Source organism: Microcoleus sp. N9_B4 (genome assembly GCF_036701635.1).
Lineage (GTDB): Bacteria > Cyanobacteriota > Cyanobacteriia > Cyanobacteriales > Microcoleaceae > Microcoleus.
The window spans coordinates 1-115343 of record NZ_JAUBRC010000016.1 but is presented as its reverse complement, the minus strand read 5'-3'; the positions used below and the strand labels follow the sequence as shown (position 1 = coordinate 115343).

General features: G+C 44.0%; 104 protein-coding genes and 1 pseudogene (1 of these 105 running past the window's edge). 28 read left to right on the top strand and 77 right to left on the bottom strand.

Going from position 1 to position 115343, the window contains the following annotated elements:
• Both QUA43_RS13235 and QUA43_RS13230 read right to left on the bottom strand, forming a co-directional pair.
• Positions 1-928, bottom strand: the 5' portion of a protein-coding gene (locus tag QUA43_RS13235) for an AAA family ATPase (protein WP_333374446.1). The gene continues 470 nt to the left of window position 1, outside the view; 928 of the gene's 1398 nt are visible here — the first part of the coding sequence; the start codon lies at positions 926-928; its stop codon lies off the left edge, out of view.
• Between the two features lie 213 nt (positions 929-1141).
• Positions 1142-2170, bottom strand: coding sequence for a transposase (locus tag QUA43_RS13230; RefSeq protein ID WP_333374478.1), 1029 nt, complete (start codon positions 2168-2170; stop codon positions 1142-1144).
• 126 nt (positions 2171-2296) lie between these two features.
• Between QUA43_RS13230 and QUA43_RS13225 the strand changes: the two genes are divergently transcribed.
• Complete coding sequence (locus QUA43_RS13225) at positions 2297-2488, top strand: hypothetical protein (protein WP_333374445.1); 192 nt, start codon at positions 2297-2299, stop codon at positions 2486-2488.
• A 22-nt stretch (positions 2489-2510) separates the two neighbouring features.
• Here QUA43_RS13225 and ltrA (QUA43_RS13220) read toward each other — a convergent pair whose 3' ends face one another.
• From ltrA (QUA43_RS13220) to QUA43_RS13160, 14 genes are all read right to left on the bottom strand, one after another.
• The gene (ltrA, locus tag QUA43_RS13220; RefSeq protein ID WP_445301966.1) at positions 2511-3899 is read right to left on the bottom strand and encodes a group II intron reverse transcriptase/maturase; all 1389 of its coding nucleotides are present in this window, start codon (positions 3897-3899) and stop codon (positions 2511-2513) included.
• Positions 3814-4173, bottom strand: a complete 360-nt coding sequence (locus QUA43_RS30845) for a reverse transcriptase N-terminal domain-containing protein (protein ID WP_333381222.1) — start codon at positions 4171-4173, stop codon at positions 3814-3816. Before QUA43_RS30845 ends, ltrA (QUA43_RS13220) begins: the two co-directional genes overlap by 86 nt.
• A gap of 592 nt (positions 4174-4765) precedes the next feature.
• A complete protein-coding gene (gene ltrA, locus QUA43_RS13210; RefSeq protein WP_333374444.1) occupies positions 4766-6400 on the bottom strand; it encodes a group II intron reverse transcriptase/maturase in 1635 nt (544 codons plus the stop codon).
• Positions 6401-7022: 622 nt separating this feature from the next.
• Entirely contained in the window at positions 7023-7142 is a 120-nt protein-coding gene (locus QUA43_RS30840) for a helix-turn-helix domain-containing protein (protein ID WP_445301965.1), read from the bottom strand.
• 450 nt (positions 7143-7592) lie between these two features.
• Positions 7593-7787 carry a hypothetical protein gene (locus tag QUA43_RS13205; protein ID WP_015211718.1) on the bottom strand — a complete coding sequence of 65 codons (195 nt, stop codon included), beginning with the start codon at positions 7785-7787 and terminating at the stop codon, positions 7593-7595.
• A 393-nt stretch (positions 7788-8180) separates the two neighbouring features.
• Positions 8181-8495 (bottom strand): helix-turn-helix domain-containing protein, encoded by a 315-nt coding sequence (locus QUA43_RS13200; RefSeq protein WP_333162539.1) that lies wholly within the window; start codon positions 8493-8495, stop codon positions 8181-8183.
• Entirely contained in the window at positions 8467-8814 is a 348-nt protein-coding gene (locus tag QUA43_RS13195) for a hypothetical protein (protein WP_333374443.1), read from the bottom strand. The genes QUA43_RS13200 and QUA43_RS13195 overlap by 29 nt, the downstream gene beginning before the upstream one ends.
• Before the next feature lie 157 nt (positions 8815-8971).
• A complete protein-coding gene (locus QUA43_RS13190) occupies positions 8972-9586 on the bottom strand; it encodes a hypothetical protein (RefSeq protein ID WP_333374442.1) in 615 nt (204 codons plus the stop codon).
• A gap of 612 nt (positions 9587-10198) precedes the next feature.
• Positions 10199-10744: a tyrosine-type recombinase/integrase gene (locus QUA43_RS13185; RefSeq protein ID WP_015211723.1), complete on the bottom strand. Its 546-nt coding sequence runs from the start codon at positions 10742-10744 to the stop codon at positions 10199-10201.
• Between the two features lie 55 nt (positions 10745-10799).
• Entirely contained in the window at positions 10800-11003 is a 204-nt protein-coding gene (locus tag QUA43_RS13180) for a hypothetical protein (RefSeq protein WP_333291564.1), read from the bottom strand.
• A 236-nt stretch (positions 11004-11239) separates the two neighbouring features.
• Positions 11240-11830 carry a hypothetical protein gene (locus QUA43_RS13175; protein ID WP_333374440.1) on the bottom strand — a complete coding sequence of 197 codons (591 nt, stop codon included), beginning with the start codon at positions 11828-11830 and terminating at the stop codon, positions 11240-11242.
• 724 nt (positions 11831-12554) lie between these two features.
• Positions 12555-16388, bottom strand: coding sequence for a plasmid replication protein, CyRepA1 family (locus QUA43_RS13170; protein WP_333374438.1), 3834 nt, complete (start codon positions 16386-16388; stop codon positions 12555-12557).
• 544 nt (positions 16389-16932) lie between these two features.
• The gene (locus QUA43_RS13165; protein ID WP_333374437.1) at positions 16933-18177 is read right to left on the bottom strand and encodes a helix-turn-helix transcriptional regulator; all 1245 of its coding nucleotides are present in this window, start codon (positions 18175-18177) and stop codon (positions 16933-16935) included.
• A 383-nt stretch (positions 18178-18560) separates the two neighbouring features.
• Positions 18561-18893, bottom strand: coding sequence for a DNA primase (locus QUA43_RS13160; protein ID WP_333374435.1), 333 nt, complete (start codon positions 18891-18893; stop codon positions 18561-18563).
• A 767-nt stretch (positions 18894-19660) separates the two neighbouring features.
• On the opposite strand from QUA43_RS13160, the gene QUA43_RS13155 reads away from it, so the two are divergent.
• Both QUA43_RS13155 and QUA43_RS13150 read left to right on the top strand, forming a co-directional pair.
• On the top strand, positions 19661-19984 hold the full coding sequence (locus tag QUA43_RS13155; protein WP_333046225.1) for a transcriptional regulator: 324 nt from the start codon (positions 19661-19663) through the stop codon (positions 19982-19984).
• 152 nt (positions 19985-20136) lie between these two features.
• Positions 20137-20412, top strand: a complete 276-nt coding sequence (locus QUA43_RS13150) for a lipase (RefSeq protein WP_333374433.1) — start codon at positions 20137-20139, stop codon at positions 20410-20412.
• 354 nt (positions 20413-20766) lie between these two features.
• On the opposite strand, the gene QUA43_RS13145 is transcribed toward QUA43_RS13150, so the two are convergent.
• From QUA43_RS13145 to QUA43_RS13095, 11 genes are all read right to left on the bottom strand, one after another.
• The gene (locus tag QUA43_RS13145; protein ID WP_333374431.1) at positions 20767-21540 is read right to left on the bottom strand and encodes a hypothetical protein; all 774 of its coding nucleotides are present in this window, start codon (positions 21538-21540) and stop codon (positions 20767-20769) included.
• 16 nt (positions 21541-21556) lie between these two features.
• Positions 21557-23593 (bottom strand): hypothetical protein, encoded by a 2037-nt coding sequence (locus QUA43_RS13140; RefSeq protein ID WP_333374430.1) that lies wholly within the window; start codon positions 23591-23593, stop codon positions 21557-21559.
• A gap of 34 nt (positions 23594-23627) precedes the next feature.
• Positions 23628-24344, bottom strand: a complete 717-nt coding sequence (locus QUA43_RS13135; RefSeq protein WP_325314634.1) for a hypothetical protein — start codon at positions 24342-24344, stop codon at positions 23628-23630.
• 24 nt (positions 24345-24368) lie between these two features.
• A complete protein-coding gene (locus QUA43_RS13130) occupies positions 24369-25499 on the bottom strand; it encodes a hypothetical protein (RefSeq protein ID WP_333374428.1) in 1131 nt (376 codons plus the stop codon).
• A 100-nt stretch (positions 25500-25599) separates the two neighbouring features.
• Positions 25600-26607, bottom strand: a complete 1008-nt coding sequence (locus QUA43_RS13125; protein WP_333374427.1) for a hypothetical protein — start codon at positions 26605-26607, stop codon at positions 25600-25602.
• A 5-nt stretch (positions 26608-26612) separates the two neighbouring features.
• Positions 26613-29864, bottom strand: coding sequence for a hypothetical protein (locus tag QUA43_RS13120; protein WP_333374425.1), 3252 nt, complete (start codon positions 29862-29864; stop codon positions 26613-26615).
• Between the two features lie 22 nt (positions 29865-29886).
• The gene (locus QUA43_RS13115) at positions 29887-30597 is read right to left on the bottom strand and encodes a hypothetical protein (RefSeq protein ID WP_333323241.1); all 711 of its coding nucleotides are present in this window, start codon (positions 30595-30597) and stop codon (positions 29887-29889) included.
• Positions 30598-30618: 21 nt separating this feature from the next.
• Positions 30619-32949: a hypothetical protein gene (locus QUA43_RS13110; RefSeq protein ID WP_333374424.1), complete on the bottom strand. Its 2331-nt coding sequence runs from the start codon at positions 32947-32949 to the stop codon at positions 30619-30621.
• A gap of 76 nt (positions 32950-33025) precedes the next feature.
• Positions 33026-33466, bottom strand: coding sequence for a plasmid mobilization protein (locus tag QUA43_RS13105; RefSeq protein ID WP_333374422.1), 441 nt, complete (start codon positions 33464-33466; stop codon positions 33026-33028).
• A gap of 470 nt (positions 33467-33936) precedes the next feature.
• Positions 33937-34305: a hypothetical protein gene (locus QUA43_RS13100; protein ID WP_333294506.1), complete on the bottom strand. Its 369-nt coding sequence runs from the start codon at positions 34303-34305 to the stop codon at positions 33937-33939.
• Positions 34306-34672: 367 nt separating this feature from the next.
• The gene (locus QUA43_RS13095; RefSeq protein WP_333374420.1) at positions 34673-34924 is read right to left on the bottom strand and encodes a hypothetical protein; all 252 of its coding nucleotides are present in this window, start codon (positions 34922-34924) and stop codon (positions 34673-34675) included.
• Positions 34925-35078: 154 nt separating this feature from the next.
• Between QUA43_RS13095 and QUA43_RS13090 the strand changes: the two genes are divergently transcribed.
• The 3 genes from QUA43_RS13090 to QUA43_RS13080 are packed head-to-tail and all read left to right on the top strand — an operon-like array spanning position 35079 to position 39999.
• The gene (locus QUA43_RS13090; RefSeq protein WP_333374418.1) at positions 35079-36542 is read left to right on the top strand and encodes a helix-turn-helix transcriptional regulator; all 1464 of its coding nucleotides are present in this window, start codon (positions 35079-35081) and stop codon (positions 36540-36542) included.
• An 8-nt stretch (positions 36543-36550) separates the two neighbouring features.
• Positions 36551-38515 carry a tetratricopeptide repeat protein gene (locus QUA43_RS13085; protein ID WP_333374416.1) on the top strand — a complete coding sequence of 655 codons (1965 nt, stop codon included), beginning with the start codon at positions 36551-36553 and terminating at the stop codon, positions 38513-38515.
• Positions 38467-39999 carry a tetratricopeptide repeat protein gene (locus QUA43_RS13080; protein ID WP_333374414.1) on the top strand — a complete coding sequence of 511 codons (1533 nt, stop codon included), beginning with the start codon at positions 38467-38469 and terminating at the stop codon, positions 39997-39999. Before QUA43_RS13085 ends, QUA43_RS13080 begins: the two co-directional genes overlap by 49 nt.
• 396 nt (positions 40000-40395) lie before the next feature.
• Here QUA43_RS13080 and QUA43_RS13075 read toward each other — a convergent pair whose 3' ends face one another.
• Complete coding sequence (locus QUA43_RS13075; protein ID WP_333374413.1) at positions 40396-44268, bottom strand: hypothetical protein; 3873 nt, start codon at positions 44266-44268, stop codon at positions 40396-40398.
• A gap of 43 nt (positions 44269-44311) precedes the next feature.
• Between QUA43_RS13075 and QUA43_RS13070 the strand changes: the two genes are divergently transcribed.
• The gene (locus QUA43_RS13070) at positions 44312-44479 is read left to right on the top strand and encodes a hypothetical protein (RefSeq protein ID WP_333374412.1); all 168 of its coding nucleotides are present in this window, start codon (positions 44312-44314) and stop codon (positions 44477-44479) included.
• Positions 44480-45053: 574 nt separating this feature from the next.
• Here QUA43_RS13070 and QUA43_RS13065 read toward each other — a convergent pair.
• A complete protein-coding gene (locus QUA43_RS13065) occupies positions 45054-45599 on the bottom strand; it encodes a hypothetical protein (protein WP_333374410.1) in 546 nt (181 codons plus the stop codon).
• Between the two features lie 414 nt (positions 45600-46013).
• On the opposite strand from QUA43_RS13065, the gene QUA43_RS13060 reads away from it, so the two are divergent.
• From QUA43_RS13060 to QUA43_RS13050, 3 genes are read left to right on the top strand one after another with little or no spacing between them, the layout of a single operon-like run.
• A complete protein-coding gene (locus tag QUA43_RS13060) occupies positions 46014-46301 on the top strand; it encodes a DUF1778 domain-containing protein (protein ID WP_333374409.1) in 288 nt (95 codons plus the stop codon).
• Positions 46302-46526, top strand: a complete 225-nt coding sequence (locus tag QUA43_RS13055) for a hypothetical protein (protein ID WP_333374407.1) — start codon at positions 46302-46304, stop codon at positions 46524-46526.
• Entirely contained in the window at positions 46523-46816 is a 294-nt protein-coding gene (locus QUA43_RS13050; RefSeq protein ID WP_333374406.1) for a PIN domain-containing protein, read from the top strand. Before QUA43_RS13055 ends, QUA43_RS13050 begins: the two co-directional genes overlap by 4 nt.
• A gap of 28 nt (positions 46817-46844) precedes the next feature.
• Here QUA43_RS13050 and QUA43_RS13045 read toward each other — a convergent pair whose 3' ends face one another.
• The 10 genes from QUA43_RS13045 to QUA43_RS13000 all read right to left on the bottom strand — a co-directional run bounded on the left by QUA43_RS13045 (position 46845) and on the right by QUA43_RS13000 (position 53023).
• Entirely contained in the window at positions 46845-47696 is an 852-nt protein-coding gene (locus tag QUA43_RS13045) for a ThiF family adenylyltransferase (protein ID WP_333374404.1), read from the bottom strand.
• A 22-nt stretch (positions 47697-47718) separates the two neighbouring features.
• Entirely contained in the window at positions 47719-48450 is a 732-nt protein-coding gene (locus QUA43_RS13040) for a hypothetical protein (protein WP_333374403.1), read from the bottom strand.
• A complete protein-coding gene (locus QUA43_RS13035; protein WP_333374401.1) occupies positions 48443-49150 on the bottom strand; it encodes a hypothetical protein in 708 nt (235 codons plus the stop codon). Before QUA43_RS13035 ends, QUA43_RS13040 begins: the two co-directional genes overlap by 8 nt.
• The gene (locus QUA43_RS13030; RefSeq protein ID WP_333374399.1) at positions 49123-49935 is read right to left on the bottom strand and encodes a hypothetical protein; all 813 of its coding nucleotides are present in this window, start codon (positions 49933-49935) and stop codon (positions 49123-49125) included. The genes QUA43_RS13035 and QUA43_RS13030 overlap by 28 nt, the downstream gene beginning before the upstream one ends.
• A gap of 1 nt (position 49936) precedes the next feature.
• Entirely contained in the window at positions 49937-50179 is a 243-nt protein-coding gene (locus QUA43_RS13025) for a hypothetical protein (RefSeq protein ID WP_333374397.1), read from the bottom strand.
• 8 nt (positions 50180-50187) lie between these two features.
• Positions 50188-50385, bottom strand: a complete 198-nt coding sequence (locus QUA43_RS13020) for a hypothetical protein (protein WP_333374395.1) — start codon at positions 50383-50385, stop codon at positions 50188-50190.
• A gap of 29 nt (positions 50386-50414) precedes the next feature.
• Positions 50415-51107, bottom strand: a complete 693-nt coding sequence (locus QUA43_RS13015; protein ID WP_333374393.1) for a hypothetical protein — start codon at positions 51105-51107, stop codon at positions 50415-50417.
• 440 nt (positions 51108-51547) lie between these two features.
• Complete coding sequence (locus tag QUA43_RS13010) at positions 51548-52234, bottom strand: siphovirus Gp157 family protein (protein ID WP_333374391.1); 687 nt, start codon at positions 52232-52234, stop codon at positions 51548-51550.
• Positions 52235-52237: 3 nt separating this feature from the next.
• Complete coding sequence (locus tag QUA43_RS13005; protein WP_333374390.1) at positions 52238-52489, bottom strand: hypothetical protein; 252 nt, start codon at positions 52487-52489, stop codon at positions 52238-52240.
• Positions 52490-52531: 42 nt separating this feature from the next.
• On the bottom strand, positions 52532-53023 hold the full coding sequence (locus QUA43_RS13000; protein ID WP_333374389.1) for a hypothetical protein: 492 nt from the start codon (positions 53021-53023) through the stop codon (positions 52532-52534).
• A gap of 280 nt (positions 53024-53303) precedes the next feature.
• Between QUA43_RS13000 and QUA43_RS12995 the strand changes: the two genes are divergently transcribed.
• On the top strand, positions 53304-54209 hold the full coding sequence (locus QUA43_RS12995; protein ID WP_333374387.1) for a hypothetical protein: 906 nt from the start codon (positions 53304-53306) through the stop codon (positions 54207-54209).
• Between the two features lie 319 nt (positions 54210-54528).
• Here QUA43_RS12995 and QUA43_RS12990 read toward each other — a convergent pair whose 3' ends face one another.
• From QUA43_RS12990 to QUA43_RS12975, 4 genes are all read right to left on the bottom strand, one after another.
• Complete coding sequence (locus QUA43_RS12990) at positions 54529-55134, bottom strand: Uma2 family endonuclease (protein ID WP_333374386.1); 606 nt, start codon at positions 55132-55134, stop codon at positions 54529-54531.
• Positions 55135-55367: 233 nt separating this feature from the next.
• On the bottom strand, positions 55368-57452 hold the full coding sequence (recG, locus tag QUA43_RS12985; RefSeq protein ID WP_333374384.1) for an ATP-dependent DNA helicase RecG: 2085 nt from the start codon (positions 57450-57452) through the stop codon (positions 55368-55370).
• A gap of 389 nt (positions 57453-57841) precedes the next feature.
• Complete coding sequence (locus tag QUA43_RS12980; protein WP_333374382.1) at positions 57842-59542, bottom strand: relaxase/mobilization nuclease domain-containing protein; 1701 nt, start codon at positions 59540-59542, stop codon at positions 57842-57844.
• A gap of 57 nt (positions 59543-59599) precedes the next feature.
• Positions 59600-59977, bottom strand: coding sequence for a hypothetical protein (locus QUA43_RS12975; protein ID WP_333352199.1), 378 nt, complete (start codon positions 59975-59977; stop codon positions 59600-59602).
• Between the two features lie 760 nt (positions 59978-60737).
• On the opposite strand from QUA43_RS12975, the gene QUA43_RS12970 reads away from it, so the two are divergent.
• From QUA43_RS12970 to QUA43_RS12950, 5 genes are all read left to right on the top strand, one after another.
• Entirely contained in the window at positions 60738-61919 is a 1182-nt protein-coding gene (locus tag QUA43_RS12970; RefSeq protein ID WP_333374380.1) for a ParM/StbA family protein, read from the top strand.
• On the top strand, positions 61912-62376 hold the full coding sequence (locus QUA43_RS12965; protein WP_333374379.1) for a hypothetical protein: 465 nt from the start codon (positions 61912-61914) through the stop codon (positions 62374-62376). The genes QUA43_RS12970 and QUA43_RS12965 overlap by 8 nt, the downstream gene beginning before the upstream one ends.
• A gap of 55 nt (positions 62377-62431) precedes the next feature.
• Positions 62432-63277: a mobilization protein gene (locus QUA43_RS12960; protein ID WP_333294598.1), complete on the top strand. Its 846-nt coding sequence runs from the start codon at positions 62432-62434 to the stop codon at positions 63275-63277.
• The gene (locus QUA43_RS12955; RefSeq protein ID WP_333374377.1) at positions 63274-63969 is read left to right on the top strand and encodes a DUF6753 family protein; all 696 of its coding nucleotides are present in this window, start codon (positions 63274-63276) and stop codon (positions 63967-63969) included. The genes QUA43_RS12960 and QUA43_RS12955 overlap by 4 nt, the downstream gene beginning before the upstream one ends.
• Positions 63970-64045: 76 nt before the next feature.
• Complete coding sequence (locus QUA43_RS12950) at positions 64046-64414, top strand: hypothetical protein (RefSeq protein WP_333208571.1); 369 nt, start codon at positions 64046-64048, stop codon at positions 64412-64414.
• Here QUA43_RS12950 and QUA43_RS12945 read toward each other — a convergent pair.
• From QUA43_RS12945 to QUA43_RS12885, 13 genes and pseudogenes are all read right to left on the bottom strand, one after another.
• Positions 64411-66357 carry a CHAT domain-containing protein gene (locus QUA43_RS12945; protein WP_333374375.1) on the bottom strand — a complete coding sequence of 649 codons (1947 nt, stop codon included), beginning with the start codon at positions 66355-66357 and terminating at the stop codon, positions 64411-64413. The two genes, QUA43_RS12950 and QUA43_RS12945, sit on opposite strands and share 4 nt — an antisense overlap.
• The gene (locus QUA43_RS12940; protein WP_333374373.1) at positions 66269-67588 is read right to left on the bottom strand and encodes a tetratricopeptide repeat protein; all 1320 of its coding nucleotides are present in this window, start codon (positions 67586-67588) and stop codon (positions 66269-66271) included. Before QUA43_RS12940 ends, QUA43_RS12945 begins: the two co-directional genes overlap by 89 nt.
• An 89-nt stretch (positions 67589-67677) precedes the next feature.
• Positions 67678-68109 (bottom strand): type II toxin-antitoxin system prevent-host-death family antitoxin, encoded by a 432-nt coding sequence (locus tag QUA43_RS12935; RefSeq protein WP_333374371.1) that lies wholly within the window; start codon positions 68107-68109, stop codon positions 67678-67680.
• A complete protein-coding gene (locus QUA43_RS12930) occupies positions 68106-68405 on the bottom strand; it encodes a type II toxin-antitoxin system RelE/ParE family toxin (RefSeq protein ID WP_333374370.1) in 300 nt (99 codons plus the stop codon). Before QUA43_RS12930 ends, QUA43_RS12935 begins: the two co-directional genes overlap by 4 nt.
• A pseudogene (locus tag QUA43_RS12925) lies at positions 68389-68484 on the bottom strand (hypothetical protein); the annotation flags it as partial. The gene QUA43_RS12930 and the pseudogene QUA43_RS12925, both read right to left, overlap by 17 nt.
• An 18-nt stretch (positions 68485-68502) precedes the next feature.
• Positions 68503-70062, bottom strand: a complete 1560-nt coding sequence (locus QUA43_RS12920; protein ID WP_333374369.1) for an Eco57I restriction-modification methylase domain-containing protein — start codon at positions 70060-70062, stop codon at positions 68503-68505.
• On the bottom strand, positions 70059-71021 hold the full coding sequence (locus tag QUA43_RS12915) for a XamI family restriction endonuclease (RefSeq protein WP_333374367.1): 963 nt from the start codon (positions 71019-71021) through the stop codon (positions 70059-70061). Before QUA43_RS12915 ends, QUA43_RS12920 begins: the two co-directional genes overlap by 4 nt.
• Before the next feature lie 95 nt (positions 71022-71116).
• Positions 71117-71851 carry a response regulator transcription factor gene (locus QUA43_RS12910; protein WP_333374365.1) on the bottom strand — a complete coding sequence of 245 codons (735 nt, stop codon included), beginning with the start codon at positions 71849-71851 and terminating at the stop codon, positions 71117-71119.
• Between the two features lie 90 nt (positions 71852-71941).
• Positions 71942-73021 carry a hybrid sensor histidine kinase/response regulator gene (locus tag QUA43_RS12905; protein WP_333374363.1) on the bottom strand — a complete coding sequence of 360 codons (1080 nt, stop codon included), beginning with the start codon at positions 73019-73021 and terminating at the stop codon, positions 71942-71944.
• Positions 73021-73581: a hypothetical protein gene (locus tag QUA43_RS12900; protein ID WP_333374361.1), complete on the bottom strand. Its 561-nt coding sequence runs from the start codon at positions 73579-73581 to the stop codon at positions 73021-73023. Before QUA43_RS12900 ends, QUA43_RS12905 begins: the two co-directional genes overlap by 1 nt.
• Positions 73582-73872: 291 nt before the next feature.
• Entirely contained in the window at positions 73873-74796 is a 924-nt protein-coding gene (locus tag QUA43_RS12895) for a ParB/RepB/Spo0J family partition protein (protein WP_333374360.1), read from the bottom strand.
• The gene (locus tag QUA43_RS12890; RefSeq protein ID WP_333374358.1) at positions 74786-75547 is read right to left on the bottom strand and encodes a ParA family protein; all 762 of its coding nucleotides are present in this window, start codon (positions 75545-75547) and stop codon (positions 74786-74788) included. Before QUA43_RS12890 ends, QUA43_RS12895 begins: the two co-directional genes overlap by 11 nt.
• Before the next feature lie 389 nt (positions 75548-75936).
• On the bottom strand, positions 75937-76563 hold the full coding sequence (locus tag QUA43_RS12885) for a hypothetical protein (RefSeq protein WP_333374356.1): 627 nt from the start codon (positions 76561-76563) through the stop codon (positions 75937-75939).
• Positions 76564-76931: 368 nt separating this feature from the next.
• On the opposite strand from QUA43_RS12885, the gene QUA43_RS12880 reads away from it, so the two are divergent.
• Entirely contained in the window at positions 76932-78614 is a 1683-nt protein-coding gene (locus QUA43_RS12880) for a hypothetical protein (protein WP_333374355.1), read from the top strand.
• A gap of 105 nt (positions 78615-78719) precedes the next feature.
• On the opposite strand, the gene QUA43_RS12875 is transcribed toward QUA43_RS12880, so the two are convergent.
• Together QUA43_RS12875 and QUA43_RS12870 are read right to left on the bottom strand one after the other, a co-directional pair.
• Positions 78720-79607, bottom strand: coding sequence for a helix-turn-helix domain-containing protein (locus tag QUA43_RS12875; RefSeq protein ID WP_333374353.1), 888 nt, complete (start codon positions 79605-79607; stop codon positions 78720-78722).
• A 259-nt stretch (positions 79608-79866) separates the two neighbouring features.
• Positions 79867-80298: a hypothetical protein gene (locus QUA43_RS12870; RefSeq protein WP_333374352.1), complete on the bottom strand. Its 432-nt coding sequence runs from the start codon at positions 80296-80298 to the stop codon at positions 79867-79869.
• A 236-nt stretch (positions 80299-80534) separates the two neighbouring features.
• Here QUA43_RS12870 and QUA43_RS12865 point away from each other — a divergent pair, with 236 nt between their 5' ends.
• On the top strand, positions 80535-81221 hold the full coding sequence (locus QUA43_RS12865) for a hypothetical protein (RefSeq protein WP_333374350.1): 687 nt from the start codon (positions 80535-80537) through the stop codon (positions 81219-81221).
• Between the two features lie 1001 nt (positions 81222-82222).
• Here the strand turns inward: QUA43_RS12865 and QUA43_RS12860 are convergent.
• From QUA43_RS12860 to QUA43_RS12850, 3 genes are read right to left on the bottom strand one after another with little or no spacing between them, the layout of a single operon-like run.
• Complete coding sequence (locus QUA43_RS12860; RefSeq protein ID WP_333374348.1) at positions 82223-85249, bottom strand: WD40 repeat domain-containing protein; 3027 nt, start codon at positions 85247-85249, stop codon at positions 82223-82225.
• The gene (locus QUA43_RS12855) at positions 85210-86223 is read right to left on the bottom strand and encodes a MoxR family ATPase (RefSeq protein WP_333374346.1); all 1014 of its coding nucleotides are present in this window, start codon (positions 86221-86223) and stop codon (positions 85210-85212) included. The genes QUA43_RS12860 and QUA43_RS12855 overlap by 40 nt, the downstream gene beginning before the upstream one ends.
• A complete protein-coding gene (locus QUA43_RS12850; protein WP_333374345.1) occupies positions 86220-87350 on the bottom strand; it encodes a hypothetical protein in 1131 nt (376 codons plus the stop codon). The genes QUA43_RS12855 and QUA43_RS12850 overlap by 4 nt, the downstream gene beginning before the upstream one ends.
• Positions 87351-87503: 153 nt before the next feature.
• On the opposite strand from QUA43_RS12850, the gene QUA43_RS12845 reads away from it, so the two are divergent.
• A complete protein-coding gene (locus tag QUA43_RS12845) occupies positions 87504-88400 on the top strand; it encodes a transposase family protein (RefSeq protein ID WP_333374344.1) in 897 nt (298 codons plus the stop codon).
• A gap of 158 nt (positions 88401-88558) precedes the next feature.
• Here QUA43_RS12845 and QUA43_RS12840 read toward each other — a convergent pair whose 3' ends face one another.
• The 3 genes from QUA43_RS12840 to QUA43_RS12830 all read right to left on the bottom strand — a co-directional run bounded on the left by QUA43_RS12840 (position 88559) and on the right by QUA43_RS12830 (position 91647).
• The gene (locus QUA43_RS12840) at positions 88559-88993 is read right to left on the bottom strand and encodes a hypothetical protein (protein ID WP_333374341.1); all 435 of its coding nucleotides are present in this window, start codon (positions 88991-88993) and stop codon (positions 88559-88561) included.
• Between the two features lie 1220 nt (positions 88994-90213).
• Entirely contained in the window at positions 90214-90648 is a 435-nt protein-coding gene (locus QUA43_RS12835) for an aminoacyl-histidine dipeptidase (protein ID WP_333208600.1), read from the bottom strand.
• A gap of 297 nt (positions 90649-90945) precedes the next feature.
• A complete protein-coding gene (locus QUA43_RS12830; protein ID WP_333374340.1) occupies positions 90946-91647 on the bottom strand; it encodes a hypothetical protein in 702 nt (233 codons plus the stop codon).
• 327 nt (positions 91648-91974) lie between these two features.
• On the opposite strand from QUA43_RS12830, the gene QUA43_RS12825 reads away from it, so the two are divergent.
• The gene (locus QUA43_RS12825) at positions 91975-93561 is read left to right on the top strand and encodes an AAA family ATPase (RefSeq protein WP_333374339.1); all 1587 of its coding nucleotides are present in this window, start codon (positions 91975-91977) and stop codon (positions 93559-93561) included.
• Positions 93562-93570: 9 nt separating this feature from the next.
• Here the strand turns inward: QUA43_RS12825 and QUA43_RS12820 are convergent, their stop codons facing one another.
• The 8 genes from QUA43_RS12820 to QUA43_RS12785 form a co-directional block, all read right to left on the bottom strand.
• Positions 93571-93975, bottom strand: a complete 405-nt coding sequence (locus tag QUA43_RS12820; RefSeq protein WP_333374337.1) for a type II toxin-antitoxin system death-on-curing family toxin — start codon at positions 93973-93975, stop codon at positions 93571-93573.
• A complete protein-coding gene (locus QUA43_RS12815; RefSeq protein ID WP_333374335.1) occupies positions 93975-94163 on the bottom strand; it encodes a hypothetical protein in 189 nt (62 codons plus the stop codon). The genes QUA43_RS12820 and QUA43_RS12815 overlap by 1 nt, the downstream gene beginning before the upstream one ends.
• A gap of 33 nt (positions 94164-94196) precedes the next feature.
• Positions 94197-94637, bottom strand: coding sequence for an NACHT C-terminal alpha/beta 1 domain-containing protein (locus tag QUA43_RS12810; RefSeq protein ID WP_333374333.1), 441 nt, complete (start codon positions 94635-94637; stop codon positions 94197-94199).
• Positions 94607-97933 carry an NACHT domain-containing protein gene (locus tag QUA43_RS12805; RefSeq protein ID WP_333374331.1) on the bottom strand — a complete coding sequence of 1109 codons (3327 nt, stop codon included), beginning with the start codon at positions 97931-97933 and terminating at the stop codon, positions 94607-94609. The genes QUA43_RS12810 and QUA43_RS12805 overlap by 31 nt, the downstream gene beginning before the upstream one ends.
• A 150-nt stretch (positions 97934-98083) precedes the next feature.
• Positions 98084-98515 carry a hypothetical protein gene (locus QUA43_RS12800; RefSeq protein ID WP_333374329.1) on the bottom strand — a complete coding sequence of 144 codons (432 nt, stop codon included), beginning with the start codon at positions 98513-98515 and terminating at the stop codon, positions 98084-98086.
• 410 nt (positions 98516-98925) lie between these two features.
• Positions 98926-100719 carry a bifunctional 3'-5' exonuclease/DNA polymerase gene (locus tag QUA43_RS12795; RefSeq protein WP_333374327.1) on the bottom strand — a complete coding sequence of 598 codons (1794 nt, stop codon included), beginning with the start codon at positions 100717-100719 and terminating at the stop codon, positions 98926-98928.
• 193 nt (positions 100720-100912) lie between these two features.
• Complete coding sequence (locus QUA43_RS12790) at positions 100913-101497, bottom strand: class I SAM-dependent methyltransferase (protein ID WP_333374325.1); 585 nt, start codon at positions 101495-101497, stop codon at positions 100913-100915.
• A 57-nt stretch (positions 101498-101554) separates the two neighbouring features.
• Positions 101555-102235: a hypothetical protein gene (locus tag QUA43_RS12785; protein WP_333374323.1), complete on the bottom strand. Its 681-nt coding sequence runs from the start codon at positions 102233-102235 to the stop codon at positions 101555-101557.
• A gap of 365 nt (positions 102236-102600) precedes the next feature.
• On the opposite strand from QUA43_RS12785, the gene QUA43_RS12780 reads away from it, so the two are divergent.
• From QUA43_RS12780 to QUA43_RS12765, 4 genes are all read left to right on the top strand, one after another.
• A complete protein-coding gene (locus QUA43_RS12780; protein ID WP_333374322.1) occupies positions 102601-102939 on the top strand; it encodes a hypothetical protein in 339 nt (112 codons plus the stop codon).
• 366 nt (positions 102940-103305) lie between these two features.
• Positions 103306-105585 carry a M23 family metallopeptidase gene (locus QUA43_RS12775; RefSeq protein ID WP_333374320.1) on the top strand — a complete coding sequence of 760 codons (2280 nt, stop codon included), beginning with the start codon at positions 103306-103308 and terminating at the stop codon, positions 105583-105585.
• Positions 105586-105635: 50 nt separating this feature from the next.
• The gene (locus QUA43_RS12770; protein WP_333374318.1) at positions 105636-106154 is read left to right on the top strand and encodes a hypothetical protein; all 519 of its coding nucleotides are present in this window, start codon (positions 105636-105638) and stop codon (positions 106152-106154) included.
• A 139-nt stretch (positions 106155-106293) separates the two neighbouring features.
• On the top strand, positions 106294-106998 hold the full coding sequence (locus QUA43_RS12765; RefSeq protein ID WP_333374316.1) for a hypothetical protein: 705 nt from the start codon (positions 106294-106296) through the stop codon (positions 106996-106998).
• A 238-nt stretch (positions 106999-107236) separates the two neighbouring features.
• Here QUA43_RS12765 and QUA43_RS12760 read toward each other — a convergent pair whose 3' ends face one another.
• The 3 genes from QUA43_RS12760 to QUA43_RS12750 form a co-directional block, all read right to left on the bottom strand.
• A complete protein-coding gene (locus QUA43_RS12760; RefSeq protein WP_333374314.1) occupies positions 107237-108259 on the bottom strand; it encodes a DUF5895 domain-containing protein in 1023 nt (340 codons plus the stop codon).
• A 102-nt stretch (positions 108260-108361) separates the two neighbouring features.
• Positions 108362-108562 (bottom strand): DUF2283 domain-containing protein, encoded by a 201-nt coding sequence (locus tag QUA43_RS12755; RefSeq protein ID WP_333150392.1) that lies wholly within the window; start codon positions 108560-108562, stop codon positions 108362-108364.
• Positions 108563-108641: 79 nt separating this feature from the next.
• A complete protein-coding gene (locus tag QUA43_RS12750; protein WP_333150390.1) occupies positions 108642-109391 on the bottom strand; it encodes a hypothetical protein in 750 nt (249 codons plus the stop codon).
• Positions 109392-109904: 513 nt separating this feature from the next.
• Between QUA43_RS12750 and QUA43_RS12745 the strand changes: the two genes are divergently transcribed.
• Positions 109905-111581, top strand: coding sequence for a type IV secretion system DNA-binding domain-containing protein (locus QUA43_RS12745; protein WP_333374311.1), 1677 nt, complete (start codon positions 109905-109907; stop codon positions 111579-111581).
• A 145-nt stretch (positions 111582-111726) separates the two neighbouring features.
• Here the strand turns inward: QUA43_RS12745 and QUA43_RS12740 are convergent, their stop codons facing one another.
• On the bottom strand, positions 111727-112278 hold the full coding sequence (locus tag QUA43_RS12740) for a tetratricopeptide repeat protein (protein WP_333374309.1): 552 nt from the start codon (positions 112276-112278) through the stop codon (positions 111727-111729).
• Positions 112279-112706: 428 nt separating this feature from the next.
• Positions 112707-112934 (bottom strand): hypothetical protein, encoded by a 228-nt coding sequence (locus tag QUA43_RS12735; protein WP_333374307.1) that lies wholly within the window; start codon positions 112932-112934, stop codon positions 112707-112709.
• A 219-nt stretch (positions 112935-113153) separates the two neighbouring features.
• Between QUA43_RS12735 and QUA43_RS12730 the strand changes: the two genes are divergently transcribed.
• From QUA43_RS12730 to QUA43_RS12720, 3 genes are all read left to right on the top strand, one after another.
• Positions 113154-113717 (top strand): hypothetical protein, encoded by a 564-nt coding sequence (locus QUA43_RS12730; RefSeq protein ID WP_333374305.1) that lies wholly within the window; start codon positions 113154-113156, stop codon positions 113715-113717.
• Between the two features lie 168 nt (positions 113718-113885).
• A complete protein-coding gene (locus tag QUA43_RS12725; protein ID WP_333374303.1) occupies positions 113886-114251 on the top strand; it encodes a hypothetical protein in 366 nt (121 codons plus the stop codon).
• An 820-nt stretch (positions 114252-115071) separates the two neighbouring features.
• On the top strand, positions 115072-115343 hold a 272-nt coding region (locus tag QUA43_RS12720), incomplete at its 3' end, for a reverse transcriptase N-terminal domain-containing protein (protein WP_333374302.1).

The following is a 115343-nucleotide window of genomic DNA, read 5'->3' as shown; positions in this document are numbered from 1 at the left end:
GCAGGATGACGGTTTTGCCGTCGGGAGCAATAACGGGAGCTTTAGCAATCAACCTCTCTCCAATAATAAATCTGGGAGCATTTTTTCCGTAGATTTTGGCTCTGATTTTGCTATTCCAGTAGGCGACGCGCTCGTTAGTGTAGCAGAGGATGCGAAAGCAATCAGGGTCTTGAGGGAAAGTAGAAGAGAACTTTTTTAAGGCGTATTTCAGCAGCGTTTTTTCTCTGACTAAGAAGGCTCCGTTTTTTTTATCAAAGCTGAATTTGGAGAAGGGTTTGAACGCCTCTTTGCTCTTGACAGCCGTGCGGCAAGCTGTTACGAATTCTAGCAGGGGGCTGCCCGCACCTTGCCTGACGACCTCTGTTAAAACGGCTTTTTCAGGCACGCTGAAGGATTGAGATTTTTTCTCTTCTATTTCGCCCTTATTAACAGGAGGCAATTGTGCGGGGTCGCCCATAACAATAAGCTGCCGATTGCTGCCGATGAGTAAAGCGCTAGCAATTCTTTCTTGAATGATATTCCACAGTTCTGCTGTAACCATACTGCACTCATCGAGAAAAATGGTGTCGTACAGGTGAAGGAAAGAAGGAGAAACTTGTTTGAGGATTTTATTTTGCCCCTGTTTGACTGGAGCTAACCCCAATAGCTGGTGGATGGTCATAAAGTCTACTCCTCTCAGTCCTTTTTCAGCAGCCATCCGTCGCAATACGCCTACAGCTTTATTGGTGGGAGCAGTGAAAGCGACTCTCTTTCCGGCGCTGACTAATTGTTCTGCTACCAGGTTGACAAGGGTTGATTTTCCCGTACCTGCATATCCAAATAGCCCGAATACCCGTTTAGAACTTGCTACAAATTGTTCGAGGAGTTGGAGGGCGTTGTTTTGTTGAGAAGTTAATTGAAAATTCGGTTTTACCAGTGTTTGAATCATAGGGTTGGTTTCTTCTACTATCTTTCAAACACTAATCAGCGGTAGCTGAAATTTACACATTGACACTCCGGGCGCCTGAAGGCACGAGGATTCTTAAGACATTTCGATCTTAATATCCCGCGCAAGCGTGCGGGTTCTTGGGCGCAATCCTTTTGCCTTAAAAGGTGGGCTGCTATCCTTGTCTTGCAACAAGCTCCTCAAGCGTTTAGGGATTTAAAAAATCCCTGGTTTCGCGGAGTCCCCGCGTACCATTTTTAAAGCTCTATCTCTGATGGTTTTTGCCGCTCCGATATCTGCGTGCTGGTAATAGCCACATTCCACACAGATGAATTTTTCTCCATCTCTGTTTGACTTGTCAATATGGCCGCAATTTCTGCATTCTGTGCTGGAGTGTTTGGGATTGACTTTGATGGTGACTTTGCCTTGCTTTGCAGCCAGATACTCAATCTTTAGAATCAATTCACCCCAACCTGCATCTGATATCGAACGATTTAAACCTTTCTTTCTCGATTGCCCGTTTTTGAGGAACCTCCCTGTCTTTTCGTCAATTTTTACCTGACATCGGTGCTTCATCCCTGAAATATTTAAGTTTTCTATGGCAATCGCATCTACGTTACGAGATACTATCTTGTTAGCTACTTTCCATTGATAAGCGTGACGCCGTTCACCGATCTTTTGATGTAACCGCCCTACTTTTTTAGCTGCTTTCTGGCGATTTTTGCTCCCTTTGATTTTGCGGTTAATTCTTTTCTGTCTGATTTTTAGGGTGCGTTTAGCTTTTTTGGATGTGGAAAACTTAGGATTTTCAATTTGACATCCATCAGATAGATGAACTAGCTTGGTAATTCCTAAGTCACATCCAATTACTTTCACCACATCCTTGAGAGATTTTGCTATTGTATAGGGAACAGATTTGTTCTCTATCCTCAGGGACACATACCAACCATTTTGACGCTTCCTGACAGCACAAGCCTTGATAGTAAAACCATCGGGAATTGAACGTGAGTTATAGAATCGCATCCACCCTAGCTTGGGTAAATAGATTTTATTGCCTTTGACTTTGATGCCCATTACAAAAGTAAAGGACGTAAAGTTACTCCGGTTTTTGAATCTAGGGAATCCTCTACCTTCAAAGAAGTTTTTGTAGGCGGTATCTAAGCGTTTAACATTCTGTTGTAAAACTGTTGAGTCAATTCCACTATACCAAGGTCTAGCTGTTTTTAAGTCAGGTAGTGCTGTGATTTGAATGTCGCCAGCACTGCGACGAGGGTTCTTAGTCTTACCTGAAGCATCGGTTTTTGAGGATTTCCAAGGATTTCCGGTTGCACCATTTTTACTGACATAGCAGGTTAATGGGGATACCTCGCTTTGAGTTCTAAGATCGCAGTAATTTCCTTGGATGAATTGCTGGTTATAGTGGGTAATTCTGTCGTTGAGTTAGAGTCGATAGAGGCGTTGCCACCTCTACCTCTCCTTCAATTAGAGTCGATGCCTGTGTTACCACAGGACACCTCTCCTTCAGAACGCGGACGTGCAGCTTTCACTGCATCCGGCTCCTAGTCTGACACCTAATAAGTCGGGTTTAACCCGCTGTTCGGACTCTCACCTGACCATGAACGGTCTGATGCTGGTGACATTCACGATGTAGAACTTCCAAATTTATAGGTTTCCAATTGTCATGGTTGCCGTCGATATGGTGTAGTTCTGCAATATCACCTGACATGAACGATAGATTACATTCTGTACATTTGTGATTCTGTTTCTTGAGAAGTCGTGCCGTTATCCCATCGTAGTGAGCATTCTCTCGTTTTGACCAGTAAACAAAATCGCCATCATAGGGTGATTTATCTCCCTTGACAATGACAAACTTGCAGGCTGACCAACTAACCGCAGGAATTGCTCTTTTTATAACCTTATTGGTTTGATAACGGTTGTATCTTCCTTGTTTCCGAATGAATTTCCATAACCAATAGCGCAGTGACCACAGGTTGTGTTGACTCAGAGCGCAGAATCTATGGTAATTTCTCCACCCTCTTACCACCGAACCACACTTGTTGATTCGATGTTCGAGAGTGAAACGACTATCTTTTATCACTTCTTTAACTTTTGCCTTAATGCTAATTGTAGCTTTTTGACTTGGTGTTGAAATGAATTTACCATTGGGTTTAACTGAGAAGTTCCACCCAAGGAAGTCGAAACCATCTGTACTATGTACGACTTTGGTTTTGGCTTCTTTAACTTTTAATCCTCTTGTTTCCAAGAATTTATCAATGTGTCCTCGGAGGGGTTCAGGGTCGTCTTCTGGTTTCAGAATAAACACAACGTCATCCGCATAACGAAATCCAGTAATAGTGTCTATGTATCTGCCACCATTTCTGATTTTTAATCTGACCTCATGACCAACATTTTCTAATCCGTGAAGGACTATATTTGCTAGTAATGGGCTGAAAACTCCCCCTTGGGGCGTACCGGATTCTGATGAAGGAAATTCTCCTCTGACTCCAGCTTTTATTGCCCTAAATACCCCTTGTTTTGCTGCCTTTGGTAGTTGGACTGATTGCATTAAGAATTTGTGGTCAATCTTGTCGAAACATTTTTCAATATCCAATTCCAAAATTCTTTTTTCTAACCCATTACTGCTAGAGTTTAGATTATTGAATAATTGTCTCTGGATATCATGGCAGCTTCGGCTAGGTCTAAACCCATAAGAATGAGCGTTGAACGTAGCTTCTGCTGCGGGTTCCAAGGCATATTTGATGAGACATTGATATGCTCTGTCGCTAATGGTCGGGATTCCTAGTCCTCTTTTAGTTCCGTCTACTTTGGGTATGTACACTCGCTTTAGAGGCTGATGTTTCCATTGCTTCCAGTTCTTAACTAACACTTCAAATAGTGCCAGTCTTTGTGAGGGTTCGAGGGCTTTCTTTCCGTCCACCCCTGCGGTTTTCCGTCCAGTATTTAACTGTGTCACTTGCCGAACAGCAAGCAATTTCGCTGCAAAGAGAGCTTAATAAAAGTTTCTGAAGCTTACGCACTAGGAACACGTTACCGTTCTTCTGAGCCTTGAATATTCTCACTTGTAGGCGAAACACAATTTTCCGCAGCTTGCGCCAAGGAATTGATTTCCATTTATCAACTGGATTTAACTCCGTTGCCATAACATTCTCTACGCCTGAATGAACATTTTCTATGTAAACCGTACCCAGTTGTCCAAGAGTCCTGATTTCTTGAATTTTTGAGTACATCTTACCAACTCTACCCGCTAACCCTTATTTAAGGAGTCCACAATTTGAGAATTGATTTTTTCAAATTGAAGGTTGAAAGAGCCGTTTTATTCGTTCCTCGGTTGAGTTGTTTTGTAGTTTTAGGTTCTCTCATTTCGCCCACGATTTCCCAGAATTGCATTTATCCAGTTCAAAATAATGCGGGTATTTTCACACTTTAAGTGTTATGTTGTGTCGTTGTTCGACCTTGATTTCGGTCGTTCACGCTCAGACGCTTTTTCCGAGAGTTCAACTAATGTTTAACCTTGACTACTTACCTATACGAGTTGCTCCCATCTCAGGTTTGTTATTCTCGTTCTGTCCCCAGCTTCATTTTTAGAGTTTGTTCTCTATCCATGTGGGCAGTTTTGGCATCACGCCATTCCTAGCGGGTAAGACTTGTCAAATTTGAGTTTGACGCACTCACACTCAACTGAAGTTACCTTTACTATCTTTTAGGGCTTGCACCCAAGGCGGCGTAAAGGCTCTAATCCCCTAACCCATACAGGCTAGTTTCATAGAAACGAACCGCACGAACCGTACATGAGACTTTCGCACTCATACGGCTCAAGCCTTACTTCAAGCGAGATTTGACTTGGATTTTGTGTATCTGTTTATGACACGAAGAGTGCAGGTGCTGAAGATTTTCCATGTCGTCTGTTCCACCTTCTGCCACAGATACTATGTGATGGGTTTCGATTTCCTCTCCGTTGAATAAGAGTTCGCCACATTCTGAACATTTCCAGTTCTGGTTTTCTGCTATTTTATATAGCTTGGAGCCTTTTTCAAAGCGAGATTTACCATGCTTCTGGTGGCGCTTTTCCCAGTATTCTTTTAGTGAGGGGTCATCGGGACTTGCGTCACCCTTGACCTTTATATGGCGTTCAATGGCTGTATATGCTATCTGGTAAAGGACAAGTTCTTTATCCTTCCCTCGGCGGTCGCTTGTGGTGCAGGCGAACATCCATTTATTGCCTTTAATGGTTTTGAAGTAGCGCTTTCTTACCCATTTAGTGCCTTTGTTGGGGTGTCTACGCTTTGCCCAACGCCAAAGGTATTGCCATACTCGGTGTGAGATATAGCCGAAGGTTTCTTTGCTTACTACACCTTTATAGTAGTTCGCAAAACCCCGGAGAATAGGATTCAGCTTTTTGATGAGGACTTCCTGTTCTGCACCATTCAGGCTCTTAACCTCTTCACCAATCCTTTTGCAGAAGGCAAGAACCTTCTTTTTGGAAGGTTTGATTAGAAGTTTTCCATCGTAGTGTCGAGAATTAAACCCTAGAAAATCAAAGCCATCTTCCATTGACGTGATTATCGTCTTCTCAGAACTGAATTCAAGACCTCGTTCAGACAACCATGCTTTAATCAGGTTTTGTGCGACTGTGAGATTTTCTTTGTCTCTAGCCGTTACGATGAAATCATCGGCGTAACGCACCACACCAAGCTTAGGATTAGTGGCTTTGATATAATGTTCTAAGCCATGCAAACCAATATTGGCTAATAGAGGTGAAATCACCCCGCCTTGTGGTGTCCCTTGTTCGGTTTGATTCAGATTCCCTTGGTATACAAAACCTGCTTTTAACCATCCTTTGATGAGTTCTCTTTTTGGGAAATTGCCCATCATGTTCAGGATAGATTCATGGGCGATGTTGTCAAAGAAGCCTTTGATATCAGCCTCCAGAACCCAGTTGTGCCATCTTGATAGCAGATTGAAACCTTGTTCTATTGCATCAAGACAGCTTCTTCCCGGGCGGAAACCATAGGAATTTTGCTCAAATATGGCTTCCCATTCGGGTTCGAGTGAGTTCTTTACTATTGTCTGTTCGATTCTGTCACGCACGGTCGGGATTCCGAGCGGTCGTTTTTTGCCGTTAGGCTTGGGTATTTCTACCCTTCGTGTTGGTTTGAGGTTTCCCCCTTCCCAATTATTTACCAGAATCACCCTTTGCTTTGGGGTATTGACGATTTCTTTGTCAATGCCAGCCGTTGCTTTACCTTGGTTGGTTTGAGTTATACGTCGAACTGACAGTAGTAGATTGGCGTAGCTACGAAGCATCAGCTTCTGCAAGCTTCTTAGCTTACGGAAGTTACCAAGCCTTCTCGCACGAAAGATTCTTTGACGCAGGTTTCTAATGGCTTTGTTAATTTTTCTCCAGTTGACCTGGTTCCAGTTCTCTAGCCTTTTCTTTAGTCCGTTTGTTGTCATTGCTGACACCATCTAACTTGTCCTCAGATTTGATTCCTTTGTGAGAGTTTCTCTCGTATAAGACCCAGAAGAAGTCTGCTTTCCTTTCGGTCAGAGGTGATGTTCCACCCTCTATCCATCCCATTACAGGCTGGCGTTTGCTTGTTCTTCCATCCTTTACCCGACAGAGTGTTCTGTCCTTGTTACCTTAGACTTACTAAGAGTATTCGACCTCTCTTAGACTCTGTGGGGCTTACCCTGTTGTGTCGTTTAGTTTTCTATCCCCCTTTAGGTGCTATCTATTCTGCGGTGGAGATGCGTGTTCACACGATTTATAGAAACCAAAACTATAAATCCTATCCACTTACCTTTTGGTCAGAGCCTGTCAGCCTGATTTGGCTCCTTTTCGTATAACGCAGTTTAAAATGATAGTTTACTTGCGTTCACCATTGGAGGATTCCCCCTTGCACGCTTACCGCTTTAGGCTAGCAGTTTCAGTTACTTTCGTGGTCTGCATTCCATCCCGTTCATTGCTTACTTGGGGCGTGACCGGACTTCAAATGAAGTCTTTTACGTGGGAGTAGCGGGTGTGAATCCGCTAGGGAAGTGGGCTTCCCATACTAAACAACCTTATCAGGTCGCGCTAGGTTAAACGAATCGCACGACACCAATTGTAGTGGCTTCTTAACATATCTACCCAGTGAGACATTTTTGAGTCTTGTGTTCGATTGGGACGCAGTTTGTAAACATAGTTTGTGACCAAGATTTAGTTACCTGTATTTGAAAAATGAACTGGTTTTATTCTAGTCTAAAAACTTACTTGATTCAAAATATTTCGCAATTCTTAATTTTTTAATAATTTAAATTTTTGCCGACCTACTTGAATTAAAGCCGTCAAGCGAAGGACGGGGTTTTCAACCCAGTTTTCTGATAACTATAACAAAACTTACGCATAACCTCTATATGTAGGGGCGCTCCCTAAGCACCTTACCGCTACCAATAGTGTATTTAAACACTTGGGGCGTAAGTCTTGTATAATTTGTTCTGTTGATTTGACTGCTACTCAATTTTTCCATAGTTAGGACTTATGCACCCATCAAAAACTCTCCCAGTTATCAGTTGGATTGATAACTAGGAGAAATTGTGGAGAAGCGGAGTTATTAATCTAATGCAGGTACTTTGACTAATTCGACTTCAAAATAAGCTTGACCCATCAATCTTGAGGCAAAACTGGCTGTTCTTGACTATCAAAAATAATCACAAATGTGCGATGTTTAACCAACCGTTGCAAAACCCGCAGATGCTCATCTGCATCGTTTCTCTTGCGAAATCGCGCCACAACAATACGCTGGCAATTAGGAAGTAAGCGAATTAAGCACCACGGGTGCAACTTCTCAAAATAGGTCATTTTAACCTCCTGATAACAGTAACAAATTGTGTTTGTGTTTGATTACCTGCCATTACCTTAATTGAAACAATATTGTCAAAGACAGGTCACGGTGATATTGACAATTGACTATATTTGTGCTGAAACCAGCTCAAATTATCTTTTGATGCTGAAAAGGCTTGATGTGTATAAAATCAAAAACAATAGTGGCGCGTCTATTTGGAAATGAGGCATTAGAAATCTCCTCAGAAACTCGCAGGGGAGAAGGGAAGAAGGGGAGAAGGGGAGAGGGGGAGAAAGAGTTTCTTTGCTCCATAACGGGTGCTGGGCCTCCGTGAAACGCTTTGAAGTTTATCAATTTGAGAAAACACGGGCAATTGTTCAATGCACTAATTTCAAGCAGACGCGCCACTACTAATGCACGCTATTATCTTCAGAAAGCCGACATAGCAAGGTTGCCAGTGCCTCTGGAATTTCCTCAAAATGTTCCAGCAGAAAGTCCATTACTGCCAAATGGCGCAAATCAACAGCAGTAGGAAATCTTCGATTTTTTCCCTTTTTAAACCAACCCCGCACTGTAGAATTAGAACGGGAACAAATAAAAGCGATTTCCTCGTAACTCACCGCCCACTTGCCATAAAACTGCTTCGGCGTCATTCCCAATTGGCATTGGCTGTAAGCTGCAATTAAATTGCGCTCTCTATCTGTCAAAGTCTGCGGCTTTTTCATCCTCAAACCCCTCCAAATCTTCCTCCCGCGCCGTATCAAACTGACACCAAGCTGCGCTCTTGGAATTAGCAGCCAGCCAAATTATGTAGCACCACATCCAACAGTACCGGCGCGGTTCGCAGTTGTAAAATTTGCCAATAACTATCCCCCAATCAGCTTCTTCGCCAACACCCGTCCAGCGCACCATCTCGCCGCACTCAAAGCGCGGCGTGTGAATTTTGGCAAAATTAGCAGGCAATTCGATTGAAGGTGGCATCCCCTTCAAATCTCTTAGCGGCAGCGCCGAAATCAAATCTCGACTTCCTTTTAAGATTGACATAAGTTCATAGCTGTGAATCGATTGCACCTGACTTTTTTTGACAGGTTTTCAGGCAAATTTATTGATAAAGAAATTGCAGCGCGATATTCCCCTAAATCAATCAACTGAAATCAATTCGATAACTTCACAAGCTAATTGAACTCGTGCTTGCCAATCTTCAGCAGTTTCCCCATCTGTGCAAAAAGTTTTGCAGTACAGAAATCGCTTTCCAGTTACCTTTATTAGCAGCTTCGACGTATCGCCGGAGCAAATCTTCAGTTACTTGTTGGTCAAGCCAATGCGCCAATTCCACTAGCTCCTGCTTTTGTTGTTGATTGTGCCCTGCCAACAACTCAAACATCCCCAACTTCTGGAACGTGGAAATGTCAAAGTTTGCCAGTTCTTCCTCAATCCTTTGCCGTTGCTGTTCAACCTCTTCTGGTGACAGAGTGGGCAGCGGCGGGTGCTGGATATTGAGAAATTTCTCTACTTCTGAGTAATCTCCGACATACATCTTTTCTTCCAAGCGATCGCACACAATTGCATGGGTGGGAAATTCATCATCGGAACCGAGGTGGTATGGTTCCAGCTCGAGGGCGAGAGCGGGATGTTCAGTAAGTGGCTTGTACACGGCATAGTAACTGAAAGTCCCTAACCCTCTACCATCAGTCCAAGTAGCTTTGCTGCCCATATAAAACATGGCGAAGTATCGGGAATCACCAACGATACCCACCATTTCTGGCAGCATGGGCGGTAGTGGTACTGGCAGTAAATTCAAGTTGTGTCCGTTCATCGCGAGATAGCCTCCCTCTTTGAATTTTGTGTGGTTAATTGAAAGGGAGCCAGTTAACTGAAATAGAAGTCAATCATAATTCTTCACAGCTAACTGGCTTTTTTGAGGGCGATCGCCCGTGATGAAGGCTTTCCTAGGTGAATGCGTTCGCTATTGTTAAGAATGGATGAAACTTAAATGAGCAGGTCACTCCCAATAGCGGCGATAGCCGCTCTTTGACCAGCCCGCTGGCTGAGTGCGATCCTCTTCTCCGGCTGTGCTAACGACGTATTTACGTCATCCTAGGTGCTCGCGATCGATCAGAAACAAGATTTATTGTCGTGAGCGGTTGAAAAAAATCAGATCGAGCGATCCTCTTCTCCGGCTGCGCTAACGTCGTCAACCAAATGGAAGGTGTTTGAGAGCCTTCTTCACCACGCTCCTACTGGGCTGCCGCTCTTTGACAAGGCCAAACCTGTCTTGAACTGACAAATTTATTTGTCAGTTCAATCTTCTGACTATCAATGAATATCCCTAGATTTTGACAAGGGCTTTTCGCCTGAATTCAAAGAAGACTTACGGGAGAGCCCTTCAACTGTTGAAACAATCTGGCGAACCAAAGTCGCGATAGCTTCACTTCAGAATCCCGAGGGCCTTGACAAGCTGTTCCGGCTGCACTTCTAAATAGCGCTGGAGGCTCGACAAATTTTTGTGACCTGATATCTCCATAATTACCCGCAGTGGCACCCCAGCATTGCTCAAATTCGTGAGTGCTGTCCGCCTCATCGAATGTGTGGAAGCTCCCTTAATTCTTACCCGCTTGCAAGCTTCTTTAAAAATCAAGTCTGCCTGAGAGCGTGTCAAAGGCTTCGTACCCTCTCGCCCCGGAAACAAAAAACCCGCATCTGGATTGTAAGCCAATAAAAACTTAGCCAACATGGGATGTAGCGGCAGCGTTCGCGTTGCTGACTTGCCCTTAGTTGTCGCTTTCCGCAGCGTCACCACACCGCCAACAATGTCCTGAGTTGTTAAAGCTAACGCCTCTGAAATACGACAGGCACAATAAAAGGTCACAGCAAACAAAAGCCTATCCCTTGCTGTAACAAAACCCCGGTCGAACAGCCTAGATATTTCGGCGGGCGTCAAAATCTTAGCACGCCCGTTGCCTTGAACCTTCACGGCGCAGCCCTCCAAAATGAAAGCTCCCTTATTATTGGACGAAAGAGTCCTTTCGTCAAGTCTGCCGAAAAGCTTTTATCGCTTGATGGGCCACTTGCGGGGCGCTGCGCCGAGGATGCCGGAGCCCGCGTCCTTTATTGCAGTTAGATTGGCTTTTATTGCTACTCAACTGACTTAAATTCTCAGGCAAATTGATAATTGGCAAGGTGGCGATCGCATCTATGAGGTCTAGGAAGGTAACAGGTTTAAGTGCCGCCATAACAGTACGCTCAAATAGAAGTGGCGCTTGTAATAATTTGATTATACTATTTTTTGATTCACTTTGCAAGTTGTTTTGCTAGTTTTGTTCCCCTTTAATATAAAATTAGGATTTTATTGGAAAATCGCTTATTCTGGTCAAAAGAACTACCCAAGCCTTCGTAAGGCTTGGGCATTGTTATAAGTTTCGGAGGGTAAACGAGTACGCTGGTTGGTTGAGAAACTTTTCGTTCGCTGCTAGGACACTGAACGCGCACTTTCACCTAGTTCGGAAGTAGCAGATGCTAGAGTATTTGCAATCACCGCTTTGGGAGCAAGCTTGAGGATGATAGGCATCACAATTAGGGGAGAATTTTCCAGCCGATTTTTGATTTTAGCCTGCAACCATTCAATAGAGGAATCAGAGCCGTTAACTTTTTGCTTGAACCCCAGTTCTGGCGCAGCAGCTTTGATGGCGCTAGCAATTTTGCGAGCTTGCCTAAGTGAAATTAGTGAAGTATTAACGGCAGGAACTGAGGTTGTGCTTGCGCCTGAATGTGCGGCCAAATCAATTGGTTTTGCTGGTTGGTTTGGTGTTTTTTTGCCTGTGGTCTGATGGCGAGTGTGATGGGATCTGGCTGGTTTCTCAATTTCAATTGTTGCTCCATTTACGGCACTGCCAATACCATCGGATGGTGTTGCGACTGTTGACACATTTACTTGGGTTCGATTGTCTGTGAGTTCTTCTTGGGCTGCTTCAGGTTTGTGCAGGAATACTGAGGCTAAGCAAAAGAGAGTGGTAAAAAGGAAAGGGGGAAATAGTACATCGTTGATAGTTTGGATAGTCATATTAACAGAAAACTCCAAATCAAAACTTTCGCGGTAAGCATTGCTAACCTTTTTTAGATTGCAACAGTTGACAACATGGTGCAGCATGGCTACACGGGCTGAAAAAACGGATAATTAACTTCAGCCTTTTGGATGATTAACTGAGGAGAAATACACCTCCTCTGATAATTAATTCAAAGGCTCCGACCTGCTGTACGAGGATCTAAGCGGTTTCAGGAAAGCGAAAAGTTGTGTTTTCTTTCTTTGCGATCGCCTCGCGCGTGACGGGCGCCAATGCGAGGGGACAGTGGCGAGTGAGCGTTCAGTCGCCACAATTAGCACTCTCTGCGGAAAGTGGTTTCAGTAGCTCGCTTTGTTTGTAGGCCGGGTGCGGGAATTGTTAGTTCAGCTGTCTTCCACTCCGCGACGGTAGGCGCGGAGATAAAAGTTAATCAAAAATTAATCCGACATTACTGTCATTTCACCCATAACTTGGCACGCTAGATGGAACCCTAAAATTGCACTAATAATGCCTGCAATGCTTAGAACTTCGTACCGCTGCTATAGAGGGAGCAAGCGCATAACTTACGTATACAAAAGCAGTAGCTTGCTGGAAGGATAAAGTGGCTACTGCTTTCGTTATGGGTGAAGTGACAATTACCGAATGAGCAACTTAAAAAGTATGTTGAGCAGCAGGCAACTCCTGAATAAATACTGAGCATCAATCGCGATCGCCATAAATAACTCATCCTGTCCCCCCTTCTGCAAGCTCTAAGCGGTGTGCGTAAGTGTTGACGAATTGCCCCGAAAACAGGGATTTCACCATTACCTGAGCCCCAGAAACAGCTCTAACGACATATTTCTGAACCTCACCGCAGAACCTCACCACCGAGCCAACTTTCAGCTCAGACGGTGCCATTTGGGGTACTTTTACCTCATAAGTGGGAATAGCATGAGTTTCGGGCTCTATCGCCTGATATGAAGCTACAATTCCCATTTCTTCAGTTGTTAATGTCTCCCCAGGTGCAGCTTCCACTCCGAACACTTGAGTAGTGTGAGTCCATTCCTCATCCAGAGGCGACACACCCTCTGATATCTCTATATTATTATCCGACCCTGTGCCAGCAGTTCCCACCTCATTATTTTGTTGAGGCAAATCCTGAGAAAACACACCCTCTGACATCCCTATATTATTATCCGACCCTGTGCCGACAGTTCCCACCTCAGTTCCCACCTGATTATTTTGTTGAGGAAAACCCAGGGGAGGCACACCCTTTGATATCCCTATATCATTATCCGACCCTGTGCCAGCAGTTCCCACCTCATTAATCTCTTGAGATAAACCAAGGGGAGGCACACCCCCTGACATCTCTATACTATTATCCGACCCTGTGCCACTACAAACCTCTCCTAAACACTCTCGTGCACCTTCCGCCGACACTGCCTCTTTATCCCGCTGCTGCCAAACCTCAAAAATCGCCTCCCTGCCATCCTGGGGAAACTCAAACTGGTAAACCCTAATGCGCTTCTGCCTACCTAAAGCATCTCGTTCCTCCGACCTTTCTTGGCGAACCCGCCGCAAAGTAAAGCCCAGCTTACCCCTTAAAATATACTGCACCACTTCCATCGGCTTAGCATCAGGATGGATACTAATACCCAGAAAATCCTTAATATCAACACTGCACTGCTTCACTTGTTCCGCAAAAGCTATCACATCCGCGTCAGTCCCCCGGTACTCCCGGTTAACATTAAACAATGACTTTATCCCCAACGCCTTCAAAGCTTCCACACTTGCCGTCAGCAAACGCAAATCTTGAGGACACACCTTTCCTTGCCCCCTTTCCAGATGCCCCGCCAAGTGATTTTTATCTCGAAATCTGACCAACTCCGGGTCATAAATTAAATAGTAATGTAAGCGAATTTGAGGCAGCCAGCCAGCATCATCCTTCAACTTAAGTTCAGGCGTGATGGGCACTCCATAAGTCTCTTGTAATTGATACTTGCGCTGCTGCTTTAGTTCATCACGAGTCTTAGCCCGTTTGTCCTTTAATTCTAAGTATTTAGAAAGAGTAATATCAGAAGCATTATTAACAGCCTGCGCTTCTAACAATTTATTCTCTTCCTTAATAGATGTCGCTTCTGCACGGATGCAAGCTGCTACCGTTTCCCGGCTATCTAACTCCGACCTTAATTTGCGGTTTTGCGACTCTAGTTCTTCCAATAAATCCCAATTTTGAGCATTGTTTGCTGCAAGCTGTCGTAACAGCAAAACTTTGAGTTCTTGTTGTAATTGATTCTCTCGACATAGCGAAACAGAATGCCCTTCAGCTTTTAAAGCTTCCCAAATTGCCTCCCTGTAGTTCCACATCCCAGCATTAATTCTCGCCCCCATTTTAGCCCAAGTTCGCAAGTGAATTGGGTCGCAAGCTTCATCAATGTCAAAATCAACGTTTTGCAACAATTTGAGATTGGTTGTGATGACTTTTTTTTGAGATTTGAGAATTGCTTGGTAACTCGAACTGCCATTGCCAATTTTGCCCACACCAAAGGGCGCAGTCCAGACAAACCAAGGCACTGTTTCATCTCGAACTCGCGCTAGTGCTTGCAAAGCGTCATTGACAGCAATTGCTCCTTTAAAAATGCCGAAAACCGCTGTAAAATGATGGCGAATGTCAATGCTAACTCCTGTGCCAATTGTGGGACTAGCGATGATGATATCATAGTTTTGTATGAGCGTATTTAGTTGGTCAATGCAACCGTAAGCGGGATGATTTGGATCTGATACTGATTCGCTATCAATCCTGAGAATTCGCTGATGAGGAAAGCGTTTTTGCAGTTGGGTTTCAAGGTTGCGACAAGACCAATTCCCTGTAACTTTTTGCGAGTCTTCTACAACCATAATGCGCGGTCGATATCGCTCTATAGGGTGATATTCAGTAGTGTTTATAGAACTACATTCAGCAGAATTTTTATAACCACATTCAGCATGGGTTATCGGACAGCATTCGGCTCGGCTTTCAAGGTCACAACAAGTGACTTCTTGAGACAGAATTTGCTCCATTTGCACATACAGCGAAGCCGGGTTAGAAGTGGCAAAAAAAGTCACATCTCGCCCTCGTTTTGGTCGCCACTCGTTAACAACAACCCAAGGCGAAATAGGGATACCTGCTATGGCTATTAAGTAGTCAATGCTGTAATCGGATAAATCGGCATCTTGGGCAACAACTAAGCCGCCACTTGTCAAGACGTTGTGGATGAGTTCTTGCAGAGTTTGCAAGATAGCGACTCGGTTTTCGCGGCAAGTTGAACTGTTTAAGGCGTGCCAGATGACTTGTTCGCACTCATCGATGATGACGATCGCACCGAACCAGTCTTCAGGATTGAATTTAGCTTGAGATAGGGGGTGGAGGCTGTCTATGCACAAGCCGTATCCGAACAGTTTACCCTCGGCTGAGTCCCTAGTTTCGTCGATGTAGTTGATTCCTAAGCTGGCACAGATAGCCCTACCCAGTTGAATCCTATGGGTAATTATCAGCACGCGGCGATCGCCCGTGTTAAGGGCTTGTGAGACTAAGTTAGTCAGGGCTTGGGTTTTGCCGGTGCCTTTGGGGGCTTTGATGCAGGCTAACCCGGACTCTGGATAGGGGAGTTTTCCCAGATAGCGAGAATTTAGCTTTAAAGAGGCGGGATAGGTTAAAAGCCATGATTCCCTAGCAAGCCAGAATTGGAAGCCTTGTGCTTCATTTTTGAGGGCGCTGAAGGCATCGGAGCCCTTCGATACCACGAAATCGTCAACGCCTTTTTCTGGCCCTGGCAGGTTGATGACTTTGACGGGGCATTTGGCGGAAGTGAAAAGGCGACCGAGTTTGCCAATTTCCCGGTTGACGTTCTGGATGGTTTGGCGTTTGCTGTCGCGGTCGAAGCAGATGTAGATTTCACGTTCCTCTGTGGCGAAGTATTGCAGTTCGGGGATGAGGTAGGGGTCGCATTTTTCGCCTTGAGGGGTTTTGGTTCTGACACCGCCGGTGACACCGGGGAGGGCGATGGCGGCGTAGCCCAGTGTGAGTAGGCATCCGGCTTTTTTTGCGCCTTCGACGATTTGGACGGGGATGTTGTTGTCCCATACCCATTGCCAGAAGCCAAGTTGTTTGTCTGAGTTGTCGATGGGGACATCGTAGCGTGCTGCGACTTTTGCCCAGATGTGGTCTGGGACTTGCAGGAAGAAGGCTCTGGTGGGGGTTTTGGGGGGGTGTTCGTATTTGACGGGTTTGATTTTGCCTTTGGGGTCAAAGGTATTTCGGGGCCTTTGGGGTTTGAAGCAGCCCCAATACATGGGCTGCCAGTTGTTGAGGGGGTCAAGGCCCGAACACCACCAACCACCGTGCTCGATGTGGCTGTAGTGCTTTCTGGCCCACCGCCATTGTGCGTCGGGGTGGACTCTGCCGGAGGCGGCGTTGATTTCGTACAGGAGGTACGGGTAGGGGGTGTCGCCTGAGAGGGTTTGGACGTTGAGGGCGATGAGGTCGGGGTCTACGCCTGAAGCCAGCCATTCGGACAGTGGGGAGATGGGCGCGTTCACAGCACACCTCCGGTGTTGGTGGAAGGTCGGGGCAGCCGGAAGCGGTTAGGCGGGGTTGAGGGGGCTTTTCGTAGGGGTAGGGGTGTTTCTCTGGTGTCAGCAAGGCTGCGGGCAATTCCCGTGCGTTTGGTTTGACGGCAATGCTTCCAGCACCTCAGATAAATTTCTCTCGTCACGTTTTATATTGGGCAGAATTTGAAATCAATCCTTAGCCTGTCTGACTGGGCTGCTGTGGTTAGTGACACTCCGTTAAACTACTCAAACTACTCAGGAGATTTTTAGGCGCTGAAAGCTATACAGGACAAAGGTTTCAAATTTACAACTTTTCCGAATACCCCCTAAACTTTTCCGAATACCCCCTAAACTTTTCCGAATACCCCCAAAGTGTTTAGGCGCTGAAACCATTGCCAGATAATAGACTCAAGCAAAAGTGCCAATTTTTTAGGTGTTTAGCGGTTTAAACACTCTGCTGCTCAAAAAGCTAAAAAGACCCCCTGAACTGGGAGTCTTTCCGCTGGATGCAAGATGCCTTTTGGTTGGCTAGTTACTCATTTAAGCCAAGGTGACGAATTATCTTGGTTTTCAGGCTGGGCTTGATGGTATGTGGATAGCAGCCGTTTTCAATCTGAGATAGCTGGGATGCTGAGATACCCAGCTCTTTTGCCATTGTTCTCAGGCTTTCTTCCATAGTTTTCCGAGCTTCTCTCACCCATTGACCAAAAGCTATGGGTTCGGTTAGGTTGGCTGCTGGCTGAGCTGACTTCTGCTTGTGGGCGGGTCTTTTGGGCGGTTGCGGTTGCTCTGGTTTTGGTTCGGGTTGTTGTGGGTGTTTGGGTAGCGCTTCTGGCTGGCGTAAAGTCCCGTTAAGTTGTAGCCAGGTTTCAAACCAGTGATTAGGCTTTTTGACTTTGCTGTTTGGATGCGCCCAGTCAGGGACATCGGGCTCGTAGTCAAAGAGGTAGGGGTATTCAAAATTTCCCAGTGTTTTTAGCCCTCGATCGAAGCTGCGCTTTAAATTCGAGGCAGTAACTCCGTTTCTCTTGGCTGTCTCTATGTCGTTCTTATACCCGATTCGCGTCAGCAGTGTTTCTATTTGATACCGACCGCTTTTGTGCTGTTGCAGGGCAAATAGGGCAAAATAAGCCAGTCTGAGAGCCATTTTTTCCTGGTAATAATCTAGTTTTAGCGCCTCGCTGGTAATGTAGCCAAATTCCCGCAAGTATTCGTGACCTGCAAATTTGTCAAACCATTTGCCAGGGCGATAAGTGATTTCAATATCGATCAAGGTGTTTTTTTCTTGATGAAACACCTCGGTAATTTGAAAAATCTCCCAGAGATTGGAGTGTTCAATAGTAAATATTTTATTGCGTATCCGCCAAGCTTTAACGGAAACTTCTAATCGTTTTAGCAGATATCCATGATAGGCTAAGGCTCTTAGTTTTTCTTCTTTAGAAAGGTATCGGGCTGGCTGGCTATTGGCGTCTCGTTCGGCTTTTGGGATGTAGTGTTTCTTTTTGTTATTCTCACCAAAGTCAGCTAGGAGTTTAGATGCTGATACTGTAATTTGCTCTCTCCCGACTTCGGGCTTGCGGAAGGCAATCATTGCCAGTGCATAGTGCAGTTTGAGGGTTTCTTCTCCGAAGTTCTGGGCGATAATTTCCTTGGCTTGATAGGCAATTTCAGCAAAGTCTGTTAGGTCGAAACGATCGCGGATTTGCAATTCAACTCGACCTTTGGAAAAATCTTTGCGACCATTCAAACTGGTTTCGCTTATTTCCCAGAAATCCATACCAGTGACTCCAGCCGTATAGATTGTATCTGTGATTGCACTACTGGGGCATTCTTCGTAGAATTTTCTTTGGCAGAGGCGGGGTTCTGTAGATGACTTATGTGACCGTTGCGATTGCTTTGGCTCCGCGTAGGAGCTGTTGCTAAGGTTATTAGAGTCTATATTAACCTCAAGGTTTTGATTATCGCAGATTTTCTTGCCAGACATGGGGGCGATCTGTCTCCACCTGTTATGGTCGGTCCATCGTGCTTGTCAGGTTGATGGGTTTGCTAATTACAAAGTTTTCTCGCATTACGAAGTAAATCGCTCTTCTGTGGGGCCGTTGCGATCGCTCACCCAGTAGCGGCGGTGGCAGGGCTGGGGGTAAATGTCAGCGATCGCTATCAACTCTCCTCCGTCTTCGCGGTTTCTGAGTTCTTTTGCTTTTGCCAGTCTTTGATTGCCCTAATGACTACGTAAGCAGCGCCGTTGGCGGCAATTGGCGTACCGGTGATCGGTCCGTAGCCTTTGGGGTAGCAGCGGTATTGAGTGCCATCGGCTTTGTCTACCGTCCAGCCGTTGGTTACGGCTTCTTTCATTTGGGCGGGAGTCAGTGGCTTTTGCTGCCAGCCCGTGCCTTGAGGGACTTTCTTGCCGTCGAGCAAGCAGAGTTGCCAGTCTTGAGGAATCCGCGACAAGCCCTGGTACAGGCGGGTGCTTAGGTCGTTGTAGTGCATTTTGGCTCCTATTCCAAAGGGTAGAGGAAGCCGAATGTTGGAGCAGCAAATGTCTTAAATACTAGAAATTCTAAGACATACCTATTGATTCAGTGCTTCTAATGGTTTAATATGGAAAAACCATCAAGGCAGCTTTAACAAGTCGGCCAGAGATGTACCATCATCAAAAGCTGGCTCTAACAAGTCGGCCAGAGATGTACCATCATCAAGAGTCGGCTCCAACAAGTCGGCCGATAGATGTGATGTACCGCCATCAAGAGTCGGTTAAGTCCGGTCGATGGAAGTACAGTCAAGAGTCTGCCCGATCTGGCAGTTAACTCTCTCGTCAGATGACAACTTCAGTAGCTCCGGTGGCTATCGCTGTCAAACAGCCGTCGGTGTTTAATGTCTGGGAAGAGTCCAGTTCAGAAAAAAATCAGAATGGGGATTCTAAGGTTGTTTTTCTGTACAACTGTATCTCTTCCACTGGTAGAATAGCCTCACTTGCGATTCCGACTAGGATTAGGGTGAGGCAAAATTTTTTGAGGGTCTGATAAAAGTATTTATCATTTAACTAGCATATAGCCGAGTATAACTTTGATCAAGTAAAGAATTGTTACGTTTTGGGTCAAAGTATTAGTGGCTATCATTATCCCGTCTAAGGCTAGCGATTGGAGCTTAGATTAAGTTAGGCGAATCATACTATTGACTGTAAAACGAGTTATTCTGGTATAATACAGGCGATACAATTATGCCTGCGGCAACTCCTTAGCTATTAGAAAACAGGAATGTCAACGAAAGTAGAGGAAAATTTAGCGCTCGATAGTGGAATCCAGAAACGTCTCGGTCAGTTAATAGAGGCGTTGGTGGAGGATGAGCGCGTTGGTAGTTCTAGGGAACTAGGAAGGATTACAGGAGTTTCATTCAACACGCTGGTGAACTGGAGCGAGGGCAAAGCCGATCCCAGATTGCAAAAGTTAGTCCAGTTTGCCTATGCGATCGGTTGGTCTATGACAGAGTTGATGCAATATGCGGAAGGGGATGAAGATCCCTATGAGGCGATCGCTCGTAAAAAAAAAGCACGACAGCAGAAGTATCGGAAAGTATCTTAACAAGAGAAAAATATCCATTTATTCAATATTTCAATGCCACGCTAACTGCCGAACAAATTCAGAAGCGCGACTTATTTTTACAGCGTATTAAAGCTGATTTATTACCGGATATAACATCCCGCAAAAGGCTTTATGTCTTGTTAATAGACAGCATGGCAGTTAAGGGTATTTCAGAATTAGATATCTTTGAAAAACTTTCCATTTCAGAGAAATTACTGTCGAAGATTCGGAATCTCAACATGGAATTTCAGTTCGGTCGTTCCTACTTAGAACAGTTAGCGCCCTATCTTTTTCAAGTGGAGGATTGGGAAGAGTTAAGACCTGTTTTTAAGGTGCCATACATCTCTTATCAGGGGTGGGTTGATAATCTGATTGAAGACTTACAAGTGGCTGAACCCCTATCTATAGCTATAGATTCAATGAAATAGTTCCTAAAAAATGACCGATAAATTTGAGATGGGAAAGTAAGAACTGAGGTCAAACTTAGAGTAAAATAACCAAGTTTCTACTCTAGCAAGGCAGAAATAACCTACCAGTTCTTCAAAATCATGCAACAGTAGCAACAGTAGGTTGATTGTAGGAGCTCAACCCAACGATGTAGATTATTGGAAATATTTAGGTCAAGTCCTACAACTCCTGAAGTGACAAAATTAGCAGGTTTTTGATAAGGAAACCCTTTATTGATGAGTTGAGCATACCAGCAAGGATTTCAGGCTGTGAGCTAAAAACTGTCCGGACTGTTGCTTGATACGAAGTTGAAATTTCTGGTTGAGCAAACGGATTTAATTTCCTGGAGTTCGAGTTAAAGGAGGGAGCGAAGGAGATGGCGTTTTTGGAATTTCATACAAAGGTTCGCGACTCAACCCTAGCTGCCCTAGTGAAATAACAACAGACATTGATAGATTACTTTTCTCAGCAGCTTTAGCAATAGCTGTGCCATTTCGAGCTAGAGCGATGAACTCTCGAACTTTGAAGACAACGGAGTCATTGGGAGGCGTGTAACCTCTTCGGATGGCAATGTCTAATCCCCGTTCGATGTCGCCGATCGTCGCCGTTCGATTGTCTGCTAAAGTTACGCTGGGCTCTTGGCCAGGCACTACCGTAGAGATGGCAATGCCATTATTAGTAGGTTGCCCATTCTGGTGAACGACATTAAAGGTATAAAGGCGTTCAATTCCTTCTGGAGAGCGAGTTTTAACGAACAGGTTAGTAATGTTGGCTGTTGTAGCGCCAGGAAATTGTAAGAGTTGAATCGGTTGGAGAAATATGGTTCTAGCTTGGTTAGTTTTTAATTCAGCATCAGTGTTAAAGACGGCCCTGGATGGATCTGCTAACCGGATGTAAATAATGACTTCACCAGTCTGGCTAAAATCAATAACGCTGGAACGACCAGACCATACTTGAAGGTTGGTAGTTGTATTGATTGCTGCATCTCTTCCGACAATTCTTAGCGCCGATGTTTGAGCTTGCCCAATATTAACTGTACTGAATGCAGTGGCAATTATTAAGGCAGGAGAAATTAAAGCCAAACGAATTTTCCGAGTGAGTTTGTTCATGGTTATTTTACCTCCGTTATCTTTGCACTGTGACAAAGGCATTGACAAATACGGAAACTTGAGTTCCTTCTGGTACGATCGCCACGTTGCCTCGCTTCAAAAGTTCTTGGGCGTTGCGATCCGATCTTTCTCGCAGCCGTTGGGCAGTAGGTGTAAAGAATCCCTCTAAAGCGGCTGCTAAAATGTTAGGTTCAGGTGAGGTTGTGGTTTTAACAGCCGTACTTCCAAAAAAGCCGCTCTGCTGGCTGAAAGTTTCTTGGGCGGGTCGATTAATTATTTCTCCTACCCGCCCCAAGCTGCCGAGAATTCCCACTAAAATATCAGCCTTGGCTATTTCAGAACCTCTGTCAAATAAACTGTCGGCAATGAGAGGTTGGTTATCGATTCCGCGAACGATTAAGTATCCGGGAGGAATGGGTACTTGTTGGATGCGGCCAGCAGAATCGGGGTAAACAAGCGCCACCACGCTTTGAGAAACCAGTCGATTTCCGCGCGTGACATTTTCTACTTGAGTGATTAAGACGGTGCCAGATGGTAAGGCGATCGCCCCGTCAGTTCCTATCACGTCCTCGGTCAATTGGACGGCAAACCTTCCGGCTGTTGGGCTTTGGCCTGCTTCGTCCCAAATCATCGGCACGATTACCTTGGCTTGAGCAGATGACCCGATGGCTATCTCTTTCATTGCTGTGCTGTTTTCGGCGGTCGTGCGGTTGAGGATTCCAGCTTCTCCAGGGGTCATTCTATTGGCGTTTGCAGCAGAGTCAGTAACTCCAATGGCGATCGCTGGTATCTCTTGCATTGGTGCAGCCGATTGTGGGCTTTTTGGCGAACTGACTAGCATTGGCTGCGGGTTTTGAGAAATCGGCGGCACTGATTGCTGTTGGGGCAATGGGACTGGTGCAATTGCCACTGTGCTGGGAATTGTTGCCTGTGCTGCTGTTGGTGCAATTGCTACTGTGCTGGGAAGCGTTGCCTGTGCTGCTGTTGGCGCAATTGCTACTGTGCTGGGAAGCGTTGCCTGTGCTGGCATTACTGACCGCACGGTAGGGTAATTTGCCGCTGTCATCCCCGGTGCGCTCGGAAAAGTTGCCGAACTGGCAGCAATACCTTGACCATTTAGCTCTTTAATTTCTTGACCTCTGCTTTGCCCCAGAGAAGCTAATTGGGCCCAGCGCTCGTAAGGGTCTACTTTTTCTGGTGGTGGCACAGGTCGAAGTGCCAACGGTGCGGGCGGCGGGACAGGGCGCGGTAATGGCGTAGGATAAGGGCGCGGTGCAGGCGGCTGTGGCTGAGGAATGGTCTGTACTATCCTTGGCGGTGGCGGATTAAAGTTTTGAACTGACCTTGGGGGTTCAGACCTTCTAGGGGCTGGTGCTGGTTTTGGTGCAGGTGTCGGTTTGGGAGCAGGGGTCGGTCGATTTTTAGGTTCAGGTGGCTGAACTTCTAACGTCCGCTGCTGATCTTGAAATGCCAGTCGGCTTTTTAGTTCTCCTGACTCGTCTTCAAAAACTTGCGCCGGTTTAGGGTTCGTCGTTTTTGCCTGTTGGCGGACGGGTTTAGGAGCAAAGAAGACAAACCAAAAGAATCCCAAGATGCCGAGAACTGCGCCAGTACCCATTAATACTGAAAACGTCCGAACTTCGGGCTTCTCAGAAACAGGATGAGTTTCTGCTCCTTCGTTGTCCTGTTTAATTCTGTATTCAGAGGTCAATAATTCATCGGCTTCTCCGTCATGTCCAGCTAATTCTCTTTCCTCCTCACGGCTTAATGGCTCGCGCTCAGTCGAGCCGAACGTCTTTTTACCATTGCTGCCAGCGCCATCAGGAGCGTTAGCTGCCTGAAAACTGTTAGAACTGTGGGAAAAGTTATTGGCTTCATTAGAGGAGTTGTTGCCATTAAAACTGTGGGAAAAGTTATTGGCTTCATTAGAGAAATTGTTGCCATTAAAAGGATGGCTAGTTGTGCTGTTAGGTGGCGTATTGTAGGAAACTTCTTCAATTTCATCGGGTTCGCCATCAAATTCGTGTCCATTTTGAAGTTCTTTTTCACTCATGTTTTTATCTCCTATTATTTCGATTGTTATCCTATTATTTGGGTTTGAATTCGGTAATTTTGTTGATTTCTAAGCCGGCCGAGCGAAGCTCATAAACTTTCTGTTCAAAAGCTGAGGCTTGACTACCTAGCGGCGGGGTTTGGATTTCTACTGCTTTGATTCGGAAAGTGCGATTGAAAGGAATTCTTTGATCGATTCCTGACGTGCGATCGACAAGCAACCGAGTGGCAATCATGTCAATTTCCCATTCGCCGGGACGGACTTCTCTGGGTTCGGATAAAAAAGAAATGATGACAGTTGCTCGCAATTGACCCGTAAAAACTTTATTGGGGACGAGTTCAGCGATGTCAGGGAGAGAAGCTTTGCCAAAATTGGGTTCTAGGAGTAACGAAGCAAAATAAGTGCTGGTAGGAACTCGTTTGGAATTGACTTTAATCCCTGAATCTGTATCGTTAGTTCCTGGTATTTTATTGTCCCAGTTGAAGGTTAACTCTGCCCAATTTTTGACAAAATTTTGGATGACTGAGGGATACCGAAAAAACCGATCTCGTTCTGCTACGTAGTAAGTTTGACCGTTGATTAGCTGGACTTGCGTTGTCTTCATAGCAGCTACCGAGTTGATTCGGTACGCGACGAAGAGGTGCAGAATTAGGGCGAGGATATTTACTCCAGTTAGGATGAGGAAGCACAATGCCAGCAGATTTTTAGCTTCTGGCAACAATGCAGTTTGTGAAAATCTTTGTAGCTTCATAAAATCTTTTGGTAATTAGTGACATTACTTAAATCCTTTGTTCATCGCCAAATTAGCGGCTGCTCCTATGGCGTTGCTCAAAACATCGACGAGTTGTTTAGCATTGCTAGCAATGCCGCTGTATAGGGCAATTCCGCCGCCGCCGGCGATTAATAGGGCTAAGCCGGGTGCGAAAATGCTGATGAAAAAGAGGAAGGCGACATCGCTGGCTAATTCGGCTCCAGAATTGACTAGCACGGTGGCTGCTAGCCCGACAACGATGTTGTATCCAAGTTGGACACCAAATAAGCTCAGAAATCCAGTTGCCCAAGCCCAAATAGGTCTACCCTGCAAGGGAAGTAGCGACAGTCCCATGGCGATTGGGGAAAAGAGTGCTGTTAGTAAAAGGGCTGCTTCAAGGATGTTGACAAACGCCCACTGGATGCTATAAAGAATGAATCGGACGAGCGGTATTGCTTTTTCTCGAAACACTGAACCGGGGTCAGTTATGAAAGTCGTGGCATCTTGAGCAGCACCGAGCAAGCTATTATTCCACAGTGTTTCACCAAAAGCCCGCAGCGCTTGCAGAGGGGCAGAACCGGCGGCTTGCCTTTCAGCTTCGCTAACGATTTTCCGAGCAGCTTCTTGCTTGGAATTCCAGCAGGTTAGCAGTTCTTGTCCGACTTTATTTCGGCATTCACCGTAGAGATTTTCTAGTTGTTGGCGGCCGATATTGCTGATAGTGACGTTAGCGATCGCGTCCCTAAATGTCATTTCTCCTAGTTGCGCTTCTAGGACACTCTGGACTTGTCTGTAGGCAAAACTTCTAGTAAAAATGACGGTATTGGCTAGCAATTTGCCGTTAGCGCCGAGGAACAGCATGATGACGAGCGGCCAGACGAACAGTGCTGCCAGTTCTGACCATGACTGCTTTTCGATAATGTCTTTCCCGCTGCTTAGAGTTAAGAACAGGATGCTGATGGCTGCTAGGGTGATGCCGAGGGATACTAAGCCGACCCACAGCCCAGAAGCGATCGGGTCAATCGTGCTAATCCAAACTTTGTCCCAAGATTCTGAGGTAGTCTTAGCCAGGTTAATTGACTCGCTAACGATGTCTAAGGATGACCCTTCTGCACCACTCGTTGGGGGTGTAATTTGTGCTAAAAAGTCTTTCATTTTCACCTCGGAAAAAACTTCAATTTTGTATTTGATAAGGCGGTTATTCAGTACACAAACTAGGCAGATTATCGCGGATTTAAGTTAACTGCTTGAAGCATTAATTGGGAGCGACAAATCTGTTAGTTGAAATCGGGGTTGTGCTGCTGCCACTCGGTTTTCCCAAGTAGCCGCCGCCGGGGAGCATCAACATTCCCGCCTGATAGCTGGCTTGGTTTCCAGACGCAGTGCTGCCTCGGCGCTCTCCCGTATTGAGCGCGGATATTTCCTTAGCAGCTTGCGATAGCAGCACGTTATTAATGGCTCGATCTGTGCGAGCTTGCTGAGCTTCCTGTAAATTTCGCATCTGAACTTGTGCGCTCAATGCGGTCTGTTGCGAGAGGTTTTGGAGAATTTGTTGAGTAACGTCGAGGCTCTGCGATTCTTCGCCTAATTGGATGTTTTGTTCGGTATCTTGGCGAGTGGCTTCTAACACTTGGAAGCTGTTGTTTTGAGCTTCTTTGCTGAGGGTTGCTCCGTCAGCTATGCCAATAGCGGCGCTGCGCTGAGCTTGAGCGTCTAAGTCAGACATGATGTTATACGAACCTTTGCCGTCTAATTTGCTCGATTTAGTTTCGAGTAAATCTGACAGTTTTGTTCCTTCTGTCTGGGATGTTGAAGCTTTAATAATTTGGCTGCTGACTTGGCTCAGATCGGGAATTTGGATAGCTCCGAGAGAGGAGGAAAGGAGTTCGTTTAAGGAGCCAAATAGCTCGTTTTGCACGAACCCTTGGATGTCGCCGATAAAATCGTTGACTTGTTTGAAAACATCTGCAATGGGAGCTAAGAAACTTCCCGCAGTTGGGGCTGGAGGTTTCACGGTCATTTCTTGTGTACTTGGCAGGAAAATGTTTTGGGCTGGAGTTTTCACAGTCGCTTCTTGTGTACCGGGTACGAAAACGCTTGGGGCTGGAGTTTTTACAGTCGCTTCTTGTGTACCGGGTACGAAAGGAGGAGTTGTTTGAGCTAAACTTGGCCTGACTTGAACGATTAATTCCCAACTGGCTAACAGGGAAACTGCTGCTAGTTTTGTAGCAGGTTGCTGCATTAATTGAAGTTGATATTTCATGGCAGTTATTTGGGGATTTTTGCAAAAACTTGAGACTTGTTACTGCGAACGTCGGATGCTACTTTTGGCTGAGCATTGCCAGCTATGGTGGCAATTTCTAAATTTTGACCAATGCGGTCGAAGCCTTTTCCTTCTTTCACCGCTGCAATGTATTCTTGGGTGAAATGCTTTAGCCCTTGAAGCTGCCCTTTGAGGGTAGGAGGATATTGAGCCATGATGCGATCGCGGGCTTCTTTTTCATTTTGGTTGTTAGCAATTGATGCCAACATCATCTCTCCGGGGTAGAATCGCGATCGCCAAAATCTTCCTCCTTTCTCAATCAGCCAGCACGAGTAGAGGTCAGCAGCCCTTGGCAAAAAAGATTCCGTTGCATTTGAACTGATAATTTGCGGATCGTACCCCAAATATTTGTGAGCGGCTGCCACCCCAGAATTGGTTATTCTTCCGGTAATTCGGTAGACCATATTTTGCAGAATTTGTGCTCCTGCGGAACATTCGCAGATAGCATCAAAATCTTGGCTCAATAGCAAGACAGCTATGCCATCTTTTCTGCCAGTGGCGCAGAGTTCGCCGACAACTGATGCAAAACCATCTTTTTTGAGTAGGACGCTCAATTCATCTCCAATAAATAAGCTTTTGGGGTGAGAAAGAGCGTTGCGGATGCAAGCAGCATGGGCGTTAATTGCCATTAAATAGGCATCTTGTTCGTTAGACAGTCCCGATAGGGCAAAGAACTTAACAGCAGGTTCCGGCGAAAACGTGCTGGGCTGACCGATCGCTTTTCCCAAGCGGGATGTTAGCAAAGCATTTCCTTGGCTGAGGATTTGATTGATGGCTAGCCTATCCAGTTCTTCAAACGATTTGAGGTTGAGCCTTTCTTTGCTGCAAAACCTCAGCAAATCTTGGAGAGTTGGCATTTGCTGCCATTCGGGAGATCGCCACCCTCTTTCAAATGCCTTGTTGTAGCGAGCGATGATTTCTGGATCTCTGAGATACATATCGAGCATTCGCAGGATAATTGAATCTACCCGCTGGGCTAAGTGGGGATTGTGAATTTTGCCCATAGCGATCGCCACCACAGCTTTGCGGATAAATTCTTTCCAAGATTCCATCCGCCGTTCTCTTTCAGCTTTGTCGAACTTGCGAAGGTCTGGCGGTTCTACTAAATTGCTAGACCCTTGGCTGATGTCGTAATATGCGCCTTGGTCGCCCAAAAGTTCGATCGCGGTTTTGAAGGTACTGTTACCCCCGCTGCTGATGTCCATCCCGACAACAGGGATGTTATTCGCCAGAGCTTCAATGGCAAAACGCCACCCCAAAACGCTCTTGCCTGAACCAGATTCGCCAGTAATTAAAGCGCGACTAATTTGGCTGTAGAACAAGTCAATAAAAATTGGCTTTCCGCCTCGATGGGTGATAAATTCTACTCCTTTTTTATCCAAATCGCGGGGAACTGTTAGTGGCAGAATTCCAGCAGCAGTTTCAGTGTCGAGGGTGAGGCGGCGTTCGCTCAAAAATGAACCGCTATGCAGCAACCATTTCCAAGTAATGGGCAGGCATTGCAGCCAAATATCCCAGGCAACGTTCCGTTCGCGGATGACTTTCGCAGTTCCAAAACTATTAGAGAGTACATTGCAGGCTTGGCTCAATTCTTCCGCTGTGTTTCGGTACACTAAAAAGGCAACGGCTGCATTGAGGGGTACGGCTCCTTGGTAAAGCCGGCGCTGGGCATCAAAAGATTCCTCCTGTTTAATTTCAGCGCCAATATCCCGCCCTTGCCCTTTAGTTATCGCTCTGCTACTAGCGGCTTTTGCTCCTTTAGCTTGTCTGGCTAAGTTATCATTAATTACAAGGGAATTTCCGGCGCTAATTTCTATCCAAGCTTCTGTATCGCGGACGTAGCTTGAGGACATCACCTCCCAAATCCATTTCAATTGCTGGCGGGTATTAATCCAGCCTGCGGGCGCGTCATACATTGTCAGAACAGCGCATTCTTTTCCCTTGCCGGTGAGATAGACGCGGTTGTTGGTCTTGCGGTGTTCGGGGCAGGAGGATACGCCATTCGTTCCTTCAATTAAAACTGTACAAATGTGTTTGTCAGTTGTCTTAATTTCGCTGAGTTGATAGCCAGAAGACGTTTCTTCAAGTTTAACAATTTGAGGGATTTGCGGTGGTTTACTGCTGTTGAATCGCAGCCACAGCCACTCCCAAAGTTCTGAGGAATTCATGGGACTAATTTCTAGCCCCATTTTGGTATTCAGGAGAATTTCCCAGCGGAGGAATCCTTGTTCAAAAGAGTTGAGAAGCAGCTTGGTGTAAAATTGCTCTCTGTAAATTCGGGTGTTACCTGCAATGGTTTCCACAATGGAATCGCACAATTTTTTGACTCCATCAATGGCTTTGCCAATGAAATCCCTGGAGATGGTTTCGCCTTCGTTATCGGCAGTCCAAGTACAGAAAGCAATTTGCTCCCATACTTGTCTAGTGCCTTGATTAGTTTGTTGTTGGAGGCGGCGCTGTTCATTTCTGAGCAGTACAGATACGGGTTGGAGTTCAGCGGTGTCAGCTAGTTGTTCTAATTCTTTTTGCCGAGCAGCATCGCTACTGTAACAACCGGTGCAGAAAGTGATTTTTTCACTGGGGGGGATGTCTTTCATTCCTTCTTCAAGAGAAGCTGCAAATGCCGATACTTCGCTCCTAAATAGTAGGTTGTGAAGTCCTCGGAGGCGAAATCCAAATACCAGTTGGTAGCTGGTTCCGTTATTGAGAAGCATCCCAGACACTTGTCTGCCATCTTTTTCAATTTCCACCAAACAACAGAGGTTGATTTCATTTTGGAAAGGCATAAATTTGCTCCTTCCCCCATATTGATTGGGTACAATTTTGGGTTTCAATTTGATGCGGATTTGTGAATCGTAAGGTTTGCCTTGGATGCTAGGAGGGCGCAGGGAAGAGATGGGAGAAATATAGAAGCTGTCGCCGCTACACCACTCATCTCCGGGGGGCTTGCGGAATTTGTCAGTAAAGAGGTGGGGTTGATTTCCTGTGAGGAGCCACCAGCTTACAATCAGCCAAAGCGAGACAGTGAAGAACCAACCCAATCCCAGGCTAAATAGACCCATTGTTAAGGTGTATGCAATGGCGGTTAAGAAGCACCAAGGTAGAATTTGATTGGCAGGGATGAACCCGATACTTGCTTGTTTGCCCAGGATTTTATTGACTCTGATAAAGTCTTTTTCTGGATCTCGTAAAGCCATTGGTGACTCCTTTTTTTTAGTTCTAAAAGGTCAAAGTTGTAATTACTCCCAGCGGTGGCAGGTTGGGGGCAAAACGAGCTGTTGTACCGCTACCGTCGCCGACGAATAAGAAGGTAACAACGTCTATGGCAATTACAATGCCGAAGGCGAGGGCAATTTGGGTGACAATTGGCCGCCAATCGTTGCCTTGCTGCGCTTGGTTGTAAGCGAATAAAGCTGCGGCGGCTACTAATAAGAGAAATACGCCTCGAATGGCATTGAAAATTAAAGCGATGGTTGATTCGTCAATGGCTGTTCCTCCTCCGGCGGCTCCAGCTTCCGTTGCTAGATTGGTCATAAATGCTTGGAGACCGCTTAGAAAAACGGCTTGGGCTGGGGTCTGAAAGTTATTCAGGAACATTGTTACTGTGATGACAGCAACGGCTAAGTGCCAGAAGCGAATTTTGCTGCCCAGCAGTTTTTCGAGGATGGGAATGCTGCGGGCAATTTGCCACAGTCCGAAGAACACCAGAGATGCACAGCTAAATACGCTGACAAATAAGGGCTGGACAAGAGTTAGATAAATGGCTGCAATTAGGCAAATTGCAATGAAGGCTAAATCGGCGTTATTGAGTTTGAATTTACGCATGAATTTGCTAAAATGGCTGCGGCGTTTGTGGATAATGCTTTGGTTAGCAACGCTAGTGCGATCGCCATGAGAGCGGTAGTTGTTGTGTAAGTAATCGTTTTGCATTGGATTTGTCCTCAAAGTAGTTTATGCTTGCAATTCGTTGCTGTCTTCTCGCGATTGTTCTTTGCGTTCTGGCGAGGTATAGTTGTAGTCTTTAGATGCTTGAGACTCTCTAGATTGAGTTTTTTGTGGCTCTGGGGAGCCGACTACAGCCTCCATTTCTTCAACAGCAATGTGGCACTGTCGAACGTCTGGTGGCTTTCCTTTGACCAGAACGGCATCGAACACTTGTGCGTCACCTTGGCGGGGGTCAGTTCCGATCAGTTGTTTTGACCCGTCCGGCAGATCCAGTATTTCAAATTCGTATTTGACTGCCCCGGTCGTGCCGTCTTCGCGACGCGATTCTTTCCAAGGAAACACTGGATCTTTTTCCCCGCTAAAGCGTTTGGGGAAGGTGTCCTGAAACTTTTCAACTAAAGCCTGGGCAGTTGCTAGTTTGTTGTACTCTTCTTCCGACTGAGGCAATTTGAAAATGGCTTCTCTTTCTTCTGGAGTTAGCTTGTCCCGATCCGGCTCAAATTTCCAGCGTTCGCCATTCTTGGTTCCCGAAAAGATTTCGGTATGATCGCTGCCTTTTACGACAACTTTAACTTCGTTGTTTTCAGCAGTTACATTCAATCTGCCGCCACCATCAAAAGCAATACCCGACTGGGGAGACTGCCCCGTAGCGAAAGCATAATTGACCAAGCAGTCTGCTACAGCTTCTCGCTGCTGCTGTACTTTTGTTTGAGCTACCATTTTGCTAAGAAGATCCTCTGGTTCGCTTTCCTCCTTGTCGATACTGTTAGGTGCAGTAACTGTGGGCTGAACTTTTTGACGAGTTTCTGGCACTTGTGAATTAGGATTAAATTCTGATTCAACAGGCATCTGAACGGTCATTTTATGTTCCAGTTTGTCAACGATACTTTCAAGGCGATCCAACCTCTTTGAGAGGTTGCCTAAATAGTCTTGAATTTGGTCTAACTGTTCGCTGATGCTGGTATCTTTATCAAGCTGTAGAGGCTTAGATTTCTGGGAGTTTGGGTTGAGCTTGCTCTCTAGATCGCCAATTTTTTCGCCAATTTGAGCTGCCTTGGCTTCGGGATTGTTGATTTTAACTTTCTCGGTGCCCTTGGCTTCAATGTCGCGATCGCTTCTCTGAGGCTGGCTCGTTTCCAATTCCTCTGGTTCAGTTGCAGCAGGCGGTTCTAATACCTGCTTAGCCCGTTCAGCAAGTTTTTCAGTGCGGGTATCTATCGCCTCTATGCCGGAAATGACATCAGCGTGTTTAGCACGAGTCGCAACTCGGTCGGCGCGATCGTTTAATGAGTCAATTTGTTCGAGAATTTTTTCGAGTTTTTCTGCCTGTTCCTTTTCCCTCGCTCGTTCGATGTAATCAATTAGCTCCCCAATACTCTTGGCTCCAAGTAGACCCATTAAAGAGGCAGTTTGAACGGTTAAGCCACTTACGGTTAATCCGTTAATTTCGCTTCCCATAGAAGCGACACTTGCTCCTTGGCGTTCGGTTTCTTTTAGAACAGTTTCAAGGGTGTCGAGTAAAGGATATTTTGCTTCGGGCTGTTCAGCCACTTTTTGCTTGATTTGTCCGTTATCATTCTGATTTTGAACGCTGCGGTTTTTAGCTATTTTGCCCAATACACCATTGGGGATAGGAGCATCATCCTCATCATCAGAAAGTAGTTCTTCAATATTATCTTCTTCCTCCTTTTTTTTCGTTCTGCTGGTAGCATTTTTAGAAGCTACTGACTTTCCTAGCTGCCGTTTGGACTGCGATGACTTGCGAGTTTGCGTATTGTGGCTGGGAAGGTCTGTATCTTCTTCTAGATCGCTTAAATCATCCTCCAATTCATCATCTAGTTCTTCATCAAATTCTTCGGAAATGCTGTCCTCCTCTAATTCATCAGTGGCATCCAGCCCGATTAAGTCCATAATTTGGGATGGAGTATAGTAATTGTTATTGTCTTTGGTTTCAACGTCAGCCTGTTTCAGATTTTTTACTAAATAGACACCGCTAGTTCTCTGGCTGGGGTCTTTAGTTAAATAGAAAACAAAGCCCGACACCTCACCTCCTTTTCCTTCAGTAACTAAATCCATGCTGACACTAGCTTTTTGATTGCCAGATTCATTGATTCTGTCGGGTCGTTTGTTGAAGGATTCAACGAAGTTTTTGAAATCCTCCCAGTCCTCAATGTCGCCTTCTTCTTGGATTGTTTCTATGGCAGCATCGAGGGTTTCCTGAATGTGTTCTAGTTTTTTGACGTGTTTGGGATCTGTGGCTGTTAGGACAGACCAAGTACGCTTTGGGGCAGAAAATTGTCTTTTGGAGTTGGGCTTAGTTGAGAGTTTTGCAGCCATCTTTTCTCACCTCCTACGAGGAAATTAGATGCGATTGTTAGGTTCGATATTGAACTTTAAGCAGTGCTTTAGATTGTCAAACAGGACTATTGGCTAGTTGCGCGATTGTTTGATTGGGTGTTTGTTCGCGGGTTTCGCTCAAAAGTTCTGTTCTGATTTTCCCTCTTAGTTCTTGGTGATATTCGCCTAGCATTCGGCTGAATTCTTGCAGAACTTCTAGGCTTTGTTTGGGTAACTTTCCTGTTTTTACTGCTGTCTCTACACCTCTGGTCATTTGGCAAATGTGCGTACTCATTTTTCGCAGTTGGGCACAAGTTCCTTCATTGATAGGGGGGACTGTGGGGTTAAGGCTAAAAGCGCGTTTACGCAAGTAGTCTGACAGGCTTTTTTCACCTGCTTCTGCGGCACGTTTCACTAAATCTGCCTTTTCAAAGGTGGTTAGACGCACTCGGACGACTTCAGTTTTTCCAGTCGGTTTGGAAAGTTGGTTTTTGGGGAGAGTTGCAGTTGTAAGCACATCAATTCTCTAGGGCTAACTAATGGTTTATTAAGGCTAAGTTGAACAGCAAGGGATTAGGTTTGAGCGGTTTTTGGCATTAAGTTAATTTAATGCTCAGCCACCGACGTTCGCTAGAATCTCCTGAACCTTGATGGCAAGGTTTGAGCGGTGATTCATCCATTGCTTTCATTGATTCAATTGTCAGCAATTCTGTTGGAGATGAGCCTGTTTCTTTCGGTTTATGTTTTGTTCGGTCACAAGTTGCATTAGTGAGAAGCTACTAGAGCAGTTTTTATCATCCAGATGGCTGATTCGAGGGTGGATACTGCTGGCTGGATTGCTTGTAGCTTTTGACTGTGATGTTTTAAGCCTGTAAATTGCATCATTGTTGAGTATGGTTTGCAGCCAATCGTACTTTGTTGTTGAGGACGGTTTCTGGTTTGCGATCGCCGTCGCTCAACACAGTCTTAATATTTAGTGCTGGAAGTTTAAGCAAGTCTGAGTTGATATTCCCAGAAGAATCGCTCTGTATTGTTCGGGGTGCGACACAAGTATTTCCAAATGTCCAAGTGTGTGTCCATTGCCAAACCTATGACGATATAAGATTCTTCATTGTCTGTCACTGCATCCCCAAAGTTAAAATCCGGTTGCACCCAATGGTCAGGCAGGGCGATCACAGTCGGTTCAGGGGCGGTAGCATTGGTTGGATGCGATATTTCAGTGGGCGTGTAGTGTTTTTGTGGCATTTGGTCAATTTTAAGAACAAGCGATCGCCCTGTTGACTGGCGGTAGCCAGAGGAGAGGTATTCGTCAGCTACTTGTGCTGAAGCGAAAATATGCCGTTGCCTTTTGCACAAATTCTGACAAGTAGGCGATTTGGGCTATTTGCTCATTTTTACCCCCTATAACGTCTATTTGACATGGCTTGCTATGCGACTAGCGTACTAATTAGGAGGATTTAAGAGGTGTCGGAGTACAAAAAATCAATTAAAAAGCAGCGAAAGTTAATTTAACTTAATTAAATTTTGTGAAAATTGGAGGAAAATCTAGGAATTTTTAGGGACAAGTAGGAGATATTAGGAAATAAGAGGGAATAAGAGGAAATAGAAGGGTTAAAATATAAAGGTTTTCGTTGCCCTCAGTAACAATCGCGATGTGTTCCTTCTCACAAAAAGTTGCACCCTCTGTGTGGAGGATGCAACTTACGCTTATTGTCGGCGGGTATTACCTCTTAGAAGAACCTGACCTTTGTCGTAACATCAGTGGGGTTAGTACCTGAATCAGCGAGGCAACAGAGCGAATTAAGATAGCGATCGCTAAAATGAGTCCAGTTTCAGTACCCCAATACTGCGGCGGTATAGTTGGTTGGATGTCGGTTGGTATCGCGATCGTTGGTTCACCTGTGCGGATAGGCGGCACTTCGGGTAGAGTTACTGTTCCAGATAGGTCAGTGTGGGTAACTTGGGGTTGAGACATTGATTAACTCGTCCTTCAAAGCTTTACACTCTCATCTTCCGAAAGTGCTGACTGAGCGTATGTTTGAGCATGACCGACCTGATGACTGACTTTTGACTGATTTTTAACGGTTAGTATAGAAACAGTTATATGAGTAGTTTTACTGAAGTAAGCTATGTTGCGATCGCTCAGAGTTTCTGTAAGCAAGATCCAAAGAGTCAAAGAGGCTCTTAAGCGGAATGGGCTACGCCAGACAGACTTAGGTACAGAGGTAGGGGTTTACAGTCGCTCCACAGTTGTCAACTTCGTCAATGGCAAACCTGTTAGTTATGATAATTTTTTAGAATTTTGTAACAGGTTAGGGCTGGACTGGCAAGAAATTGCTGACTTAAACACTCCAAGCCAAGATAATGTGGATTCGGCCCCGCCACAAGGTTTTTATGCCTATGATGATGCTTGGGTAGGTCGAGAGCAGCTTTTAGCCGAACTGGGTCAGAAGCTTCGCGGGACATCTCGCCTGTTACTCATCTTGGGACTTACCGGAATTGGTAAAACTGCTTTGGCTGAAAAATTGGCGGTGGAGTTACAAGACTGGTTAGATGGAGATTGGAAGAACAGGTTGCGGCGAGCGAACTTTGATAATGAAGACAAAGCCACAGATTTTGCGAGTGTTGCGGCTAGATGGTTGGAGGAGTGGGGAGAGAGACTTTCACCAGAGGAGAAAAAACCGGAACTATTGTTGTATAGATTGGCAAAATACCTGCGGGAGAATCAGGTGTTGGTACTAATTGATTCTCTCGAAAGACTGCTGACAGGAAATGAAGCAGAAGGCTGGGGTGATTTTGCTGATGAGTGGTGGGAGAAATTCTTTTTAAACTTATTGTCAGCAGAATCTTGTAATAGTCGTTTAATTATCACTTCACAAGATTTGCCAGTTAAGTTGGTAGATTCCCGGTACCGAAATTTTTGGCATCGCCAAATCTTATATGGATTAACTGACTCAGAACAGGTTGCCTTATTTGAGAAAACGGGGTTAGATGTAAGTGAGGATTTACCCGATAGACCCCTGCTATTACGAATTGGGAAAGCCTACAAAGGGCATCCTCTAGTTTTACGAGTGATTATTGGGGAGATTTTGAGTGAGCCTTTCAATGGAGACGTACAGGCATACTGGCACGATGAACGGGAAAATACGAGTCAAAAGATAGAAGAGGTGGAAAAAGCTTTAGCGGAAGCAGAGCAAGGAAAAAATCTGGGAGAAAAAGATGAATGGGAGTTACATAAGCTAACTCGGCAAGTGCGAGACCAAGTAAATAAACAAAAATTGCAAAAAGCATTTAATCGCTTGGCAAGAGATGTGAAGGATGCTTACGTTTTAATTTGTGCGGCTTCGGTATATCGCGCTCCAGAAAAAGAAGAGTATTGGCTGAAGCATTTGGTTCATTGGCTGAAGCGTTTGGAAAATCAGGAGTGTAGTAAGGAGCGACAAACTAGAGCGATAGAAGAACTGGGTAATCGCTTCTTAGTTGAGGAATCATTGAATTATAATAAAAAGCGGGTTTTAGGACAGCACAATTTAATTCGTAGCGTGGCGATCGAACACCGCAAGCAATTATTAGAAATTTTTAACACAAAATAGTAAACAATATGGTTGAGAGTTTAAAAGAACCTGGTAAATTGTTGTTTGCTAGTTGGGACTTCAATTTATATGAAGTCCCAATCGCTCAATTTGACCACTATATAGCGCTAGAAAACTTTCTAACAGATGATGACGAACTGCTAGATGATGCAGATAATTTAGAGAAGGTGCGGAGCTATTTGGAAGCGTTTCATCATCTTTCTGAAGTAGAAGATTGGGAGAGGGCTAAAGAAATTATTTCAATTGGTCTCGCAACACCTACAAATGAAGAATTACACAGTCAACTAGGTACTTGGAGCTACCATAAGGAAGCCATTGATATATACAGCCAACTGTTAGGGAAGTTAGACTCAAGCTTGGACTCTGTTTGCTTGAATGGTCTGGGTAATGCTTATCATTCTCTCGGAGAGTATCCCCAAGCATTTGAGTGCTATCGGGACTGTTTAATCAGTATACAGTCAAACAGCAATCACTCCCTAGCAAAATCGCCGTTGGGGAATATAGGTAAAGTCCACCATTCTTTAGGAGAATATGAGCGAGCGATTGATTATCACCAGCAGCATTTGACAATTGCACGGGAAATGAGTGATTACAAAGAAGAAGGAGGGGCATTAGTAAATCTAGGCATTGCTTATACTTCTTTGGGAGACTACGAACGTGCAATCGAGTGCTATCAGCAGGGTTTAGCTATTGCCAAAGAAATAGGTGATTTACAAGGAGAAGGAAAAGCTGTGGGGAATATGGGTATTGCTTATGATGCTCTAGGAGACTATAACCGTGCAATTGAATACTATCAACAGGATTTGGAGATTTGTCGAAAAATTGGCAATCGCCAAGGAGAAGGAACAGTGTTAGGAAATTTAGGTACTGCATTCCAAGGATTAGAAAATTACAGCCGAGCCATTGAGTATCATCAGCAGCATTTAGCAATAGCGCGTTCTATAGGTGATAGGGCTGGGGAAGCAAACTCCTTGGGGAATTTGGGCATTGGCTATGATTCCTTAGAAAACTATGAAAAAGCAATTGAATACCATCAGCAGAGTTTGACCATCGCCAGGGAAATTGGCGATCGCGCAGGAGTTGCAGCGACTTTAGGGAATCTGGGTATTGCCTATGCTTCCCTAGAAAACTACGACCAAGCAATTGACCATCATCAGCAGAGTTTGACTATCGCCAGGGAAAATGGCGATCGCCAAGGAGAAGGAGCAGAGTTAGGGAATTTAGGGAATGTCTACCAGTCTCTAGAAGATTATGAAAAAGCAATTGAGTATCATCAACAGAGTTTAACCATCGCCACGGAAATAGGAGACCGCGCTGGTATTGGTAGGGCATTAGGAAATTTGGGTATTGCTTACAATTTCTTTGGGGACTATTACCAAGCAATTAATTACTATCAGCAAGATTTAGCTATTGCTAGAGAAGTTTGTAGTCGCGTGGGGGAACGAGATACGCTCAGGCATCTAGCAAATGCATACCATTCGCTAGGAGAATATAGTCAGGCCATTGACTACTACAAGCAGAGTTTAGCTATAACAGAGGAAATTGACGACTTTGAGGAGCAAGGCATGATTCTGATGAATATCGGGGTTGCCTGTGATTTGCTAGGGAATTATGACCAAGCGATTGATTACTATCAGCAGGGTTGGAATATCGCCAGAGAAATTGGAGAGTGTTGGTTAGAAGGAATCATCTTATCTAATTTGGGTGAGACGCTAATAAAAGTTGGGCATTATTCACAATCTCTGGAACTTTTACAAATTGCAATAGATATTTGCCAAGAAATTGGTGATCGTTCTACTGAGGCTGTGACTCTATATCACTTGGCCAAACTTCATCCCAAATTAGGCAATATAGAACTGGCTCATAAGTGTTGCGCTCGCGCCCTCACCATCGCCACAGAGTTAGGCATCCCCCTAGCTCAAGAATGTCAAGATTTAAAAGAAAAGTTCCTAAATCAGGAGGCAGAAAACTAATTATTATGGCCAATAATTTACAATCACCTAAAAAGTTACTACTTGTTCAATGGAACATCAATATAGATGAAGTACCAATTGATCAGTTTGACCATTATATAGCGGTAGAAAACTTCCTTAGTGATGAGGATGCTCCTCCTCCTGATGCTGATAATTTAGAAAAAGTACATGGCTATTTGGAAGCATTTCATCATCTTTGTGAGGTAGAAGATTGGGAGAAGTCTGGACAAATTCTGTTAACTCGCTTTGATCCACCTACTAATCAAGAATTACACGAGCAACTAGGTACATGGGGCTACTATGGTGAACAAGCTAACTTGTACAACATACTTTTAGACAAATTAAATCCTAGCTTAAACAATATTTTTGTAAATGGCTTGGGAAAATTATATCATATTTTTGGTGACAATGCTAAGGCAATTGAATACTGTCAGCAGAGTTTTTTGACGGCACAAGGACTTGGAAACTATCAACAGGAAGGAGTAGCATTGTTAGATATGGGAAATATTTATAAAACGCTAAGTAGCTATAATAAAGCAATGCAATATCAGCATAAAAGTTTATTGATTATGCGTAAAATTGGCAACCGTCAAGGGGAAGGGGCAGCACTTGGAAATTTGGGAAGTATTTATGGAATATTGGGAGACTATAACCAAGCAATTGAATACCAGAAGCAGCGTTTAGCAATTACCCAAGAAATTGGGGATTGTAGGGGACAGGGTCAGGCACTCGGAGAGTTGGGGATAGCTTACTACGAAATTGGAGACTATAACCAAGCAATTGAGTATCAAAAGGAGAGTTTGATAATAGCACGAGAAATCAACCACTGCCAGGATGAAGCAGCAGCTTTAGCAAGTTTGGGGCTTATTTACAAAGATATGGGATTCTACGATCGAGCAATTGATTACTATCAGCAAACTGTAGTCATTACGAGGAAAATTGGAGGCCGCCATCTGGAAGGAGGAACACTAGCAAATCTTGGAAATGCTTGTTATCATCTGGGAGCCTACCACCAAGCAATTTATTACCAGAAACAGAGTTTAAATATTATGCAGGAAATTGGTGATTGCCAAGGGGAAGGAGCCACTTTAGGAAACTTGGGAAATACTTGTTATGCTCTCAAAGACTACGAACAAGCAATTTATTACTATCAGCAAAGTTTGGTGATAGTACAGAAAATTGGCGCTCGTAATGCAGAGGCAAGATGTCTGTGCAATTTGGGGGCTTCTTTAATACAATTGGACAGGGATTTAAAAGCTTTAGAATGTTTGCAAGCATCACAAGAAATTTCTATACAAATTCATAATTCTTATACTCAAGTTAAATCTCTTAAGAATTTAGCTAAGATTTATTTTAAGTTAGGTTATTATGACTTGGCTATTGAACGATGCGATCGCGCCTTATCAATCGCTACAGAATTAGGCATCCCATTAGCCCAAGAATGTCAGGAGTTGAAAGAAAAATTGCTGAGTGAGCAAACGTAGTGTATCAGTGCTAAGCATCTAGGATAAGACTAAAGAGTGGTTTTTGTATAATTTATAACACAATTTTAGTTTTGCGTACATTCGACATGGCTTGCTGCTAAACTAAGGGAGAAGTGAGTAGAACTGGATGTGCAAAAATCACCTCCTAAAGTGGGTTGATGAAGCCTCCAAAACTGATATTTCAAGGAATTAGTAGGAAAAAGTAGGTAATAGTAGGTAAAAAATGCACATAATTACCTACTTTTTCAAACCGTTTTTTCGGCTTCGCATTCGTACAAGCAGTTGGTTGGCACTGAATGTAGGCGATAGTGTGACAAATGAGTGACAGAAGCCAATGGAAAATTTTCCATTGGGGCTTGTGCGATCGCCCCCTAAAACCCAACCACCTCCTCTCAACTAAACCATTTCCAACTCCCTCGGTTTCGATTCAGGCGCAGGCGTGAAAGTAGTTCGGGACTGGGACAAAGCTTTTTCCCGTTCTACAATCATCTCTTGGAAACGAGCCGCAGCTTGCTCTGTCAGGGGAATTTGAACATCCCCGGTGTTAACGTTAGCTTTAAACACGGTGCGCTTGGACTCGTTTCTGACAAAGCAATCCCCGTTAGGCTGTACGTAAGCTGTCCATTGGTTGTCGCCAAACTTAAAGTGCTGAGTGCTATCGGAAGGAAGGTGCGATCGCATAGCCGCCGTCTGTGGGCACCGCCGTTGCTTGTAGGTTTCCGAAACGACGCTAAAGAGGGTGTCTTGCAGAGAAAGCCGCCAGTTGTCAGCTTTAGCGTTGGTGGTGTCACGCTTTCCGTTCACTGCTGTTTCTGGTTTTGAAGCCCGTTGTTGTGGGAGTTTTTGGGATTGGGGCGTGCTATCGTTTTGTGCGATCGCGCTACGTCCAGTTTTCGCTAACTCAGAACTTTGAGATACTTCAGGTGAATCGAACGATGGCAATTGAATTTCAGGCAACCGAATCGATTCGCGATCGACTTTCAGCATAACCGACCTGCCGCCTTTGTCGGGGGAAAGCATTGCCTCAAAAGTAGTTCCAGGGGGCAACTTAGGACTTTCGGGGGAAAATGTACCCAAATTTTTCCCGTCAAGCTGGATAATGGGAGTGCCTTGAAATCGGTAATACTTCTCGTGAGTGGGAGGTAAATCGATCGTTCCCACTTGCAAAGTGACTTTCCGATCTTTCCATTTTGACTTGGAGAAATCTTCCTCTGAGTAGTCGTTATCGGGATGTTTGACATTGACTACTTCTATTTGATTTACCCGATAATTTGACAAAGCATCAGAGATTTCATCCATGAATAATTTGTAAACAAGTGCGCCTCTACCTGCTTTATCTTGAGACTCAATCCACCGACAATCGACGGGAGGTACGATGAGGAGTCTGGTTTCATTACCGGAGTAGTTTGTTACCTTCAAAGAGTCGGTGTCGATGCGATCGTTAGAATTGTCTCCGTATTTGGTATCCAGTTTCGCCACCATGCTTTGGGGTAAGTTTTTGAAGGCGAATTCAACTAGCGGCAATTCGGGATGAGCAGTGGCTTCGTATGCAATTCCTTTGCTATCGAGTGCGTCTTTCCATTGGTTAGGAAGGTCAATGGTTCTGCCATCTTTAGTTTTAACTTTTTGGAAAGGAACTTGCAGCACGTAGACATCTCGCGGTAAGGCTTCGTGCAGCAATTCGTAGTCTTCTTGGAGGGAAAAGGTAATTTCCAAATCCTCTGCCACCTTCTGGCAAATTGTCCGGTGTTTGCTCAGATTATCGGAAGTGTGGGTAGCTTGGAATAAGGCATGAGCCGCTCTAGTTTTTCTGTCTGGAGTATCCCAAATTTCGTCAATTTCGGCTCGATAGCTGTCATAAAGTTTGCCCATTTCCTCTTTTCGAGCTTTGATGTCGCTGCCAGTGCGATCGTAGATAATACTTTTGTCCTCTTGAAAGCGCTGCACCAGGTCTTTCGCCCATTGCAATTCGTTTTCTTCCCAAGGCAGGTCATTTTCTTTGCTGTGTCGGTACTCGATTCCTCTCTCTACTAAAGCATTTTTGTACTCATAGGAAACGTGCAATTCTTTGCCTTCTTTTTCGTACTCAATGCCTGCTGCATCTAGTTCCTTACGATTGTCTTTTGACACGATTAAATGAGCCGGAATCGGGGGTAGAATGTGCTGAAATTCATCTCGGTTACGGTGGATGAGTCGCGTTTGTTCCCAATAAGGGTTAACGGCTTCTTTGGCTAGGACGTAAACAGGATTGGGGAAGTCGGCGGGCATGGGAAATTGTTTGTAGAGTCGATCGTCTCCTTTGTACTGGAAAAAGTAAGTGCAGCTTTTGTGTTTCTCGCACCATTCATCTACTTTTTCTAGTAAAGTGTCGGGATTTAGACCTGTGTTCTCTTTCACTTCTTTGGCATCTTTACCCCGCAGCGAATTTTTCTGGTAGTCAACTTCGTACTGTTCCATGATGCTAAGAGCGGCAATAAATCGCTTCTGCTGCTTGAGAAATAGCTTTTCATCTTCGCCGGGGTTGGGGAGTGCTGCGGCTACTTTGCCAATGGCTAAAGCGACGATTCCGACTTCATTTTGAGAACTGGCAACACCGATTTGTTCTAGGGTGGTGAATTTGCGTTGACCTGCTTTTACTTTACCTTCTCTAACTTCGAGATCGTCTTCTCGATACTTAGCTTTAGTATAGGGAACTTTCTCAGCTTGTACGACTTCCCCGAAGTCAAATAATCCGTCTTGTGCTGGTAATATTTGTTGGGCAATGTGAGGGATTTTTGCAGATTCGATGCCAAAGGGTTCGTCACCGTCAAAATCACCTTGATGGAACTTTTCTAAGTCTTTGGGATGGAACCAAATTACACCTTTAATTTTCGCGATCGCAGTGCGGGTTTCTTCTGGAATATTTTCCAGGTTTTGGGCGTGTATATTCTGGTATATCCTCAGACCATCTTTGTTGAGAATGGGGAATCGACCTTGAACGCATTCTCCTTCTTCTAAATGGTTAGCGCAAACCGTGCCTTTGGGTAAATCTTCGCAGGGTAAAGCCATTGCAGAAGTCATTGATAAAGCTCCCCTGGTTGCCAAATTTCGCCATTTTGATGCCAGCCACCTTTCGGCCATGTTGGTAAATTCGGGACTGCCTATCATCAGTCCGAATTTATCGGATTTGAGCATCTGGATGTCCTGTCTTTCCCGCTTGTTATCTTCGGTACTTTCCTCGCTGTTACTGATGATTTCGTCATCAATTGTAGTTGATAGTTTTTCCTGCTGTTCTTTGAGTTTTCTTTCGTTCAAACGCGCTAAATATGCTTCGCGTTTATCGTAATCTTCAATCATGGCTTGGCGCAATTTCATCGGGTCGCGCTGTAGTGCTGCTAGTCTTTGGGCTTCGGCTTTAGCTGCTGGCACTAGGTCTTGTCTTTGGGCTTCTTCGTCGAACCAAACCCCGGTGGACTGCCAGCTTGTTTGGGTGATGCCAATTTGACTGTTTTTGCGGTTTCCAAGGATGGCTTTTGGTAATTCGTAATCGCCACAAGGAATGAGTTCTTTGAGTTGTTTTTTATTGATGCCTTTGATGCTGGAGCGGTCTAAAATCAGTTGGGGTTTGTTACCTTCTGAGTCGGCTAATGAGTCGAGTAAATTGTCATCGGGACGGAGCGTTCCTTTAGCTAGAAAGCTGACTTGGGGTGTGGATTCTGTATTTTCTGAATTCCAACTGCGTAGCCAAGCGAAACGAAATTGGCTGGCTCGGTTTTTCTCACCGCCGATGCTTTTGAGTAATTCGGAACTGATGGCACCGTGACAGTCTCCGGTGCGATATTTAGCATATTGCGGGTCTGTGAAATCAACAATTTTTACTCGCAGGTTGTCGCATTCTGATACGCCGGACATACAAGTGCTGACTAGAAGGGAACCGTAGCGACAGGCGGTGTCTTTTTCGGTTACGAATAAGTCTCCGATCTTTTTGGCTAAGGTTTCGTCACCAAAGTAATAACTGTTTCCAGATTGAAAGATCATGCGTCGCTTAATTCCGTCTTCTGGGTCGTGGATGTTGGTGCGTAATTGGTGAGGGTCGGGATTGGATTTATCAAGTTTGACTATCATTAATGAGTTCAGTTCTTCTGGTTGAAATATTGCTTGCAGAATCGAGTGACGTAGGATTTCTGGGTTGTTGAAGAACTTGCCTACATTGCGTCCTTTGGCATCGTTGTAAGCGGCATCGAAAACGGGTATTTTGAGTCCTTCTTCGGTGGCAATTGTGGCGACCATGAGTTGATTTCTCCCTAGAATTGAGGTGTTAGAATAGGAATTGTTGAAAAGGTGGGACTATCTAAGCGTTAACAGGTTGAAACTCGGTCAAGTGTTGACCGTTGGTAGTGTTTTTGAGGTGATTGAAATGAATCTAAGGGTTGATGTGGGTGTTAGCCCGGTTGGGTTTGAAGATGAGGATACTGGGCTGGTGGAGTTGGTGTTGGCGTAGCCTGCGTGTAGCGCATTTGCACCTAAAAATAGTACCTACTGGCAACTGAAAGGATGTAGAGTGGTAGAGTTCGGCATTTTATTTGATTCGGTGGGCGGTGGTAGCCGCCTTTTAAAACTGGTATATCTGAATACTGCTTTTTTCAGTCTATCGTTAGATCTGTTAAAGCGCTTTCAAAATCAGCCAAAGCCCATTAATCACAACTTGCAAAAGGCGATTAAGATTGCTTACTAGCAAGCATTAATAGAAATTTCCACCGAGTGCCAAGCGGTAAAAATTAAGTCATTTCGTCTCCATTTACCGACAGAAATCGAGCCAAGATGGAACAGAAAGATGAGGTCTCGCGGTTACGGTTGGGGGAAAGTTGGGTGTTGAAGGTTTTGGGAAGTCGCCCGATTTTTCAGGCAGTGATTAAGTTGGGGTGGTTGAATCGGGTAAAAAGTAAAGTGTTTCAGAGAGGATTTAGCAACATAACACCCAAGTCCAACTGCAGTTTTGCCTTAATGAAGCAGAGGCAAGATGGTTAAGACTCTCGGCTGGAACTTCTTGCTGGGTAAGACGTTCAGGCTACGCCTCACTCCTTCCATCCGTCCCATTGGGGCGGAGGCTCCTTAGTTACTCCGACTTTTGTGTAGATGACAGCCTGCTCTGTTAGGTGGGGCCAGACAAACTCGATGCGCTTCTCGCCCGCCTCATTCTGAAAAATGATACCCCTGGGGCGGTGGGTTCCCCAGGTAGATGGATTCTCAGGACGAACCAGAAGAATGTGGAAACTGACACCCGCGATGCGAAAGATGGCTGCGAGAACTTCCTTCGTTTCTTGAGCCACGATACTGTCTATAAACAAATCCTTAGCCAAGACTTGCTGCTCCAATGGTATAGGAAGGTATAGACCACAGTGGTCAGGCCATTGCTCTCCTAACAAAAGTAATTTCCATTGCTCTGGGACAATCCCGTTATTCCAACCCGCAGCTGCTGCTAGGCCACACAAGACCTTAACAAACCATCTTTCTATGAGTAGTCCATCTAATGGTGTTACAGTCGGAAGAGTTGCTGGACTTTTGTCTGCCGAGTCAATTACTTGAAAAAGCTCTCCTGCCACAGCGTCTAGTGGACTCAAGCTAGAGTTATGAGTCTGACATAAGATTTTTGACGCAAGAGACCCGATGCCAATTTTCTGAAGCGTCCGATCAGGTTGCCAAGGAAGCCCGCCGATTTGGATAACACCATTATTGCCGAGATATTCCAGGACTGTCCTTGAAATGTAGTGTTCTTTAGAAATTTTTGCACTACAGCTTCCATGACCTTTAAGAAAACAATCCGCCATTCTCCTCGCATCCTGAGCTTATAATTTAGATATTAACCCGCATTGGGGGTAAAAATATCCATTTTTTCTTATTTTTCCTATATATATTAGTGCATATTTTTGTGTTTTGTCAACTGCCACACTATTATAACTTGGCTACAACGCACTATTTTAGAAATTTAAAAGAAAATTTCCAGTAAAATAGGAATAATTAAGTTGGAGTCGTTTATGTCCCTCTCATCCCATCCTCAAACTACTACTATTGAGATCATACTTCCTCAAGACCGCAAAACAATACTTGAAAAAGCCGCAACTATCGAAGGTCTGAGTTTAAGTGAATATCTCCTCAAAATTGCTACGGAGATTGCCGAACAATCTCTCCTGAAAACAGAATCAATTACTCTCTCAGAGAAAGACTGGGAAATTGTCAGTTCTGCAATTAACAATCCTCCCGAACTCAATTCGGCTCTAAAAACTGCTATTAACCGTTATAAAACAGAAAACTCAGAAAAATAAATGGAATGGATTATTTGCTCAATTGAAGACAATCGAGCTATTAGAGATAATTTTGATTGCGGCATACCGGAATTAAACGAAAACAAAAATCAGATAAGAATTGACATAGAATTTCAGCTTACAGGGTCTTTCAAAGATGAACCAGCCTTTGAGGAGGTACTGGCATTAGGACAAGCAATTCGCCAAGGTGATGAGTCTGTACTAGAAGAAAAAGACGAGCTATGAAATACTTATTGGATACAGACCATCTGAGCATTCTTCAACGTCAAACAGGGAAGGATTATAGCAACCTTTCAGCGCGACTGGTTAGTGATTTCAAAGTATTGCCCCTCGTCTCATTCGATGCGGGTGCAGCCACAACATTTGAGCAATTAAAGGCACGACGGATTCAACTGGCAAAGATGGATGCAAGAATCGCGGCAATTGCACTGTCCCGTGAATTGATTTTGTTAACTCGCAATCATCGAGATTTCGGGAAAGTGGCAGGGTTGGCAATCGAAGATTGGACAATTTGAGGCATCAAAAATATCTTTTGGAGTAAGGTTAGCATGGTATTATAGTTTCACTTGCGATCGCTTTTACCACCGCGCACACAGACTGCTGAGTAATATAAATCGATCGCGCCGTCCCACTCTCCAAATCAAAATAGGTCGCAAACCGCTTGAGATTGCCCGCAGCCATCCGGTACAAATAATCCGCCGCCTCAGCCGCCACTCGAAGATTCACGCTCTCGCTCTGCACATTCAGCACTGCCATCTCAGCACAAGATAGATTATTTGTCAACTCTTCAGGTTTCGGTTTCAAAAGGTCAGGAGCCAGGAGCACCGGAGATGGCAGCCTAGCACATCCCAACCCCCCAAAATTATAGAAGTCCGGGTCAGTTTCCAAAGAACTGCCCAGCAAAATTTGTCCCGCTGCTGCATGATTTCCGCAATCGAGATACCACACGCGGGGAATTTCAGAACGGCTGTAAAATTGGTTTAACTCCAGAGCCTGATTAATTGCCGCTCTCCCGGCTGCTGTATCCACGCACCCCACCAGGATGGTCAGTTTGTCGTAGGCGTAGCGGATTAGCTTGGGGTCAAATACCTGCACGAAAGCCGTCGTGTCAACTCCCCAAGCGATAGAGTATCTAAACGCTAGAGCCTGCGCCTTGGGCAGTCCGATTTCCTTATCGCAGAAAGCTTGCCTGCTGATGTTGGCTTCTTCAACTCGATCGGGATCTGCGATCGCAAACTGCACCTTCTTCCCCGACTTGCCCAAACTCCGTGCCAGTCGTGCAATATGGTAAGACAGCCAAGAACCAGTTCCTCCCGCCCCAATTAGCCAAAAATCAATCGAATCAGCTTGTCTGACAATCAAAGGCGAAGCTTCCAGATAATCATAATTAAACATGGGGTAAATCTCCAAATGTTGTTTACAATTCGATAGGGTCATCTAACAAAGATGGCGCAACAGAACTGGAGTAGAATTTATCAATCAAATCGTCTTTTTCTCCGCCAACTGTGACATCTACAATGAAACTCGGTAATTCAAATATCCAGTCAGCAGGAATGTGCCAGAATTGCCGATAAACTCCCACGCGGCAAATAATTTCAGCACTCGATTCAGTTACTTTCCCCAAAACTGCAAAAATGCGGAAACCCCCTTCATCTGCATCATCAGCACCAGAGAAGAAAGCCGCCATCCGATTGTGCGAATGTGCCTCTACAGTGGCGTTAATGTAGGAGGAATCTAAACCGTATTCAATCGCTTTGCATTTAGCAGAACTTTGCGTTTGCTGTGGAATTACAAGTTGCCATTGTCCTTGTTCCTGATGAATGTGGAAAGTGATTTCTAACGGCGTTTCTGCAAGCGCGGCAATACAACTTTCCTTCCACATTTGGATGAGTATCTGCTGAGGTATTCGTCCGGGAGTTAATCGGACTAAAGGTTCAATTCGTTCTAATCCTCTGATTGAGGCGGTAAAAAGTTCCACCGGGATTATTACTTCTAAACCAGGTCTAACTGCTCTAACAAAAATACCATTGCTGCCAATCAGATACTCGAACATACTGCTAGAGTGAAGCGGCAGATTTTCTCCGAGTTTGACAATCTTATAATCGACCAATTCTAGCTGGTAGGGATTAGGGTTTGGTGGTTCAATCATCAGTTATTGCTGCAACTAATTTGGCAATTGTTTGCTTGGTACCAATTAAATCTTTAACAGGGTAAGATGAACGTTTAACCGCTTTTTCGAGTTGTCCGCGTACATCACTGGGTTGGGCCCTAGATTTGCCATCACTCAAATGTCCGTTGAAAGGACTAGAGATGAACATTTTCCAAGCTTTTGTAATCGTATTGGGCGCAGCTACAGGCGGTTTATTATCTCCCCAGCAAATGCGTCCGCAAGGTTGATAGGAATGCAAATAAACATTGGGTAGCGGAACGTGAAAAGCTTCTGCTTCTGGGTCAAATTTCGAGCCTTTAATTGCCCAAACCCAGTAATCAGATTTCAACCCCAAAAACACCATTGCTGGTAAAGGAATCAAGTGCTTTGATTCCAACAGATTTATTTCGTGTTTCTGAGGTGGTACAAATTTAATTGTCCATTCCCCGGCGCTGCCAGTTCCCCAACGTACTATCCCCGATTCAGGGTTTATCCAACCCGAATCAATGGGTGTATTTGCAAAAGCTGCTCGCAGAGTTGCTGGAGACAGACATTTGTACTTGGAACTATCCCCCGATTGATAGTGAAAAATGTAAGTACCGCCCTCAATAAAGAGAAGTTCGGCTTGAATAGCGGACAACTTTCGCGGGGCAACCTCTAGTACCTCTCGAATTATTTCAGATGCAATGTCAGATTCCATAATGCTAAGATGTGCGAAAAATTGGTGTTAGGGTCAGATTCAATCCAGTCAATCAATTCGCAGGCTTTATCTAATAGCTGAGTGGCTTTTTTCCATTCACTAGCTAGGAATTTAATGTCTTCAATTGTCCAGGGTCTTGATTCAAAATTGCGATTCCAGTAACTTTCACAGCAAACACTTTGGTCTAGCCAAATATTTCCTGTTTCCAAGTCAAGGAGTGCTAATGCTGTAGGCAAATCGCTGATAGGAGGTGCAACGCGACGGGCTAATCTTTTAAGAAGTTTAAAATTAACTTGTTCGGGATGTGCAATGTCTTTCAAGCTGTATCCAAACGTGCATTCGTACCACGATTCCCCTTTATCACCTGCTACGGATTCCAACCACCATCTACCTGACTGGGAAAGCGGGAGTAATCTCTGCCATCCGCTTCGCAATGCGTCAATTCCTTCTTCATGGTCTTGCCAATCTATTCCTTTAGGCGAGACAGGAATTTGATAGAGGCGCTCTTCATAAGCACCCTCTATAATTATGTCGTCAATGGGAAACAGATGTTCGCTAACTAGCGAAATAAACTCCAACTCCTTCGGACTGTGACTTTCATCTTCAGAGTAGAGTTCGGATTGGCTTTTTTCCCATTCCAAAGGAAACAATTCCTGGTAAAGAGTGAGTAGCTGATAAGTGTTCAGCTTAGTCCACAAATAATCGGTTGCTGATTTAAAGTCGGTGATTGGTTGGCACCGCTGTAATATTTGCAAAGCGGATTTAGCATTCCAAATTGCAGCCATATCAAAACCCCATTGGAACTGCACCAGCTACAGAGCGACTATTTAACAGTCGTTCCTTGGTTTGCTCAACTGCTCTCACGTCGTCTGTCCCTTTTGAAATAGCTAACTCAATAGCGTTCGCCATTTCTTTCATAGTCGCGCTATCGAGTTCTCCCGAAAGCTCTAACCGTTGTAGTTCCCGACACATAGATAGTGCAGGATTAACTTCTTCTGGTGCATTGATGAGGGATTCTAAAGGAGTCATCTTCATGGTTATTTTACTCCTTTAGAGCCGTTGCGTTTAGCTACTGTAATCAGTTCTCCGGGCTTTCTAATAATGTCGGCGTTGGCGCAATCTGGGTAATAAGTTGTTAGCAGTTTACGCAGTTCATTATCATCACCTGCTATGTCCTCATCGACAGGATGTTGTTGTCCCTCAAAGGAAATAAGCACTTTCTTTGTTGAAGTCATTCTCTTTCTCTCAAAAGTAGGTATATTGTTCAAATCCCAAATAATGTCAGTTGCGTTCCAGTAGTTTTAGACTCTGTAGGCGTAATGGTGCTACTTGCTTCGCCTCTAGGTTTATTTGGATTAGTAGTTCTTTTCTTTTGATTGCGAGCATTAGCAATCTGTCGCCGCACTTGGCGATTGGGAAAATCTGCTACAAGTTCCTTCAGCAGTTCTTTTAGAGGAGGCGGTAATTCTCCCAAGGATGACTCCCTTATCGTTTGGCTAACAGGAAAATCGCCGTGACTGCTTGCTGAAATGATTACAATTCGTCCCTCTGAATGACCATCATCTGGTTTAAATGTTAGGTGCAGTTCGACGATACATTTATCGAAGATATAAGGTTCTTCTTGAGGTTCGGATTGTAAATTGCTGGATTCTTCGGTTTCAGACAGAGTATTTTCTTCATCTTCCTCTGCCCATTTTTCATCATCTATGAAGTCTAAATCGTTCGCAGAGGTTGATGATTCAGTAGCGACTGGTTTTTTAACTTTAGCTGGCGAGAGTAGAGCTAGATAAGGTTTTTGAGCTTGCCAGCGAGTTCGGTCAAATAGCAGCCCAACTTTTTGAAATCTCTCCTCTATAGTTTCTTCATCTTCAGATTGAATTGTATACTCAATTAACTCTTCGCTCGTTACCGATAAACTGGCAGCAACGACTACATTTTTTGGTGTTAACCATTTCATTTGAGCGGTGTTATTTAATAGCTTATCATAGTGTATCTGGGCGATAGCCCCCCTAACTGGTGTTAATTAAAATCATTTTTGTTCAAACCTCCACTTAGTAGTAAAAGGGGTTCATCGGCGTAGGCTTCTATTTCCAAGTAATCGGTCATTGCTTCAGCGACAGCGGCTCGCATAGAACCAAGGATTACGAATAATCGCCCATCTTTTATGGGAAAAGATATATCAAGGTGATTGTCTCCTTCCTGAATCAACATGATAAGTTTACCTCGATAAACTCGGTAAGTAATTCTATCAAATGTTGAAATGTCAAACGAGTGGTTATTGTGTCTTTTCATGGAAATAGTTATACTAGATTAATTCAAAAAAAGGTTAGCAGATAGCATATAATAGCTATCTGCGGTTAGTGAAATCTCCCCAATCTTTTGTCTGAAAACCTTCTGCTAGCCGACTCTTGCTTTCACCTTCTTATTAGAAGTATCAGTGTTTTTAGGAAGCGCTTTTTCTTTACGCCCAGTCTTCTGTGTGGTAGAATGAGTTTCCTGAGAGTTTAATGCACGATTAGAAATTACTTCAGTGGCAGCGGTCAGATTTGATGGCACGATTCCGTATTCCACTCTGAGTTTACGCTCAATTCGAGTACCATCAACGGGAATGCCTTGTTTCCAATCTGCTAGGATTTTGCGTTTGTTGGGTGTAACAACTAGCTTTTCTGTGCGGTACTCTGTTGGCAAATCACAAGGATTTATTAACACTTCGCAACTCGGCGGATTTTCCTTGAGTCGGATGTGACGCGAGCGCCCCACAATCTCTGTAGGAATTACTCCCATTGAGTGAAATTGTAGCAGGGTTTTATCTAGACTGTTGCGCCACCGTTCCAGTCGTTCAATTGCCTTATTATGCAGTTCTACTAAGTGTTTTAAGCGTGCTTTTACGGCACAAATTTCAGCATCTAGTTGGTCTGCTAGTTCGGCTTGAGTGTCAACAACAATTTCCTGGTCTGTCTGAATTTCCCAGAGTTGTTTGAGGATAGTTTCCTCTTCTTCGGGAGTTTCAGCAGTTTCCAATTGATTCCAGAGTTCGACTGCTTGTATCGAATATCTGGCTAACGAATCTTTGGCTAAATACATTAGTTACCACCTTCCGCAACAATGAAAATACTCATCAAAAGTTTCAATGCTAGCGAGTATGGCTAGCGTTTCTGGCGTGAGTTCGTGTTCCAAACTCTTAGAGTCAATGTCATCATCGCCTACTTCCAAAATTTCCGTTTTTGGGATAAGTTCTAGGGAGTCGGATTTGAAATTCACTCTTCCCAGCAAAGAAGTATTAGTGTAGGAAATGAGTGTATTTGTTGTGTCGTCAGCTTCACATTGTTGTATGGACACGGTTGTGTAAAACCTCGTCTAGAATTTCAAAGTCAACAAACCTTAATAGTGCTTTCCATTTCGCGTAGAAGCCCTTAAGCTTTCCACTTTTTTCAAAGCAGGAACCCGCTGCTTGCGAGAAGGAAGTTTTTCTTCAGATACATCTGATAATTCTTCTGAAAAGTTATCTTCGTCGCCTTCAAGATCGTCGTTAGTGAAATCAGCATCGTTATCCTCATCCGCGTCATCCACTTCGCTTTCATCTGTCTGAACTTCTGGTTCTGGCGATGCAGCAGGTAAGGTAGTGGAGGTAGCGATGATGTCATAGCCTAGTTCTAGGATTAGCGACTTTACTACGCTTTCCATCTGTTGTTCCGATAACCCAGGAGTCGTTCTCTTGAGTTCCTGCTGTTTCATTAGCATCCACACTTCCAGAGTTTCTTCTGGTGTTGCAGTCTTCAATGCCAATTTGATTTTTCTAGTCAGTTTTTCCCGCGTGGATTTGAGACGGTCTGTGGCAATTCTTTGTGTATTATTGGGCTGATTTGTAGGCATAAGTAGTGGCGTACCAAATTATTATTTTCACCCAAAAAGGTGGGCGTTAGCCCATTTATAAGTCGATGACATCGGAAATTAGGTAGAGGTGTGTGTAATTCCTTGGACTGATGGGATACGACGCGCATATTTAGTAAGTTAAAAGTTGAAAATATACATAATTTGAGCTTGTACATCGCCTACAAAAAGCATAACCATGAGCCAAATAAGAGGCTTTTACCCAGTTATTCTTATCCCCGATTCAATTCGTCAGTTCTGCGCGGATAACCCGATACCTATTTTGGAAGAAAGTGCTTCTTCTACAAAAAAAATGCCTTTTCCGCCGCGACTGCCAGTTTTCAATAATTCTCGTTACTATTTAGTGATTCAGTTTTGGATAGCCAGTGCTGTGGTGGTAATGTTGGTTCACTGGCGGTTTGGTATGAGCGTTATAGCTTTTTGTTCATCGCTGGTATGTGCTTCAGTTAGTGCAGCAGCGGCTTTTGCTTATCTGCGGTTTGTTGATTTTCAAGTACGCGATCGCTACAAGCAACGACTGGCTGACTACCAACAACAATTATCCAAATACGAAAGTTATCAATTGTGTCGCTTGCAGCTAAATCACAAGGAAACTGAGCAATATAATTCTCTGTTGCAGGAACGATCTAAGCTGTTTAATATTTCTTTGAGAGAAAATATTCAGCAGCCAGCAAGTCAGAGTAAGGGAGGAGTACAGCAAGGGGTAAGTGAAAAGCAATTTTTTATTTACTTATGTCGTTATTTCTCTGGTTTTTATGACTTCTGTATGGGTGGTGAGTTTCCTATACCCGGTACATCTTTTCGTTACACCGCTGACTTTATTTTGGTTCATAAACCGACTGGTTTAGCTATAGATATCGAGATTGATGAACCTTATGAGGGGCGAACGGGAAAGCCTCATCATTGTGTGGATAGGGATAAAGACAATCAGCGCAATCAGTTTTTTTTAGAGAGAAATTGGGTAGTGATTCGGTTTTCTGAGTTGCAAGTTGTCAAATACCCGGATTCGTGTTGTAAGGCAATCGCCCGAATCATTGCTCAAATCACGGGCGATTATAGAGGTTTAGTTCAGTTCGGAAATGTTGCTGATTTGCTTCCGCATAAGCAATGGACAGTCAAGGAAGCTATTTATATGGCTAAGACTAAATTCCGTAACTCTTACTTATAATTTACGTTTTCGGCACGGAAAAATTGGCCTTCACTCAAGTAAGGAAAGTGGGCGTAAAGTCTTTGTAACAGGGTTTAAACTGATTACAGGATAGTAAGGATTCAGGTCACTGAACTCCTTGCTGGGCAAAGACTTTAGATATGGAGCTTGATACTAAATCAATCTCTATTCTCAATAAGCCACGAAAAACTGTCATTTTTCCTCGTCTATTGACAATTGACCACGAAAGACAAAAACCCTTATTTTGCCCTAAAACCCTTGCCAGACAAGCGTTGGAGCCGCAAGTTTTTAGACCTGAATCCTTACACAGGATATTCTATTAACGAGGAAGAATATCATCGAGACGAAGTTGTAAGCTCTTTAGCAGAGGAGAAATAATCGGCTGACTCAGGCGAAATTGTTGTTGGGTGTAATCTTCGCCAATCAGTTGGCAAACCGTGACCGTCGGTTGTTTGGGTTTACCGATAAAAGCCACTCCCCCTAAACCGCGATAATCAACGATCCAATACTCAGGAATCTCTAGAAAAGCGTATTCTTCAACCTTTCGGGCATAATCGGTTTCCCAGTTAGTGCTGACGACTTCTACCACCAATTTGATTGATCGCCCCAAGGTAATCACAGGTTCTCTTTCCCAGAGAGGTTCGTTGGCGAGGGCGGTTTCATCTAACACAACAATATCGGGACGGCGGGCAGTAACTGTATCTGCGAAGGGACGGATTAAACAAGTGCGGGGAATGAACCAGGGTAGTTTTTCGGTTGCGATCGCAATGCCGATTTGAGTTGCCAGTTTACCACTGACGGTTTCGTGGGGTCCGGTGGGTTCCATATCAATTAATTCTCCGTCAGCAAGTTCGTAGCGAGGGTTGTCACCATATTGAGCGAGGAATGTTTCAAAAGTTAGAAGTTGTTGCGCGGTGTAAGTCATGAGAAACCTCTCAAATTTTCGCTGATTCTATTTGGCGTCTTGTTGCAGATTGGCAATTATTAACTGAATAGAATTTCTTATCCCTGCTGAGCAATCAAAGCCTCCTAAGCTGCTACGCATTTAAATTGAATGCAGAGACGGGATATCCTGCCCCTTCCACAATAATTGTAGAAAAATTGACTGCCAAATTAGATGCACAACAGCTTATAATTAAAAAACGGGTTATAACAATTTTAATTGAGAGCGCAATTCCAATTCGTCAGCCCCCGTCTTTTGATTTCTGCAACCATCAATGGATGCCCTTCTAAATTCGGGTCACTCTTAACAATTGCTACTGCCACTTCACGAGCTAAATTCAGCAAATCCTCATCATCCAGTATATTCGCCAAAGCAAATTCCGAAATTCCTGACTGACGGTAGCCCATCACAACTCCCGGCCCCCGCAACCGCAAATCCATCTCGGAGATAAAAAACCCATCGGTGGATTTTTCCAACACCTCAAGACGTGCCTTGGCTTCTGCTGTTTTACTGGTATTGAGCAGTAGACAGTAGGAACGGTAAGACCCGCGACCGACGCGACCTCTTAACTGGTGCAGTTGAGCTAAGCCAAAGCGATCGGCATGGTCGATTAAAATCACTGTAGCGTTTGGAACATCCACGCCCACTTCAACCACAGTGGTAGAAACGAGTATCTGAGTTTTGTTGTCGCGGAATGAGTTGAGCGCTTCATCTTTCTCGGCAGATGTCATCCGACCGTGCAGCAATCCTACCTTGAATTCGGGGAAGATTTCCGTTGAGAGTCGATCGTATTCTGCTACCGCTGCTCTCAAATCTAGCTTTTCCGATTCTTCCACCAAGGGAAGGATGATGTACGCCTGACGACCTCGAAGTACCTCGCGGCGGATTAAATCGTATGCTGAAGCGCTTTTATTAAGCACTTTCGTGTGAATCTTCTGTCGCCCTGGCGGTAACTCGTCAATCTGACTGACATCTAAATCCCCATGCAAGGTCAATGCTAAAGTACGCGGAATAGGAGTCGCCGTCATCGTCAGAACGTGAGGTCTATTTCCCTTGTTGAGTAAATCTTGTCGCTGCTGCACGCCGAATCTGTGCTGTTCATCGATGACTACCAGACCGAGTTTGTTGAAGTTGACCTTCTCTTGCAGCAGCGCGTGAGTTCCTACCAATAGTGAAAGTTCACCCGTCTCTAATTGGGCGTGGATTTCTCTGCGCTTGGCGGTTTTGGTAGAACCCGTCAGCAATTGAACAGAAACGCCAAGGCGTTCAAACCACGTCGCAATCTTCCTGTGATGCTGTTGGGCTAGCACTTCTGTAGGTGCCATAAGTGCCGCTTGGTAGCCAGACTGGATGGCAGCGAGGATAGCAACGACAGCAACAACTGTTTTACCAGAACCGACATCCCCCTGTACCAGTCGGTTCATCGGCGTTTTGGAAGTCATGTCGTTGAGAATGTCGTTAATGACCCTACTTTGAGCTGAGGTAAGCGAGAAGGGAAGTTGAGAGTAAAACTGTTGGATTAGAGGGCCAGCAGGAGTTATTTTTGTAAGAGCCGATCGCGCCAAAAGCCGATGGCGACGCACGAGAAATGATAGCTGAAGATAGAAGAATTCATCAAATACCAGGCGACGGCGGGCAGCTTCTAGTTGGGGTTCGTTTGGAGGTTGGTGGATATTTGCGATCGCCTCCTGCAATTCCATCAAACCACATTTTCGTCGGAGATGCTGCGGTAGGGGGTCAATTAGTAGCTCAGTCATTTCCAAAGCTGAGGATACTGCTTCTTGAACGATTTCGTTGCTAACTCCTTTTGTTAATGGATAAATCGGGATAATTGAGTTTTTCGTATCTCTTACTTGGTCTAAATCAATTAGTTGAATTTCAGGGTAAGTTAATATCATCCCATAATAGCGATCTGCCTTAACTACCCCCGATACAGTAACAATGCTTCCATTAACGTACATCAAAATTTGCTCGTTTCTCCACTGTTGAGATTGATAATAAGGATGATTGAAGAAACGCTTGCAGGCTATGTTACCTGTTTTATCCTTGACGATAAGCGTTTGGATTGTTAACCGAGGATTTTTAGGTGGACTGATAATTTCGTGTTTCTTTATCTTCCCCACAATTGTGACAGAATCCCCTATTTGCAAGCCCGCTATTTTGACTCGTCGATACTTGATGTAGTCGCGAGGAAAGTAAAGCAGTAGGTCGAGGATGCTGGTAATGCCAAGTTTTTCAAGCAGTCGGCAATTGTTTCTGCTTAACCCTGACAGATAATGAATTGGTAAATGCAGGTTCATGGGATTTAATAAGTTGAAATTGCTCGTGTGGCTGCGTTAGCAGCGAGAAAGTAAAACCAATACTTCTCTTGTTTCAAAAATAATCAAGGGCTTCTTGAACCGAAAATTTACCTTCATTAATTCAATGAAATCGAGATAATTTATCGCAAAGTCAGTTCTTATTTTAAGGAAATAATAGAAGAAACTAGCGCTTTTTATGTGTGAGGTAAAAAGTGTTATATAGTACGTCTAAATCATTTATTTGAATTGTAGTATGGGCATCTTGCACAAACCGCGAGCAAGATACTCACATGACCGTTGCATAACTCATTTAAACCTGCTATAATAGCCGCAGTTATCACTTCTTTGCATAGCGCGGGCTGTGGGCATTGACATCAGAATTTAACCTGCTAATCTAAGCTCACACCAGCATTGCGCTCGCATAGCGTTTCCTTTGGCACATCGCTTGTTTGATCAAGTTCATCTGATTGGGTTTCCATTTCTTGAACATCGGTTATCAGTATCCCATTCCACCCATCAATACCAGGGTTTATTCGTTTAGCTTGAGGTAATATCGAGATAATTTCTTGGGATAATTTGTCTCCAAATTCGTCTCCTTTCAAACCGACTACTATAGCGGGAATGTCTATAAGAAACTCTGTTGGCAAGGAAGATATGGCATCGATGCTTAAATACAAAGTCGCTCTGCGATTGAAATCGGGGTCGAGAGCGATCGCAGACAGCATTTCCACCGGATTGCTGGCAATAACGGCTCTTTCAATATCGTTTTGAGTCGCTATCCAGAAAATACCTTGTTCGCTGTCTTTTCCAAGTGACGTTTCTGCGTTACTACCAATGGAAAATGTTCCATTTGACTCCCAAGTGGAGGTTCCCATATAATCTCCCGTAAGCGTGCGGAGAGTAAACACAGCAAGGGCTTGGTCATCTATATCTATCCACCCTTTATCGTGTAACAGGTCTATCAAGTCGGAGGGGAGGCAGGCATTTTCTACCAGCCTTTCTCGCACGGATTGCCAGTGAAGAGTTAAATCTGGTTCGTTTGTCTCTTGATTTAATGGTTCATCCAGGGATACATCTTCTGACTCAACATTTAAAGAATCAGTGGCACTCTCTTCAACATCGGAAATATTGGTGGTGTTTTCTTCTTCTATGGTGTAAATATCTGGGTTAATATTCCTGTTGGGGGGTAAATTATTGTTCCCGGTGCTATTGATGTCAGTATTGCCTGTGGTGTCACTATCTGTGTTTCCGTCCCCATCAGGTTTACAGTTTCCTGTTTGTAAAATCTGGTTAGAGGTTCCAGTTGGAAATTGTGCAACAGCTTCCGAATCTATGTCAGGAGAATAACTGACTCCTTTATATTTTTGAAGTCCTTTGAAGGTGTAAGCTTTGCCTAAATGAGTGCCGCTAAAAGCGATATTCTCTAATTTGTAGCTAATGCCTAATTCACCTGCGGGGGTAGGTTTTATTTTTACACTAATACCTTGTTCGCTGAGTCGGTCAATCAAAAGAACAAGCGCGGGACTGTCACTGGTTGCTCGATCTAGTGCTGTTTGCAGTTGTTCTCGCGTGCTGATTTCCCCCGTTCTTGCTAACCGTCGGTGTTCGCCAGTTGTGGGAGAACGACGTTGTTTATCAAAACTGCGGGAAGCTGTTGTCAAGTCGTACTTTTCTTCCAATTCTTGAATCAATTTTTCGCTACGTAGGTAATTCCAGCTATCCGATACACAAGTTCCTTTTTCATCCAATTTGATGCGGCTGGCTGCAATATGAATATGGTCGTGTTCGCGGTCGGTATGGCGGATAATGGCAAATAGGTTTTGATCGAGTCCCATTCCTTCTAGGTAATCAAGAGCGATCGCCCGCCATTTGGCATCGGGAATATACTCGCCAGAAGGTACGCTTAAGGTGGCATGGTAAACTGGTTTTTCAACTCTAGGATTGAGTTGTTTGGAGAAGAGAAACTCCGCAGCTAATTCCTGGGCATTTTCTCCTACAATATTTCCTCCAATCAGTGAAGCTCCTTCTTTGGAGAAGAGGTAATTGAGCAATGGAGTAAAACTTTTACCGATTTTCTGCTTGCCAATCATTATTTACTAAACTTAAAAAGTGTGTAGCCCAAAAGTGATGATTTGTGGATAGTTTTATTAACATTTTTCGCTAGGATATTCTGAATTTTCCTCGATTTCGCTTAAATTCATTAGAAATTGGACGTTCATTTGCTTTTGCTGTACTTGCTTGAGCAGTGCCAAAGTTTCCTCAATAAGTTCCTCAAAGTTGGCTGGCTGTGTAATTTCCCCCCCCATCCATAATGCTTGTTCTGTAGCAATAGCAATTGGTTTAAGCCGGAGGTTAAGTTCTGCTAATTTTTGGCACAAAGCTGGTTGATGTTGTTGTTTAAAAGTGTGGTATCGGAATAGACCGCTGATACTTACCTGGAGATTTTTAGCCATTGCTTCAGCAAGTTGAAGTTCTTCTGGCGTTAGGTATATGGCTATTCTTTTGATTCGTTTGGAGCTCGACATGGTTAGTTTGCTCGCTATTTGGTGTTGGAGTAACGAACTTTATCCTTCGGCTGCGATCGGGTAGCGTGCACGGAGGGCAATTGCGCCTCAGCCACCTGCCGATCGCTTGTTGCCTGGAGGGGCTTTAAGGCATGGCAACTCGATGTCAGTCTTTCCAATGGAAAATTTTCCCTTGCCACTAGGGCTTAGACTCAGGTTTCGCTGAATTCAACAGGCGTGGGAATTTCCAATGGAAAATTTTCCATTGTCACTGTGGCCCAGAGCCAGATTTGGCTGAACTTAACAGGGGTGGGAATTTCCAATAGACATCTCCGAAAATCAATGATGCGTGCTCTTCCACTTTTGCTTGCATACGCGATCGCCCTTGTCTCTACATCTTTTTTCGAGATGTCTGTCTAATGGAAAATTTTCCATTGAACAGCGACAGGCTGGCAGCAGCGCTCTCCTCATAGGGGTGCTACCCCGTTATAGAAAGCAGTTTGCACGCACCTCTGACACAGCTTGCTACCAAAAGCTGTGTCAAAGCCTAAGCCGTGAGTCCGATTTTTGCGGGTGCTGGGATTCAGACAACTGGCTGAGGGAGGCGAGGTTTTACGAGGGTTAATAAGTAGTAAGTGCGTTTTAATCCTTGAATAGCTGTTGTTTTACAGCCTTCTTTTGAGGTGCACTTGGCTGAAGCGTAAGGGTTATTTCTGCACGCCCAAGCGTACAGGGCTGTTTTTTTACCACTCTTGAAACTTCAATTAGGAAGAGCTGCGATATGAGCGAAACTACTATCGAAACCATCTGGCCTCAAGCGATCGCGGCCTGCGATTACGGGGGGTCAGCTACCAAAATTCTCTACGCAGGGACAAAGAATCAAATTCGATTGCTCTGCATGGAACCGGAGGTCGTATCTGTACCGCAGGAATCTATTTTGGCTTACGGCAGAGACCAATTGGGGTCAGCCGAGCCTGAGAATACGGCTTGGGTTGCCTTTAGAAACGATTACAGGGCAGTGGGGTATTTGGCAAAAGAGAGGTTTCACGCCAATGCCGGCCTTTCGGAGCTCAAATACGAGAGGGCGCTGCACAAAACTCTGGCTGGGATGTGGGCGATTAAGGAAAAGCTGAATTTGCCTGCGAAATTTACAGCGGCGATCGCAGTGTTGTTGCCACCGGGCGAATATGAAGACCGGGGGAGGTTCGAGCGGGTGCTGCGGGAAGCTTTAGCGGATTATCAAACTCCTACGGGTCAGATGAGCGTGGAATTGTTGGCGTTTAACTGCAAGCCAGAGGGGGGTGGCATTTACCTGATGCACAACAAGAAAGTCGGCTCTGTTTTGAAAGAGCGGGTGTGCGCGATCGCGATGATTGGCTACCGCAATGCTAGCCTGCTGGTTGTTCAGCGGGGAGATGTCAGGCCGGGAAAAACGAGCGATTTGGGCTTCATCCGCATGGTGGAGAGAGTGGTAGCTAGGACTTCAGGGCAAACTGCTGAGCGATTGACTGCGGCGATCGCCGCAGCGGGATCTGAGTTTAAGGCCGTTTCTTTGATGCGGTTGGCTCGCAGCACGACTAAGCAAGGGCGGGCGGAAGAAGTGCAGCAGATGATAGCAGCAATCAAAGAGGCGCGGCCTGAATATGTGCGGAGTCTCACCAGTTGGTTGGATGAGAATTTGCCGCCGGATTGCGATGAATTGGTGTTCTGTGGTGGGACGGCTGATTATCTCAAAAAGGAGTTAAACGAACATTACGATCGCTTCCCGATTATTTGGAATGCGGAAGTTGCTTTGCCATCTATTTTGACAAAGAAAGGATTTGAAAATCGACTCAATGATGTCTATGGGATGTTTTCGTATTTCAAGGGTACTTTGAAAAAGCAGTTCAATTCTCAGGTAAGGGAAGACGCTGTTTGTGGGTCAAAAGATTCCGCTTTTAAGGAGATAGTTGCTCATGGCTAAGGAAAAAGAAAGGGTTGAGTTTTTGTGGCGCTATCAGCCTTTTAAATCTACTCCTGATGGAGTTTTGATGTCCTATATTAAAGGCAATTTATTGCTGCCTTCGAGAGAAATGATTCTTCAAGCTCTGCGCCCTTACTGGTTGCCGTTAGCATATCTGGAAAAAGGGGATATCGATCCTGTTATTTTAGGGCGGTTATTTAAAAACGCCGTCTATGTTCTGGAAAAGCAAGCTCTCTATTTGCGCGAGCGAGGCGGGCTTGAATATCCTCCTATTCATATAGGGGGAATGCCTATTTCTTCAATACCATCTTCGCGAGAATTACCTGCTGTTATTGAAGAGGCAGACAGGTCTATGCTGAACGGTGCTAGTTTGATGTGTTCTCACCATGACCCTAGCAAATTGACTGCGGATGACTTGTTTGAATTAGAGGATTTTGATGATTCAGGATTCGCTTGATTAGGATTCAAGTGTTGATTTGTTAGAAAGTAAACGTGAAATAGAGGATTGAGATATGGCAAGTAGAAGTAGGAATTCTAAGTATCAAGTTCAGCTAACAGATTCTGTGGTTAAACAGGTTGATGAAGGAGGAGATGCAGGTATGGGTACAGCGACAGAAAACTCGAATGGTTTCAAAGAGTGTGGCTTAGAGAAGGTTGAGAAGTCTGCTACTAAAATTCATCTGATTGATGGAGAGAAAGGTGGGGTTGGTAAGAGTTTATTTGCTAGGGTTTTGATTCAGTATTTCTTGGATAAGAATTTTCCGTTTTTTGCCGTAGATACCGATCGCTCTAATCCTGATGTATCTCGAATCTATGAGAGCGTATGCCGTGAAGCTCTGTTTAGCGAGGACGAGAAGAAGTTTTACGAAGCGGATCGGATTTTTGAATTGGCGTTTGAGAAGAGCGTAATTGTCAATTTACCGGCTCAGGTTTATCCTTTGGTAACTAAGTGGATGGGAAGAAACAATTTAATTGAGTTGGGGAAGCAGTCTCGCATTAGTTTTTGCAAGTGGTTTATTTGCACGGGGGGTTATGATAGCGTGCAGCTATTTTTGAAGTCAGTTAAGCATTTTGATAATAAGATTGCTCATGTTCTTGTCCGCAATTTAGGATTGGAGGATGATTGGAGTTCTGTGGAAGAGATGGAGGAGGTGCAGAATGCGATTAAAAAGTATGAGGTGAAGGTGATTGATTTTCCTAAGTTTTATTCGCGGGAAAGGAATGCAATTGATGCTCAGGGGATAACTTTTGATTTGGCAAGAAATAGTCAGGAACTTGGTGTGTTGGGCAGGCAGCGGATTAAGTCGTTTATGTTGTCAGCTTATGAGGCGTTTGAAACTACGGGGATGTTGCCGTGAGTTATGGTGCTGTTGATACTAAATCTTTGCTTGATATTGCTTTAGAGGGGCAATCTGAGGAGTACAGGCGCAAAGTTTTGGAGTTGGCTTTTAAGGGAAAAATTGAGCCAACTGACCCGATTTTTCTGATTTTGTTGGCTGCTGGCCGATTGGAAGTGCTGATTCAAGAGAGTCCGAAACCGGAGGATTTTGAGTTAGCGTTCGATCGGTGGGTGGGGCGGATTAATAAGACTTTGGCGAGTTACGAGCGGGTGGCGGTTGAGAAGCAAGAGGGGCAAATTGCTGAGGCTGTCAATTCTCTGCTGCGTCAGACGGAATTGACTCGGTGGAGAACATCGGCTCTTGCTTTGATACCGGCTGCGGGTATCCTGTTGGTGGCGTTAGGTGCCGGTGCTGTGATGGGGTGGATGGGTTTACTTTGGTTGCAAGGAGGGTTTGCGCCGGGGGAACCAGTTCATTTGACTCAAGAGCAGGCGGAGGCTTTGCGGTGGGCGACTAGCGCTGAGGGGAAATTTGCTCGGAATTTGATGAAGTGGAATTTGGATAGTCTTTCTAATTTAGAATGTAAGAAGGAAGTCGAGCGTCTGGGGGTGACACTGGAGGTGGCGGGGCGTCCGGCTACTTCGGGGTTTTGTACAATTTGGGTAGATCCACCGGAGCAGCGTAGGTTTAGGGATAGACCGAGAAAGTAGTTAGCTGAACTAATGGTTTTGGACTCAGATAACTACCTGATTAATTACAATCAAGCCTAATTTTAATAATCATTCCATGACTACAGTTACAAAACAAGAAGTTGAGAAGTTTCGTTCTGAATTAGGAGACTCTCCAGAGTTACAAAAAACTGTGGATACCCTTGAGGAGTGCGATTGGATTTTAGAAGATGCGACCACGCTGATTGCCAGTCGTGCAGGGGAACCCGTTGAAATGGGAGATTCTTTGCTAGAGAATTTGGTTGAGAAGTCGAGGAAACATCTTTGTAAATCAGAAGTAAAAGCTGGATGGAGCGATCTGAAAGATGTGTTAGATATTTTGAAAGAAATTCTGCCACCTCCTGCGCCACTAGCAGTAGCTTGTTTATTCAAATTGTCCGAAATCGGCCTGAGAAATTTGTGCGGTTCGGTTGAATCTGAATTCTAACGTCCCGTAGCTATGAAACCAGCCCAATAGTAGGGATTGGCAAAAGGTCGTGGTTGGCGATCGCGCACTTGCTTCAATGAACTCTCAGCGATGAGACGCTTGCCTTTTGAAAGTTTGGTAAGAATTTCTTCGATTTGGGGCATGAATTCGTCTAGGCATTTCTCAAAATCTTGATGCGTCAAATCTCGCAACCAGATTTTTGCGTCTTTGAGTGCGATCGCCACATTTCCTGCTTCCCCTTTTTCACCCTTTCTGAGGTTCTCATAGAATTTAATCATTAAGAAGGCAGTTGCCAGTTCATCGACTTTCCAAAGACTGCTCACAACACTAGGACTACCTGCAAATAGAAAGCCACTGGGCAAACCAATGTATTCATCACTAATGCTGGTATGGTCAGTTAAGCCAGTTTCGCAAGCGGAGAGGGTAACGAGGCGACATTGATTGATGTCGAGGCTAAAGATTTCTCCCAAACTCAGGAGTTCATTATTAGCCAGCTTCAGATAGGATTCCAGAGGGGATTTTTCGTTGAAATCTCCGTGACAAGCGAAATGAAGGCAGTGGGTGGAGCGTAGCTGCTTTGCATAATTATTATCGTTAATCAGTGCTACTTTGGTCGCTGCTGTTTCTACTAGAACTTGTGCCGAGTCAAAGTGCTGGCAAATGGTTTGCACCTGAAGGCTGGCATAGGTTAAGTCTTGAGTGGGGTTCTGAATGCCAAAGATGTGGGTTAAGTAGGGGCGTTCCTGTTTTTGACTCAGTTGCAATAGCTGGCAGCTAGGAGCATAGCGAACTCCTTTGGGAAATTTGTCTAAGAGGCATTTGTCCTGCTGGTTAGGCAAGGGCATAGCGTGAAGGGGAAGGAGGTGAAGTAAGCGATGGGGAATCAGAATTACCTGTTGGCAATTGTCTGGCACTCGCTTGAGGATGTCTTCTAAATGCAGAATTTCAGCGAGTTGATGGAGACGGGATTCTAAGTTGTCTCGCCAATGTGTTTTTAAGGGGCGATCGTAATCTTGCAAATATTCATCAAACCAGTGATTTAAGGCTTGTAAATCGGCTGGTTCGGACTGCCAGAGTTTTGGTACTGAGGATTGGGTGATGATGAAGGTAAGAAATCTGTCACCCAGGATATACCACTGAATAATGGCCGTTTGGTTATCTGGTAGTAATTTCTGGATAGCCTCGAAGGGGATAGGTTCAACTTTTTGGGTAAATGTAAAGCTAGAGTCTAGTTGGTTGATTTCTGCTAGTAATTCATCTCGTTGTTGTTGTTGTTGAGTTAATTCTTGTCGCCGTTGTTCTATTTCGTTGCGATATTTTTCCTCTGACTCTCGACTGCTGATGAGTATTTCTAATTCTCTCTGTTTGGCTGGAATTTGCCGCCGCAGTCTATCGAGTTCTTGGCAATGAGTTTGGTTAAGTTCTAAGGAGGAGTAAAAATCGCGTTTGGGGTAAATATCTTTGTTAGCTAGAAGTTCGACGAGGTTACGGGCTTTGCTGCGTTCGGCATATTCTATAGCTTCGGTGTAGTTTTTTAGTTCTAGGCAAACTTCCACAATATTTTGATAAATTGAGTTGTATTTTTCGGCTAATTTCTGCTTAGTTTCATCGCCAGAATAAATCCCACCTCGGAGTAACTCGACAGTATTAATCGCATCCGCAAAGGTATCATAAGCTAACTGTAAGTTGGGAACTTCTCGATAGGCAAGCCCCAAATTAAATGAGGTTTCAGCATGATTTTGCGGAAAAGCTTCACGGGTGAATACAGAGAGTGCAGCGGTGTAAGATGTGCTCGCATTCTCTAGATTATCAGCCCTCTCTCCCCTGATTCTGTCAGAGTAGGCAGTTGCCAGATTATTTTGCGTCATTGCCCAATCTTCGGGAAAGGCATCGCGGGTGCGAACTTCTAAGGCGGAAGGCGGCAGTGTAAGATGCGATCGCATTTTCGATATTCTGTACTTTTTTTCCCCTGATTCTGACACGGTAAGTTTCTCCCAGATTATGTTGCGTCGCTGCCCATTGTTCGGGAAAGGCTTCCCGCGTGCAGACATCCAGGGCGGCGGTGTAAAATTTGATCGCCGTTTCGATATTGTCTGCCCTCTCTCCCCTGATTCTGAAATAGTAGGAAGTTGCCAGATTATGTTGCGTCGCTGCCCATTGTTCGGGAAAGGCTTCGGGGGTGTAGACATCCAGGGCGGTAGTGTAAAATTTGATGGCCGTTTCTATATTGCCTGCCCTCTCTCCCCTGATTCTGTCAGAGTAGGCAATTGCCAGATTATTTTGCGTCATTGCCCAATCTTCGGGAAAGGCTTCGCGGGTGTAGACATCAAAGGCGGCGGTGTAAAATGTGATCGCTGTTTCGATATTGTCTGCCCTCTCTCCCCTGATTCTGACACGGTAAGCTTCTCCCAGATTATTTTGCGTCATTGCCCATTTTTCGGGAAAGGCTTCGTGGGTACGGACATTCAGGGCGGCGGTGTAAAATTTGATCGCCGTTTCTATATTGTTTGCCCTCTCTCCCCGGATTCTGTCAAAGTAGGCAGCAGCCAGATTATTTTGCATCCCTGCCCATTTTTCGGGAAAGGCTTCGGGGGTGTAGACATCCAGGGCGGTAGTGTAAAATTTGATCGCCGTTTCGATATTGTCTGCCCTCTCTCCCCTGATTCTGTCAGAGTAGGCAATTGCCAAATTATTTTGCGTCGTTGCCCATTGTTCGGGAAAAGCCTCGCGGGTGCGGACTTTTAAGGCGGCAGTATAAGACGCGATAGCGCTTTCGATATTCTTAGCTTTCTCTCCCCTTATTCTGGAATAGTAGGCATTTGCCAGATTATTTTGCGTTTGCGCCCATTTTTCGCTTCCAGGTTCCCGATGACTTAAAACGATTTGATAACCTTCTATAGCTATTTCAATATTACTCGCTCTTTTCCCGTGAGGAAATTGATTAATATCAATACTCAAATTTTCAATGTCGCGGAGGATTGACTCAATTGCTTCTGGCTGTTTGGCAATTGCATTCTCAACCAATTGCTGTAAAATCTCGACAAAACTTGCATTGAGGAGATGTTGCCCTTGACGGAGAATGGGGTAAACTACGGCAACATCGCTATTGCTATCTTGTTCTGCTTTCAATAATTTTCGGATAAACTCTCGATAAGTTTCCGTATTTTCAGCCATTGGGTGTTACTTCAACACAGATATAACTTGAGTATAGACGCGAGCGCCCCTTCTTGACCACTAAAATTAGCGCGAGCGCACCTCCCTATTCACCCTAACCCTAACTTCTTTCGCACCTCCTCACTACTCACAACTTTACCTGCTTTTTGCTGTTGTTTCGAGCGATCGATAATCTCTAAAAACTGAGGATTGCTACTTAAAGAAACCCTTTCAATATCAGCTATAGCTACCAAAAGAGCTACAGGTTTACCTTCAAATGCTGCGATCGTAGGTTCTCTTCCCAAACTACGGACATAATCGGTTAATGATGCTGCACAATCTGACGGTTGTCGCTGCAAAGATTTTTTGATTAATATTAGCGAATCTGGATTTGTTGCTAAGGGTAAATTGTCTAAGTCGGCGATTGGTGTTAGGACAGCTACAGGATTTCCCTTGATGGTAACAAGCAACGGCTCTTTTCCCAAAACTTGAATATATTTACCCAGCGATTCAGTTGCTTGTGCAAGTTCTACTGATTTCATAGTTCAATTTCCTCCTGACCGATCCGAACTCGGTTGCGGTTCTTGACTCCAACTGCTTGAATATAGACTACAGAAACTGTATTTTCTTCTACATCGTAGTACACCCGTAAATTTCCAATCCGCAATTCCCAGGTTGCTAAACTGTTAGGTTCCATCGATTTGCGATTTCTTGTCTCAACTAGGGGTTCATATTTTAGTTGTTCGTCTACAGTATCTAATACAGTTCGTTGTTGCCGAGTTGTTAGAAATTTTAGATTGTCAATAGCAGCGTCAGTGTATTCAATTTGATAACTCAATTATCCTCATTTCAATGTTAATAACACATCCAAACACTCGTTTTTCTCCACACCATCCGACATGAAACATCAGATAGCGATCGTGCTCAGTTCTTACTTATAGCTCAGGTACGCTTCGTTTGGGTAAAACCTCAAGAATCCTTTCAGCTAGAGCATTGCCCAATTCCTTCGGTTCCAACTTATGCAATCCACCCCCATACACGCGACCCTCACCCATCAGCGCTTCATCAGAAATGCGATTGAGCGCCTGCCAAACCTCTTTGAGCAATTCTGGCTTACCTGAAAGTGCTTTGGCAAGGGCAGGTTTAGGATACAACATCAAATATACATTGGTAGCCGTAGCCATTGAATGGTTCAAGATAAATCGAAAAGGTCTACCTCTACCAGTATCCTGACGACCCATATAACTACAGAGGAACGGGGAAGGAGGACGCTTTTCCTGCGAATACCAGGGAGTACGATGGTTACACAGGTAGCGATCACAAATTCCCTGTTTTACTCCCATCTGCAAATATTCCCAAAGCGACGGATACTTAGCTTTCACCTCCAAAGGGGGCAAATCGCACGATAGTAAGAATAATCGACGATCGAGAATCGGATTTCCCAAGTCATTTGCTTCAATTTCATCCAATGATAACAGTCGGGGACTGGGCAAAACTGGCTTGAGAAATTCAAAGGGCAATTTGTAAGCAGAAACTTGCTCTGGTGTCAACACAAAAAAATCGTTCGCTCCCGTCGCCAGCCCCCGTTTAATAGTAAATAAGTCCTTAAGTTTCAACGGCTGTTCTTGAGAATTCACACTACCAGACATCAGTCCAAATTTAGTCCACTTAGCTGCACTGCGTAGCGACTCCACCGACACGATCAGCGACATTTTAGATGCTGTCAAACTCCCTCCATAGGTAAACTCAACAGCATGATTAGCAGGTGGCAAAGCTTTCTTAAACCAAACCACTGCTGACGTACAGAGTGCATCTTCAAACTGCACGTCAGCAGCATCGAAACAGTGAATTCGCAGTAGGGTAACGCGATTTAGCAAGTAATCCTTAATTTGCTGTCCGTAATTCACATCCATAAATCCACTGGGAATCAGCCACCCCGCTAAGCCGCCAACAGCCATACTCGCATCCGCAATGCACAAAAAATGGCAGTAAAGACTAGCCAACTGACTGAGTTTAACTCCCGCTGTTTGCTGTGCTAGCTGTTGCAGCCGCAGCTTTTCAAGTCGATTCAAATGATGGTGTCGGACATAGGGAGGATTGCAAATGACTAAGTTAGCTTTTTCCTCGTCAGAGTTAGGTGGTGTCGCTTGCGTAAAGTCAGCGATATTCAGATGTAACGAAGTGTCACTCCAAAGCTTAATCGCTTCGTTTCCGTAATGGGGGTCAATTTCATAGCCGACTGCTTTAACAATTTGCGATCGCCCAAATTGCTGCAATAATGCCGAGTAAAAAGAACCTGTACCAAAAGCCGGGTCGAGAAAACGAATCTTAATATCTGACGGCAACAGCATTGAAGCATATTTGATAATATCTGCTGCCAGTGTTGGAGGCGTAGCAAACTGACCTAGCTTATTTCGCTGAGCTTGAGTTCTAGCTCCATCCAGTTGCGATTGCCGCAACATTCGTGTCAATTCAATTGTTGCAGTTACATTCATATTTCAAATAACGCTAAATCATCAATCCGATGTTCCCAAACCCAGTCAATTCCTTCGGCCGCTTCGTAACCCAAATAGCCACTGTCAAAGTAACCGCAAAGAAACAAAATAAAACGCACGTTATTGCCGTAGTTACTCCTCAATTGAGTCATTTTAATAGCTTCTTCCTTGCGTCGCTTATTGGGATTGGTATAATCACCGGCGGATTTCGCTTCAATCAATAACGGGAATTCACCAGGGCTAGAATCAATTGGCACGAGCGCAACGTCAATAGGGATATTAATTTGTTTGCTGCCGGACTGTAAAAGTACCGGGATATTGAGCCGAAACGAGAAAGTCCCCGGTTGCATTGTCTCAAAGCTTAATCCGGCTCCTCCTCTAACGTAGGAATAACCGCGCTGTTCCAGCCATTGCCTAATCATAGCAAGCTGCCTTCGTTCTTGAGCGTTGCGGACGATAGGGTCAGAAATAGCACCGCAAAGGCGATCTGCTACAATTGTTGCTGCTTTTTGAACTTCACTATCAGTTGGCTGCTGTCCGCTTTCTAGCCAAGGAAAAATATCTTTGTCGAGCAGCCGTGCAATAATTTGACTAATTTTTGTGAGTTCAGCATCCAGAGTTGCAATGTCTGCCCGGGGCGGAATTCGCTGTTTCTCTTCCATATTTTTGACCAGGTTTGGCGATACTCCTGCTAAACCGATCAGGCGATCTCGCGCAATTGGCGGCGCTGCCGCCATGCGTAAAATGGGCAAAACCTCTGGATGCTGTTGCAGTAATGCGGACGTGATGTTGGTCAGATTGGCTGTCTCTGCTAAGGCGGATTCAACTTGTTGAGTTGTAGCAATGCGAGTGTCGCGGTAGGCTTTTGGAGCGAACTGCATGAACCAATTGTTATAGAAGTCTACCGACAGGGCAATATCGGGTTTCCACAAGTGTGGTTTGTCGGCATTAACTGGCACTGCATCTCCTCTAATCGCGACCCTCGCCTAAATAGCTTAGATTGCTGGAACGTCTCTGTTGTATTATCCACCAAGCGGTTGCTCTTGAAGCGGATTTAGTCAACTAAACCCGCGCGAAGGGCTCTGACAGCCGCTTGAGTGCGATCGTCGCAAGACAGCTTATTAAGGATGTTACGCACATGAGTTTTCACAGTACCGAGAGAAATGTATAGCTGCTTGCAGATTTCCTCATTGCTGCAACCTTCGACAATCAACTCTATAACCTCTTTTTCTCGTTCTGTTAAAGGGTTCGCCATTAACAACTGACTGTATTCTGGCTCGACTCCATTGATTGACACAGTGGAAATAGTTGCTGAATTAACAGATTCCTTGAAAGGATTATTCATGCGAGCCAAAACGATTCTGGCAATTGAAGAATCGATCCAGTTTTCGCCAGCGTTTGTCTCAACAACGGCTTCCACTAACTTTTCAAAACTGACATCTTTCATGCAGTAAGAGTCGGCTCCCGCTGCAAAAGCTGCCAGCACCGATTCTTCGTTATCCTGCATAGTCAAAATCAACACTTTCGGTTGGTTATCCACGCTGGGGGTTTTTGGAGTTTGTATGTATTCTTTGAACCTTTTGGTCAGTTCAATTCCGTCTACCAACCCCGGTAGTCCGATATCAACGATCGCTACATCAGGCCGGGTTTTCTCCAGTAAAGTTATCCCTTGCAGGCCGTTAGCTGCTTCTCCGATAAATTCGAGTTCTTCGCAGTCTTCTAAAGCTGCTTTGATTCCCGCCCTTGTCAGGTGATGGTCTTCAATTAAGGCAACAGTAATTTTATTCATGGTTTGTTTAAAAAAGGGACAATTGTACTTCAGCGACACCAGTGTGTCCAAGGTAGAACGTATGCGCTCTTTTGTATCCAAACAAAACTTTTAGAGTGAGATGGGGAGCCGTACAGTAAATGTGCTGCCTTGGCCCACCGTTGATGTCACGTCAATGCTGCCAGAATGGGCTTCTACAATCCGGCTTGACAAATGCAGTCCCAGGCCGCAACCTGCTCTAGCATGGTTTCCGGTGCGGAATCTTTCAAACAACGTGGCTTGTTCTGAGGTTCTGATGCCGGGGCCGGTGTCTGCTACGCTAATGCTTACCGACTTGGCATCTGGACGGACAACGACTTTCACACAACCAAAATCCGTGAATTTAATGGCATTTCCGACTAAGTTGGTGATGACTCGGCGGAGTTCGAGGCGATCGCCCTCAATCCGCAACGGTTGTGGGTCAGGCTCGTCGAAAGTTAGGACAAGTCCTTTATCGATAGCCACAGCGTCCAGTTCCTTGACAACTTCTTTGACCAGTTTTTTGAGGTCAAAGGGGGTGATCGCGAGAGTCTTGCAACCAGATTCAAATCGGTGAACCTCCAGTAAAGTATTGACCAACGAAAGCAAATTTTTGTTGCTGCTGCCGATGGTGGCGATCGCCTCTACCGCTTGAATGGGCAGTTCACCGAATTTCCCTCGTTTGAGCAGGGTCAGCATTCTATCAGCGGCAACTAGGGGAATCCGCAAGTCGTGGGTAAGACGAGCCACAAAATCCTCTCGTGCCTTTGTCATTTCCAGCATCGCATCTATGCTGTGTTTGAGCCGGAGGAGGCTGCGGACGCGAGCCAGTAACTCATTTACTTGAATAGGCTTGCAAACGAAATCATCAGCCCCCAAGTCGAGTCCATCTGCTATGGGCATTGAGTTGTCAGCCGCAATTAACAGGATGGGGATAAAAGGAAGTTGAGGATTTGAGCGAATTCTGTAAGTAACTTCGTAACCGTCTACTTCTGGCATCATTACATCCAACAGGAGTAAATCTGGCGGTGACTTCTCAACCTTAGCTAAAGCATCAAGTCCGTTGGAACTCGTGCTGACGCAGTAGCCTTCTTCCGAGAGAATTGCCTGCACGATCAATAAGTTGTCTGCTGCATCGTCAACTGCCAGGATTTTACTGGGTTTATCTCTCATTACCCTAACTTCCTTTCACCTCTCCATCCAAAACTTACGAATGAGTCCATATCTTCTAAGTCAGCCTTTTGACGAAGAAAACTTAAAAATTGTTGATAATCTTGAACCTGCTTGGATTCTTCCAATTTTCGCTGCTTTCTGATTCGCACCAAGTAGTCTTTGAGGCGAACGTACCGCCATCCTACTTGAATCCCCAACTCGTAGATTTGAGTGGTTTTGGGATTCGCGCTCGCTTTGAGTAAGGTTTGTGCGACTCTTGGCGAGTCGGAGTCAGAAAGGGTTCTTCTGCTTTCTTTTCCATCCGTGTAACCTTTCCAAAACTCTTGGCTGCGGGTTGAAGGGTGGATGGAAATCTTGTACTCTTGCAGTGTTGATTCCAGCCAATATAAGTCTTGTTTTCTGTCGTTCGAGAGTGAATCGTTTGGCTGATACTTATTCCAGGCGCGAGCAAAAGCGTTGAGCGACTTTTGAAAATTGGTCAAAAAATAGCCGGACAGGGTTTGAGAGTTTGCCGGCAGTGAAAGTTGGCTGCGGTTTGAGAGAGTGTTAGTTTGTACCATATTTATCAACCTTCGCAAAACTTGGTTTGAGTTGGTATTTTTCTGGTTCTGTTCTAAGTGTTAATCTATCAACAGGTAAGCTTGAGCTAGCTCTACCTAAAAGCTGATTTTTCCTTCACTGCTGCCAAGCTAATTTCTGATTAAAGGCAGAAGCTAGAATGCGGAGCTTTAATTCAGAATAAGTGTCAAGCGCTTCTGCCTTTGAATGGAATTATCAGTTTTTTGGGCTGAACTTTTGCTCTCAACTCGGGTTGTAGCGATTAGCTAGAATGCGGCATAGGTAAATTTTTCCTAATCTACTAAGAGAGATTCTAGCTCTGTGAGAATTTTTTGGAGGCGCTTCTGCTTCTTTGGATCGCTCCAAACTTTTGACTTGTTCGCTTTTGTTAAAGCTCCCTTAATTTGGCTTTTCAGATTTTCTTCGGGTTTTTCTGCTGAAGTCTCTGTCTTTAAATCTGCGATCCGTTCTTTAATCTGAGTTAAAGATAGACCTTCCGCGATCGCAGATTCCAGAAGCAACTTTCTGGCTGGCTCGTCTTTAACTTTGGCGATCGCTCGCGCCTTGGTGTACTCGATCTGACCCCGGCGCAGGGCTTCTTGGATGTCTGTCGGCAGCTTCAGCAGTCCCAGTCTGTTGCTGACGAAAGACTCCCACGACATCCGCCCCAATTCGCTAAAAACCTTGACGACTAATTGCATTTCATGATGAATGATAACGTTATCATTCATCCTCTGTACATCATTTTGCATCCGGTATAGCAGCCGCACCACCTCTTCTAGCTCGTATTCGAGGTGATGGGAGAGCAGTTGCAAGATACCCTCCGTTTCTTCGACTGGGTTGAGGTCTTCCCGCTGGAGGTTCTCAACTAATGCGACGCGCAGAGCTTGCTGTTGGGTCAAGTCCCGAACAATAACAGGGACTTCTGTCAATCCCACTTCTCTAGCAGCTCTATACCGCCTTTCCCCTGCTACTAGCTCGTATTTTTCCTCTCCCAAAGGACGAACTAATAAAGGTTGGAGAATTCCGTCAGTTTTTACTGACTCAACCAAAGCCTGCATTGCTTGGGAGTCGAAATATCGCCGGGGTTGAGAGGAGGCAATCTGGATCGATTCAATCGATAGAAGTCTTTCTGTTGGTTCTACCACTTCATCATCTCCAAATAAAACGCTCAAATTTGCCTTGCCTTTATAGGGTTGGTCATTCTTACTTGACATTGAGTTTCTCCATTTTGGCTGCTAACTGGTCTAATATTTTGACAACGGGATTTTTAGGTTCGTAAACAGCAAGCGGAACTTGTTTCTCCGAAGCATCAGCGAAAGCAGTTATGCGAGGAATGGGAGTGTAAACGGGGGCAACAGTCGCAAACTGCTCGTTTATGGCTTTGAGAGTCCGCTTGTCCTGAGAGTTGGCAGCCGCGTAGCGCGAGGGAACAAAACCAGCTACTTGCAAAGAACGGTTTCCCTTCTTCTTGATTCTCGCTACTGTTTGTAACAACAGGTTGGTGCCTTCAAAGGCTTTGTAGTGAGTTTCAACGGGGACTAAAACGTGAGTAGCGGCAATCAGGCTGATGTAGCTGAGCAACCCTAAACTGGGAGGGCAATCTATGAGGATGAAGTCGTAGTTGTCTTGAATGGGGGCGATCGCATCTTTGAGGCGAACTTCCCGAAAATCCATGTTAACCAGTTGAATTTCAGCCGCGCTGAGGTTGATGTTGGTAGGAGCCAGATCCATACCGTGAATGCCCGTGTGGATGGGCATAGGCTCCTCATTGACAATGGCATCAAACACAGTTTTATCCAAATTCTGAGAGTCAACCCCCATGAACAGCGTCAGAGAGCCTTGAGGATCGATATCGATGAGTAGAACTTTGCGTCCCCGCTTAGATAATTGGTAGCCGAGATTGAGCGTAATTGTGGTTTTCCCGACACCGCCGGCTTGGTTGAATAGCGAGATGATCTTGGTCATAACTTTTGCTCCTGTAGCGTGCCGCCATAGTTCCATCCTGCGTACAAGAGGAAGTGGCGGTTAAAACTGTAAGCATATTTGCATTTTTGTTGAAGTCTGGGGATATCTGCACTTTTTGCATAAACCCTATTCCCTGACCGTTTTGTAGAAAAACTTATAGTTATAGTCTCATGTTAAGGTGATATTTTTAAAGGCGCATTCGGGATTTTTTTATTTTTCCCCTGGTTTGACAATTAGCAAGAGTCATAGAATTTAACCGCGCCGCAAACCCACCCCATTCGGCTGAGACTTCGACGGTGAGAGCAGTTTGACTGAACTCACGGTCGAAGCCTTCAGGGGGCGAGAGTTATCTACTTGAGAACCTAATTTTTCGCTCGTTCTGTAAACTCCTAAGCTCGCTGCTTCATTGGCTTGTAAGGGTAAGGATAGTTGATTGTTAGTTTGATTGAGCCAGGAAGTACCTCTGGTTGATTAACAATGCAGTAAATGAGATATCCCGCCCGTTCCACTTCTGTCCAAGCCAGAGGCGAGAACTGGGCTGACTCACAAATGGCGCGTTTAACCAGTCCCGGTCTGCTGCGGTTCTCAAACAGAGCTTGCACGAACTGGGTGGGATTGGCTATGGCCGGAGACAGAAGCTGGCAGAATTTTCTAGGATGAACAGTCCGAAGGTAATTGAGAGTAGCTTGTCCATTGAGTGCTTCAATTAGAGATGGGGAAATTTGCAAGTGCTGGAGTAGCAAGTCAATATCTTCCTCAGTATTGCTTACTGCCCATAAATTATTCTCGATCCATCCCCAAACTATCTGCTCAACCTCTTTGAGCGTAGCTACGAGAAAGCGATTTCCTTTGTAGGTAAATCCTGATACGTGAGGTAGTTGGGGAAGAGACCAATCGGCAAGGGCGCGATCGCTGTCCAGTAGCAATAGGACGGATGCTAGTATGTGCCTCCTGCTGTGCCGCAGCGGATCGGCCGGTACAGGCTGTCGAGAGCTGTGTTGATGGTCAAACTGCATGGGAACGCCGTTCTCCTGTTGACAGTAAAAGTTACTGATTTAAGCTAAAAGCTAAAGGCTGTAAACTAAATCCGCCGTCCTTCCTAATTTCCCGCCTCAAAAGTCATTGGCAAAATTACTCTGGCGGACTATTCAAACGCGATTCAGATGCAAAAACTATCGTCCGAGTGGTTGTTGTTTGTTCTAATTCCAGCTAGCCACAGCAATAGGCATTTGTTCGACTACTTTTTGATACAACAAGTACCGGTTTAATGTTCTGTGCCTTGAGAACTAAAGTTAGTTACAACTGAAGGTGTACTGAGAACGACAACAGCGCATGATAGGTTGATTGCTAAAAGATCGACGCGCTTTTAGATGGCGGAACACTTATGTTTTTACACACCATACAGAGATTTTCCCCTGAGTATATTTTGAGGCTAAAACAAATAGGGCTGGCTTTTTTTGAGAAAATAGCAACTGACCGAGCAATAGCTGGAGAAACCCAAGATTTTTATCAGGGATTGCTAGCGGGATTGGATGGTGCAGTTAAATTAATAGATGAAGAAGGCGGGGTACAAACACTTAGCCTTTTAGAAGCTAAAATAGCAACTTTTATTAATGAAGATGACTCATCTCAACAACCTATAAGTTCGAGTTCAGTAGAAGGTGACTGTAATCTATCCATTTCTAGGTTGCCTGTTAAATCCATTTCTCAACTTAGACAAATTGGAAGAGAAACCGATTGCGAACCAGATATAAAAGATTGTGTCTGCATCGGCGAGACTCAAGATTTCTATCACGGTTGCCTCGCTGCTATTGATTTTGCCCTGTCCTTGGCTGGGGAGAAATATGCCTATGCTCAAATCAGTCTGGTAAAAACTAATGCCGCCAATTTCATCGAATTAAACAAAGATTGGGAACGCCGGGTTCTTGAGCTTAAAGGCTTATCTTCTTCACAGAGGCAAGATAGGCAACCCAAACAAAATTTGCTGGTTTGGCTGTCGCAAGCAGATGGTGACAATCAAGTTGGGACGTTGGTTAGTGAAGGAGAGGGGGATGAAGCTGATTCGCGATCGACAGAAGCGGGGGCTTTAGCTGAAATACAGGAGCAAGATTTAAAGAGCGATCGCTATAATTCCAGCGAACTAACCATACCTCTTGCTTCTAGCAATTCGGCTATTTTGAAAGACCAGAATGAAAGTGAAGAACAAGTGATTTTTGAACTAAACCCGCTTGAAATATTAGCAGGACGAGGCAAAAATGAAACGGGCGATCGCTCGTTGGGGATCTCGGAGGATGGTAGCGCAAGTTTTAAAGAGGAAGTACAAGAACAGTTTAAAAAAGAGATAGTAAAGCTGCCAGAAGAAGAGCGCTTAGAGCTAGAGAATTTGCTATCTAGCACTTTATTAGATGGCTGTCAACACTTTAAGCTAGGGAAACGCAAAGTTATAGAAGATTGGACAGCATTTTTAGAGGACGGTGAAACAATCAGGGTGATTTCCGATCGAGACAGCCACATCGTTCTGCGGATTACTTTAGAGGGTGAAGTGCAGAGCGCTTTATCTTATGGCGATGCAGAGGTTTTGGGTGCAATTGTTAAAGAAAACTCTGAAGATTTGGGTATATTTTCTAATTGGTTAGAGCCGATAATTGCGAACCCGCCAGCGGGCGATTTGAATGCTGATTCAGTACCGCCAGCAGTCACAATGGATATTCAGCAGGTAAAAATGGCTGAGTCTATTCTGCCAACGGCTCAAAGAGCTTTTGAGTATTTCCTCGATCGTACTCCTGATCGCGTGGAAGAAACTGATGAGTACACTCGCGTTCGGGTAGGAGATTTGTACGATCTGATCGTGGAAGAGTCGGAGGGGGTTTCGGTGTCTTCTCTGACTGTTTTTGCGCGAGGGGAGTTAATCAAGGTTCGTGGAGAAAATTTGGTTTTAGCTCAGGGGATTTCTCCTAAAGATATTGATTTTTGGGCAGTGGTGGCAGAGGAACTAGATCGGATAGAGGCTAGAAGTAGGGATTATGAGCTAGCGGAACCAGATAGTGCAAATGGTTTAGGGCGCTGAATCGCTGGAAATATAATCTTTCAGGAACAGGGTTCAAAAATTTAACTAAATATACCCTTATCTAACTGACGAGAGTTACTTTTTTTGAGATATCATCATTTTTACTTATCTGTTTACTAACCAACCTCTCATTGCGTGATCAAGGTCTTCTATCTCAGAATGCGCGTCAAAATTGGGAACAGCAATTGTGATTGGTCCTGTAAGTGCTATTTCAAGAACTTTAGCAAAGGCAAAAGATAATGTTGCTGGAATAGGGAGGCGTTTTTTCATTGTCATTTCTTCCTTGGCGAAATTGAGTAGAGTACGGTAAAACTTTAGGAGTACTATATCTCCACTTTTCAAAGTAGGTTCAGCCAGCAAGTCATCCAAAACAAATTGGATTGAGACATACCGCTGTCGCGGTTCGAGGTCAGGCTCGATACTACTATCTTGTGCAAATTGGCAACCAGGGGCTAACTGTTTAGCAATTGCTAAGATGTTGGCATGAGAGTTTCCTAATTTTTGGCGACCGTAGCCATTAGTTTTATTCGGGTGCATAGGGCCTGAGGTGATGAGCCGACAAAAGTATCCTATTGCATGAATTAACTTTTGATTGCAGACCCCTTTGAAAAAATCACTTGAATAAGCTTCTCCCTCAAACCATTCTTGGTAAGTTGTTATAATTTGGTTACGGTGCGATACAGGTACTTCCTTATAAAGGAATTGAAGGAGAAAGGTCAGGGAAGCTGTGAAGCTAAAAGCTTGATGCAACCCTACAGTTCTGATTTCTTGTTCTTCTTCCATTTTTGAATCCTTTTTGATTGATGTCAAATTGCCTAAGTCTAGTTCTGCTATCGTTTTTGCGTAAAGACCGGTACACTTTCGTTGGTCGGTTTCCCATCTCGCTACCGTCACCGCATCTACACACAGGCGTTCGGCAAACTGTGTTTGGGTTTTGCCCAGAGCGCGACGGATGCGCCTAATTTCTTCTGCTGAGAGATGATATTTGGACACAAAATTTTGTTAACCATTGGTAGTTATAATAGCTTATTGTATAACCATTGGTTAAGTCAAGAGGTTCTGGTAAACTCACAGGCAGCTCAATTCTTATATCGTTCTGTCTTACCAAATACTCCTAACTCTAAAGCAGTTTCCCACCAACTTCGGAGAGGATGGTTTTTAGGCGGTAACTACCGCCCCTTGAGCCGAATTGCATTTAGCGCTTCACGTAGTGCTGACGAATCAATACCTACTTCCTCTGACCAATGCTTGATTATCTCTGATGTTGATAAAATCTGAAGGTGCGATGCCTCCCGTTTAATAAACGAGATTGCTTTCTTATCGTCGGTTGCGATCGCCATCCTCGGTGAACAGCGATCGCATCGGTTGCAGACTCACCTTCATCCAGAACAGTGGCGTAGTTGACAAACGATTCAGCCTCCTCTTCTGACTCAAAGTCTACAACTATAAGTAGACCTTGTGCAATGGCAGCCTCATTTTCTTCATTTTCAAGGTGTTGGTAGTGAATTGGAACCATATCAGTGCGTTGCGGAATTTCTTCTAAGCCAAGTTCCTGCTGTACTTTTCTCACTTTTAACCCATGATCGCCCAATAGAAGATAGATGTTGCCCTTGGGAAAAGCTGCACGCGCTACAGCTTCACTATCTGGGGGAACTGGAGGAATACTTTGAGGCTGCATTGACATAAAAACTTTCCTCCATTACGGGACTACGCTAACTTCAACTCCATTTTATGTTCTACACTATCGTTGTAATACATGGTGCTAACCAGAAAACCCTAATCCTAGCTTTTGACCAGACGCTACACTTGATGAAACCAGCCTGAAAATTTTTTAGGAGAACAAAAATGCAAACAAAAGATATGAGTATTAAACTATGAATAGATTTGCTCAGTACATTAATGCGTTTAAGTGAGTGGTAAATGGCGAGTAGTTTTCCATCTGGATTTGATTCAGTCATTAGCGAGGCATGGGTTACTCTTCAAGATGCTAACCATAAAGCCCTAGCTTATAACCTTAGAGCTTCTCAAATTACCAAATGGAAAAGATTGAGGGATTTTGTCAGCTTGGGAGTAGCTCCTGGGCTTTTGATCGCTACAACTGTCTGGAACAATGAACTCCTCAGAAATTTTCTTGTCGTGTTTTCAGGGCTATGTTCCTTAGCTAGCTGGTTATGGGTGCTTTTTGGTCTTTCCTACAACTGGGACAATCAGCTTCGCGTAAGTATCGACGTTCCACCAAAACTTTCAGAACTCGTTTCAGAGATGAAAGAAGCTATCGAAATTTTCACTAATGCACAGAACAACAACAAACAGCAGGAGGCTAAAGATGCTGCTGCTAAGCTGAGAATTCTCATACAGCGCGTGAACTCTTTGGGACATGAGATACGGCGTGACCAAGTTTACGCAAGTCCCTGGATGAACTTAATGGCGACACAGAATACGATGCAGTCTTGCAGCGCCAAGTGTGGCTCTTGTTATCAAATGTGGATACCCGGTTCTGAAGTTTTTAACTCAGACAAAGCAAAAAGATTCTTAAAGAAAGCAAAACAAGGTAAAATTAAGGGCGTTTGTGAGTTTTGTGGTCAGAATCTTCCAAGAACGCCATAATTAATTTACTACTTGACAGAAATATAGGTACAGAGATGGCTTATATCATTTATAGCTCTATTCCCCAACTGGCAAGACAATTAGAAGGACAACTTACAGAGGACGAGTTCAAAGAACTAATCCGAGAATTAGTCAGAAATAATACAGCAGAGTTTCAAGAGTATAGAAGAGATGATATTGCAAGAGGAAACTACGCGCCTGTCGTTAAAACGTGTGTAGCTTGCGGTCGCCCTATGTAAATAAATTTACATATCAGATTCACAAGTGTCAGAGATTATCTCTCCCTTATCCAGCTTTTGAGCATATGCCAGTACGAGTGAGCTGCCACTGGTACTCCACTACTATGCTCTGATTAAGAGCTAAAGGTAATCTTGCGGATACTTAAAGCCTAAATCACTTACAATTTTTAAATTTGTGGCTAAATTTGATTGCCAGTGCTATAGCGGTTCTCAGATAAATGAGGTATACAGAAACCCTGTATTGTCAAGCTTTCCAGGGCAAAATTCGTACCTCACCTTTTTGAGAAAGGCTATATCCCTCTTCTGTCACTCTGGGAAAACAAAAATAAGACCAAAAATTTCAACCGTAGATAGAGCTAACATTTGAGCGTTTATTTTCTAACAGAATGGCTGAAATCAAGATTTTTAGTAAAAGTCTTATGCTATAAGCATCCCAAATTATTTTTTACCTAGAGTGACAGAAGAGGGATATAATACTTCGGAGTATGTAAAAGCTGATAAACTCCAGCTAATACCGCATCAAAACTCAAACTTATACCAGATAGGAAGCTTGCACAAAATGCAAAGAACACTGGTAGCAATAACAATGTTTAGCGATATATTTATCCTGGTCGAGAAATTAACAGCCGAATTTCTGAAGTGGACGGTGCGATCGCCTTTGAGTTCAAAACCTAAGAACAGCTCACCTTTCCCAAAGAAACCCTACAATAACATCGCATTACAAGCTCAATTTCGCGATTTACAACAAATTGACCAACTGTTTCAGTTTACTTCCCAAACCATAATGACTCCTCCACTCCCATTACTACCAGCACTAACAATAGTTTTACCCTCATTAGTGAAAATGAGAGAATAGGTGTGATAACCTGAAACACCTGAGCTGAAGGTACGAACCTTGTTTTGTGTCAATAGATCCCAAATTTGAATTTGATCAGCGAAGCCTCCAACCGCTAAGGTTTTTCCATCAGGACTGAAAGCCACGGCATGGGGTCTATTAATCCCTACGTTAAGAGTTCCAATAACTTCTCCTGTATCTAAACGCCAGAGTCTGACTGCTTCTCCATTTAGCTCAGAATAACCTGCAAGGATTCTTCCATCAGGACTAATAGCAATAGAATTAACGCCACCTACTTCTCCAGCCGTAAAGCTACGAATCAATTTACCCGTACTCAAATCCCATAATTTTATGTCTTTGTCAGTATCAGAACTAATAGAAACAAAACTTCTACTAGCAAGAAATTTGCCATCGGTGCTGATAGCAAGAGAAACAACGGTACCAGAATGTGCCTTGATAGAACGGACTAATTTCCCGTCTAGATTCCAAAGCTTAATTATGCCACCAGAATGACCACTGACAATCATCTGACCACTAGGACTAAAGGTTAGTGAGTAGACTCCCTCTGAGCTATTAAATTGAGCGATTAGTTTCCCCGATAAACTCCAAAGTCTAACGCTGCCATTAACACTGGCGCTAGCAATAATCTTTTGATCGGGACTAAAGATCACTGACTGAAGCTGACCCGATTGCCCAGACAAGGTATAGAGCAAATTACCTGTACTTAAATCCCAAAGCTGAACCTCTCCTTTATCATTACCGCTGGCAATAATCTTCCCGTCAGGACTTACGGTAACAGAACGGACTACCTGCCATTGACCTGAAGTTACTCTAATTGTTCGTAGCAGGTTTCCTTGACCTTTTGCAACTGGTTCATTTATGGTTGGTTCCGGTTTTGTTCCTGATGAGCCGTTCCCTTCTTGATTAAACGATGGCAGAATACTGTATTTTCCGAAGAATAGAGTAATAGCAAAAGTAACACATGCTCCAATTCCAATCAACCAATAAAATCTTTTCTGTCTTTGTAGTAAGCGATTGAAAGTTTCTGGCACCTCAATAGCGAGTTTAGGCTGCCCAGTCATAAAGCTTAAAAACATATAGTCTCGTAATGGACTACCTTCAGAAGATCTCCTAGATAAAAGGTGAAGCATTGGATTAGCAAGTTTAGGAAGAAAATTGTGATGCTGCCTTGCAACCTCTAATTGCAATCTGCCTACAGATCCCTGAACTGCCGTGACTAGTAAGTCTTGGAATACGGTGCGAATTGTTCGCTCTTGATCGGACGTGAGGGATGAAATCAGGCGAGTACGTAACCAATCTGGCATATAACTATAGCGAAACCAGGGTAAACGAGCTAAATTGGTTAGTGAACATACCTCTAAAAGAGAATGCCCTTCCTCTGTCCTGAGAACATTACCCAGATAGATTGTGATGTTCCAGTGTAACTCTGGAAAGACAGCACAAGCACAAAGCCAGTAAAAGTTGTCCTTACCGAGATACTCTTGTAGTGAGATGAGCAGTGCATCAATTTGCTCAGATATGGGTGGATTGCGATCAATCCAGTGATAAGGTCGAACACGCAATGGTTCTGGTAGAGGAATTTGGGCTCCTTCAGAGAGAATATAGGTTGCAGCTCCCTGATGTAGGACTTGGCTCAACACCTGTACCCCTTTAGGTGTTGCAGGTAAAACAATAAATTGCTGTGCGAGTTCTAACTCCTGATACCCCCAATTCTCCACAGGCTTAGGGGTCAGAATAGCCCGTTTATCCCAGCTTGCTATTTGACTGACCCAAGGTTCTAACTCGCCAATATAAGCGCTAAATAGCTTTTCTGTATCTAAGACAATAACAAGGCGATGCTGAGAATATTTTGCTGCGATTTCTTGGAGTTTTTGTGGAGAACTTAAACTATCACTTGGAAAGCATATTCGTGGATCGCCATCAAAGTAATAGCTCGTAATAAATACTCCATTGTACCTAAGACGAGCAAGGATTTCTTCAATAAACTTGAACTGATGGTCGCGATAGCTGGCGCGGTCAATAAGAAAAAGATATTCGGGAATAATTTGGTGGGAACCATATACTGGGGTTAGCCATCCTCCTTGGCGAAGAGATGCGTCAATGGTTTTATCCACATCAAGCTCATTAGATGGAATACGGATTCGCTGTCTTAGATTTCGAGCAGTATTTATAAATAGAGTTGAAGGAAACAAGTTTTGCTCAAAGCTATTGATGGAAATCTTCTGTAACTCAGGCTGCCGTGTAGTACCATAACGCTGTAGAAACAGGTGAGCACGCCGCAACCACCACAACCGCCATGTAAGAAAAGCAACGCAAGGAACGAGTAAGAAAATCGTTAGCGTTGTCTGCCAGTCAAGTAGCAAGTCTGGATTGGTTGGTGTGGGGGAAGGGGTTGATGTCAGAGAGGGTATCGGTGTGGGAGATAGTGTTGGTGTGGGAGATAGTGTTGGTGTGGGAGATAGTGTTGGTGTGGGAGAAGGGGATGGAGGCTGGATGTTATCCTCTTGTTGAAATCGCTCTAAAAGAATAGGTAGAGAAATTCCTGCCAGGATAAATGCAATAAGTATTAGAATCAATTGACGAGAGCGCCACCATATCTTTTCCAATTCCTCTGACAGCACCTTGGCTTTTACATCTGCTCTCTCAATTACCCTACTAGTCCGTCCAATGAGATCAATCCAACGCTCAAAGCGTTGCTGAAAATCTTCTTGTTCAATCGGTGAACTACAAAAGATTGGTCCCAGCAGGGTTTTGAGACGCTCTGGTTTATCCAACGTTTCACCTTGAGCAGTTAACGCCAAGATAAGATCCTGAGCTGCAATGTACTGAGAAATGCCAATCTTATACCCAGCTTCTCTCAGCTCGTCAATGAATTCTATTAAAACCTCGGAACTCAACCCACCTTGGTTGATGCTGTCTGTTCTTGCATCCATTGCTCTACAATTTTTCTAGCTTTTTCTTGATCTTCAGTCGTTTTAATTAAGCTACTTAGAGTACAGAGAACCACATCTAGTTGTGTTAAAGGATTGTCCATATCACAAGTATACTTTTGTAAGACCAAGAGCCAGCCCAATAACTCAGCCGTTGCAGGTTTCTTTCTTAAGCCAGTTTGGGGCGCACGTAATTTGTAAAACAAGTTGAGGGCAGCTTGCAAGAAAGGATTGTTACTATCAGCATGAAGTCCCAGATGATTAGCAATGATTTCTGTAAGCCGTTCAGATTTCGGGAAAGGGAGATTGTAATAAATGCAACGGCGTAGAAAAGCATCTGGCAAATCCTTTTCAGAATTGCTGGTGATAATCAGAATGGGTAGTAGCGCTGGATCAGCTTCAACTTTTTTATTCCCCAGCTCTGGAATACGGAAATACATATGTTCTAATTCATTTAGCAGATCATTTGGGAAGTCACGAGGTGCTTTATCAATTTCATCGATCAGAATAATAGAACGTTTTTTGCTGAAATATTGAAAATCTAATGGCAGAAATTGCTTAACTTCAACTTGCTCGCGGGTTTGTAAAATTGCCAGTCCTAAAGCTTGATAGGTAATATAATCTAAGGGACTGGCTGATACAACACCACTTTGAGCGTCTTGGAAACGTTTTAAAGCATCATAAGTGTAGAACAGCTCTCGAGCATTACTAGTGGACTTGGTTTCAAATTTAAGCGGTGGGTCAAAACCAAGTTCCCAAGCTAAACTGTAGGCAAATTGAGTTTTTCCAGTTCCCGGTTCTCCTGTAAGTAGCAGAGGCTGCCCCAACAACAGAGCTACATTGCAAGCATCTTTAAGTCCTGGATCAGCAATGTAGTGTTCTGGCTTAAGCAGTCGAGAACGCTGAGGGATAGGCAGTGCTGTCGGCAATTCACCTTGCTGCCGAGTTCCATAACCTGCGTAAAATGGTAACTTCATGCCAATTCCCCCCTAGTTACTGTCAGTGATTTCAGTAGATGGGTTAAGTTATCGGCTAAATCATCCATCGGAATCGAACTGGATGATGTTTTTTCTTCCCAAGAGTCAAACATTTCTCTAACTGCATCTATCAATCTTTCAATCATTTCCTCACCCACAAACTGTTTCGTTGCTTCATCACGTACCCAGTTCTCAACATGCATCCTGCTAATATTTGTCAGCTCTGATAAGACTATGAGCGATAAATGAGGGAATCGTTTTAAGTCAGATGTAGCAAGTGCTTTTATTTGATCATTAATCTTTTTATTGGTACGACGACAACCATGTTGCCTGAAAAATCTTGTCCAACAACTGAGTAACCATCTAAATCCAGGTTTTTCAGAGTTGCTTCGCCGCTTGACTTGGTATTTAATAGACAGGCATATAATGAGATTCTGATCTGGAGTGAGTTCAGGCCAGTTCTGCCAAAATTCCAGTATTTTATTCAAAATTTTAGAACCTTGCTGCTGCCAATCTTCTGTGAGTAAATGTGTATGAATGATAATCGGAGCAGGATACTTACAAAAAATTTCATTAATGTCTTCTAAAGAGGCAAAACTGCGACCTAAGACGCTATCTGCTAGGTTTTTGCACAACCGCTCTGACAGCTCGTCCACATTTTTTAACCCGGAAGGCCAATGGAGTGGGTATTCCTTAACCACCGTTTGGTTAAAGTCGAACCCAAGAAGTCTAGGAAGAGAGAGCTTTTGCAAACGCTCTAAAAACTTGTCATGACTTTGGAATTCATCACCATGAATAACACAAACTAAAGGACGAGGAGGAATTTGCTTCATAAACTTTTGAAATGCTTTGCCTAGTTCAAATTCTTGCTCGCTGCGGTTTGCTAGATAGGGCAGAAGAGAGGGAGGCTCCCGTTCAGCTCGGTACAGTGTAGGCTGGACACTGCCTGCTCTACTATTTTGAAATATGACATTGCCAGCAACAAAGACACCTCCTTCACGAACCTCTTGAACAGACAAGGCTTGGCTGTCATACATTTGACCAATAGTCTGTCCTAGGTTTCGCCCGACTTCCTGCTGAATCTTGTTGGTTGGGTATGGTGACTGAGAAGTTGGCTGCTGGGTCATCAACTGTGTAGATTATTGATCTGTTTAGGTACTGAACATTGCCAAATATTTCACTAAAGTTGAACATCCCCTTGAACGCTGCCAATAAGACATCTCCAAAATAGTAACACTTCGTGGTAAGATTACATCATAAAGCTTTTTTGACACAGAAACATGAGCGACATACTAAATCATATTGAAGAGCATCCTAAAGAAACACAGCGATTAATTGGTCTGGATTATGAGCAGTTACAACAATTAATCCAAAACGCGGAACGATTACATCATGAAAAACAAGCTTTACTCGAATCAAAGAAAGTTAGAATTATTGCTGGTGGAGGCGGTAGAAAACCCAAACTATCTCGGGGCGAACAAATAATTTTAACATTGGTCTATCTGAGGCATATGACAACATTTCAACTTCTGGGCATCCAGTTTGGAGTAAGCGAGTCTACAGCTAATGATACGTTTAATTATTGGTTGCCTCAATTGCGAGAATTGCTACCATGTAGCTTACTTGAACAAGTAAAAAAAAACGCTGCTGACTATGAAATAGTCAAAGAAATACTCACCGAATATGAATTAATAGTAGATACCTACGAACAAGTCAGAGAGAGACCGGGAGATAAGGATGAACAAGAAAAATATTTTTCAGGCAAGAAGAGTAATCATACCTTTAAAAGTCAAATAATTGTCATGCCAGATGGTAGAGATATCGTTGATGTTGTGGCAGGGAAACCTGGACCTAAAAGCGATATAACTTTATTCCGAGAAGAACGCTCACAGTTTGACCCTCAACAACGATTTAAGGGAGATAAAGCTTACGTTGGAGAAGCTTTAATTACAACTCCGATTAAAAAAACCAGAAATCGAGAATTAACAACTGAACAAAAAGAACAAAACAAAGCATTTTCGGCTAAAAGAATCTTTGTTGAACATCGAATTCGCTCGCTCAAAATATTTCGAGTTGTCCAAGAAAGATTTAGGTTGAATCCCCAAAAATATGAGCAAGTAGTCTTGACGATTTGTGGAATAGTAAGGTTGCGAATTAGAGCGCTAATATTACCATGAGAAATATCTGCTACATCATCAGGTTAAAATCAACGCAGATAACTAGATATTTTGGCTTAATTATCAACAATAAATATCTCAAAGCCTTATTATAGCGTACAGAGTCGCTAATTTAGGATGATTGCATTTACGTCATACAGCCTAGTTACACAAAGGCTTTAATTGTTTTTGGAGATGTCTATAGTACCAATATTTTTTGCCTGACTGTTTTGCATCTGGCCAATCACTTGTCCCTGATTATTCGTGGCTGTTTGCTGAAATGAGGTACCACCAACTTGAGCAGCAGTGTTCTGGTTTAGGATATGGGCGATCGCTTCGGCTAAGGCAGTATCATTCTTCAGGAGAGTCTCCAGTTCTTCCTGCAAAGCAGCTTTCCAGACTTCGCTCTCTGGTTTCTCAGCCACCTTGTTGACCGCGACTTTTGCAGCTTCTTCCGTCTCAATTTTAGGACGCAGCTTTGACCAAATTGCTTTTGCTTTTGCCCAAGCATCTTCACCAAACTTTCCTGCCGCTGTTTCTGTTGCCTTCTCGCCCAGCTTCATCAGGAAGGGCAGGAAGGGGGAAAGGAAGGCGGTCAGCATTGCGATATCCATTGACAAAATCCTCAGCTTAGATGAAAGGATATAACTCTACCTAGCGCAGTGACAACCCAGTTAGAAGCTAGACAGGATGAGGGGTTGATCCACTTGTGGAAAAAAAGATAGATCCGATAAAAGTTATTGGTTACCTATTCACAAATCATTATACCTAAAGTTTATCAGACGCAGCTCCAACAACACTTAACGTCGGCTCATTTTGTATCCGCTCAATAATTCGGGGCGGAGTACCCACTCAGGAACGATTTTGCGTCATTTGAGGTGCATCGTTGAGCGATTTACCCCGGATTATTGAGCGGATACCTCATTTTTTGGTATTAGGAATCTTGCTCAAGGTCCTGCAATCGGAAAGCCAAGTGAAGTTAGAGCGATTAGCACTAGTGTTTCCTCTGAGAGAGTGACAACCCCCTCAGAAGGGTGGGTTTAGGTAACATCGCCCGAGCCTGTTTATAGATCGAATAACTTAATTTATGACCAAACAGATGCCTTTTGACATTCGCTTTAATGCTAAGAAATGTTTCGCCAACAATATCTTTTACCAGTGGCAACCATCCCCCTCGACTCAACCTATTGTAAAGAACTGCATTAACTGGAATGCGTCATGCGATGCTTCGCTCCATCGTACCCAAGGCTACCCTGTACACTAACAGGCTTGCTCCTGGCTTCGATATCGACTCATGTGAGCGATCGCACAGTTCTATCAAAGTTCAAACTGCCCCATAACTTTCTCGCCTTGCCTGTTGTCGTGTGCGAGCGCTAACTTCAACTTCCAACAGTTCTCATCGCAGTCTAGCAAAAACCCCTAATTTGCAAAGAGTGCTCACTTTTACCCCCCTATAACGTCTATTTGACATGGCTTGCTATGCGACTACCACACTAACTACGAGGATTGAGGAGGATTTAGAAGGGTCTAAAATACAAAAAATCGCGTCAAAAGCAACAATTCTTTACAAAAAATGATAAGTATTTATACTCACTGCGAGGCTAAAAGTAGGAATTACGAGGTGTAATGAGTAATAACTGTGCTCTTTTCTCCTCTTTTTTCCTCCTTTTTTAGCCCCCTAAAATTCGCATCTAGGTCGAATATAGCTCTAACAAAATAAAATAGCTCAATCCAGGGGTGGGTGGGCGGCAATAAGCTTCCCCACTCCTAGAATGAGGAGTAGGGAAGTTGCCCTTAACAGGCAATTTTTGATATTCTTAGTTGCTCAAGCGACTCAATCCAAATCATCGATGTCGTCGTCAGCAACATCCACTTCTTCATGCACACTTTGCGAGCTTGAAGCGACTCCGCTGCTCTGACGGGCGAGCCGTTGATTGCGAATGCCCCGATGCTTGGCGCGGCGATCGCGGATTGCATCCATATCGGTCAATCCGTATAGGATGCGACCAGCACGCATCAATTCCTTTAAAGGTGTCTCGCTGTAGTCAGCGCGAAATTGGGCATTATGTGTCTCCCAATCAAATTGGCCGCCGTTAAAGCGAGCAACGCTTGCCAGTTCTCGACCTGATTCTTCTCTCAAAACTTCTAGTACCATTAGGCGAAGTTTATCGTTGTAACTAATGCACTTGTCGAGCGCTTTTATCTGAGTATTATGAGCTTTAGCGGTATTGGTTGCATTAGTCTTTTGAACTTTTTCAGTGACTCTCATTTCTCAATCTTCCTGAATTCAAGTTTGTTCATCTACACAGCAGCAATCGCTGCCTCTTTAAGTTTAATTGTTGGGCTTAACTTTCAAATAAAACATTAATAAGTGTGTTTAAGGTTAATTAAGTTGAAAGTAATTAATACTTTAAATATTTCCCTGAAAGCTGAAATTTGATTAAAATACTCATAATATGAATAAAATAAAAAACTCTACTCTACCGTTTTTAGGTAGAGCAGAGTTTTACATATTCAACAAGAGCGACGGTGAAGGAAGCTGTAAAATTTGAGCGAGGGTGAAAGATTATTCTAAATCTTCGTCTTCGTCCTCATCTTCATCAGCATCATCTTCCTCATCTTCTTCCTCGGTATCGAAATCATCTTCGCTGTCTTCGTCCAAGTCTTCTTCGGATTCATCTGTTTCCTCATCTTCATCAGCATCAAGTTCATCTTCTAAGTCATCATCATCTTCATCATCGGATTCATCCTGCTTGTTATAGCTATTGCGTTTAGCAAGCGATTCTTGATTGAATTTGACAAGACCTTTAATTGCTTCTTGCGCGTCAACCTCGAAAACGTCGTACAGTTTGGCCATCACAAGAGCAATGACTTCAATATCGTGGCGCAGTGCATCAGGTTGACCGAATAAAGCTGGAAACACTTCATTATTCCAACGCTGCCAGTTCATCGTTTTGCCGCGTTTTTTCAACTGAGCAGCAATATCCAAACCAAGTTTTTCTTTGGTAGCGTGACCCACCTTAGTTTGGAGGCGTTTTTCGCGCAGTTGAATTTTGACTCCAAATTTTTTCAGGATGGTAGTTCGCACGCGGTCTAGAAGTGCGTCTGCTTGCTCTTCTACAGTGAGTGTCGAACGGCGACTGACCTGCGATTGGGTAGCTGTCGCTGGGCTCTTTGACTTAGCAGCACCATTGCTTTTGCCATTCAAAATCACCGCTCCATTGGATGGGCGAGGAGAGTTATGGTTTTTAGCTGTTGTTGTAGCCATAAAGTTTGATTTAATTAAACTAGTTCACGGCTAACAGCGCCGTTAGGCGCTCTCAAATTTCATCAAATTTATAATTAGTTTTTTTTATTATCATTAATAATAATAATAATTAATAGTTTTTCCTGTGAAATAAATTTCTGTAATATTTCGGTGTATCTTTTTTTGAGTAGCAGAAATACATAATTATGTATATTGAGGAAATTAGGGAAATAATTCCTAAGAATTAAGAGGAGGTTTGGCTGCTGTAGAACTATTGGCTGATGGCAACGCTCGACCGTAGCCTATCAATGAGAAGAGTACCTTTGAATATTTCTTGCCGTTGAATTTATGCGTATCCTCAATGACTGGCTCAGTTTGGCGCAAAGAGGCATTAAGATTGTCGGGCTGGAGTATTACACGCCTGACCGAATCAGAGTGTTAGCACAGTTCCACAATTGGGGGCAGGAGCTGCATTTGCCTGTTTTCTTTTGGAACTCAGGGTACAGTTGCTTACAGGAAATTGTGAGTTGGGACGGTCAGTGTATATTACAAAATAGTGACTTGCGCCCAGATTCTGACGTGCTTGAGTTTCTATTAGAGAGTAAGAGAGAGGGAATTTACATTCTTGAGGGAGTGTTAGATTTTGACGAATCCGGTCAGGTGAGTTCGCGTCTGGGGTTTCAACTGGCAAATGCTTACTATCACTCATCTTGGTCTGCGGCTCCTCAGTTTTGGGTGATGCTGGAAAACTACATACAACTGCCGGTGAACTTGCAGCCTTTGATTCCCGTACTGACGACTCCATTACCGTCCCGAGTTGCAGCGCAAAAGGTGGTGGAGTTGTTTTGCGATCGCCATCCTGGGCTTGATGACAAAAGTGACGAGGTATTGCAAGGTGCTTTGGTTCGAGCTTGCCAGGGGTTGCCCCAAGGTGAGATCGAGTTAATTTTAGAGCGATCGCTAGCTTTTGCTTCGACTGTAGAGGAAATGGCGCGGTTCGTGCTCGACCATAAGGTTAATAAGTTGCGGGGGCGAGGCCTAGAATTTATTGCCGAGGCAGATGTGCCGGATGCGGGTGGTTTAGACTTGCTAGACGAGTCCCTTTCAAAGGTGGCTTCTTTGTTGAGTCCAGAAGCAGAGAAATACGGATTGAAATTTCCCAAGGGAATGATTCTCTGGGGGCCGCCGGGTACGGGCAAAAGTCTGAGTGCTAAACTTGCGGCTAAGAAGATGGGAGTACCGCTGTTGGCGGCTGATTGGGGTTCGATTGTTGGTTCTTCCAGACCAGATTTAGCTTTGCGCGAATTGCTGGAACTGACTCAGGCTTTAAGTCCTACAATTCTCTATTGGGATGATTTTGATAAAGGTTTTGCAGGATGGGATTCCAATGCAGATGGCGGAGTTTCTAGGCGCTTATCGGGGAAGCTTTTAACGTGGATGCAAGAGCATCAATACCCAATTTATATCGTGGCGACAGTTAACCGTTTGGGGATGTTACCACCGGAATTAATTCGTCGCTTTGATGATATTTTCTTTGTGGATTTGCCTCACGAAGGCGCGATGTATGAAATTTTCAATCTTCATCTCAAAAAATATTTTCCTGAGTTTCGTAATTCTTCAGAGTCGCCTTGGACGGATGATGAGTGGCTGATTTTATTGAGGGATTACAGGCTTTGTACGCCAGCAGAAATAGGCAATGCCGTGAGAAAATGTGCGGAGGAAATCTATTATCGCGATCGGGTACAAGGGAAACAGCCTGATGAATTGAAGGTGACTTTGCAGGACTTGCGACATCAGCGCTATCAGTTTACGCCGTCGATGCTTCGCGATGAGGAGCAGATTCTAGCGATTCGCAATCAAGCGAGTTATGCTAGATCGGCTAGTGGGCCGGATCGATCGCGATTTTCTATTCCGTTACAGGAATTGTTTGGTTAGGGTGCTATTCTATAGGTTTTCCTCGCTTACATTAAACCGAATAATTGCTGATTGTAGCCAATGGGTAAATTCTTCTCTTGTCATTTCTCCTGATGCGACTTGAAGAATTACTCTTTCCTGTTCTTCTACATTGGCATTAATTTCAAAACCATTCAGGATTAAAAAAACTTCCATTGCTGCATGACCTGTTCTTTTATTCCCATCCAGAAAAGGATGATTTTTAATCAAAGAAAAGCCTAATGCTGCGGCTTTTTCTGCAAGAGTTGTATAAAGCTCTTGACCCCCAAAAGTCATTTTAGGTTGAGCAAAAGCCGATTCCAGTAAACCCCGATTTGTAATTCCTAAACCCCCACCCGTCTGACCAATAACTTGATGATGAATATCTAAAATTTGTTCTAGGGTTAAGTAGAGCATTAGGCTAGACGTTGATAAAGATCGTGGTTTTTCTTCAATACATATTCTGTCGCTTTTTGATAGGATAGGGTTGGCGGATTGACAGTAATAATTAGTTGCCCTTCCTGTTGTGTAAGTTCAACTTCTTGGCTATCTCCTAATAATTCCTTGGGGATTAAAACTCCTTGTTCTGTTACTTTTAATTTCATGGGTTTAATTTTTGCTAAGATTAGTCAATTTTATTATATCATTTCCTCAATCCAACTTTGCATCGCCCCTAACAAGTTATCCTGACTGGGGGGAAAACTGCGTAAAGGTTCTTCCAGGGGTTCATCAGTTATCCAGAGTATGTGTAAACCCAGTTTAGCATCGGCAATTTTGCGACAGCAGGTGAGGAGTGGGGAATGAGGTTTACAGTTATGTAAAATTAGGGCTAGGTGGCGTTTTTGCAGTTGTTTTTTTACGATGAGAATCTGTTGTTTGAGTTGGGCAAAGTTGCTGACAGTGGGGATGTCTGTATCTGGGAGTGCGAGGGAGTAAATTAGGGTGCAAAGTTCTTGACAAATAGCGCTGGTGTCTGTTTCATCTGCTAGGGATTGAATGTTGATAAGGAGAAGATTGGACTTGAGAGAAGTTAGACGCAATTTTTGGATTAAAATATTGGGCGATTTAAGTATTCCCATACCTTTGGCCAGGTTTTGCTTTGTTTTTGATGCCATGCCATATAGAATTCGTCATACGAGAGGTTTTCGGCACATTTCCAAATAAGGTTGAAGGATAGTTTATAAATGTAGAATTTATTGCGGGAAATATTATTTGTTAAATTTGCTTTGAAATCAAAAATCATCTTAAAACTTAGCTGTTTAGTTAAAATATTTTTTTCTAAGCTCTCTGCAATAATCTGACTCCATAATTCATTTGAATTTCCATCTAGCAACTGCCTTAGACGATTGATTACTTCCAATTTCCCTCTTGCAATTTTACCCAAACTATCAACAGCTATTATACGAGTAAAAACATCAAACGGTTGCTCTAACAAATGGAGTAAGGCAGCAATCGCATTTTCATTACCCACTGCTAATATACCCAAAGCTTCCGCAATTCTCCAACAGGTAGATTCATCTGAAGTTTCATTTAGCCTTTGGACTAAATTATTAATAGTATTTTCCTGATTTACTATTGCTATTTTACCTAAAATATCAACAATACACCTACGGAAATTTTCATCTGAATTTATCAGCAGTGTTTCTACTAATTGATTTATTGTTTTCCTATCTCCTACTGCTATTTCGCTCAACCTCTCAGCGACTATCATTCTGGTAGACTCATTATGATATAGCAATTGAATTAGCCCATGAATCACGTTTGGTTTACCTTCTACTTTGCATAAAATTTCCGCAATTTCATCGCTGGGAAAACATCTGTTTTGTATATTATATGGCTTTAAAGTTTTGATTAATTCATTAATTATATCCGGTTCATTCTCCGTATTTTGACATAAAATTTTGGTAATTTCAATCGCGCTCCATGAATCAGATTGTCGATTAAGTATTTGAATTAATTGTTTCCGTACTCCCCCATTTACTTCTGCTATTTTTGCCAAATATTCTGAAGCTATCTCACGTAAATATGGAAAGAACGATCCAACAAAAATTGAAAGTATTAAATTCTTAATAATATTGGCGGACAAGGTTTTATTTAACAAATTAAGTATTTTAAGGCTAGTAATTTCGTTTTTTGTTTTTATTAGCATTTGAATTAAGTAAGTAATTAATAGCCAACAATCTATATCTAATGGGATACTTCTTCTCTCCGCTAAAATCTGTACAATTATATAAATTGAATCGGTGAAAGACAAGTTTCTTTCTAATAGTTTTTTACCAAACAAATTGGTAAGTATGTTGCCTTTTTCATTTAAAATTTTATCTATTAACTCAATTGGATAATTATTAATGTCTACTTGGTTTCCCTCTACTATTTCTCCCAAAATATTAGTGACTATAGAATAAATATTATCATCTGAGGTTTGATTTGCTAGCAGGGTTAAGGATTGATTACATCTCCTATCTAGAAGTACTGCTTTCCCGAAAGGATAGACAAAAAATATACGGGGGTTAACATTATATTTCCATATATATGAAACATCTGATAATTTCACATCTGATATGATAACTTTATCTAAAGTTTTTTCAATAATTAAGAGCAAGTAGTTTATATCTTCCTCATTTCCTCCAGCTATTATAACCAACTCTTTGTTAAAACTACTATTAGTATTTTTATTTAAAGTTTGATTTCGCTCTTCGATTAAACGATTGATATTCCCTAGATTTTTTCCTGATATCTTTGCCAAGATATCAACAATAATACCCTGAATAGTTGTATTTAAAGATTCAGAGAATGAAAAATCAGTTGCTTTGAATAAAAGTTCATATGTGTTTGAAGCTGGCTTTAGAAGTTGGTTTAAGCGGGGAATTGCCCTTTCCCTATCTGTCTCTAACAATACGGCTCTTGCCTCTTCCTTAATTGGTTTGAACAAACTTGATGCGTCTTCAGGAAAAGCCCATTCTACGATTTGACTAACAATTGCATCAGCAAAACGACTTTCCTTAAACTCAGAAACTACTATCCCACCCAGAAAATAAGCCCGATACTCATAGAAACCTTTATCCACTTTCCAATAATCCCACTCACCACAACCATCATCAAATTTTACCAACTTTTCAATAAACGCCTCTTTCTTCTCCTTCTCCATATTCTCCCGCCCAAACCACAGCAAAATCACCTCTTTCCACTGCTTCTCAAAAATCCGATAAGTCCCCAAACTCGGATTATCCGGTACATGATGCAAAAAATAACCCCAATCATCCACCGCCAACGCTGCAAAATACTCCTGAAACGTCGGATGATAAAACGCATAAACCCGCTCACCGGGATTTTCCACCGCCACCCCTACCAAATTCAACCAACCCAACTGCAACGCCAACTGACATAACGGCTCATCAGTTTCTCCCAAAACCTCCGTTACCAAACCTTCTCTTAACCGAAACCGAGACTCAGATTGCTCCATCCCCCGCAGCGCCAACCTGCCCAACCCTGCATTCAAATCCTTTCGCTGCTTGGATTTCGTAGGAAAAGCCTCCTGCTTCCACTCATACAGCGCCTCGGCAAACTGCCCATAAAGCCCCGCCTTCGTTTCCGGTAAACCCCCCTGGCGAATTTGCCAAGCGCGACACAACAGCGCCAACCGCAGGGGATTTCGCACCGTATCCCGAATCCGCTCTTTCCCATCTTGGGCTAATTCTGCCAGCAACCGCTCCCCTAACTCTGGGTAACGCGCAAACCAGCGCTGAATAAATTGTCCCACCCCCTCCGGGTAGTCAAAATCGAGATTGCGATAAACATCAAACCCTTCCAGGGCATTTTTCCCCGCATCCCACACATTCTGGCGACAAGTCACCACCACTCGCGCCGAAGCAACCCAACCGCTAATCTGATTCGCCACCGTCGCCAGGGGGTTGCTACTCCCCATTTCATCCACCCCATCCAGCAACAGCCACACTCGCCCACTGTTAAACAGCAATTCCAGCGCCTTTTTCATTTCCGGCGTTACCTCTACCGCACGCAAAGCATCCTTGAGCCACTTTTGCAGTAGGTATTCCTCAACACTTCGCCCCTGCAAATCTGCGAAAGACACCCAAATTGCTACATCCCGCTCTGTCTCTGCTGCCACCCATTGGGCTATTTTCTGTAATAGCGTCGTTTTCCCCGAACCCGGTTCCCCCGTCACCGCTAACCTGCGCCCTTGACTTTTCGGACTTTGCCCCTGTTTCAGCACTTGGGCGAAAAACTCATCATTTTTATAAGTGCGGGTGACTTCTTCATATTCCTTTTCTGGCTGATAAAATTGGGAACCTTCCTCTGGCGAAACCTCCCAAAGGCGTTTTTCTTTCTTTACCTTTTCCACCAGTCCCAAAGGCACATAAATATCATCAAAAGTAAACTCTACCCCGTCGCCAGTAGTGAGGGGATTTGTTGTTAGTCGTCGTTGCTTTGCTAATGCTTCTTGACAGACTTTGTGCCAGTCAATATCGGGAATCGACTTTGCCCGGTTCCCATCAGGCGAGTGCAGTCAATTATTAATGGTTAACGTGCTGTTATTAAAGGTATTTCCTTGCAATACCTGTTTAATCTCATCAGCTAGTTTACTATTATTAACAATAGAAGGATTAGATTGGATGAGATGATTTACAGCCTTTTTGATATGAGGACTGATTTTAGGTTCCTGTTGCCCTAATTCTGCTAACTCTTCAATTTGTGTCCATAATTCGGGTCGTTTTTCGGCTGCGGCTTGAATCGCCGGAATGACTTGACTATAATTTAAAGGCTGATTGGGTGTATGCTCAATTGCTGTTACTGTATCTGGACTTGCTTGGTTAAGATTTGTTAAAAATTGTTTCGTTTTTTCAACAAAAGTTTCCCCAATTTTTTCGCCAGTTTTCTCTAAGGCTTTTGTTCCGATCACTGTTCCTAATGCTACTGCTGCTGTCAATAAAGGTTCCATAATCTCAAATAATAGATAAAAAACAATTATAAATTATAACATAGAAAGAAAATCGTCAAGATACTCGCTAACAGGATGTGATTTTCCTCATCAGTATTTAAGTGGTTTTCCAATAGGGAATCAATGGGCATAAATGCTTCATCTTTTTTAAGCCAAGCATTGAAGCTATTTATCAAATCATTACTTTGATTTTTAAAAAATTAATGTAATTACGACCGCGCCAGTAATTGCAATAGCATAAAATTTGTGGTTAGCGCGTGATTAATTCTCACTAAATTAATGCCGAGCGAATATCTTTAGCCAGGGAAGAGACCCCTGGCTGATAACAGAACTTGAAAATTAAGAGGATACTATGATTAAATAATCCAATCTTTTTTAGCTTCGGAAACAGTTTCCTCTCTTGAACAAATTCAACCCCAAGAAGAGGAAATAGTTACCTCTACTTCAACCGGAACTTGCTGCAAATACAGCCTTCCAGCTTTTACCATTACTTTTTTGAGAAGGGAACTGGTTCTTTTTAAAGTTGTCTGCGGACACTCTAACAGAATCTCATCATGTACCACACCAATCAACTTCGCTCCAGTCTTGGGTAAGAGCTTGAACAAACGAGCGATCGCGACTTTCAACATATCAGCCGAAGTTCCCTGAACAGGGTGATTTAGCAACTCTGAAAGCCTGGGTTTCTTTGCCCACCGTCTTCTGCGTCCCCCAATTGTACGAATTTGCTTGATATCTTTGACGTACACAGTCCTCCTGATGTTGTCGTGCCATCTTCGGACTCCAGAATAAGCTTGGAAAAATCTTTTTCTGAACTCTTTAGCTTCCTCCAAAGTTAAAAGAACATCGTACTTTTCCTCAGCATAAGCTTGTAGTTTAGCAGCACCCATGCCATAAATTAATCCGAAATTAACTGATTTAGCAATCCGTCTATCTTCTGAAGTTACCTCCTCTAATCCCTTACCCGTAATCAAAGAAGCCGTTAAAGTATGCAAATCTTCACCTTTAACATAGGCCTCTAACATTTTTGCATCGCCAGATATTTCAGCGACAATCCTTAGTTCGATTTGGCTGTAATCCGCTTTAATAATTTGATATCCGGGAGGAGCAATAAAGCAGGCACGCATTCCCTTTACCGTACAATTTCTGGGAACATTTTGCAGGTTTGGCTGCTTACAACTAAACCGTCCAGAACGCGCACCACATTGCCGATAACTGGGATGAATTCTCCCCGTGATCGGATGAATATGTTTCGGTAATGCCTCAGCAAAATTTGAACACAAAGATGCTAATTTCCGATAATTAAGTAGCAACGGGATAATCGGGTATTGACCAGCTAGAGGAATAAGTTCGCTCTTGGTTGTTGACTTGATTGGAATGTTGAGAGCCTGAAGAGCACTTAAAACTTGTACAGACGAGCGAGGGTTTATGGTTTCCACCATCTCTGGAAATAGCGAAAGTTGGGGATTAGAGGCTGGTTTGAGACCGGCTTTTACTAATTCCACCAGCGTAGTCTGTTTTTGAGCTTTCAGTTCCTCCCCCACCAAATGCCATTGTTCTACATCCAGTAACATTCCATTTAGTTCCATTTGGGCTACAGCAGGCATCGCTTCAAATTCAATTTGGGCGGTTTCTAGTAACCCAGCACTCCGAAGTTTTGAGATGAGTCGCGCTCTAAGTTTCAGCAGGACAGCAGCATCTAAAGCGGCGTATTCTAACTGAGAAGCTGATAGCTTACCTCCGAAATTGCTCGACTGTAGGCTCTTGTCAAGTTTGATTCCTAAAAATTCAAGAGCGAGGGATTGTAGATCGTGGTTTTTCTTGAGTCCCGATCGCAACACCTGGCTCGCTAGCATGACATCAAAAAATGGGCCAGACGGTCTAAGTCCAGCTATTTCTAGTACCTGCCAGTCGAACTTACCATTTTGAAATATTTTGAGCGCACTGCTGTTTAGAAGTGCTTTTAAAGGCGATAATTCGCGATCGGCAAAAGCAGCTAGATCGACAATTATCACTGGGCGTTGGGGAACAGCTATTTGGATGAGTCGGATGCGTTCCGTAAGTGGATCTAGCCCGGTGGTTTCTGTGTCTATGGCTATAACACGAGCTTTTATTAAAGGCGAGAGAACATCATTTAGTCTGGAAAAGTTTGTAATCAGCTCGTATTCCACAATAGGATTTGGGGCAAAGTGTGGGGAATTATTCATGGGACTAGAGGGGTTTTAAGGTAATAGTCTTAGTCGTAAGATTGATAGAACTAGCAGAGATATTGGGGCAGATATTCGGTATTAAAGTGTAAATTACATTCTTAAATATAATTAAAAGAAACTAATAGTAATTTGTTGAAAGGTAAGTTGTGCTGTCCCCACTAATAAAACGGTATAGTGGGGAAGCAATCGTCTACTTTTTGTCTATTACGACTAGGTAGCTCTCAACAGTCACCGGGCGATCGCTCCCCCAAAAGATTTCTAAGGGAAGTTCGATTAACTTGGCTGACGTGCGCTTAAGAAAGGCTCGGAATGCTTGCGATCGCGGCTCGGCTCGGACATTCATGGAATTGCTAACAACACTTACCAGGCGTCCAGAATTGGCTAAAAAAAGGTTATAGGCACGTTGTATGATATCTAAATCAACTCCTTTGATGTGGGGCGTAGAAAATGGGGGATTTGCCAAAATTCTGCTATATCGCCGTTGGGGTTCAGTTGTTAAAAAGTCGCTTCCAACTAAATTAAACCCTTTTTGGAACAGGAGTTGTTGTAGCAGGGGGTTGATCTCAATTACATCAACGATTGCACCCGCTCTAACCATAGCCTGCGCCAATAAGCCGTCTCCTGCTGTTGGTTCTAAGGCGTAGATTCCAGAAACTAATTGAGCTTCTTCAATCATAAGCTCAATTAGTTCTGGGGGAGACGGAAACCAGGAATAAGGTGGAGCTTCTCGGATTCGCTCATATAGTATTTCTGCAAGCAATGAAGTATCTTTCATTTTAATTTTGCTGCTATTAGGGCTATAATTGACGAAGATTGCCATCTTTTGTGGGTGCTAAAATAAAGTCAATTGCCCTTCAACTTTTGACTGATATTTTGATGACTTAGCTGTTACAATTTCTGTCGGTAAATCTGCATCAGCGCTTTTATCTTGGGACAATTTACGTTTGCCCCAGCCTTGAGATGCTGCATGGCGGACAACGCTTTTCCTAATTGCTCTAGCTAGATGGTAATAATCATTTTGGATGCTGTCAAAGTTTACGGCTGAAAATTCAGCTAATTCGGACAAGTTGTAACCATTTGGTAGCCGATTATGTCTTGTCAATGTGTCTTGTGCTGCCCACATATAGACGTTGTAATAACTGTGGTGCAGAGGAGCTTCAAATGTCGCTCCCATCATATAAGCCACGACTTCTGTGGAAGTGCAGTAATTCCCTACAATTCTGTTGCTGTGCTCCTCTACAATCAAATCGAGCCTATCGGATAAGCAAGCCGTTTTCAACCAGTCAGGTATGCTTTCTGACCACGGGGTTTTGTGTAAAACTAATGGGCCTGCATAGTAACGTAAAAGGGGAAGGGGAATTCCGGTCAATTCCAGTAGCACGGCTATTAAGTCGCGGTGCATACCCATCTGGGCTAATAGCTTCAGCTTTTCCAAAATGCCGGACTGAGGTTTTACAGGATGAGTGGTAATTTCTTCAAGTAATTCGGGCGTTAACAGATTTAGCTGAGTCATATCTTTTTGAAGGATAATTATGGGACAAATGAAGGTCAGAAAAATCGCGTAGCGAATTCAGTTACAGGGATTTGCGCCGTCTGTTGGGCAAACAATTCGGCAAAGATACGCGCCTCTATATTTCTGAGTAATTTTTACCCACCTTGCTAGATGGAAGGCGGGCGAAATTAAGAGCAATGCCAGCGCTATATTTTGTTTCGTGCAATAGCAGTAGGTCTTGGTTGTTTGCAGATAGGCTACGTCGATCGCCGTAGCCTATCCGCCGATAGGCGGTAGTTTAATTACGACTATCGGATGAAACGGCTGCTCGTTCTCCCTAGCTACGCTGAATTGTTGATTCTTACTACTTTGTAGCTACAGGATTTATGAACGAGCCAAACAATATCTATGGCAATGAACCCGGTTACAGCGCTGATGGCTATGCTGTTAGCGACTGTGAAAGTAACCCGTGCGAGTCCTCCCTTAACGGATATCGAAGCAACGGTTATAGCAGTCAGCAAACTGAGGGTTACGGGGTTCCAGACTACTTTGCTGATGGCTATCGAGAAAACGTTTTTGAAGGCGATTTGAATTTAGCAGATACTCCGTGGACGGAGACGGCTGCTAACCCTAACCCCTATTTTGAGGGAGGGGCAAATGACGCTAATTCCTATCAAAATCAAACAGCTACTTCTCATTTCAACGGCGGTGACTTAGAGCTGTAGTGCTTCAGATTGCAGGCTACAAATCGCCTGTATGAAACTTCTCATTTCGGCGACGATGACTTACAGATGCAGTGCTTTACGCCGAGGCTGCTCCATGTAAAGCCTCGGTTGACTGCTTTATTTATTTTAAGAAGCGCAATTGCAGCCTCATCAAGTTCGGTGGGTTCCTTTTTCCCACTTAATTGCTTAACTTTTCTACAGTATCCTCAACCAATAACCCAAGTTTTTTGCACAAACATGAGAAGAATATTATCAACAAGATTCTGGCAATTATCAGTATGGTTATTCTCTCTAGTCTTAATAGTTTCCATTTTGTTTGAGCAACCAATATTTGCTATAGCACGAATTCCTGCTGATACAACTGAAATGCCAACCAAAATTTTAGAAATACCAGGGATGGACAGGCAAGGAAATCCTACTTCAGTTAACGCCCTATTGCCAGATTGGACACAAATTTCTTTTTCTCAAATGCCACCCATCAGTCAATCTGGAAGCCTTTCAGCGGGAGAGTACAAGCAGGCAGTTGGCTATGATTTGAGCCGAAGTTGGACAGCAGGGCAAACTCCTGACCAGTACATCATGTTGGGCGATATCAGCCAAGCTTTGCAACCAGAATTGCTATCGTTCGGTTTTGTCGCGCAGCAAGCTGGTCTGAATTTAGATAGCGTAGCTTTAAGCGCATTTACTTTAGTTGCCAAGCAGTCGTTAAATCAGTTAGTTCAGGCTATCCCTCTTCTCGGTGAATTTAAAGTTGCAGAGATTGCGCCGGTGGCGGGAGTGCTAGCAGCAAAAGCTGCTGGTATTGATGTAGCCGATCGCACTCTAGAGCTGGTTCTCAGTTCCAATCCACAATTAGGTCAGTTGAAACTGGGAGAAATTGACCTGTCTCAGTATTCAATATCTTCGATTCCGAACTTAAGCAGCGCTCAACTTGGCGCGTTTTCAGATTGGCAAACAACCTTAATTAAAGACGTACCTGGGCTGAATGCTTTACCTCTGTCTAGTTTTCCCAATCCAATAGCAGAATTAGGCAATTTAGTAATGAGAATTGATGCGGTTTATGGTCCCGCCGAGCGACGGCGAACTAAGACGATATCAGGCTCAGACGTTCAGGGATTCTCAGTTAACTGCCAAGAAAATGATTGCGCTTACATCGAACTAGACGATCTGGAGAATTCGGGTCGGAACGCTCGCGGTTCGCTCGAAGGCAAGCAATGGATTAGCGGTAAGTACCAGGAAGTGGAGGGCGGATCGGGCTGTCTTAAAGGTGTCAACGGCGGCAAGGAACCGACGGGAAGATTGCCTTTTGGCAGCGCTTTTAAGGTAGTGGTCATGGAACCGGACGAGCGAACCGATACCGTTGATACTGCTCTATTCTTCCGATTTTGTTCGCCTTGCGGCTGCTCTCCTTATTTCATTGGCCCAGTACCTTTCTTCACCTATCGGGTTAATTCTCCCATTTTCGTTGGGGCGCTGGGATCGTCCTCTGGCGGCTCTTCCTCTGTACCAACTGCGGCAGTTCGCGACGGAGTATCTTCTCCTGTTACAAAAGGCGTAACTACAGCAGCTAATATTAATGTTCCTTGCCCTCCGGGTAGCACCGCACCAGCGCCCGTGTCAGTTGGCAATGTTCAAGGAGTCAATGTTCCCGCTTTGTCGGAAGCGATCGCCAATATCGAAAGCAGCGGTTCTTATGAGACTGTCGGCGTTTATGTTTGCGCTGATGGTGGCAAGAATTGCGGGGTTCCGTTGGGCAAGTACCAGTTTATGAGCTACAACGAGTACGCTGCTACTTCAATTTCATCTAAACCAGAAGGCGAGCAATTTTTAGCCAAGTTACAAGGGGGATATCAACCCACTCAAGCAGAACTTTTTCAATTTTTTCCACCTGCCGATCAAGAAACTGTTTTTGCTCAAAGTATCGCTTCTAAGCTGAATGCTACCTCTCAAGAAAAAGACCCTACTACTGGAAGTGTTTTTAGTGGCGATAGGCTAATTGAACGAGTAGCTCAAAAGCATTTTGGAGGCGATTATTCCAAAGTTGATGGCGGGGCAACGGATACATTCGGTCGTTTAACTCTCTTAAGTTATGGACAGGATGTTTTGAAGCGCTATCGAAAGGGAAGTACAACAGTCGCGGGGTCGAATGCTGCTGCTTGCGTTCCGACTTCCAGTGCGGCGCAATCCTCTAATTCTGCGAGTGTTGCCCCCGGCGACGGTCAATCCACGGGTCAGTATATCAAACCTGCGAATGGGCCTGTAACCAGCCGCTTTGGGATGCGAACTCGTCCGGTTTCCGGCGTGCGGAAAATCTACAGTGGCATTGCAATTGCCGGCTCAATGGGAAGTCCGGTAAAAGCTGTTGGTGGCGGCGTTGTCAAGACAGTGGTTTCCAACTGCAAAGAAGGGTTACAGAATTGCGGCGGTGGCTACGGCAACTGGATCGAAATTGAGCACGGCAACGGTCGCACAACTCGGTATGCTCATCTGCGCGAGGGTTCAGTGAAACTCAAAGTAGGCGATCGCATTTCTCAAGGTCAGGTCATAGGCGGACTAGGCAGCACTGGGACAACGGCAGACCCTAGCTTGCACTTTGAAACCCGCATTAATGGAACGGCTGTTAACCCATCTCAAGAAGGAATTTGAATTAAACGGAGATGTTCTGCACCATGATTTCCTTGAAAAAACGGACAATTATGTTGAAATTTACCTGGGGCTTGCTAACAGCTTTTTTGGTTTATTTGTCGAGCAGTTTATTCACCCATCCCCCAGCTTTTAGCCAGCCGACTCGGAACGCTGATTTCCCTTCAGCTTGCCTTCCTGTTGGTCTAGGGACTCTCAGGACAGAGTTTGTAACTGAAGTAACAGATGGCCGCACTCAATATCGCTTGTTCGATGCCTATTTGCAGGGAGATGCCGTGCCATTTTCTGTATTGGTTTCTCTCCAAGAGACGCAGTGTAGCTTGCTTTATTCCAACCCAACGAACGATTTTTATCCTTACAGCCGTGCGGTCAAGCTATCAGTAGCCAAACAAATCGCTCTGGGAGAATTGCGCTACTCTATCAACAAGGCAGGGAGTATTGATAAGTTTCGCTCTACTTTGCAGCCCAATTTTGGAGATCCCGGTTGGCAATTTTCGGAAGAGGAAGTTTGGGCATTTAAGCAGGTTGGCATTACTGTTCCTTCACTTAGTAAAACCAGCAAAGATAAGTGAGATATGTTCGCTTTAATAAGACTCCTAGCACCAACAATCAAACTTTTGCTTAAAGCGGATTTAGTAAATCTGCATGGTGTCTTTCATGACCGGATTGGGGATGACATCTACATAGAAATAATTCATGGAGGTTAAAGCAATGTTTAGCAAAAACCAACAACTAACTTTAGGTGCAGAACAAATAGATAAACCACGCATTCTAGCTGCAAAGAGAAATTTATTACTGTTCTCTCCACCTGTTCATAATCAACTACCAAACCCCGCTTGTAATTCCCTAAATAATTCTCAGCCCAGAGTATCATCGTTTTTATTTATTGGGCGGTGGTTCCGCTTTGGAGTCATCTTGTTCTTGCTGTTATCAATGTTGTTAGGAACTGCTGGTTGTACCGCCAGTGCTACAACGATTTCTTGGACACCTGCTACTAGACTCATTTCTGTTCAAACTGTCCAAGGCATAGTTGCCGAAAATTCTGAGCTTAACCCCCAAGATTCAGCATCAAATGTGTTAGCCTGGACTGTAAATGGGCAAGCAGGCAGGTTAGTTATTTTTAATTTTAACAGCCCTGGAGTTTGCGGTGCGGAAGGTTGCTTATACGCGGCGTATTTATTCAAGAACAATTCTCCTCCTAATCGTGTATTTGCTAGTTACTTAAATCCCAATTTGCCACCGAAAAGACCGCTAATTCAAGCAGTAAGCGACCCATCAAAAACCTCTGATTTGCCTTGTTTGCAAGTACAGCAGCAGTCAAAAACTGGTATTCGGCAGTTATCTTTTTGCTTCAACGGCCACCAGTACCAGTTAGCTAACAGTTCTTTGATTGAACTTCCTTATCAAAAGAAATAGGCGATTTTAAAGTTTGAGCTTGCTCATCTGTTCACGCTCACCTATTTTGTACCCAATGCGGTTCAGTTAAAGTTGGTAATTGGCATGATTTTCAATAATTGAATGCAAGAATTAGTCTTTCAGCATTACAAAAGTTGAAATTTTTTAACTGAACCGTATTGGTTCTGTACCAATAAAAAAATGCCTCGCTCCTTAACTGGATATGAGGCACTTCTTGAAAAGAAACTAGCCGAGGCTGTTAATCATCTTCTTCCGAATCAAATTCATCCTCAAACTCATCTTCTTCATCTAAGTCGTCGAAATCATCCTCTTCCTCTATTACTTCAGTAGCAATTTTACGAAGAGATTTATGATTCCCACTCTGCTTTTTCCCATTTTCTATTTTCTTAACAACGGGTGGTAGCACTTGAATTTGTGGTTCTGCTGTACCAGGTAATGCAGGAGTTTCAGTGAATCCAGCAATGGTATCATGCAGTCCCCAAATCACATTTTTATGCTGCGGCCGTCCCAGATAAAGTAAGGGAAAATTATCAGCAGTTGGCTTGGTATAGTTAACAGTTTTGCAGCAGTAGCTCTTATTAGAACCTTCGCCTTCTTTAACTCCTTTGAACTGAACTTCTAAGATACCGAGGCTTCGCCATTTATCGGTTTTCCCGCTGAAAGGAATTTGGAAATATTCGGCGAATGCTTTTTCCAACAAACGGTAGAATTCGTCTCTGGCTGCTTTAAAGCTCCAAAGTGCGACATTCTTAAATCTGACGACAATAGGCGTGCTGTGTCTGGGACGATTGTTTTCATCTAAAAAGACAACGGCGTGTTCACTGACAACATCCATTATCTTTTTATCAAGTTGAGCTTTATACTCTTCATACAGCCCGACCATCGCACCGCCTAAATTAGCAACGTCATTCTTGTAACGAATGTATTCAGGGACAAATCCTAGCACGCATAAGTGGCATTTAGAAAGCAGCAGACCTGTAACATCTTCTGTTAGTCCAATTGTAGTCATTTCCTCTTCTGTTGGCATGACAAACCAATTAGCTTTTTCTAGCTGATCCTCTGGAATTAATATTCCTGCCACTTGTTCGTTAACAACAATGCCATAGGGCAGAATTGGTCGCCTTACTTGATTATGACCTGGTTCTAGGAGTTCGGGGTCAATTTCAAAATCAAAGTCTTCTGAGTCAAATTGAGTTGTGTCTTCTGTGATGTCTGGTTTGACTGGGGTTTTAGTTTTAGCTTTGCTATTAGTTTTAACCATTATAAAAGTTGCTGAAAAGAGCAACTCAGAAAGGCGGTAGCCTTAACTCCAAGTTAAGCCAGTAAATAATCATTGCTGCGTTACCTTGATAAAGCACATCAACTACGTTGCGATTGTTAGTATGAGATATTGAGGATTAAACAGTTGACGCTTAGAGGCATTGAGAAATTCGATGCTAACGGGTTCGTCAGTTTCGTTATAACTAACAATCACGCCCCCAGGTTCAGAGATAGCATTGGCTGGAAATGCATCACGGAAGATAAAAATCAGAATGTCTGCTTCTGCATCGTATTTTACTTTCATTTGTATTCTCCTGCCAATATCGCTTGACTTGATTTGTCCAGTACAAAGTATGGCAGCGTATGCCAACTTTTGCCAAAACTTAGACAAGGGTGTGGCTTTTGGGGTTTACCGCTCTCGCTCGCAATAATGGCAGTCCTTCTACCAAGTTGATAGCTGCTTTCAAACCCGCGATCGCGTACAAAGAAGCTGCATCTGCTTGTTCAGATGTGCTAGCATTGGCTTCGTCTAATAACTTTATCAGATATTCAGGAACCTGTACGAGAGTGCCATCAGTACAGGCTAGAGGGACAAATTTAGTATCTGGAGCTAGGACTTTTGGCTTCATAAATGGCAGTTCGCGCTGGAAAGGTTTTGGAGTGCGGCGACTGTTTGTTACAGGCAATTGTTCTGATTTACGCTTATACCACCGCTTGGCTCGGTAAAAACTTCCTTTTAGTAATGGGGGCTGGTTTACCACAAGTACAGCTTCGTGAAAAGGAAAATTCATCTGTTCTCCTTCCTGAATTTTTGTCCTTTCTAAGTTAGATTTTGTCAACGAGTCAGGCGTAAGCGGACAGTGAGGATAAGACATGACTTTACAGTTATAAGTTAAGTCAGAAAGTAATTTCCCATTGCGTGACAGTTTCCCTTTAAGATAATGCCACTTTAATCCTGGGATATATGCTCCTGAATATTTTATTTCAACTGCTCCCATGTAGATCCATTCTGTACGTTCTAATGTCAGCAAAATGTCACCTTTTCCTAGTTGAATCGTGTTGCGTTTTAAAAAGTTATAATCTGGATGTCTCTTCAAAAGCTCTGACAGCCACTCTTTTTGTTTCTTATTCACGGTAAAAATATCTCTCAAGAATTTTGCTTTTTATCCAGTTGGCTGCGTTAGCAGAGATAATATAGCAACTGCTAAGGCTGTTAGGATTAGGGGCTAGGGACTAGGGAAAGAGAAGCTGCGCTAGTAATCAGGACTTACGTAGTGCTTTCTACCAAAAGTTAGAACTGTTGGCTGTAATTATTCGTTCTTAAGACTGAGCTAATACTGATTAGTTTTGATTTAAGCTAACTTGTTTGCTAATAATAATTTGTAACTACAAGTCAGATGAATTTTGAGATTAAATTTTTGATAGCACAGGCTAACTCTACTCCAGTTATCGCTCAAACTCAAAGGAGAACACAGCAACCCTCACCTCTATCGTCAATCGACTTAGGCGGGCTTTTCCAACAATATAATAACCCGGATGGGTATCTAACAATAGGGGCGCTGATTTTCCTCCTCTTACTGTCTCGATTTCTAGGGAATGGCAAGGGCAAAATTACCACTGGCAAAGTGTGTGGAACTTCCGAAAAGATGGCAGCCACCCAGCTTGCCTTAAAACAAATTAAAGAACGAAAACATAATAAAGTCACGCTATGGTGTGGCAGTCCTCGCTATTGGTGGAAAGGAAAAAAACTTAGAGGTTTTGTTACCACTATTCAGACAGCGATGGGTTCTACTCCCACTGTTTGGCTCCCTCATGCAGAACGATCAACTTTAGTAATTGGAGCACCTGGATCGGGTAAAACTTTTTCGACAATTGATAGGGCGCTAGAAAGTGCAATGGTGCAAGGATTTCCAATTATTCTCTACGATAAAAAAGGCGATCAGCTTAAACTCCACGCACCGATGGCAGCGCGATATGGCTATCAAGTGTGGGTATTTGCACCGGGAGAAGCCTATTCAGGCATCATTAATCCCCTCGACTTTATGAAGTCCCCTCAAGATTCGGTCATGGCTGGGGAAATTGGTCAGGTTATTAATAGAAATGCAAGTTCAGGTAATGGAAAAAGTGACGAATTTTTCTCAAAAGCTGGAGATTTATTAGCTAAAGCACTCCTTCAATTAGTCAAGGGTTCTAAATATCCAGATATGGCAATGCTCTATGCAATTTTGAGGTTGCCAAATTTGGTAAAGCGGATTGACTATGCGGTTCAATCCCGTCAAATTGATGAGTGGGTTGCTACCAGCTTTAACCAGTTTTTGAGTGCTAAAGAAGCAGAAAAAACTATTTCTGGAATTCTGACGACAGCGGCCGGAACGTTCAGTAGTTTTATCCAAGCTGACCTGTTGCGAGCATTTTTGGGAAAGTCGGACATCCCGACGAAAATAGAAGGCCGACAGATGATTGTTTTCAAATTAGATGACGAGCGGCGCTCCGTCGTGGGGCCTCTGCTAGCAGCAGCAATTCACCTGCTCGTTGTGTCCAACTTAAGCCGCCCTCGGAAAGATCCACTGGTTATTTCACTTGATGAATTTCCCTCTATTCGATTGGATCGGATGCCGCAGTGGATTAACGAATATCGCTCGAATGGAGCTTGTTTCATTCTGGGAATTCAGAGTTTGGAGCAACTATACGAAGGGTATGGAGAAAAAATGGGGGCAGCAATCGCATCTGCTTGCAGCACTCACATTTTATTCAACCCTGGTAATACTGACACTGCAAAAAAATACTCCGATCGCTACGGAGAAAAAGAAGTTTTGCTGAAAAGCAAGTCCACCAGCCGTTCGATGGGCGGCCAATCTCAAAGCAATCAATCTATTAGTTGGAACGAGTCGCTTCAAAAAATGCCACTGTTTTCAGTGGATGAGATTTTGCGGTTTCCCCAGGGACGGTGTGTAATTACGAACCCCGGCTACAGTTCCGGCGGCGAGGGGTCAATTCCTTATGCGCTGACCATTCCCATTCCCAAAGCAGATTTGCAGCGGCAAAGCGAGAGCGAGGCCCTCTGGGATACAGAGGTTAGGCTACGGCTGGAGAGTCGGGTGCAACTTGCAAGTCTTGACCAGCTTACCGCCGCTTTGTACGATCGCATTGAGGAAGCAGAACGGATGCTGCCTCTGCCAGATGCCGGGGGTAACGTTCCATCCCAATCGCCGACGCCGCCAGCTTCAGGCAAGAAATTTGGCTCTGACCCGCTAGACTCAGTTGTCAGTAAAACTGGGCGTTCCAGGCGGGTTTTTGCCACTGGCAGTATTGGCAAGCGCTAGCGGCGTGTGGGAGCCAATGGAAAATTTTCCATTGGCCTTAACCTAGAAGTTGGGAGGACGTGTAACCATTGCAGCTTCATCAGGATAAACGTATATCCTGACCCCAGACTTAAAACCGCCACAGCTTCGTCAAGATATTTGCATATCATGACCCGGGGCTTAAAACTGCTACAGCTAGGCAAGGATACTGCAATGTCCCGTTAGGACTCGAAACCGCTGCACGCATCAGGGAAAGGAACTGGTTCAAATACTCTAGCGCTTTCTGCTTTTCTCCCAAATCTGAGTAGACAAAGCCAATGTTGTGGAGGGTGTCGGATTCCCCGCCGCGATCGCCTACTGCCCGTCTCAGGGCCAGGGACTGGCTGTAATACTCTAGCGCTTTCTGTTTTTCTCCCAATCCTGAGTAGACATTGCCGACGTTGTGGAGGGTGTTGGCTTCCCCACGGCGATCACCTACTGCCCGATACAGTTTTAATGCTTCTTCATATTTGATGATCGCACCTTTTAAAGATTCCGCCGTTGCTTGCTCGTATAGTTGCACTCCTTCTTTGAAAGCTTTGTGGGCAGCCTCCTTACTGTTAGTTTGTGCTGTTGGTACGGTTTTGCCAACGGACACGGCTGCTGCCACTGGCTGACTTAGCTGAACCGAAAGTGCGATCAACATACCAGCCAAAAACCATTGAGTGCGAGCGAACATAAACACCCTTTTTGTATTTTTATCAATCTTAATCACTAGCTCGCTTAGTGTAAAGGCAGGAAAAAGTCAGGGGGATTAACTTTTTTCCCTAAATAATTAAACTCATTCAAACGCTGAATTTGCTGTGGAGGATGATAACTTCCCCCTTCTTATGTAGCACAAACCCAAACTGGTATTTCCACGCCTAAGACATGAAACTGCTACAGATTCATCAGGATATTCGCATATCATGACCAGGGCTTAAAACTGTTAAGGCTAGGCGGGGAAAATTAATATTGCGGGTATACACCAAACTCCGAAAGTCCAAGCTTGGTGTATACCCAAAGTTAATTTAGCTTTTCAATTAGCAGCTTTTTCAGAGTAACGAATACAAATTTGAAAAATAATTAAAAAAAATTGAACTTTTTGGAGCCGAGTTAGAGGTTCTGTTACTGGGGTTCGGGGTTTTGTTTTGCCTTGTTTGCCCTGAGCCGATCGTTTACCAAGCGTTTGTTGCTCTGTTCGGTATACGCTGCAAACCCGAGTACCCAGAGCATTCGGTGCAATTCGGCAGGTTTCCAACCCTCATCCTTGGCTAATTCTTGCATTTGCTCTAAAAGCGGAGCAGGCACGGAAAAATCTATGCGTACCATTTTAGGAGCATCAATGTCGGGCATTTTCAATATTTCCACAATTCATATACTGCTTATCCTACAAGGATTTAGGGGCTTCTAAGTCCTTATGGATTCTCCCTCATGCCCAATAGTTTAGTCTGAGGGTATACACAGGGACTCAGAAGGGGTATAATGGGGTAATTCATCCAAAACCAAACCCCGCCCCCTCTGACTCGCAATCTTCTGGGGCGGGGTATGGCACTCACAATGGAGATTTCCTCTATGTTCGCAGATTTCGGGCCGCCGTCGCAACCCGCCCAACCAAGCTTTGTAGAAATACCCAATCCCCGCGTCACCACCACCAGGAGACGCATGGAAGTGACCAACGTTCGTCCTGAAACCGTAACTGGTAGTTTGCTAGATGACCAGGACAACCTGATACAAGAAGACGGACAACCGATTTACATCTGCGTCCGCAAGTCAGAGATTCTGTGTCTCACAGAACAAGCCAACGTAATGAGTTGGTGGGAACTGGGAGAACAAGCGATTACTCCGTACACAACACCCAAAAAATACTCCCTAGAATCTCTAATCAACAGATTGGATGGACTCAACTCGGATGAATTGTACGTTTTGAGGACGTTCGTCTGTTTGGAGAGCGACCCGTTCCAAGCATATTCGGGTAGCGTCAACAGCGACTTATCCCACTTGCAGCTTTGGTTTCCCACAGTGCGAGCTCTTAGTCGCGCCGAACAAAACCAACTAGCAAGTGCGCTGTGTTGGCGAATAGCGAGCGAATCCAACGCATCAATTGCACCCACACCGGGCGATGGGAGGAACGATTAATTCTTGAGTTGATAGAAGATGTCGTCTCAAATTTCTCTTTGATTCCGGTGAATGGGTTGAGTTTTTTTATAGGGCAATCATGCAACCTATAACTAATCACGCCAAGAAAGAAGATCTGGAACATCCCCCACGCGACTAATCCCCTAGAACGAGTAAGAGGCTTGAATTATGATGACAAACTTTGGCATTGGGTTGCCAACGACACCGAGTTTCACGCAGCAATTGGTTGATTCGCAACCAAGTTTCACGCCGCAATTGGTTTATTCGCAAAATCTGGATTTTGTGCCTAGTCCAGACGATACTTTACCCTCGTTCATCAAAGGTGCCGACAGTTTGCCAGCTCAATTTGATGGCTGCGAACAGGTAAGGGTAATGGTTTTTGGATCGAGCTACGGGGTGACATACATGATTCGCTGGCTTTACAGACTACAGTTCGCTCATATCAGCGAGTGGAGTTTTTTGATGCCTGCTCCCAGTGAGGGTGAATTCATGAGCATTATTACCAAGCGAATCCCATTGAGTCCAACTAACTAATTGGTATAAAACTTGGTAACAACTTAGTAACAACTTTGTCGCAATGCTGGCGATAGTTTCAACTGTATCAAAAGCGATCGCCAGTTTCTTCCATGACTATACCAGTGAGGCATAACTATGACCAACGGCAACGGGCTTAACGGTGACACCCCTAACGGCGACACGCCCCAGCCCGATCCAATACAAAAGTTAACAGTGCGATTCGTTTAACCTAAAATAGGCTGAAAAGCTTATGGGATAGTTAGCCCAGTTGTTGAGACTGGTGACAACTGATTACATTTGTAGGTGAGGCGCTGTGCGTCAAGTCCTATCCCTCAAGTGCAGAGGTGAAAGCATAGCCCCTAGATTATTGGGTAGCAACCACTAGGCTAAAGCGGGGTTAAAAGGCAGAACTACTGAGAGCCAAACTTGGTAACTGTCAAGCAAGAGTCCATGCGTAGCAAAAGCAAAGATGTGATGGAACCATCGTCATTTGTAATGGTGTAATGGCTGAATCAGAATAAAACCGTTGAAAAACACGGTAAAGATTGATTAACACCAAGCCAAAAGGCAAGGATATGGCATAAGCGATTTGTTAATCGACTTATAAGCACCGCCCGTAAACCCGGTGGATAGCATCACGCTAAAGACTCAAACAAATGTGTAATCGGAACGAAGTAAATCTCTTAAATCTCTGGATACTAGAAATAGGTCGATATCCAGTAAGTAGCTAACGAATGGTTTAAGGGAGAGGGATTGTATCAAAAGCGAATGCCTCACTGTAATGGTGTGGATATGCTGACAGGTACACGGTAATTCCAATGGAGTAGAACAAGTAGCAATGAATATATCTAAAACGCTGAACAATCAGACGGTGGAGTGGAAAGACATCAACTGGCGAAAACTAGAACGGGTGACTTTTAAGTTGCAAAAGCGCATATTCCAAGCGAGTGAACGTGGTGATGTTAAAGCAGTTCGCAAACTACAAAAGACCCTGATTAGGTCTTGGTCTGCCAAGTGTATTGCGGTTCGTAGAGTAACTCAAGACAACAAAGGAAAGAATACGGCAGGAGTGGACGGTGTTAAATCGTTATCTCCAAAGCAACGTATTAT

Coding starts and splice junctions, on each gene's coding strand:
- QUA43_RS30845 (WP_333381222.1), bottom strand. CDS start 4,173: ATGTACTCAAAAATTCAAGAAATCAGGACTCTTGGACAACTGGGTACG.
- ltrA (WP_333374444.1), bottom strand. CDS start 6,400: ATGACAACAAACGGACTAAAGAAAAGGCTAGAGAACTGGAACCAGGTC.
- QUA43_RS13205 (WP_015211718.1), bottom strand. CDS start 7,787: ATGACCTATTTTGAGAAGTTGCACCCGTGGTGCTTAATTCGCTTACTT.
- QUA43_RS13200 (WP_333162539.1), bottom strand. CDS start 8,495: ATGAAAAAGCCGCAGACTTTGACAGATAGAGAGCGCAATTTAATTGCA.
- QUA43_RS13195 (WP_333374443.1), bottom strand. CDS start 8,814: ATGTCAATCTTAAAAGGAAGTCGAGATTTGATTTCGGCGCTGCCGCTA.
- QUA43_RS13190 (WP_333374442.1), bottom strand. CDS start 9,586: ATGAACGGACACAACTTGAATTTACTGCCAGTACCACTACCGCCCATG.
- QUA43_RS13180 (WP_333291564.1), bottom strand. CDS start 11,003: ATGGCGGCACTTAAACCTGTTACCTTCCTAGACCTCATAGATGCGATC.
- QUA43_RS13175 (WP_333374440.1), bottom strand. CDS start 11,830: ATGACTATCCAAACTATCAACGATGTACTATTTCCCCCTTTCCTTTTT.
- QUA43_RS13165 (WP_333374437.1), bottom strand. CDS start 18,177: ATGGATTTCTGGGAAATAAGCGAAACCAGTTTGAATGGTCGCAAAGAT.
- QUA43_RS13160 (WP_333374435.1), bottom strand. CDS start 18,893: ATGCACTACAACGACCTAAGCACCCGCCTGTACCAGGGCTTGTCGCGG.
- QUA43_RS13155 (WP_333046225.1), top strand. CDS start 19,661: ATGTCAACGAAAGTAGAGGAAAATTTAGCGCTCGATAGTGGAATCCAG.
- QUA43_RS13150 (WP_333374433.1), top strand. CDS start 20,137: ATGGCAGTTAAGGGTATTTCAGAATTAGATATCTTTGAAAAACTTTCC.
- QUA43_RS13145 (WP_333374431.1), bottom strand. CDS start 21,540: ATGAACAAACTCACTCGGAAAATTCGTTTGGCTTTAATTTCTCCTGCC.
- QUA43_RS13140 (WP_333374430.1), bottom strand. CDS start 23,593: ATGAGTGAAAAAGAACTTCAAAATGGACACGAATTTGATGGCGAACCC.
- QUA43_RS13135 (WP_325314634.1), bottom strand. CDS start 24,344: ATGAAGCTACAAAGATTTTCACAAACTGCATTGTTGCCAGAAGCTAAA.
- QUA43_RS13130 (WP_333374428.1), bottom strand. CDS start 25,499: ATGAAAGACTTTTTAGCACAAATTACACCCCCAACGAGTGGTGCAGAA.
- QUA43_RS13125 (WP_333374427.1), bottom strand. CDS start 26,607: ATGAAATATCAACTTCAATTAATGCAGCAACCTGCTACAAAACTAGCA.
- QUA43_RS13120 (WP_333374425.1), bottom strand. CDS start 29,864: ATGGCTTTACGAGATCCAGAAAAAGACTTTATCAGAGTCAATAAAATC.
- QUA43_RS13115 (WP_333323241.1), bottom strand. CDS start 30,597: ATGCAAAACGATTACTTACACAACAACTACCGCTCTCATGGCGATCGC.
- QUA43_RS13110 (WP_333374424.1), bottom strand. CDS start 32,949: ATGGCTGCAAAACTCTCAACTAAGCCCAACTCCAAAAGACAATTTTCT.
- QUA43_RS13095 (WP_333374420.1), bottom strand. CDS start 34,924: ATGTCTCAACCCCAAGTTACCCACACTGACCTATCTGGAACAGTAACT.
- QUA43_RS13090 (WP_333374418.1), top strand. CDS start 35,079: ATGTTGCGATCGCTCAGAGTTTCTGTAAGCAAGATCCAAAGAGTCAAA.
- QUA43_RS13085 (WP_333374416.1), top strand. CDS start 36,551: ATGGTTGAGAGTTTAAAAGAACCTGGTAAATTGTTGTTTGCTAGTTGG.
- QUA43_RS13080 (WP_333374414.1), top strand. CDS start 38,467: ATGTCAAGATTTAAAAGAAAAGTTCCTAAATCAGGAGGCAGAAAACTA.
- QUA43_RS13075 (WP_333374413.1), bottom strand. CDS start 44,268: ATGGTCGCCACAATTGCCACCGAAGAAGGACTCAAAATACCCGTTTTC.
- QUA43_RS13060 (WP_333374409.1), top strand. CDS start 46,014: ATGTCCCTCTCATCCCATCCTCAAACTACTACTATTGAGATCATACTT.
- QUA43_RS13055 (WP_333374407.1), top strand. CDS start 46,302: ATGGAATGGATTATTTGCTCAATTGAAGACAATCGAGCTATTAGAGAT.
- QUA43_RS13050 (WP_333374406.1), top strand. CDS start 46,523: ATGAAATACTTATTGGATACAGACCATCTGAGCATTCTTCAACGTCAA.
- QUA43_RS13045 (WP_333374404.1), bottom strand. CDS start 47,696: ATGTTTAATTATGATTATCTGGAAGCTTCGCCTTTGATTGTCAGACAA.
- QUA43_RS13040 (WP_333374403.1), bottom strand. CDS start 48,450: ATGATTGAACCACCAAACCCTAATCCCTACCAGCTAGAATTGGTCGAT.
- QUA43_RS13035 (WP_333374401.1), bottom strand. CDS start 49,150: ATGGAATCTGACATTGCATCTGAAATAATTCGAGAGGTACTAGAGGTT.
- QUA43_RS13030 (WP_333374399.1), bottom strand. CDS start 49,935: ATGGCTGCAATTTGGAATGCTAAATCCGCTTTGCAAATATTACAGCGG.
- QUA43_RS13025 (WP_333374397.1), bottom strand. CDS start 50,179: ATGACTCCTTTAGAATCCCTCATCAATGCACCAGAAGAAGTTAATCCT.
- QUA43_RS13020 (WP_333374395.1), bottom strand. CDS start 50,385: ATGACTTCAACAAAGAAAGTGCTTATTTCCTTTGAGGGACAACAACAT.
- QUA43_RS13015 (WP_333374393.1), bottom strand. CDS start 51,107: ATGAAATGGTTAACACCAAAAAATGTAGTCGTTGCTGCCAGTTTATCG.
- QUA43_RS13010 (WP_333374391.1), bottom strand. CDS start 52,234: ATGTATTTAGCCAAAGATTCGTTAGCCAGATATTCGATACAAGCAGTC.
- QUA43_RS13000 (WP_333374389.1), bottom strand. CDS start 53,023: ATGCCTACAAATCAGCCCAATAATACACAAAGAATTGCCACAGACCGT.
- QUA43_RS12990 (WP_333374386.1), bottom strand. CDS start 55,134: ATGACTTACACCGCGCAACAACTTCTAACTTTTGAAACATTCCTCGCT.
- recG (WP_333374384.1), bottom strand. CDS start 57,452: ATGAACCTGCATTTACCAATTCATTATCTGTCAGGGTTAAGCAGAAAC.
- QUA43_RS12980 (WP_333374382.1), bottom strand. CDS start 59,542: ATGATTGGCAAGCAGAAAATCGGTAAAAGTTTTACTCCATTGCTCAAT.
- QUA43_RS12975 (WP_333352199.1), bottom strand. CDS start 59,977: ATGTCGAGCTCCAAACGAATCAAAAGAATAGCCATATACCTAACGCCA.
- QUA43_RS12970 (WP_333374380.1), top strand. CDS start 60,738: ATGAGCGAAACTACTATCGAAACCATCTGGCCTCAAGCGATCGCGGCC.
- QUA43_RS12965 (WP_333374379.1), top strand. CDS start 61,912: ATGGCTAAGGAAAAAGAAAGGGTTGAGTTTTTGTGGCGCTATCAGCCT.
- QUA43_RS12960 (WP_333294598.1), top strand. CDS start 62,432: ATGGCAAGTAGAAGTAGGAATTCTAAGTATCAAGTTCAGCTAACAGAT.
- QUA43_RS12950 (WP_333208571.1), top strand. CDS start 64,046: ATGACTACAGTTACAAAACAAGAAGTTGAGAAGTTTCGTTCTGAATTA.
- QUA43_RS12945 (WP_333374375.1), bottom strand. CDS start 66,357: ATGCGATCGCATCTTACACTGCCGCCTTCCGCCTTAGAAGTTCGCACC.
- QUA43_RS12940 (WP_333374373.1), bottom strand. CDS start 67,588: ATGGCTGAAAATACGGAAACTTATCGAGAGTTTATCCGAAAATTATTG.
- QUA43_RS12935 (WP_333374371.1), bottom strand. CDS start 68,109: ATGAAATCAGTAGAACTTGCACAAGCAACTGAATCGCTGGGTAAATAT.
- QUA43_RS12920 (WP_333374369.1), bottom strand. CDS start 70,062: ATGAATGTAACTGCAACAATTGAATTGACACGAATGTTGCGGCAATCG.
- QUA43_RS12910 (WP_333374365.1), bottom strand. CDS start 71,851: ATGAATAAAATTACTGTTGCCTTAATTGAAGACCATCACCTGACAAGG.
- QUA43_RS12905 (WP_333374363.1), bottom strand. CDS start 73,021: ATGAGAGATAAACCCAGTAAAATCCTGGCAGTTGACGATGCAGCAGAC.
- QUA43_RS12900 (WP_333374361.1), bottom strand. CDS start 73,581: ATGGTACAAACTAACACTCTCTCAAACCGCAGCCAACTTTCACTGCCG.
- QUA43_RS12895 (WP_333374360.1), bottom strand. CDS start 74,796: ATGTCAAGTAAGAATGACCAACCCTATAAAGGCAAGGCAAATTTGAGC.
- QUA43_RS12890 (WP_333374358.1), bottom strand. CDS start 75,547: ATGACCAAGATCATCTCGCTATTCAACCAAGCCGGCGGTGTCGGGAAA.
- QUA43_RS12885 (WP_333374356.1), bottom strand. CDS start 76,563: ATGCAGTTTGACCATCAACACAGCTCTCGACAGCCTGTACCGGCCGAT.
- QUA43_RS12880 (WP_333374355.1), top strand. CDS start 76,932: ATGTTTTTACACACCATACAGAGATTTTCCCCTGAGTATATTTTGAGG.
- QUA43_RS12870 (WP_333374352.1), bottom strand. CDS start 80,298: ATGTCAATGCAGCCTCAAAGTATTCCTCCAGTTCCCCCAGATAGTGAA.
- QUA43_RS12865 (WP_333374350.1), top strand. CDS start 80,535: ATGGCGAGTAGTTTTCCATCTGGATTTGATTCAGTCATTAGCGAGGCA.
- QUA43_RS12860 (WP_333374348.1), bottom strand. CDS start 85,249: ATGGATGCAAGAACAGACAGCATCAACCAAGGTGGGTTGAGTTCCGAG.
- QUA43_RS12855 (WP_333374346.1), bottom strand. CDS start 86,223: ATGAAGTTACCATTTTACGCAGGTTATGGAACTCGGCAGCAAGGTGAA.
- QUA43_RS12850 (WP_333374345.1), bottom strand. CDS start 87,350: ATGACCCAGCAGCCAACTTCTCAGTCACCATACCCAACCAACAAGATT.
- QUA43_RS12845 (WP_333374344.1), top strand. CDS start 87,504: ATGAGCGACATACTAAATCATATTGAAGAGCATCCTAAAGAAACACAG.
- QUA43_RS12840 (WP_333374341.1), bottom strand. CDS start 88,993: ATGGATATCGCAATGCTGACCGCCTTCCTTTCCCCCTTCCTGCCCTTC.
- QUA43_RS12835 (WP_333208600.1), bottom strand. CDS start 90,648: ATGAGAGTCACTGAAAAAGTTCAAAAGACTAATGCAACCAATACCGCT.
- QUA43_RS12830 (WP_333374340.1), bottom strand. CDS start 91,647: ATGGCTACAACAACAGCTAAAAACCATAACTCTCCTCGCCCATCCAAT.
- QUA43_RS12825 (WP_333374339.1), top strand. CDS start 91,975: ATGCGTATCCTCAATGACTGGCTCAGTTTGGCGCAAAGAGGCATTAAG.
- QUA43_RS12820 (WP_333374337.1), bottom strand. CDS start 93,975: ATGCTCTACTTAACCCTAGAACAAATTTTAGATATTCATCATCAAGTT.
- QUA43_RS12815 (WP_333374335.1), bottom strand. CDS start 94,163: ATGAAATTAAAAGTAACAGAACAAGGAGTTTTAATCCCCAAGGAATTA.
- QUA43_RS12810 (WP_333374333.1), bottom strand. CDS start 94,637: ATGGGAATACTTAAATCGCCCAATATTTTAATCCAAAAATTGCGTCTA.
- QUA43_RS12800 (WP_333374329.1), bottom strand. CDS start 98,515: ATGGAACCTTTATTGACAGCAGCAGTAGCATTAGGAACAGTGATCGGA.
- QUA43_RS12795 (WP_333374327.1), bottom strand. CDS start 100,719: ATGAATAATTCCCCACACTTTGCCCCAAATCCTATTGTGGAATACGAG.
- QUA43_RS12790 (WP_333374325.1), bottom strand. CDS start 101,497: ATGAAAGATACTTCATTGCTTGCAGAAATACTATATGAGCGAATCCGA.
- QUA43_RS12785 (WP_333374323.1), bottom strand. CDS start 102,235: ATGACTCAGCTAAATCTGTTAACGCCCGAATTACTTGAAGAAATTACC.
- QUA43_RS12780 (WP_333374322.1), top strand. CDS start 102,601: ATGAACGAGCCAAACAATATCTATGGCAATGAACCCGGTTACAGCGCT.
- QUA43_RS12775 (WP_333374320.1), top strand. CDS start 103,306: ATGCCAACCAAAATTTTAGAAATACCAGGGATGGACAGGCAAGGAAAT.
- QUA43_RS12770 (WP_333374318.1), top strand. CDS start 105,636: ATGTTGAAATTTACCTGGGGCTTGCTAACAGCTTTTTTGGTTTATTTG.
- QUA43_RS12765 (WP_333374316.1), top strand. CDS start 106,294: ATGTTTAGCAAAAACCAACAACTAACTTTAGGTGCAGAACAAATAGAT.
- QUA43_RS12760 (WP_333374314.1), bottom strand. CDS start 108,259: ATGGTTAAAACTAATAGCAAAGCTAAAACTAAAACCCCAGTCAAACCA.
- QUA43_RS12755 (WP_333150392.1), bottom strand. CDS start 108,562: ATGAAAGTAAAATACGATGCAGAAGCAGACATTCTGATTTTTATCTTC.
- QUA43_RS12745 (WP_333374311.1), top strand. CDS start 109,905: ATGGCAGCCACCCAGCTTGCCTTAAAACAAATTAAAGAACGAAAACAT.
- QUA43_RS12740 (WP_333374309.1), bottom strand. CDS start 112,278: ATGTTCGCTCGCACTCAATGGTTTTTGGCTGGTATGTTGATCGCACTT.
- QUA43_RS12735 (WP_333374307.1), bottom strand. CDS start 112,934: ATGCCCGACATTGATGCTCCTAAAATGGTACGCATAGATTTTTCCGTG.
- QUA43_RS12730 (WP_333374305.1), top strand. CDS start 113,154: ATGTTCGCAGATTTCGGGCCGCCGTCGCAACCCGCCCAACCAAGCTTT.
- QUA43_RS12725 (WP_333374303.1), top strand. CDS start 113,886: ATGATGACAAACTTTGGCATTGGGTTGCCAACGACACCGAGTTTCACG.